98 protein-coding genes, 3 tRNA genes, 1 other RNA gene and 2 pseudogenes (2 of these 104 cut by a window edge) are annotated in these 115,343 nt (G+C 59.0%); 59 read left to right on the forward strand and 45 right to left on the reverse strand.

Translation table 11 applies throughout. The features are described 5' to 3' along the window. Together CHU70_RS00555 and CHU70_RS00560 are read right to left on the reverse strand one after the other, a co-directional pair. On the reverse strand, nt 1–1,699 hold the 5' portion of the coding sequence (locus CHU70_RS00555; protein ID WP_016423154.1) for a SulP family inorganic anion transporter. Its footprint begins 14 nt before the window's first position; 1,699 of the gene's 1,713 nt are visible here — the first part of the coding sequence; its start codon is at nt 1,697–1,699; its stop codon lies beyond the left edge, outside the window. Nucleotides 1,700–1,985: 286 nt separating this feature from the next. Then, complete coding sequence (locus CHU70_RS00560) at nt 1,986–2,228, reverse strand: hypothetical protein (protein WP_016423152.1); 243 nt, start codon at nt 2,226–2,228, stop codon at nt 1,986–1,988. 194 nt (nt 2,229–2,422) lie between these two features. On the opposite strand from CHU70_RS00560, the pseudogene CHU70_RS11310 reads away from it, so the two are divergent. Beyond that, nucleotides 2,423–2,521: pseudogene (locus CHU70_RS11310) on the forward strand (YtoQ family protein); the annotation flags it as partial. 16 nt (nt 2,522–2,537) lie between these two features. Here the strand turns inward: CHU70_RS11310 and CHU70_RS11315 are convergent. Further along, nucleotides 2,538–2,861 (reverse strand): amphi-Trp domain-containing protein, encoded by a 324-nt coding sequence (locus CHU70_RS11315; RefSeq protein WP_168161663.1) that lies wholly within the window; start codon nt 2,859–2,861, stop codon nt 2,538–2,540. A gap of 334 nt (nt 2,862–3,195) precedes the next feature. Between CHU70_RS11315 and CHU70_RS00575 the strand changes: the two genes are divergently transcribed. Continuing rightward, nucleotides 3,196–3,690, forward strand: coding sequence for a 2'-5' RNA ligase family protein (locus CHU70_RS00575; protein ID WP_016423149.1), 495 nt, complete (start codon nt 3,196–3,198; stop codon nt 3,688–3,690). A 98-nt stretch (nt 3,691–3,788) separates the two neighbouring features. Here the strand turns inward: CHU70_RS00575 and CHU70_RS00580 are convergent, their stop codons facing one another. From CHU70_RS00580 to CHU70_RS00600, 5 genes are all read right to left on the reverse strand, one after another. After that, nucleotides 3,789–4,673 (reverse strand): hypothetical protein, encoded by an 885-nt coding sequence (locus CHU70_RS00580; protein ID WP_070595532.1) that lies wholly within the window; start codon nt 4,671–4,673, stop codon nt 3,789–3,791. 146 nt (nt 4,674–4,819) lie between these two features. After that, a complete protein-coding gene (locus CHU70_RS00585; protein WP_222865410.1) occupies nt 4,820–6,061 on the reverse strand; it encodes an MFS transporter in 1,242 nt (413 codons plus the stop codon). Nucleotides 6,062–6,112: 51 nt separating this feature from the next. Next, the gene (locus tag CHU70_RS00590) at nt 6,113–6,637 is read right to left on the reverse strand and encodes a CBS domain-containing protein (protein WP_049189374.1); all 525 of its coding nucleotides are present in this window, start codon (nt 6,635–6,637) and stop codon (nt 6,113–6,115) included. A gap of 295 nt (nt 6,638–6,932) precedes the next feature. Next, nucleotides 6,933–7,805 (reverse strand): patatin family protein, encoded by an 873-nt coding sequence (locus CHU70_RS00595; protein WP_070438737.1) that lies wholly within the window; start codon nt 7,803–7,805, stop codon nt 6,933–6,935. Between the two features lie 98 nt (nt 7,806–7,903). Next, on the reverse strand, nt 7,904–9,154 hold the full coding sequence (locus CHU70_RS00600; RefSeq protein WP_049189376.1) for a glutaminase: 1,251 nt from the start codon (nt 9,152–9,154) through the stop codon (nt 7,904–7,906). Between the two features lie 152 nt (nt 9,155–9,306). Between CHU70_RS00600 and CHU70_RS00605 the strand changes: the two genes are divergently transcribed. Further along, nucleotides 9,307–10,740 carry a GuaB1 family IMP dehydrogenase-related protein gene (locus tag CHU70_RS00605; RefSeq protein ID WP_049189377.1) on the forward strand — a complete coding sequence of 478 codons (1,434 nt, stop codon included), beginning with the start codon at nt 9,307–9,309 and terminating at the stop codon, nt 10,738–10,740. Between the two features lie 80 nt (nt 10,741–10,820). After that, the gene (locus CHU70_RS00610) at nt 10,821–11,357 is read left to right on the forward strand and encodes a YchJ family protein (protein ID WP_172954619.1); all 537 of its coding nucleotides are present in this window, start codon (nt 10,821–10,823) and stop codon (nt 11,355–11,357) included. Here CHU70_RS00610 and CHU70_RS00615 read toward each other — a convergent pair. Further along, nucleotides 11,354–12,307: a DUF808 domain-containing protein gene (locus tag CHU70_RS00615; protein ID WP_069359251.1), complete on the reverse strand. Its 954-nt coding sequence runs from the start codon at nt 12,305–12,307 to the stop codon at nt 11,354–11,356. The genes CHU70_RS00610 and CHU70_RS00615 overlap by 4 nt on opposite strands. A 171-nt stretch (nt 12,308–12,478) precedes the next feature. Here CHU70_RS00615 and CHU70_RS00620 point away from each other — a divergent pair, with 171 nt between their 5' ends. Continuing rightward, nucleotides 12,479–13,186, forward strand: a complete 708-nt coding sequence (locus CHU70_RS00620; RefSeq protein WP_016423140.1) for an isochorismatase family protein — start codon at nt 12,479–12,481, stop codon at nt 13,184–13,186. Between the two features lie 62 nt (nt 13,187–13,248). Here the strand turns inward: CHU70_RS00620 and CHU70_RS00625 are convergent, their stop codons facing one another. Beyond that, entirely contained in the window at nt 13,249–13,803 is a 555-nt protein-coding gene (locus tag CHU70_RS00625) for a gamma carbonic anhydrase family protein (protein ID WP_005510604.1), read from the reverse strand. A 106-nt stretch (nt 13,804–13,909) separates the two neighbouring features. Here CHU70_RS00625 and CHU70_RS00630 point away from each other — a divergent pair, with 106 nt between their 5' ends. From CHU70_RS00630 to CHU70_RS00645, 4 genes are all read left to right on the forward strand, one after another. Next, a complete protein-coding gene (locus CHU70_RS00630; RefSeq protein ID WP_038629105.1) occupies nt 13,910–14,233 on the forward strand; it encodes a putative quinol monooxygenase in 324 nt (107 codons plus the stop codon). Beyond that, a complete protein-coding gene (locus CHU70_RS00635; RefSeq protein ID WP_048732750.1) occupies nt 14,233–14,850 on the forward strand; it encodes a hypothetical protein in 618 nt (205 codons plus the stop codon). The genes CHU70_RS00630 and CHU70_RS00635 overlap by 1 nt, the downstream gene beginning before the upstream one ends. A 187-nt stretch (nt 14,851–15,037) precedes the next feature. Continuing rightward, on the forward strand, nt 15,038–15,904 hold the full coding sequence (locus CHU70_RS00640) for a 3-hydroxybutyryl-CoA dehydrogenase (protein WP_005510660.1): 867 nt from the start codon (nt 15,038–15,040) through the stop codon (nt 15,902–15,904). A gap of 280 nt (nt 15,905–16,184) precedes the next feature. Further along, nucleotides 16,185–17,543: a phosphatase PAP2 family protein gene (locus CHU70_RS00645; protein WP_070595537.1), complete on the forward strand. Its 1,359-nt coding sequence runs from the start codon at nt 16,185–16,187 to the stop codon at nt 17,541–17,543. 8 nt (nt 17,544–17,551) lie between these two features. On the opposite strand, the gene CHU70_RS00650 is transcribed toward CHU70_RS00645, so the two are convergent. The 3 genes from CHU70_RS00650 to CHU70_RS00660 form a co-directional block, all read right to left on the reverse strand. Next, entirely contained in the window at nt 17,552–18,703 is a 1,152-nt protein-coding gene (locus CHU70_RS00650; RefSeq protein ID WP_049189383.1) for a MalY/PatB family protein, read from the reverse strand. A 96-nt stretch (nt 18,704–18,799) separates the two neighbouring features. Then, complete coding sequence (locus tag CHU70_RS00655; protein WP_049189384.1) at nt 18,800–20,383, reverse strand: glycerol-3-phosphate dehydrogenase/oxidase; 1,584 nt, start codon at nt 20,381–20,383, stop codon at nt 18,800–18,802. A gap of 622 nt (nt 20,384–21,005) precedes the next feature. Then, a complete protein-coding gene (locus tag CHU70_RS00660; protein ID WP_147739737.1) occupies nt 21,006–22,700 on the reverse strand; it encodes an FAD-binding oxidoreductase in 1,695 nt (564 codons plus the stop codon). A 224-nt stretch (nt 22,701–22,924) separates the two neighbouring features. Between CHU70_RS00660 and CHU70_RS00665 the strand changes: the two genes are divergently transcribed. Next, the gene (locus tag CHU70_RS00665; protein ID WP_147719343.1) at nt 22,925–23,884 is read left to right on the forward strand and encodes a diacylglycerol kinase; all 960 of its coding nucleotides are present in this window, start codon (nt 22,925–22,927) and stop codon (nt 23,882–23,884) included. 57 nt (nt 23,885–23,941) lie between these two features. On the opposite strand, the gene CHU70_RS00670 is transcribed toward CHU70_RS00665, so the two are convergent. The 6 genes from CHU70_RS00670 to CHU70_RS00695 form a co-directional block, all read right to left on the reverse strand. Next, a complete protein-coding gene (locus tag CHU70_RS00670) occupies nt 23,942–25,858 on the reverse strand; it encodes an ABC transporter ATP-binding protein (protein WP_147719344.1) in 1,917 nt (638 codons plus the stop codon). A gap of 60 nt (nt 25,859–25,918) precedes the next feature. Next, entirely contained in the window at nt 25,919–27,271 is a 1,353-nt protein-coding gene (locus CHU70_RS00675; protein ID WP_147719345.1) for a maltokinase N-terminal cap-like domain-containing protein, read from the reverse strand. A 31-nt stretch (nt 27,272–27,302) separates the two neighbouring features. Further along, entirely contained in the window at nt 27,303–29,114 is a 1,812-nt protein-coding gene (gene treS, locus CHU70_RS00680; RefSeq protein WP_147719346.1) for a maltose alpha-D-glucosyltransferase, read from the reverse strand. Nucleotides 29,115–29,221: 107 nt separating this feature from the next. Beyond that, complete coding sequence (locus CHU70_RS00685; protein ID WP_168168121.1) at nt 29,222–30,541, reverse strand: PH domain-containing protein; 1,320 nt, start codon at nt 30,539–30,541, stop codon at nt 29,222–29,224. A 60-nt stretch (nt 30,542–30,601) separates the two neighbouring features. After that, a complete protein-coding gene (locus CHU70_RS00690; protein WP_070856044.1) occupies nt 30,602–31,090 on the reverse strand; it encodes a PH domain-containing protein in 489 nt (162 codons plus the stop codon). A 225-nt stretch (nt 31,091–31,315) separates the two neighbouring features. Next, entirely contained in the window at nt 31,316–32,590 is a 1,275-nt protein-coding gene (locus CHU70_RS00695) for a carboxylesterase family protein (RefSeq protein WP_147719347.1), read from the reverse strand. A gap of 100 nt (nt 32,591–32,690) precedes the next feature. Here CHU70_RS00695 and CHU70_RS00700 point away from each other — a divergent pair, with 100 nt between their 5' ends. Both CHU70_RS00700 and CHU70_RS00705 read left to right on the forward strand, forming a co-directional pair. After that, entirely contained in the window at nt 32,691–34,745 is a 2,055-nt protein-coding gene (locus CHU70_RS00700; protein WP_147719348.1) for a M3 family metallopeptidase, read from the forward strand. A 75-nt stretch (nt 34,746–34,820) separates the two neighbouring features. After that, entirely contained in the window at nt 34,821–35,036 is a 216-nt protein-coding gene (locus tag CHU70_RS00705; protein ID WP_042388817.1) for a hypothetical protein, read from the forward strand. Nucleotides 35,037–35,395: 359 nt separating this feature from the next. Here the strand turns inward: CHU70_RS00705 and malQ are convergent, their stop codons facing one another. After that, nucleotides 35,396–37,615, reverse strand: a complete 2,220-nt coding sequence (malQ, locus tag CHU70_RS00710; protein ID WP_049189616.1) for a 4-alpha-glucanotransferase — start codon at nt 37,613–37,615, stop codon at nt 35,396–35,398. 154 nt (nt 37,616–37,769) lie between these two features. Here malQ and CHU70_RS00715 point away from each other — a divergent pair, with 154 nt between their 5' ends. From CHU70_RS00715 to CHU70_RS00770, 12 genes are all read left to right on the forward strand, one after another. Then, nucleotides 37,770–39,602: a long-chain fatty acid--CoA ligase gene (locus tag CHU70_RS00715; RefSeq protein ID WP_016423122.1), complete on the forward strand. Its 1,833-nt coding sequence runs from the start codon at nt 37,770–37,772 to the stop codon at nt 39,600–39,602. 205 nt (nt 39,603–39,807) lie between these two features. Beyond that, nucleotides 39,808–40,494 (forward strand): hypothetical protein, encoded by a 687-nt coding sequence (locus CHU70_RS00720; RefSeq protein WP_016423121.1) that lies wholly within the window; start codon nt 39,808–39,810, stop codon nt 40,492–40,494. Continuing rightward, the gene (gene hemW, locus CHU70_RS00725) at nt 40,491–41,654 is read left to right on the forward strand and encodes a radical SAM family heme chaperone HemW (RefSeq protein WP_147719349.1); all 1,164 of its coding nucleotides are present in this window, start codon (nt 40,491–40,493) and stop codon (nt 41,652–41,654) included. Before CHU70_RS00720 ends, hemW begins: the two co-directional genes overlap by 4 nt. A gap of 9 nt (nt 41,655–41,663) precedes the next feature. After that, on the forward strand, nt 41,664–42,701 hold the full coding sequence (gene hrcA, locus CHU70_RS00730) for a heat-inducible transcriptional repressor HrcA (RefSeq protein ID WP_016423119.1): 1,038 nt from the start codon (nt 41,664–41,666) through the stop codon (nt 42,699–42,701). A gap of 2 nt (nt 42,702–42,703) precedes the next feature. Continuing rightward, the gene (gene dnaJ, locus CHU70_RS00735) at nt 42,704–43,834 is read left to right on the forward strand and encodes a molecular chaperone DnaJ (protein WP_049170716.1); all 1,131 of its coding nucleotides are present in this window, start codon (nt 42,704–42,706) and stop codon (nt 43,832–43,834) included. A 44-nt stretch (nt 43,835–43,878) separates the two neighbouring features. Beyond that, nucleotides 43,879–44,658, forward strand: coding sequence for a 16S rRNA (uracil(1498)-N(3))-methyltransferase (locus tag CHU70_RS00740; RefSeq protein WP_070602952.1), 780 nt, complete (start codon nt 43,879–43,881; stop codon nt 44,656–44,658). Between the two features lie 12 nt (nt 44,659–44,670). Beyond that, nucleotides 44,671–45,699, forward strand: a complete 1,029-nt coding sequence (locus CHU70_RS00745; protein ID WP_005511086.1) for a PhoH family protein — start codon at nt 44,671–44,673, stop codon at nt 45,697–45,699. A 16-nt stretch (nt 45,700–45,715) separates the two neighbouring features. Further along, nucleotides 45,716–46,249 carry an rRNA maturation RNase YbeY gene (ybeY, locus tag CHU70_RS00750; RefSeq protein ID WP_005511056.1) on the forward strand — a complete coding sequence of 178 codons (534 nt, stop codon included), beginning with the start codon at nt 45,716–45,718 and terminating at the stop codon, nt 46,247–46,249. Then, on the forward strand, nt 46,246–47,574 hold the full coding sequence (locus CHU70_RS00755) for a hemolysin family protein (protein WP_147719350.1): 1,329 nt from the start codon (nt 46,246–46,248) through the stop codon (nt 47,572–47,574). The genes ybeY and CHU70_RS00755 overlap by 4 nt, the downstream gene beginning before the upstream one ends. A 4-nt stretch (nt 47,575–47,578) precedes the next feature. Beyond that, nucleotides 47,579–48,520, forward strand: a complete 942-nt coding sequence (gene era / locus CHU70_RS00760) for a GTPase Era (RefSeq protein ID WP_042389423.1) — start codon at nt 47,579–47,581, stop codon at nt 48,518–48,520. A 4-nt stretch (nt 48,521–48,524) separates the two neighbouring features. Beyond that, nucleotides 48,525–49,274, forward strand: coding sequence for a DNA repair protein RecO (recO, locus tag CHU70_RS00765; RefSeq protein WP_016423113.1), 750 nt, complete (start codon nt 48,525–48,527; stop codon nt 49,272–49,274). Nucleotides 49,275–49,302: 28 nt separating this feature from the next. Next, the gene (locus CHU70_RS00770; protein ID WP_168161662.1) at nt 49,303–50,025 is read left to right on the forward strand and encodes an isoprenyl transferase; all 723 of its coding nucleotides are present in this window, start codon (nt 49,303–49,305) and stop codon (nt 50,023–50,025) included. Between the two features lie 38 nt (nt 50,026–50,063). Here the strand turns inward: CHU70_RS00770 and CHU70_RS00775 are convergent, their stop codons facing one another. Further along, nucleotides 50,064–50,558, reverse strand: coding sequence for a Fur family transcriptional regulator (locus tag CHU70_RS00775; protein ID WP_147719351.1), 495 nt, complete (start codon nt 50,556–50,558; stop codon nt 50,064–50,066). Nucleotides 50,559–50,748: 190 nt separating this feature from the next. Here CHU70_RS00775 and CHU70_RS00780 point away from each other — a divergent pair, with 190 nt between their 5' ends. Genes CHU70_RS00780 through CHU70_RS00790 form a run of 3 tightly spaced genes read left to right on the forward strand, consistent with a single transcriptional unit; the run spans nt 50,749 to nt 53,107 of the window. Continuing rightward, complete coding sequence (locus tag CHU70_RS00780) at nt 50,749–52,134, forward strand: glycine--tRNA ligase (RefSeq protein ID WP_049170727.1); 1,386 nt, start codon at nt 50,749–50,751, stop codon at nt 52,132–52,134. After that, the gene (locus CHU70_RS00785; protein ID WP_049189625.1) at nt 52,134–52,703 is read left to right on the forward strand and encodes a hypothetical protein; all 570 of its coding nucleotides are present in this window, start codon (nt 52,134–52,136) and stop codon (nt 52,701–52,703) included. Before CHU70_RS00780 ends, CHU70_RS00785 begins: the two co-directional genes overlap by 1 nt. Continuing rightward, the gene (locus CHU70_RS00790; RefSeq protein ID WP_049189624.1) at nt 52,691–53,107 is read left to right on the forward strand and encodes a hypothetical protein; all 417 of its coding nucleotides are present in this window, start codon (nt 52,691–52,693) and stop codon (nt 53,105–53,107) included. The genes CHU70_RS00785 and CHU70_RS00790 overlap by 13 nt, the downstream gene beginning before the upstream one ends. Nucleotides 53,108–53,115: 8 nt before the next feature. Here the strand turns inward: CHU70_RS00790 and CHU70_RS00795 are convergent, their stop codons facing one another. After that, complete coding sequence (locus CHU70_RS00795) at nt 53,116–55,149, reverse strand: TPM domain-containing protein (protein WP_222865412.1); 2,034 nt, start codon at nt 55,147–55,149, stop codon at nt 53,116–53,118. 28 nt (nt 55,150–55,177) lie between these two features. Here CHU70_RS00795 and CHU70_RS00800 point away from each other — a divergent pair, with 28 nt between their 5' ends. Further along, nucleotides 55,178–56,470 (forward strand): deoxyguanosinetriphosphate triphosphohydrolase, encoded by a 1,293-nt coding sequence (locus tag CHU70_RS00800; RefSeq protein WP_048732682.1) that lies wholly within the window; start codon nt 55,178–55,180, stop codon nt 56,468–56,470. A 4-nt stretch (nt 56,471–56,474) separates the two neighbouring features. Here the strand turns inward: CHU70_RS00800 and CHU70_RS00805 are convergent, their stop codons facing one another. Further along, on the reverse strand, nt 56,475–56,978 hold the full coding sequence (locus tag CHU70_RS00805) for a ribonuclease domain-containing protein (protein ID WP_070438686.1): 504 nt from the start codon (nt 56,976–56,978) through the stop codon (nt 56,475–56,477). 120 nt (nt 56,979–57,098) lie between these two features. On the opposite strand from CHU70_RS00805, the gene dnaG reads away from it, so the two are divergent. After that, nucleotides 57,099–59,030 (forward strand): DNA primase, encoded by a 1,932-nt coding sequence (gene dnaG / locus CHU70_RS00810; protein WP_080969560.1) that lies wholly within the window; start codon nt 57,099–57,101, stop codon nt 59,028–59,030. Nucleotides 59,031–59,037: 7 nt separating this feature from the next. Here dnaG and CHU70_RS00815 read toward each other — a convergent pair whose 3' ends face one another. Further along, nucleotides 59,038–59,670 carry an MBL fold metallo-hydrolase gene (locus CHU70_RS00815; RefSeq protein WP_147719352.1) on the reverse strand — a complete coding sequence of 211 codons (633 nt, stop codon included), beginning with the start codon at nt 59,668–59,670 and terminating at the stop codon, nt 59,038–59,040. Beyond that, nucleotides 59,667–60,824: an S-(hydroxymethyl)mycothiol dehydrogenase gene (locus CHU70_RS00820; RefSeq protein ID WP_147719353.1), complete on the reverse strand. Its 1,158-nt coding sequence runs from the start codon at nt 60,822–60,824 to the stop codon at nt 59,667–59,669. Before CHU70_RS00820 ends, CHU70_RS00815 begins: the two co-directional genes overlap by 4 nt. Before the next feature lie 302 nt (nt 60,825–61,126). Here CHU70_RS00820 and CHU70_RS00825 point away from each other — a divergent pair. Further along, nucleotides 61,127–61,198, forward strand: a tRNA-Asn gene (locus CHU70_RS00825). 766 nt (nt 61,199–61,964) lie between these two features. Here CHU70_RS00825 and CHU70_RS00830 read toward each other — a convergent pair. Next, nucleotides 61,965–62,438, reverse strand: a complete 474-nt coding sequence (locus CHU70_RS00830) for a hypothetical protein (RefSeq protein ID WP_147719354.1) — start codon at nt 62,436–62,438, stop codon at nt 61,965–61,967. Between the two features lie 294 nt (nt 62,439–62,732). On the opposite strand from CHU70_RS00830, the gene CHU70_RS00835 reads away from it, so the two are divergent. After that, nucleotides 62,733–63,170 (forward strand): hypothetical protein, encoded by a 438-nt coding sequence (locus CHU70_RS00835; protein WP_049189609.1) that lies wholly within the window; start codon nt 62,733–62,735, stop codon nt 63,168–63,170. 184 nt (nt 63,171–63,354) lie between these two features. Here the strand turns inward: CHU70_RS00835 and CHU70_RS00840 are convergent, their stop codons facing one another. From CHU70_RS00840 to CHU70_RS00850, 3 genes are all read right to left on the reverse strand, one after another. Next, nucleotides 63,355–64,875 carry an aldehyde dehydrogenase family protein gene (locus CHU70_RS00840; RefSeq protein WP_147719355.1) on the reverse strand — a complete coding sequence of 507 codons (1,521 nt, stop codon included), beginning with the start codon at nt 64,873–64,875 and terminating at the stop codon, nt 63,355–63,357. 121 nt (nt 64,876–64,996) lie between these two features. Next, complete coding sequence (locus CHU70_RS00845; protein ID WP_049170138.1) at nt 64,997–65,710, reverse strand: response regulator transcription factor; 714 nt, start codon at nt 65,708–65,710, stop codon at nt 64,997–64,999. Continuing rightward, nucleotides 65,710–66,501: a sensor histidine kinase gene (locus CHU70_RS00850; RefSeq protein ID WP_083301589.1), complete on the reverse strand. Its 792-nt coding sequence runs from the start codon at nt 66,499–66,501 to the stop codon at nt 65,710–65,712. The genes CHU70_RS00845 and CHU70_RS00850 overlap by 1 nt, the downstream gene beginning before the upstream one ends. Nucleotides 66,502–66,618: 117 nt before the next feature. Here CHU70_RS00850 and CHU70_RS00855 point away from each other — a divergent pair, with 117 nt between their 5' ends. The 9 genes from CHU70_RS00855 (at nt 66,619) to CHU70_RS00895 (ending at nt 77,245) form a co-directional block, all read left to right on the forward strand. After that, nucleotides 66,619–67,344, forward strand: a complete 726-nt coding sequence (locus CHU70_RS00855; RefSeq protein WP_070546206.1) for an ABC transporter ATP-binding protein — start codon at nt 66,619–66,621, stop codon at nt 67,342–67,344. Then, nucleotides 67,341–68,777, forward strand: coding sequence for an FtsX-like permease family protein (locus tag CHU70_RS00860; RefSeq protein WP_070546208.1), 1,437 nt, complete (start codon nt 67,341–67,343; stop codon nt 68,775–68,777). Before CHU70_RS00855 ends, CHU70_RS00860 begins: the two co-directional genes overlap by 4 nt. Before the next feature lie 169 nt (nt 68,778–68,946). Continuing rightward, the gene (locus CHU70_RS00865) at nt 68,947–70,221 is read left to right on the forward strand and encodes a PhoH family protein (RefSeq protein ID WP_147719356.1); all 1,275 of its coding nucleotides are present in this window, start codon (nt 68,947–68,949) and stop codon (nt 70,219–70,221) included. A gap of 97 nt (nt 70,222–70,318) precedes the next feature. After that, nucleotides 70,319–71,455 (forward strand): ABC transporter ATP-binding protein, encoded by a 1,137-nt coding sequence (locus CHU70_RS00870; protein WP_147719357.1) that lies wholly within the window; start codon nt 70,319–70,321, stop codon nt 71,453–71,455. 81 nt (nt 71,456–71,536) lie between these two features. Further along, nucleotides 71,537–72,748: a DUF4032 domain-containing protein gene (locus tag CHU70_RS00875; RefSeq protein ID WP_172620277.1), complete on the forward strand. Its 1,212-nt coding sequence runs from the start codon at nt 71,537–71,539 to the stop codon at nt 72,746–72,748. 525 nt (nt 72,749–73,273) lie between these two features. Further along, nucleotides 73,274–74,557, forward strand: a complete 1,284-nt coding sequence (locus CHU70_RS00880) for an ABC transporter substrate-binding protein (protein WP_088611979.1) — start codon at nt 73,274–73,276, stop codon at nt 74,555–74,557. Nucleotides 74,558–74,736: 179 nt separating this feature from the next. After that, nucleotides 74,737–75,582: a carbohydrate ABC transporter permease gene (locus CHU70_RS00885; RefSeq protein WP_016423090.1), complete on the forward strand. Its 846-nt coding sequence runs from the start codon at nt 74,737–74,739 to the stop codon at nt 75,580–75,582. 18 nt (nt 75,583–75,600) lie between these two features. Then, complete coding sequence (locus tag CHU70_RS00890) at nt 75,601–76,497, forward strand: carbohydrate ABC transporter permease (protein WP_042389412.1); 897 nt, start codon at nt 75,601–75,603, stop codon at nt 76,495–76,497. Between the two features lie 115 nt (nt 76,498–76,612). Next, on the forward strand, nt 76,613–77,245 hold the full coding sequence (locus CHU70_RS00895) for a DUF624 domain-containing protein (RefSeq protein WP_147719360.1): 633 nt from the start codon (nt 76,613–76,615) through the stop codon (nt 77,243–77,245). Between the two features lie 69 nt (nt 77,246–77,314). On the opposite strand, the gene CHU70_RS00900 is transcribed toward CHU70_RS00895, so the two are convergent. Continuing rightward, on the reverse strand, nt 77,315–78,319 hold the full coding sequence (locus tag CHU70_RS00900; RefSeq protein WP_069359224.1) for a PfkB family carbohydrate kinase: 1,005 nt from the start codon (nt 78,317–78,319) through the stop codon (nt 77,315–77,317). A gap of 94 nt (nt 78,320–78,413) precedes the next feature. On the opposite strand from CHU70_RS00900, the gene CHU70_RS00905 reads away from it, so the two are divergent. Further along, nucleotides 78,414–78,980, forward strand: coding sequence for a thymidine kinase (locus CHU70_RS00905; RefSeq protein ID WP_048732776.1), 567 nt, complete (start codon nt 78,414–78,416; stop codon nt 78,978–78,980). 20 nt (nt 78,981–79,000) lie between these two features. Here CHU70_RS00905 and CHU70_RS00910 read toward each other — a convergent pair. Then, nucleotides 79,001–79,074, reverse strand: a tRNA-Ile gene (locus tag CHU70_RS00910). Nucleotides 79,075–79,331: 257 nt separating this feature from the next. Here CHU70_RS00910 and CHU70_RS00915 point away from each other — a divergent pair. The 4 genes from CHU70_RS00915 to CHU70_RS00930 all read left to right on the forward strand — a co-directional run bounded on the left by CHU70_RS00915 (nt 79,332) and on the right by CHU70_RS00930 (nt 84,450). Further along, nucleotides 79,332–80,981, forward strand: coding sequence for a DHA2 family efflux MFS transporter permease subunit (locus CHU70_RS00915; RefSeq protein ID WP_080971454.1), 1,650 nt, complete (start codon nt 79,332–79,334; stop codon nt 80,979–80,981). A 330-nt stretch (nt 80,982–81,311) separates the two neighbouring features. Next, nucleotides 81,312–82,694 (forward strand): dicarboxylate/amino acid:cation symporter, encoded by a 1,383-nt coding sequence (locus CHU70_RS00920; protein ID WP_147739738.1) that lies wholly within the window; start codon nt 81,312–81,314, stop codon nt 82,692–82,694. Between the two features lie 10 nt (nt 82,695–82,704). Continuing rightward, the gene (locus tag CHU70_RS00925; protein WP_147719362.1) at nt 82,705–83,559 is read left to right on the forward strand and encodes a serine hydrolase; all 855 of its coding nucleotides are present in this window, start codon (nt 82,705–82,707) and stop codon (nt 83,557–83,559) included. A gap of 267 nt (nt 83,560–83,826) precedes the next feature. Beyond that, nucleotides 83,827–84,450, forward strand: a complete 624-nt coding sequence (locus CHU70_RS00930) for a DUF3145 family protein (RefSeq protein WP_070546216.1) — start codon at nt 83,827–83,829, stop codon at nt 84,448–84,450. Here the strand turns inward: CHU70_RS00930 and CHU70_RS00935 are convergent. Together CHU70_RS00935 and aceE are read right to left on the reverse strand one after the other, a co-directional pair. Continuing rightward, the gene (locus CHU70_RS00935; protein ID WP_083276308.1) at nt 84,426–84,791 is read right to left on the reverse strand and encodes an acyl carrier protein; all 366 of its coding nucleotides are present in this window, start codon (nt 84,789–84,791) and stop codon (nt 84,426–84,428) included. The genes CHU70_RS00930 and CHU70_RS00935 overlap by 25 nt on opposite strands. Next, nucleotides 84,791–87,547 (reverse strand): pyruvate dehydrogenase (acetyl-transferring), homodimeric type, encoded by a 2,757-nt coding sequence (gene aceE, locus CHU70_RS00940; protein WP_070546218.1) that lies wholly within the window; start codon nt 87,545–87,547, stop codon nt 84,791–84,793. The genes CHU70_RS00935 and aceE overlap by 1 nt, the downstream gene beginning before the upstream one ends. A gap of 276 nt (nt 87,548–87,823) precedes the next feature. Between aceE and CHU70_RS00945 the strand changes: the two genes are divergently transcribed. From CHU70_RS00945 to CHU70_RS00960, 4 genes are all read left to right on the forward strand, one after another. Continuing rightward, the gene (locus CHU70_RS00945) at nt 87,824–88,234 is read left to right on the forward strand and encodes a DUF3052 domain-containing protein (RefSeq protein ID WP_005511050.1); all 411 of its coding nucleotides are present in this window, start codon (nt 87,824–87,826) and stop codon (nt 88,232–88,234) included. A gap of 123 nt (nt 88,235–88,357) precedes the next feature. Beyond that, nucleotides 88,358–88,429: transfer RNA gene (locus CHU70_RS00950), tRNA-Val, on the forward strand. Between the two features lie 72 nt (nt 88,430–88,501). Beyond that, complete coding sequence (locus tag CHU70_RS00955) at nt 88,502–89,107, forward strand: hypothetical protein (protein WP_141698021.1); 606 nt, start codon at nt 88,502–88,504, stop codon at nt 89,105–89,107. Between the two features lies 1 nt (nt 89,108). Next, on the forward strand, nt 89,109–90,068 hold the full coding sequence (locus CHU70_RS00960) for a cobalamin biosynthesis protein (protein ID WP_222865368.1): 960 nt from the start codon (nt 89,109–89,111) through the stop codon (nt 90,066–90,068). On the opposite strand, the gene CHU70_RS00965 is transcribed toward CHU70_RS00960, so the two are convergent. Continuing rightward, complete coding sequence (locus tag CHU70_RS00965; RefSeq protein WP_049170162.1) at nt 90,065–91,051, reverse strand: SURF1 family protein; 987 nt, start codon at nt 91,049–91,051, stop codon at nt 90,065–90,067. The genes CHU70_RS00960 and CHU70_RS00965 overlap by 4 nt on opposite strands. A gap of 136 nt (nt 91,052–91,187) precedes the next feature. On the opposite strand from CHU70_RS00965, the gene CHU70_RS00970 reads away from it, so the two are divergent. Continuing rightward, complete coding sequence (locus tag CHU70_RS00970; protein ID WP_042388795.1) at nt 91,188–91,769, forward strand: GtrA family protein; 582 nt, start codon at nt 91,188–91,190, stop codon at nt 91,767–91,769. Here CHU70_RS00970 and CHU70_RS00975 read toward each other — a convergent pair. Both CHU70_RS00975 and CHU70_RS00980 read right to left on the reverse strand, forming a co-directional pair. After that, nucleotides 91,766–92,269, reverse strand: a complete 504-nt coding sequence (locus tag CHU70_RS00975) for a low molecular weight protein-tyrosine-phosphatase (protein ID WP_369707166.1) — start codon at nt 92,267–92,269, stop codon at nt 91,766–91,768. The genes CHU70_RS00970 and CHU70_RS00975 overlap by 4 nt on opposite strands. A 68-nt stretch (nt 92,270–92,337) precedes the next feature. After that, the gene (locus CHU70_RS00980) at nt 92,338–93,018 is read right to left on the reverse strand and encodes an HAD hydrolase-like protein (protein ID WP_049192884.1); all 681 of its coding nucleotides are present in this window, start codon (nt 93,016–93,018) and stop codon (nt 92,338–92,340) included. A 35-nt stretch (nt 93,019–93,053) separates the two neighbouring features. Between CHU70_RS00980 and cobC the strand changes: the two genes are divergently transcribed. From cobC to rnpB, 5 genes and pseudogenes are all read left to right on the forward strand, one after another. After that, nucleotides 93,054–94,187 carry an Rv2231c family pyridoxal phosphate-dependent protein CobC gene (cobC, locus tag CHU70_RS00985; RefSeq protein ID WP_147719363.1) on the forward strand — a complete coding sequence of 378 codons (1,134 nt, stop codon included), beginning with the start codon at nt 93,054–93,056 and terminating at the stop codon, nt 94,185–94,187. Nucleotides 94,188–94,256: 69 nt separating this feature from the next. After that, the gene (locus CHU70_RS00990) at nt 94,257–95,444 is read left to right on the forward strand and encodes a Nif3-like dinuclear metal center hexameric protein (RefSeq protein WP_070858928.1); all 1,188 of its coding nucleotides are present in this window, start codon (nt 94,257–94,259) and stop codon (nt 95,442–95,444) included. Nucleotides 95,445–95,449: 5 nt separating this feature from the next. Next, complete coding sequence (locus CHU70_RS00995; protein WP_147719364.1) at nt 95,450–96,193, forward strand: zinc ribbon domain-containing protein; 744 nt, start codon at nt 95,450–95,452, stop codon at nt 96,191–96,193. Nucleotides 96,194–96,217: 24 nt separating this feature from the next. Continuing rightward, nucleotides 96,218–96,883, forward strand: a pseudogene (locus CHU70_RS01000) (histidine phosphatase family protein); the annotation flags it as partial. A 59-nt stretch (nt 96,884–96,942) separates the two neighbouring features. Further along, an RNA gene (gene rnpB, locus CHU70_RS01005) (RNase P RNA component class A) lies at nt 96,943–97,407 on the forward strand. Nucleotides 97,408–97,418: 11 nt separating this feature from the next. Here rnpB and CHU70_RS01010 read toward each other — a convergent pair. Then, a complete protein-coding gene (locus CHU70_RS01010) occupies nt 97,419–98,582 on the reverse strand; it encodes a hypothetical protein (RefSeq protein WP_147719365.1) in 1,164 nt (387 codons plus the stop codon). Between the two features lie 276 nt (nt 98,583–98,858). Here CHU70_RS01010 and CHU70_RS01015 point away from each other — a divergent pair, with 276 nt between their 5' ends. Beyond that, nucleotides 98,859–99,062 (forward strand): SPOR domain-containing protein, encoded by a 204-nt coding sequence (locus CHU70_RS01015; protein ID WP_016423068.1) that lies wholly within the window; start codon nt 98,859–98,861, stop codon nt 99,060–99,062. Nucleotides 99,063–99,074: 12 nt separating this feature from the next. On the opposite strand, the gene CHU70_RS01020 is transcribed toward CHU70_RS01015, so the two are convergent. Together CHU70_RS01020 and panB are read right to left on the reverse strand one after the other, a co-directional pair. After that, entirely contained in the window at nt 99,075–100,901 is a 1,827-nt protein-coding gene (locus tag CHU70_RS01020) for a CYTH and CHAD domain-containing protein (RefSeq protein ID WP_147719366.1), read from the reverse strand. A gap of 159 nt (nt 100,902–101,060) precedes the next feature. After that, entirely contained in the window at nt 101,061–101,870 is an 810-nt protein-coding gene (panB, locus tag CHU70_RS01025) for a 3-methyl-2-oxobutanoate hydroxymethyltransferase (protein ID WP_242451339.1), read from the reverse strand. A gap of 140 nt (nt 101,871–102,010) precedes the next feature. Here panB and CHU70_RS01030 point away from each other — a divergent pair, with 140 nt between their 5' ends. The 3 genes from CHU70_RS01030 to CHU70_RS01040 all read left to right on the forward strand — a co-directional run bounded on the left by CHU70_RS01030 (nt 102,011) and on the right by CHU70_RS01040 (nt 108,907). After that, nucleotides 102,011–103,351, forward strand: a complete 1,341-nt coding sequence (locus CHU70_RS01030) for a glutamine synthetase family protein (protein ID WP_005511085.1) — start codon at nt 102,011–102,013, stop codon at nt 103,349–103,351. 61 nt (nt 103,352–103,412) lie between these two features. After that, entirely contained in the window at nt 103,413–106,595 is a 3,183-nt protein-coding gene (locus CHU70_RS01035; RefSeq protein WP_147719368.1) for a bifunctional [glutamine synthetase] adenylyltransferase/[glutamine synthetase]-adenylyl-L-tyrosine phosphorylase, read from the forward strand. A gap of 98 nt (nt 106,596–106,693) precedes the next feature. Next, nucleotides 106,694–108,907: a hypothetical protein gene (locus CHU70_RS01040; protein WP_147739739.1), complete on the forward strand. Its 2,214-nt coding sequence runs from the start codon at nt 106,694–106,696 to the stop codon at nt 108,905–108,907. Between the two features lie 29 nt (nt 108,908–108,936). Here the strand turns inward: CHU70_RS01040 and CHU70_RS01045 are convergent, their stop codons facing one another. The 6 genes from CHU70_RS01045 to brnQ form a co-directional block, all read right to left on the reverse strand. Then, nucleotides 108,937–110,364 (reverse strand): nitrate/nitrite transporter, encoded by a 1,428-nt coding sequence (locus tag CHU70_RS01045; protein ID WP_187269945.1) that lies wholly within the window; start codon nt 110,362–110,364, stop codon nt 108,937–108,939. Between the two features lie 77 nt (nt 110,365–110,441). Beyond that, on the reverse strand, nt 110,442–110,930 hold the full coding sequence (locus CHU70_RS11320; RefSeq protein WP_242451340.1) for a thiamine pyrophosphate-dependent enzyme: 489 nt from the start codon (nt 110,928–110,930) through the stop codon (nt 110,442–110,444). A gap of 40 nt (nt 110,931–110,970) precedes the next feature. Next, entirely contained in the window at nt 110,971–112,179 is a 1,209-nt protein-coding gene (locus CHU70_RS01050; RefSeq protein ID WP_242451341.1) for a thiamine pyrophosphate-binding protein, read from the reverse strand. Between the two features lie 138 nt (nt 112,180–112,317). Continuing rightward, nucleotides 112,318–113,766: a threonine synthase gene (gene thrC / locus CHU70_RS01055; protein ID WP_049189589.1), complete on the reverse strand. Its 1,449-nt coding sequence runs from the start codon at nt 113,764–113,766 to the stop codon at nt 112,318–112,320. 123 nt (nt 113,767–113,889) lie between these two features. Then, the gene (locus CHU70_RS01060; RefSeq protein ID WP_147719370.1) at nt 113,890–115,134 is read right to left on the reverse strand and encodes a dicarboxylate/amino acid:cation symporter; all 1,245 of its coding nucleotides are present in this window, start codon (nt 115,132–115,134) and stop codon (nt 113,890–113,892) included. An 80-nt stretch (nt 115,135–115,214) separates the two neighbouring features. Then, nucleotides 115,215–115,343, reverse strand: partial view of a branched-chain amino acid transport system II carrier protein gene (gene brnQ, locus CHU70_RS01065; RefSeq protein ID WP_147719371.1) — the end only. Its footprint extends 1,275 nt past the window's final position; only the last 129 of its 1,404 coding nucleotides appear in the window; the start codon falls outside the window, past its right edge; it ends in the stop codon at nt 115,215–115,217.

A 115,343-nucleotide genomic window follows, 5' to 3' on the forward strand; every position in this document is an offset into this window, starting at 1 on the left:
ATGCCGCGGGTGCGCCATCAGACTCTTCATGCTGAATGCGCGAGGCATGCAGTCGGGCGTGGGCGATGGCGTCGAGAGTGTTGTCGAAGACGTGATTCTCGTGCGCAAGCTGGTCGAATACGCCGAGTTCGCGCAACACCGGAATATGTTCGGGCTTCGTGGCTGCGAGCAAGACCCTGGTACCGCGGCGTTCGAGGCGCCCAATCGTGTCGGCGAGCATCTGGGCGCCGGTGGCGTCGATCGTCGTAACGTAGCGCATGCGGAGCACGACAACCTTGACCGACGAGACATCAGCGAGCTCGAGGAGGAAATCGTGCGCTGCACCAAAGAAGAGGGGGCCTTCCATACGGAAGGCGGCGATGTGCTCGTCGAGAAGCTCACGCTCCTTGTCGCGGTGGTCTCCCTCGTCTAGCGGGGCGGCCTCTAATACCGCCGTGCGGGCGGTATCGCGCAGTGCGAAGAAGCCCGCCATAATGAGGCCGATGAGCACGGCGACTACAAGATCGAACACGACGGTGGCGGCAGCTGTGATGAGCAGGGTCGCCCCGTCGCCCTTGGTGGCGCGTATCACCGAGCGGAGGTTCCGCGGGTGGAGCATCTGAATCGCAGTGGCGATGAGCACGCCGGCGAGCGCGGCGAGAGGAATCTCGCCCACCCACCGAGCCGCGACGAGTACGGCGACGAGCAGGAGCAGCGAATGGAACACCGCTGCCAGGCGTGTGCCTGCGCCTGCCCGCACATTGACGGCAGTTCGGGCAATCGCGGCGGTCGCGGGAATCCCGCCGAACAGGGGCGCGACGACGTTGGCCACGCCCTGTCCAAAGAGCTCGCGGTCGGGATCGTGCCGGTCGCCAACAGTCATTGCGTCGGCAACCGTCGCAGATAGTAACGATTCCAACGCGCCGAGAGCTGCGACGGCGACTGCTGCCAACAGAAGCGAATCCAGGTGCTCCCACGGGATCTGTGGCCAGCGCGGGGCAGGCAACGTCGACGGGATGTACCCGATTGTCTTCAGGCCGCTGTCTGCCAGCATGTTGATGGCCGTCGCGGCAGCTACCAACACCAGCGCCGCGGGGAAGCCGCTACGAACGCGCGCAGCAAGCACGATTCCAGCCGCCACCGCAATGGTCATCACGGGCGCTTGCCATGCCGGAGCGTCTAACCAAGCTTTGATTGCGCCCCACGCCAACCCGAGGACTTTCTCGCCGTCCACGTCAACACCGAGTGCTGCGGGCAGCTGTTGGAGGCCGATGATTAACGCAATACCGGCGGTGAAACCTTCGACGACAGGTAACGGCATGTACTTCATCGCTCGGCCAGCACCGGTGACCGCCAACACGAGCAGCATGAGCCCTGCCAGCACGCCGACGACGAGCACCCCATCGGCACCATGGTTGGCCACGATGGGGATTAACACGACGGTCATTGCGCCGGTCGGGCCGCTTACCTGGACATTGCTACCGCCGAAGACTGCGGCCAGGATACCCGCGACGATGGCCGTCGTAATTCCGGCCGCCGCGCCGACACCGGACGCAACGCCGAAGCCGAGTGCGAGGGGGAGGGCGACGAGGGCCACCATGAGGCCTGCCGAGAGGTCGCGCCCGATTGTCGCGCGGGACCAGTCCGAGCGGCGCGGTGCGAAACGCAGGGCACGGGACCGGATGCCCACCGTAGAGGCGGCGGAGGAGGGGTGGGTCATGCTACTTTCTTGCTCCTTCAGGGCTCAATGACACTCAAAGGATACACAAGGTGCCATCCTCCGACGGTCACATTCCCGGTTCTGGCCGAGGCCTCATGTCGGGGGAATAAAACTTCCTGACCTGGCGGGAGTTCGCTGGAGCGTTGTCGCGGTGCTTGGAGTGACGTGCGTGAGCCGGTGTCCGAAGAGCAGGTAGCCCAGGAGAACCGGTACCAGTGTCATACAGAGCGCGACACCACTGCTCATGGGTCGGGCCTGACGGCGGGCTGGGGGGGGCGAGGGCCGGCTACCGGATCCGGGCTTTCGCAGTGACGAGCAGCAGGGCGGCATGGTCGACTTCGCCGTTTTTGATCTCGCGATTGAGCTTGTGTAGCACCACGGGGCAGCGCAGGCAGCGGATGCCGGATTTGCAGCACTTCTTCTTCGGTGTCATCGCAGCCAGTTTGAAGGGGTCCTTGCCGGCGAGCTTTTTCGCGGCTTTGGCGGCGTCCTTCTTCTTGCCCTTGTCGCCTTTCTTGCCCTTGGCCATGCGCGTTCCCTTCGTCGCGAATTTTCCTGAATTAGGTTAGCGTCACCTCATGCGATGTGGGGAGGCGTGGGTGCCTGACGGGTGTAATTGGGTGTTGCTTGACGACGGCTCGCTTGTCGGCCAGTGCCGCAGCGGTAAATGACGGCCAAAGGACGCAAAATCGACCAAAACGACTCAAATCTGTTCGCTGTGACCTGCGGAAATGGCGAGCGGTAGTGAGTTGTTTCGGCGACCAGTACAAGCAGTGGAACGCAGCCTTCGATGCAGGTTACTGTGCTGCGCGGAACAAACCGGACAGCAACAAGCCTGCTAGGAGATTGCGAAGCCAGATGCTGGTCCTGGCTTTTCGACAGGCTCGCCAGCCTCGTCGACCATCCAGTCGATTTCCAGCTCTAGCTCGCGCTCGATGCCGGTACGCTTTCGGGAATCGACAACTTCCATCGTGGTATTAAACGATGTTGGCATGGTCATCGTCACCGCGGACTTGCCAGTGCCGAGAGTCATTTCCCCGGCGCGGATGCGAGCCGCCAGCGTCTCCAGCAAATCAGCGAGCTCTTCGCGACTGAAGCTTGCCTTGCTCTTCACCAACTTTTGATTCTTCGGGGGCGTAATCTTTTTAGGTTTCGGTGCCATGTCTTTACGTACCTTTCCAGCCGTGTCGGTATTTGTGCCACGTGGAGAATCGGCCGTCATTCCACACTGTTTTTGAAGATGCTCTAGAGGGCTTTCAGGAAGCCTGCCCACCTCCATTATCCCAATAAAAAGTTGTTTTTACCAGGGGTAATAATAAGAGGCTAGAAATTTCAATAGGTAGGTTATAAATTGTGGAAAATCCTTACGCTATGCTCTGGAGTGCAAGGTTAGTGCAAGGTCCTGAGTGTCTTAGGTGAAGAGCGCTAGTAACGGCGCCCTTCGTCAGTGCTTCAAGTGTGTCGACCGACAGCAATAGGGGAGGAGTAAGCGTCACGTGGTGTCACCTGACAACATCCTGATGTACCTTCTGCCTGAGCAAGAGGCGCAGGTTAAAGAGATCTTTGCGCAACTGGCAGAGCGTGGATTCCCGCAGCAGAATCAAAAGCCCCACATCACTGTGACTTTTGCGCCGACTATGAGACCGAAGGTAGTCCAACGAGCAGCCGAAATTCTCCCTCCGCTTATGCCAGCAGAGTTTCGCAGGGTAGGAACGGTAGTGTTCGGCACAAAGAGTAAACAGACTGTCGCATGGTTATTAGAAACAAGCGATGAGCTGGAAGAGGCTGCTCGCGCAATCAGTCGTCTCAACCCTGACGGCCGCGGCTCCCGCTGGATTCCGCACCTGACCATGGGCCTGAGAATTCCACGGGATATTGTGCCGGACTACGTGCGCGCACTTGACGAAATAACGAACCCGCACTTTAAAACTCTCAACGCGCCACGAGCTGCGTTCTGGAGTCCCAAAGTGCAGGAATTGACGGAGTTCTAGGGAGACTCCGGTACTTGTGTGCTGATGCTCCTCAGCGATTGCGTCCCGCTATTTCGCAAAAACTGTGGTTTCAGAAAACAGTAGGCTAAGAAGAAAAACTAAGCAGCATCCATAATCTTCTTTGCCTGGGCATCGAAGACCTCCAAGGCACGCTTCTTTGCCGCTTCCTTAGACTCTGGAGTTGCCTCTGGAATCTGCATGGGATCCGTCGTGTTTTCCATGTTGTCAGTTGGTACATCCGGAGTCGGGGCGGCGGACACCATTACCATTACGCCATTGACGATCCCGACAATGTCGTAGCTGGTGGCCGTAGTATCCGTGCCACCGGCGTTGATGTTCGCACTGGTCTCGTGTGCAGTGAACTCAGCTGGCTTGACGGAAAGATTTGGCTCCCACTTTTCTCGGTGCAGTTTCATTGTGGTCGTCATGTCCATGTCATTAAACATGTCCTGCATCTCAGGAGAAATCTCCTGACCTTCCATGGAGTCTTTCAGAATGTCGGAAGCATCCATCGTAGCCGTCACGTCGGAGCACTTTTCGAGGCTGTCCTCGTACTTCTGGTACGCCTCAGGATTCTTCAATATCGAGACGCTGACAGTGACGTTCTCTTCCTTAATGTCCGTGTAAGCGCCGGCAGCATTCTCCAATTCCTCAGTTGAGTTGGTGAAAGTGGCGCATTCGGCCGGTTCAAACTTCATGGAATCTTCCGAAAACATCTCCATGGCATCTTTGAACCCGGTGATCTTGTTTCCGGAGAAGTCCGCCCCTTGAACTTCATTTGTGAGTAGGAGCTGATCTTCGGCTGCAGCAGGAGCTGACCCATCTGCTTTCGTCATCTTGCTGGTCGACTCTTTGCCTGCCTCACCACCGGCATTGCTGCTTTCTTCCCCCGAGCCACATGCTGTGAGCAACGCGGCGCTTGCCAGACCCGCCACTACAGTTGTCGCAAACTTCTCCCACATTCCAGAGCTGCGCTGCTTCATGATTCCTCATTCCATCGAGCTGAATTTCAACAACCTATGCAACCCGCCCAGGAGCCCTGGGCCGGAGCCAAGCTTTTGTGAAAGAAAGAATACAAGAGCTCGTCTCAGCTCGCTTCCCCAAAACAAGGATTTCAGTCGCGTCTGCTTTACGACGCTCCGTCGGACCTCACCGCAGACTGCGCAACCTTTGCCACGGGATACATGGAGACCATTGCAATGATCGCACCGAAGACGAAAACGGGCACAAACCCGAATTTCGGCGCTGCGAAAGAAATAACAAAAGGAGCGAAGAAACCAACATAGGTCAGCGAATAGTAGATAGCGGTGGCAGCACCCAACTCGGCTGGCGGTGCGATAATTTGCACTTCGCGGAGACCGGAGACCATCATTACGCCATATGCGGCACCGAGGGTCAGAGCGGCGGGGAAAACGCTCCACACGTTCTGGGTGAGTGCGACGATGAGGCTGAGCAACATTCCGACCGTCGTTAAGCCAAGACCGAAAATAGCTGGCGGGATAAAGCTGCTGGAACTGATTCGAGTGACCAGTGGTTGCACCAGAACGCCGGTGCCCATCGTGATGCAGGCGATGAGTCCGGCAAAGGCAATGGGGTAGCTGGATTCGGCGATTGTCGGAAGGACGACGAACGATGTGCACGCGGCACCGAAGACCCACGGTGCCCAAGCGGCGACTGCCCACAGGAATCTCGGGCTAAGCGTGGCGGAGGAGAAGAACCGTTGCGGGGTGTCGCTGTGCGCTGAGGTTGGCAGTCCGCCGGAAGCGTTCCATGTCAGTGGTGTGATGCCAAGCAGCAGTGCGAGATGAACAAGATAGGGGATGACATCAGGGCGGGGAGCAAACTCCGCGACCAACCCGGAAGCCAGGGGGCCGAGGGAGAACCCGGCGGAGAGCGCAACGGTTGCGCGCCGAGCGGAAATTTGAGGTGCGACGGGCGCAATCTCTTTAATCCACGAGGCGCCGGCGGCCATTACCATACCCATCGAAATGCCGACGACAAGGCGTCCTATCAGCAGTGATGGGAAGTGGAACCAGACGCCGGTGAGTAGGACGACGGAGCCGGCGGCAGAGGTTATGAGTGCGGGCCGGATGATGGCGCGACGGCCGAGCCGGTCGGAAAGTGGGCCGCAGATGAGTAGCGCGGGGATGAGTCCTGCGACGTAGATGGCGAAGAGAAAGGTGACCTGGGACTGGTTGAGAGCATCGGTTATTCGATACGCGGGCAGGAGTGGTGCGAAGAGGTTGGCTCCAAACGCAACCGCGAACATGCCCAGGGCTACCCGAATCCAGTCTCGTATCACGGTTGCCTCCTGAGGGCTCTCATCTGTGGGGATAGAACAGTGTGGTAACAACAATAGGCCAGCTAGCAAACGCTAGCTGGCCTATTGAGTTACTCGGGTCGTCTACCCAAGTTAGTCGCCCTAGTTATTGGCGGCGCCGAAAAACGCGGTAATCGGCGAGAAGAATCCCTTGGACTTCTTTGACTTCTTAGCTGCCTTTGTCCTGCCAAGAATGCGCTCAGAGATGCGGTCGGTGAGGACACCTACCAGCTTGCCGCTGCGGACGACGGGCAGCTCGCTGAGCGGCCCGTCAATAAGCTGGCGAGCCCTGATTGCAGCTGGATCCTCGGGCTTGACAAAGACCTTCACCGGGGCGCCGACGGTGTTCATGTAGGCATCGCGGTCGGCGTACTCACGGAGTTCCTTCAGCGTAATATCGCTGGTCAGGTAGCCTTCATCGTCGACGAGGAAGACACAGGTATCGTCATCGAGACCAGCAAATTCGGCTGCGTAGGTGCTCAGTGCCTCACCGACCGTGATGTCCTCCGGCAGCGCAATGTAAGAATCCGTCATGTGCATGCTTACGGTGTCAGGCAGGAGGCTGTACGGGCTGATTGAAGACTTCGGCTTGAAGAAGTTGGCGATGGTGTTCTGTGTCTGTGTCATTGTGGATCCTTTTCCAGGTATCCCAGCTCCTTTGCTAGGAGGGAATTTCTGTTGATTGAAAAATTATGGCTCCCCGCCTAAGAGTGTTGGCAATGTAATGCCGTAACTAAAGGTGGCCACTTGAGATGGACCCTTGCTTCGAGAGTCTTTCGAAACTCTCGATAAAGTGCAGGGCAGCGGCCTATGTGGATATAGGAGCCTTACCTAACGAGGTTGTTCGCTACGCAAAGGTTAACACAAGGTTACGTACACAGTAAAGAGGAATGAACGAAAAGCTTCCTAAAGGTGGCGGGAGTTATAAGCCCATGAACTCTCGAATTGCTGGCCATTCGGCATCGGCTTGCGCCCGGCCGAGCTCGTAGTTGTGCAGCAGCTTCGACCGCCTCCGCTCCGCCTTTGTGATGCTCATGTTATTGGCGTAGAAAACATATGCTTGGCCTTTTCGTTCAAGCTCAGCAGCCCAATCGAGAGAAGCGTTGTAGCGCTCGTGTCTAGTGATAAGCAGCTCAGCCACCACCGGGTTACTGCGGAAAATCTGGCGCAGTAGCTGTGGGCGCTTAGGGGCGGTGCGACGGAATCCTTTCGGGCGAGTCAGGACGATGAGGAACTTCTTGAAACCATCTGCTTCGGCGGCATTAATGGGAATGCCACCTGATGATCCCAGTGCACCGTCGACGAACGGAACGCCATCAATATAGGGCATACGCATGACACCCGGAATCGTCGAACTGGCGCGAGTGTACTTCATCAGCGTAGGTAGATCTGGGATATCGTCCGGCCCCCAGTTGATGGTCTCGCCCGTATCCGCTCGGACAGCAGAAATCCGGTAGGGAGTTGGATTGTTCTTAAAAGTCTCGTAATCCAGGGGCATGGCGCCGTCGGGAAGTCCCGCGTCTTCGTAGATGTACTCGGCATCGAAATAGCCCCGCCCGCGCAACATTGGGCGCCAGCCACTGCTGTTCGGCTGTGCGATGAAGTCAGTGAAGCTATTTATAGAGCGCTGGATATCCCGGGAAAGGTAATTGACCACGTGAGAGGCGCCGGCGCTTACGCCACCGACCCAGCCGACATCGATGCTCTCGCGAAGTAGCCGCTCGACGAAAGGTGCCGTGTAACTATTGCGAGTCCCTCCGCCCTCGAAGACTAATGCCACATCGCTGACCTGCATTTACATCCCTCCGGTTGTTCTCGCGCTGCTGCCTTTCGAGCGTTACGATCGTTCAAGACTACCCGAACGTCACCATATTGGATTTCGGTTAGCGTAGTTTACGGCGCATCTTGGAGGATGACTGGCAGCAGCCCCTCGCCCATATCTGGGTTCGGCAGTACGCCCTCCGGGTCGTAGAACAAGATCTCCTTGCCGTCATGGCTCAGACGTCGCATCGCTTCCAGAATCAACGTGCGTCCCACCGGGTTGACAATGCCAACGCGGCTGACGTCGAAGACAACTTCGCTTTCCGACGGTGTGGAAGTCGCCAACCTGTTGAGAATGATCTCGGCCGCAGTGAAGTTGACTGGGCCCTGAATCTCGATGATCGAGCGGCCATTGCTGACGCGCGTACCGCGCAGCGCACGCGAACCAATCGCATCGGCATCCATGAGATGAAGACCCAAATCTTCGGAGAGCTTCCGGAAGATGGCAATGCTGCGGACGCTGTTGCCGTGGTCGTTCAATCGCGGCGAAAAGGCTGCAAGACCCGCCTGTCCAGGCAGCGCTCCCAGCAAGCCGCCGGCGACACCGCTCTTGGCGGGAATCCCGACCTCGGTAAACCATTCACCGGCCTCGTCATACATGCCGGCAATAGCCATCACGGACAAGACTCTGCGAACAACCGAGCGGCCGAGCACAGTCTGATTGGTGACCGGGTTAACGCCACCGTTGGCCAACACTGCGGTCATCATGGCGACATCGCGAGTGTTGACCAGCACGGAGCACTGTGCGGTGTAGCCGCGGACAGCATCGTGGGGCGTGGTTTCGATGAAACCGTAAGCTGCCAGCATATGTGCGATGGACATGTTTCGATGGGCAGTGTCCATTTCGCATTCATAGGCATCGTAGTCAACGCGGAGCTTACGGCCAGCCAAAGTTGAGAGAAGCTCCACCATGTGCTTGGTGCGAGTCTTCCAGTTGGCACCTGGCTGGCATACGAACTGGTTGATGGTCAGTGCACCGACATTAATCATCGGATTCTTTGGTCGGTGCGTGCCCTGCTCCAGCGACAGCTCGTTGAAAGCCTCACCGGAAGGTTCGGTGCCCACAATGCTGTCGATTTTGTCTGTGCCGTGCTCGGTGATGGCTGCGGCATAAGCGAAGGGCTTGGACATCGACTGAATGGTGAATTCAGTATCGGTGTCGCCCGTGGCGTAGGTGCGACCTGACACGGTGGTCATAGCAAGTGCCAGGCGGTCGGGATTAGCTTGGGCAAGGGTGGGAATATAGTCCGCTACCTCGCCAGACTCATCGGGGCGGACGGATTCGACGATTTCGGACAAGTAATCTTTGATCGGCGTTTTCATCAGATTCTGCTAAGCATCTTTCCTGGGCTGAAAAATCCCGGTTGAGTCAATGGAGTCCCGTTCGAACCTACACCAGGCGAGGTCAGCCACTGATGCTCACCTCTGTGCACTCTCACCGTGCGCGCCGGAAAAATCGGCATATCCTGGGGTGTGTGAAATTCCTCAACGATCAGTCCGCGCCCTACGAGTTGACCTACAGCGATGTCTTCATGGTGCCGTCAAAGTCATCCGTCGGCTCTCGCATGGGTGTCGATTTGGCCACCGATGATGGCACCGGCACAACCATTCCGATTGTCGTCTCCAATATGACGGCCATCTCCGGTCGCCGGATGGCCGAAACCACCGCTCGCCGAGGCGGAATTGCCATCCTGCCGCAGGACGTCCCAGCTGACATTGCCGCTGAGACCATCCGCAAGGTCAAGTCCGCTGGGCTGGTTTTCGACACTCCGATCGTCGTCAAGCCTCACCACACCGCGGGGTATGCGCGCCATCTTCTGCCGAAGCGCGCGCACGGTGCGGCAGTGGTGGTGGAAGACAACAAACCGGTTGGGCTGATTACCGGCCGTGATCTGGCGGGCGTTGACAACTTTGCGCAGGTGGGGACGCTCATGTCCACTTCGCTATTTACGCTTCCGGCCGATATTGAGCCCCGTGACGCTTTTGACCAGCTCACTGCTTCCGGGCGCAAACTCGCTCCAGTGGTGGACGCCGATGGCGCGCTGGTGGGTATTCTCACGCGTAAGGGCGCGCTGCGTGCGACGCTTTACAAGCCCGCTGTCGACGCGGAGGGCAAGCTGCGCGTCGGTGCGGCGCTTGGCATCAACGGTGATGTTGAAGGGCGCGCGAAGACACTGCTCGACGCAGGTGCCGACGTGCTCGTTGTCGATACCGCCCACGGTCATCAGGAATCGATGCTCCGTGCTTTACGACGAGTCCGCGCGCTCAACCCACCTGTGCCAATTGCCGCTGGCAATGTCGTGACCGCCAATGGTGTTCGCGACCTAGCGGAGGCGGGAGCCGACATTATTAAGGTCGGCGTCGGTCCGGGTGCGATGTGCACAACCCGAATGCAGACCGGAGTTGGGCGTCCACAGTTTTCTGCCGTGCTCGAATGCGCTGCAGCTGCCCGTGAATGCGGCGTGCATGTCTGGGCTGATGGTGGAGTGAAGGATCCTCGCGATGTTGCGCTTGCGTTGGCTGCGGGTGCGTCCAACGTGATGATTGGCTCGTGGTTTGCCGGTACTTTCGAGTCCCCAGGGGATGTCCAAAAGGACGTCGACGGGCGCATGTTCAAGGAGTCCTTTGGCATGGCTTCACACCGTGCGGTGGAGAGCCGAAATGCACAGGTAGAGGCCTTTGAGAAGGCCCGGCGCGAGATGTTCGAAGAGGGCATCTCGACTGCGAAAATCTACCTGGAGCCAGGCCGCGAAGGCGTGGAGGACCAGATCGATCGCATTATCTCGGGCGTACGTTCTTCGTTCACATACGCGGGTTCGGCCACCATCGAGCAGTTCGCTGAGCGGGCAGTGGTGGGAATTCAATCCGCTGCGGGCTTTGCGGAAGGAATGCCGAGGGCGACGCGGTAGCCGTCGTCAAGCCTCTCGGGGCTAAGCCGACTAGCGGTGCTGCGGGCCAATTGGTAGGTATGTAAAGACGTTGTTAGGACGTGTTTAGTACCACGTGCAAGATTGGGGAGGGGCTGGCGATTATGGGTCGGCAGGTAAGAGAAAACAGTGCTGTAACGGAGTCTGGATTGGTAGCAGGAAACGGTGCTAGAGCAGGAAGCGGGAACGCATTTTTCGCCCGCGCCCGCGTTACTGATTCCGATTTGTGCCCGTGTGGTGGGGGACTCTACGGGCAGTGCTGTGGCCCGCTGCACCGCGGTGAGCGGGAGGCGGTGACCGCAGCTGAGCTGATGGCAGCGAGGTACAGCGCTTACGCTGCCCACGAGGCGGATTACATCTGGCGGACGTGGCATCCGCGCTACCGCCCGGAAGTTATCAATGTCGATGACGGTGTGGAATGGGAAGGACTCACCATCATCAACGCTGTCGATGGCGGCGAGGATGACCGCGAAGGCATCGTGGAATTTGAAGCGGCTTTTCATGACCATGACGGTGTCGGTACGATGCACGAGCGTTCCCGTTTTGTTCGTCGTGCGCGACGTTGGGTCTACGTCGACGGCGAGGTCACGTACTCCTAAGCATCAGACTTGTTGTGCTTGCCGTGGCCGAATGGCAGCACGGCGACAATCGCCACAATGATTGCACCCCAGATGGTGCCGAAAATCAGTGAGCCGGTGGTATTGGCCAACCAGCCGAGGAAGCCGCCGGTAAACAGCTGCTCAAGGTTGTGGACCAGCTGGTAGGGGAGATGCCAGCCCAGCTCGTCGAGGCCGACCACCATGATGTGGCCACCGACCCACAACATGGCAAACGTGCCGATAATGCCGATCGTGTTCAGAACGATTGGCATGGCTTTGACCAGTGCCGTACCAAACTTGCTGATACCGGCTGACTTCTTGGACTGCAGGTGCAGGCCAATGTCATCAATCTTGACCAAGAGGCCCACCACGCCGTAGACCGCAAGCGTGATGATGAGTGCGACCACAATAAGAATCAGCGCGCGATTGAGCAGCGGCTGATCAGCGACCTCATTGAGAGAAATCACCATGATTTCCGCAGAGAGAATCAAGTCTGTGAAAATTGCAGACTTCACCAGCGAATCTTCATTCTGTGGTGTGCGGTTGGTCGCCGCCTCTATCCGCTCCTGCTCAGTCTGATCGGGAGAGATTCGGTGCTTAATCTTCTCCCAGACCTTTTCCATGCCCTCAAAGCACAGGTAGGAGCCACCGAGCATCAAAATCGGCGTCAGCGCCCAGGGCAGAAACTGACTTAGCAGCAATGCAATCGGCAGAATAATGACAATTTTATTGACCAAGGAGCCCTTGGCGATACGCCAAATAATCGGCAGCTCGCGTTTCGGCGAGACACCCTCGACGAATTTAGGTGTCACCGCAGCGTCGTCAACCACAACACCGGCGGCTTTAGCGCTAGCTTTGCCGGCCGCAGCCGCAATATCGTCTGTTGTTGCCGCTGCAGCACGTGCAATCGTGGCAACGTCGTCAAGCAGCGCGACAAGTCCGCCTGCCATAAAAACCTCCCGTATTGGAGGACGCGACCAGGAGCCGTCGTCGTACCAAAGAATTACCGGAGCAATTTTAACCGCTTTCCCGGATTGACTCTGTGTTGTCGGTAGGGCGTCGATGTCCGGTCGATAGTTCACGTGCTCCTCTGAACGTGGGCACGTGGCAAGATATAGGCCATGAACGCTTCCTTCTCCGAAATCTACCGACAGGTCAATGCGGACAACTCGGACAACGCTGGCACCGAGGCAGACACCAGCAATGACGCCCACTCCGAGGAACAGCAGCGCCCGGCGCGTCCCCGCATGGCACTGGTAGTCGTCGACGCTCAGAATGATTTTTCCGCGGGTGGCGCACTTGCCGTCGACGGTGCTGAGGCAGCGTACACCGCTACATATCTGCATGTTGCGGGCACAGCTAACAAGTACTCGGTTCTTGCGACCACCCGTGACAATCACATCGACCCAGGCACGCACTTCTCTGAAACCCCGGATTTCGTCGATACCTGGCCGAAACACTGTGTTGCAGGTACCCCGGGCGCAGAGATTCACCCCGGCATGCAGCGCGCCATCGCGTTTTTTGAGCAGCTCAACCCCGCTGCTGTGCGTATCGATGTCACAAAAGGGGAGTACGCCGCCGCCTACTCCGGTTTCGAGGGAACAACGGAGGCTGGCGTTTCGCTTGCCGACGCTCTCCGCGCCTCTGACATCGAAGAAATCGATGTGGTGGGAGTTGCGACTGACCACTGCGTCCGCGCCACAGTGCTCGATGGCCTCAAGGAGGGCTTTTCCGTTCGTGTTCTGAGCAATCAGGTCGCGGCGGTGGACCCGGAGCGCGGCAAGGCTGCACTAGCGGAATTGGCCGCGGCGGGCGCGACAGTGGTGTAGTGCTGCGACGCTGACCGTCAAACAATCCGCCTAGCCGCTTAGCTAGGCGCCTCGGCAGCCGCCTAGTTAAAAGTCACCATATCCAGGTCGACCTCGCGGAGGTGGCGGTGGTTGGACGCTGTTTCCACATAACGCCCTGCATGGGCGATGAAGCCCTCTGCTTCCTCGGCGGAGAGTTCACGACGCACCTTGGCGGGAACGCCTGCAGCCAGCGACCTGGGGTCGATAATCTGATCTTCCAACACCACGGCACCTGCAGCAATGAGGCTGCCAGCGCCGATACGGGAACGCGAAAGCAGGGTGGACTTCATGCCGATGAGGCAACCATTTTCAACCGTGGTGCCGTGGACCAAGGCCATGTGTCCGACGGTGACATCATCGCCGAGAATTGTGGGCACACCTCGGTCGACATGGACTGTGGAGTTGTCCTGAATATTGGTGCGCTGGCCGATGCGGATCGGTGCGACGTCTCCTCGGAGAACAGAACCGTAGAACACGGAGCTATCCGCACCGATTTCGACATCACCGATAATGACCGCGCCGGGCGCAATCCAGGCGCTGGAATGAATGCGTGGGGTCTTATCTTGGTAGGTGAGAATGAGCGGAGTGTTCATCATACAAACCAATATAACTGTCACCTGAGGTCAGCGTAAGAAAAATTCTCAGCGAAACTCTATTCGTCGAAGGGTGCAATTCTGCTTGGACGCGCCTACAGTGGGCGACATGATTTTTATCGTTGTGAATTACCAAGTTAAGCCGGAATTTGCCGACGAATGGATGGACCACGTCGCTGAGTTCACCGCTGCCACCCGCGCAGAGGCTGGCAACAAGTGGTTTGAATGGTCCCGCAGCGTAGAAGACCCCAACCAGTACATCCTCGTCGAGGCATTCGATGATGACGCTGGTGAAGCCCACGTCAATTCCGAGCACTTCGCCAAGGGCCTGGAGGCGATGAAGCCGCTGCTCGCTGAGACCCCGAAGATTGTCTCGCAGGTACTGCCAGATAAGCAGGACTGGGATCGCATGGGCGAGCTGCAGGTCGACTAATGTCCTCAGACACCATTCGCGATAGCGCAGCCGCTTCCAGCAGTGACACCTATTCTCTGATTGGGCGTGGCCTGCGTATTGGCTCCGCTGTGCTGGCCTCTGCTCTCGTCGTTGGTCTCAGTGCTTGTGGGGATAGCGATGAGGCAGCCCTGGAGGGTAGCCAAAATCAGTCAAGCCAGGAGCAGAGTGCTGTTGCCTCCACTGCCGCCATTCGGGATAACTTGGCTCAGCTGGCGGCAGATACTGCGGCGCTGAAGAAAGCATCGCAGACACTAATTGCAAAGGAATCGGTCTCGGAAGAGACTCGAAAGATTGCGCAGCAGGCGGAGCCAATCTTTGCTGAAGAGGAAGCGCAGCTAGTCAAGACTCTCGGCGTCGATGTTGATCCGTCGGAGACCAAGCTCGACACCGCCACCATGACTCGCCTCGAGAACGAGGAGGGGCCACACGCAGATATGGCTTATCTGACGTTGATGGAAGGCAGCCTGGATAAGATGCTCGGACAGTGGGAAGAGCTGGAAAAGCATGGCGGAAACGACCTGCAAGAGTTGGCACGCTCTTCTCAGCAGCAGCTGGAAGATATTCAGCAGGCGCTGGAAAAACGTATGCAGTACTAGCCGCTGCCCAAAGCTCGTGGGGGGGGAAATTCAAGTAAAAAGTCCTGCAAAGCGTGCCCGGGGAACCGGGGAAGTGAGTAGCGTGTAAATAAAGCCAGTGCGCTGTGATCGTCGTCAAGCGAATGCGCACTCGGATGAAGCACAATGCTGGCTAATAACCCAGAGTAGAAGGTAGGAAAACACGCCAATGGCAAATAGTATCTCGCGAGTAGGTATCGTCGGCGCCGGTCAGATGGGCTCCGGAATTATTGAGGTCTGTGCGAAGGCCGGTAGCGATGTCAAGGTCTGGGAGGCCAAGGAGGAGTTCCTTGAGTCCGGTCGCGCCCGTATTGAAAAGTCACTGGATAAGGCCGTTTCCCGTGGCAAGCTAGAGCAGTCTGCACGTGATGAGATTCTGGGACGTATTAGCTTCACCACCAAGCTGGAGGACTTCGCTGACCGTGAGCTGGTCATCGAGGCCATCGTGGAGAACCCGGAAGTAAAGGCCAGCGTCTTCTCGCAGCTCGATGAGATTGTTGAGTCGGACGATGCCATCCTGGCTTCCAACACCTCCTCGCTGCCGATTCAGTCCATTGCCGCAGCCACCAAGCGTCCGGAGCGCGTCATGGGTCTGCACTTCTTCAACCCGGTGCCCGTTCTGCCTCTGGTAGAGCATGTCGTTACTCTGACGACCGGTGATGTTCAGTCGGAGCGTGCGTACGAGTACGCTTCCGAGGCGCTGGGCAAGACCGTCATTCGCGCTAAGGATCGCTCGGGCTTCATTGTTAACGCCCTGCTGGTTCCGTACATCCTCGGCGCTATCCGCATGCTGCAGGACGGCATTGCTACCGCAGAAGACATCGATGCCGGAATGGTCAATGGCTGTGCGCACCCGATGGGTCCGCTGACTCTGGCCGACATGGTTGGTCTGGACACCATCAAGTTCATTGCCGATGCCATGTTCGATGAGTACAAGGAGCCGACTTACGCGGCACCTCCGCTGCTCAAGCGCATGGTTGAGGCGGGTCACTTCGGCCGCAAGTCCGGCCGTGGCTTCTACGACTACTCCAAGTAGTCCACGCTTTTAGCCCCGTTTGGGGCGAGTATTGAATTCTTACCGGTTGACGGGCTTTTATCCCGCCAACCGGTTTCTTTTATGCATTTATCAGTGAAAATCCGGAGTCTGAGGGGGAAAGTTCCCACGATTGGCCCTAGCATTTTGAAAACTTGTTTCTTTTCAACGCGCCGAAACCTCACAGTGCGCTTAACATAAGTGAAGATTTTGTCAGACCTTGGCTTATAGAGCACTTCACAACTGGTGCCTCCCACGCAGCAATCTGGAAAGGAATGCTTCAGTGTCTTCTTTGAAGCCGCACAAGCGCACTGCAACACGTACTCGCGTCGGCGCTGCTACCGCAGCAATGGCAGTTGTAATGGGGCTTACACCGGCAACGGCCGTGGCAGCTCCGGTCAACCCGTTGGCCGAGCTCGGCAACCGCCTGGACTCTGTTTCTGATCTTCCAGCTAATGTGGCCGCTCCAGAGGGAATCAAGCTCCCCGGCGGTGGCTTCGAGGTCCCGGATTCCATCTCGCTGCCGTCATCTTCCGGTGAAAACACCGACCCGAATGCGCCGAAGCCAACCTCGTATCGCCCGGACCAGATTGCACGCGCGTACCCGTCGGATGCCGCCACCGATAACTGGTTCTACTTCTACGTTGTGCATCCTTTCGTGGAGCTGGAGAAGAACCACCCAGAGGTTATGGACCAGAACCTCGAAACGGTCGTCCGCATTAACAACGCTGCCAAGAATGAACCGCAGGCACAGGAACTCGCTCTTGATGACGACTACCTGGACCCACTGGCCAATATTTCCACTGCTTTCGGTGCAAACCTGGGCCAGCACTTCCGTGATGCCTACGACGAGGATCGCCTGCCGAAGGTAAAGGCCCTGCTGTCCGGCAACCTTGCTCGCGGCGGCGGTCTGGTCAGCTCGACCTTCTTCGAGAAGTACGTCTACGGCTACGATCGCCCGTTTGTGGTGGCGCCGGAGCGCATCGAGCGCTACTACCGCGAAGGTCAGGACGACCCGTACTCGACCACCCCGTCCTACCCGTCGGGCCACACCAACAAGGCTGCATGGACTTCAACCATGCTGGCTATGATGCTGCCGGAGGTTGCACCGCAGATTCAGGCGCGTGCGTCCGAGGCTGGTCATTCTCGCCTTGTCATGGGCGTCCACTACCCGCTGGACGTTATGGGCGGCCGCATGATGGGCAACCAGGCCGCAGCTGATCGTTGGGCAGACCCAGAGTTCCGCCCACTCATCGAAGAAGCCATGGATGAGCTGCGTACGGAGCTCGAGTACCGCTGTGGCGACACCATCGCCAACTGCGTTGCCAAGGACACTCCGTACATGAGCACCGCAGCTGCCGTTCAGCAGTACACCGAACGCATGACCTACGACTTCAAGCAGGTTGGCCCGGCTAACGAGCCAGTTGTTGTTCCGAAGCGTTACGCAGGTTTGCTGGAGACCCGCTTCCCGCAGCTGACTGAGGAACAGCGCAGCTCCGTCCTCGCTCAGACCGCAATCCCATCCGGCTACCCGCTCGATCGCACTGACGGTGAGGGCCAGCACGTTCGCATGAACCTGGCTCGCGCTCTGGCCGCCAACGTTGTTGTCAACGCCGACGGCAGCGTCACTGTCACCAACTAAAACGTCAACTACAAGCGCAGGGCCGCGTCAAGACGGTCCAGGGCCTCACCGAGGATTTCCGGGGAGGTCGCAAAGTTAAGCCGCACATGCCCAACCCCGCCTTCGCCGAATGCGAAGCCGGGGTTGAGTGCTATTTTGGCGTTTTCAACCAGCCACGCAGCTGGGTCCTCACTGTCAACACCAGGCACGTCACCCAAGTCCAACCACGCCAAAAATGATGCTTGCGGTGGGGTAAAGCGAGCCTGTGGCGCAAAAGTGGACAAACGTGTTCGCAGAGTCTCACGGTTGGTGCGCAGGACATCGACAAAATTGTCCAGCCAGGGCACGCCATCGCGGTAGGCGGCGGTGGCCGCGACGACACCAAGAATAGAAGCGCCTTCGCGAACAATGAAGGGCAGCTCCAGCCAGGTTTTGGCATCTTCGTCGTTAAAGATGATTTGCGCACACTTGAGGCCGGCGGTATTCCAGCCCTTCGAGGTAGCAGTCACCGTGATAGTCACGGCCGCCGCGGTATCCGACACCGACGCGGTTGGAGTGTGAGTGCCATCTAGAACAACTGGGCCGTGAATCTCGTCTGAGATAACGCGCGCACCAAAGCGAGCGGCTAAATCGGTAATCTCACGCAGTTTTTCGGGGGAGTAGGTAAAGCCGAGAGGATTATTCGGGTTACACAAGATCAGGCAACCGGCACCGTCGGCGAAGGCGCGTTCGAGGGCGCCGAGATCCGGGCCGTCGGCAAGCGTGGGAATGCACACTGTCTCGCGTCCCAGCGCGGGACCTACCTGGAAAAACGGCATGTAGGCGGGAGTGGGGACGACAATTGCGGAATCGGGGCGGGTGAAGCGTTCAACCGCGAGTGTGACACCGCGGACGACGTCAGCGACGGCAAAGATATTGTCGGGGTTCGGGCGCCATCCGTAGCGTTGTGCAGAAAAGTCCGCGGTTGCGGTCGTAAGCGCGGTGATGTCCTGCGAGAGGTATCCGAATTGTTCGCGCTGACACGCCTCGTCGATTGCGGCACTGACGGCAGGGCAGGTTGTGGCATCGGATTCGGCGATCCACAGTGGCAGCACGTCCGGTGAATATGCGGTCCATTTGACTGTCCTGCGGGAGCGGAGTTCATCGAGGGAGGGGAAAGTGACAGCGTTATTTACACTCATAGTTTCCGTGTATACAGAAAAAGCGGGAAGCCCGAAGACCCCTGCTTTAACCAGTAGCTACGGCCGCATCAGAAGCAGCCGCGGCAATGGCCAGCGCTAGGCCAGCCCCAGTGCCTCCTGAGCAGCTGGCAGGGCAGCTTCGCGATCAGCCTTGACCAGCCCCAGACGTGTGCGGCGATCGAGAATATCGTCGACGCTGAGAGCTCCCTCGTGCGTCACATGCCAGGCGAACTCGGCGCGGGTGACATCGAGACCCTCCGCTACCGGGTCGAGCGGTCGGTCGAGCGGACAGGATTCGATGACCTCGAAGGATTCGGCACCGTAGCGGTTAAACAGCGGCATCGGGATACGGCCGGCAGCGGCAGCGGTGCGAGCGCGGTCGAGCTCCTCTGGCTCGGAGCCCAGCACAGGGATGGTGCGGGTGGAGCACGGAGCAAGCGAAACACCGAGCTTTTCCGCAACCTTGTCCACGGTTTGCTCCGCCATTAGACGGTACTCGGTGAGCTTGCCCCCAGTAATGGAAATCAGGCCGTTCGGGGCCTCCAACAAGGCGTGCTCGCGGGAGAGGTCAGCGGTGTGTGCCTCGCCGGCGTCGATGAGCGGACGCAGGCCGGCGAAAGCACCGATGACATCGTCACGAGTGAGCGGAACCTCGAGTGCCTGGTTGATGACATCGAGCAGAAAAACGATGTCATCCTCCGGCACTTCCGGCTCGTCCGGAATCGGGCCCGGTGCATCCTCATCGGTCAGGCCAATGTAGACGCGGTTGTGCTCTGCGGGAAGGACAAAACAGAAACGGTTGGTGTGACCAGGAACCGGTACCGTCAGAGAGCCGGTAGGGTTGCCTAGCTTCGCGGCGTCAAGAACCAGATGCGTGCCGCGAGATGGGCGAATCTTGATGTTCGTCGCTAGGTTTGCGGCCCACACACCAGTGGCATTGACCACAGCGTGAGCCGGCAGCTCGAAGGAATCGCCAGTGAGCTCGTCGCTTAGTGTGGCGCTCGTTCCAGAGGCAGTCTCGCAGCGGACCCGGGTCAAGATAGTTGCACCGTAGCTAGCGGCGGTTCGAGCGATAGCGGTGACCAAGCGTGCGTCGTCACGCAGCTGACCGTCGTAGTTGACGTAGCCGAATTTCACGTCGCGCTTACGGACGGTCGGCGAAAGCTGGCTGACTCGGCGGGAACTGACAGTGCGGGACAATGGCAGGGTAGTGGCGGAGGTACCAGCGATAATGCGCAGAAAGTCACCGGCCAAAAAGCCTAAACGCGGCAAAACCCTGGTCAACGGTGCAAAGTTATCCATCACCGGTACAACCTGCGGCAGGTTACGCACTAGGTGCGGAGCGGTGACGTCGAGCAGCGCACCACGTTCAATAGCTGAGCGGCGAGCGATACCGACATTGCCGCTGGCAAGGTAGCGCAAGCCCCCGTGGGCGAGCTTCGATGACCAACGAGAGGTGCCGAAAGCTAGGTCCTTCGATTCGACGAGAACGGTCGTCAAACCCCTCGACGCCGCATCTAAAGCGATGCCGACACCAGTAATACCGGCGCCGATGACCAGCAGATCTGGGATGTCGCCCTTAACGGTCTCTTCGCGTAGACGATTCAAGTCCGCTTGCCGACGAGCCTTGTTCAAAACCGCAGCTGAGCGATCGCGCTGAGGAGCGTGCGTGGCAGTCATAGTCTTTCTTCCTCGACTTTCCCGAAGACGGTAATAGTGATGAAACTATCTGGCGTAAGTGATGAAGTTGTGGAGTGCGTAGTGAGTGTGAACTATTTCGGGCGTACCCCATTGCAAGGCGCTTAGAAATAGACTAAGTTGTTCATTATCAACGACCGGCACGGATATTGATTCAAGAAATCTTTCTTAGTTGCGAATCATTTCCCGGGATTACAAGGAAGGAGACACCTCGATGGCTATGCACCCAGCGTCCAACCGCTCTGAGTCCATGAACCGAGCTTTCGCTGCTATTGCACCATCGCTGCAGATGTGTTGCTGCTGTCTCCAGTCCGTGCCACCCCAGACAGGTCGTAACTAGAAAAGCACGCTTAGGTATTTAAAACGCCACGCTGTTTGCGGTCGCACGGACGAAATCGCACCGATTGAGCCGACCATCCCACTATCCGGGCATCTTCGCTTGGGATCCCAGGAAGAAGCGACAGCGACAATGACCGCAGCACTTGAATCTTTTACCCTTGACGATTACGTTTCACTGTTTATTTATGACGGCCCAACGTCGCCGGAAATCTACGCCAGCGAACTGGTCAGTCTAGCTCGCTAGCCGAAGCCGGCGGCAACAGGGTTAAATCATGTTGCCGTCGTAACGCTCTTCCAAGGAGCGCGGACCGGTAGCCAACTTGCCCGGGTTGAGGATGCCAGCAGGGTCGAGTTCGTCCTTAATTGCGCGCATGACCTTGGCGAACAACTCGGTGTTCTCCTCGTAGTACTGCGGGCTGTGATCCTGGCCAATGCCATGGTGGTGCGTGATGGTGCCGCCGAAGTTCATCATGGCCTCTGATGCCGCAGTCTTGATGTCCATCCACTGCTGGAGGATCTCGCCCTCGGTCTCGCGGAAGAAGTACGTGAAGTACAGCGAGCAGCCGGATTCGTACATGTGCGAGATGTGGCAGAAGACGTACACCGGGGTGCCGTGCTTCTCGCCAGCGGCTTCCATTGCGGAGGCGATTTCGCGGCGCAGTGTAGCGGCGTTATCCCAGGTGGTGGCGGTCTCCAGGGTGTCGACGCCGACGCGGCGAGTCATCATGACATCGCGCAGGTACGGCGAGGAGAAGCGGTGGTTAACCCAAGCCATGCCCGGGATGGAGCCCATGCGGACGCACTTCTTGGTCAGCAGGCGAGCGGCCAGGCGCTCACGGGTGACGCGGGCGCCGACCGGATCCGTCTGCGCAAAGCCAAGAATCACCATGCACGGGGTGTCGATGCCACGCAGCTTCAGGTACTTTGTGACCTTCTCGGACATGCTGGCGGAGCCCAGCTGAGTGAGGCCGAACAGCGTCTCCTTCTCGTCGGAGATGCGTGCTAGGTGCGGGATATTGCCGCTCTGCTCCAGTTTGCGCAGCTCCTCGGCGGCTTCCTCAAAGGAGTTGAAGAAGTAGGTGTCGAAGAGCATCTCCTTTTGTGGACGCTGATTCAGGGCAATCGTCACATGCGTGATGATGCCCAGGGTGCCCTCCGAACCCAGGAAAAGCTCACGCGGGTTCGGGCCGGATGCCGACGACGGCATGTCGCGGAATTCCATGGTGCCGGCTGGCGTGACGACGCGCATGCCAATCACGTTGCGGTCGATACGACCGTAACCAGAGGATTCTTGGCCTGCCGAGCGGCAGGAAACCCAACCGCCGACAGTGGAGTACTCGAAGGACTGCGGGAAGTGACTAGCGGTGAAGCCGGCCTTGGACAGCTCCTTTTCCAGGTCGGGGCCGAAAACGCCGGTCTGGGCGGTGACAGTGCCAGCGACTTTGTCGATGTCGATGATCTTGTTAAAGGCGGTCATGGACACTGCGATGGCCTTACCCATGCCTCCGTCAACAGCCTCCACGCCGCCGACGACCGAGGTGCCACCACCGAAGGGGACGACTGCAATCTTGCGCTCAGCGCATACCTTGAACAGGTCTTCGATGTGCTTTTCAGTTTTCGGTAGCACTACAGCATCTGGGGCGACATCGAGCTTGGCTGCGCGAAGGCGAACCAGGTCGGGGTAGGAGCGTCCGACCGCGTGCTTGACGCGGGTGTCGTGGTCGGTGGCGACGGCATCCGCGCCGACAACAGCGCCCAGGGCTTCGATATCCTCGGCGCTGAGGCGACTATTGGGGATAGTGACGTCGGCGATGTTGCGCGGCGGGTTGTTTGCGTCCAACGACATACCGATTTCGCGCTGCAGTAGCTTCTCGCTGGCCGTGGTGATTGGCTTGTCGTTGCCGTCAACACCCCAGCCCCACCAGCGCATGCGGTACGGAATCGTGAGCTTGTTAGACATCCTGAGCTTCTCCTTGGGCATCGGTGCTGCGAGTCTGAACTGCGGAATTATATGTAACTTGCGCGGAAGTACATCTTTACATCTTTTATTATAGCGGTATTACGTTACGTTTTCTCAAAAAATGTCAATCAATCTTGGTAAGCTTTAGTTAGATGCATTAACGCACTCCCATAAAGGCCAGTATTGACCGGTCAAAAGCCCACGTAAAAGTAGGTATTTCTTCGATGAACGCTAACGACAAGGATCTCAACTACCCGCTGGGAACAACTGAGATTCGTACCCTTGCTCTGGTCACTAACCCCCACGCGGGTCATGGCGCCTCGCAGATTGCGTCCGCCCGGGCGAGCCGGGTGTTCGCGGATCGCGGCATCGATGTCATCGCTCTCCAAGGTGCTAACCCCGACGACGCCCGCAAGCTCATTCGTGAGGTCATCGCCGACGGCCGAATCGATGCCTTGGCAGTTTGCGGCGGCGACGGCATGATTAACCTCGCGCTGCAGGAACAGGCACAGACCGGCATCCCCCTCGGCATTATCCCCGCTGGCACCGGAAACGACCACGGCCGTGAATACAATCTGCCGCGTGGCAATGCTCGCGATGCTGCTCACGTTATCGCCGACGGTTTCTGGACAACCACTGACCTCGGCCGCATTACGAGCGCAACAGGGGACTGGCGCTGGTTCGGCACCATCATGTGTGCCGGCTTCGACTCCATTGTCTCCGACCGCGTCAATCAGATGACCTGGCCACACGGCCGCAACCGCTACAACCTGGCCATCGTCCGCGAATTCTTGGCTTTCCACTCCCTGCCGTTTCGCATCACGCTTGATGACCATCGGGTTCTCGAAGATCCCATCACGCTGGCCGCTTTCGGCAACACCCGTTCTTACGGCGGTGGTATGAAGATTTGTCCGTCTGCAGACCACTCCGATGGCCTGATGGACATCACCGTCATCGGCAAGGCCGGACGGATCAAGGCCGCCCTTGCTTTCAAGTCCGTCTTCGACGGCACCGTTGAAAAAATCGGTGAGGTCAGCACCTATCGCGCTAAGAAGGCTTACGTGGAATATATCGGCCCACCACGCCAGATGAATGCCTACGCTGACGGCGACCTCATGTTCCCGATGCCAGTCACGGTGGAAATCGTCCCAGGCGCTGGCCGCTACATCGTTCCCCGTCCGTAAAAGAACGCAAGGGGGTTCTCGTCGTCAAGCTTTTCCCGCATGCTTGACGACGGCGCTTTACCCCTTGATTCCGTAGCTCTTCAGGCGCAGACGATCCGCCGCAGAAGCCGAGGCCGTCAGGCGCAGCAGCTCGGCGTAGATACCGTCAGTCTGTGCCAATTCGGCGGGTGCGCCCACCTCGTCGACGTGACCGTCACGCAGCGTAACGATGGTGTCCACATCGGAAATCGTGGACAGGCGGTGGGCGATGATAACCGTGGTGCGCCCCTCCATCAGCTTGTCTAAGCCACGCTGAACTTCGCGTTCTGCCTTGGTGTCCAGCGCCGAAGTGGCCTCGTCCAGGATGAGCAGGGGAGCATCCTTCAAAATTGCGCGCGCAATAGCGATGCGCTGCTTCTGGCCACCCGAGAGCTTTAGCCCGCGCTCACCAATAGTGGTGTCGTAGCCGTCGGCGAAGCTGCGAATGAAGTCGTCGGCATTGGCCTTTTTGGCCGCAGCGATGACTTCCTCATCGGTAGCGTTGGGTTTGCCGTAGGCGATGTTCTCTCGAATCGTGCCGGAGAACAGCGAGGAGTCCTGGAACACGACGGCAGAGCCGGCGCGCAGAGTGGAACCGGAAACCTCGGAGACATCCGACCCCAGAACGCTTAAGCGGCCTGCGGTCGGGGCATAAAAGCCGAGCAGCAGGTTGACGATGGTGGACTTGCCGCCACCCGATTCGCCGACCAAAGCGACTTTTTGGCCTGAATACGCCTGGAAGCTGACGTTGGAGAGCACCGGCTTGTCCTCTTCGTAGGCGAAGTCCACTGCATCGAAGTCGACGACGGGAGCGTCCATAGCCTCCTGCTCGGCTGCGCGTTCCAGGGAGGAGCGGTAGGCGCTGTCGCTAGCGGCGTTGGCTGAGATGGAACCAACAGATGCGGGGGCGAAGTCGCCGTTATTCGCGGTCGCCGCATTGAGGAGCTCCGGCTGCGTGCGAGCCTCTGGGGTAAGTTCCATGACCTTGAAGTAGTCCCGGGAACCGGCGACTGCGCGCTGGGCAGCGTCGACCAAGAAGCTCATCATGGTCACCGGTTGGCGCGCCATATTAATCAGCTGAATGAGCATGACCATGGTGCCGATGGAGAATTCGCCCGACAGCGTGCGCAGGAAAAGCAGCAGGTAGATACCTGCGAAGATGACGTTCAAAATGCCGCCGCGCAGGGCATCCATGCGGTGCCACCACGTTGACTGCTCGTGGGTCAGGGAGATGGTGCGGCGGAAACGGGAACCAAAGAAAGCGATTTCGCGCAGCTCCGCGGTGAAGGATCGAACAACCTTGACCTGGCCGATGACCTCGGCAAAACGGCCACCGGCGATATCGATTTGTTCGTTTTTCTTGGCTTCAACCTTTTGCCAGCGTCTCGACGTCAACGCGGTGAGCAGGGTGTAGACCGGGAAAACGATAATCAGCAGCACGGCCAGCGGCCAGTAGTACCAAGCAGTGATGGCCAGCACTGCACCGACGGTCAACAACATCGGGAAGAAGTTGTTGGAAAACGCCTGGAGGAATTGCGTGATATTGGTAATCGAGCGTTCCAGGCGGGCGATAATTGTGCCGGTGACCTGGCTGTCGAAATAGCGCTGCGGCAGAGACAGCAGCTTTGCATAGTAACGGGTCGACAGAATCTCGCGCATGCGCGCAGTCATCACATCGCCCAGGTAACCACCGATGTTATGCACGATGGTTTGCGTCAGATCGGCAATCAGCAGTCCGATGACCAGCCAAATCACGGTGCGAGTGGTGTTGGACATCGCCGCTTGGCTCAAGCCTTCATCGCTGGACACCGCGCCGACGATGGCGTCGGTGGCATCGCGGATGAGGAAGGGGCTAATCAACGACGCGGCGGCGGTGGCCAGCGAACAGATGATGACCCCGATATAGAAAGGCCAGAGCACTCGCGTGGTGGATAGGATTCTGCTGAGCAGACGCACGAAAGACCTCTATCTTGCGGGATGATGACTCCCCGCTATGAAATTACTGCGACAAGAGCCCTATCCTAACAGCGAGCGCACAGCACGAAGCGGCAGCGGCAGCCAGTTGGGACGGTTCTGGGCTTCGTAAAGGCACTCATAGATGGCCTTATCCAGAACAAACGCTTCCAACAGCACCGGGTCGCTGCTGTCGCCATAGCCTTCCAAGAAGGCATCGATATTGCGGCGAGCCCACTGCTCAACACGCTCGGTCGCTGCCTCGGTGTCCTCACGTCCCGTCAGCAGCGGGTAGTGAGCGGCGTAATCGAAGGATCGAATCATGCCGGCGATATCGCGCAGGCGGTGGTCCGGCAGACGGCGCTCCTCCCACGGGCGCGACGGCTCGCCTTCGAAGTCAATCAAGCGCCATGAGCTTGGAGTGCGCAATACCTGCCCCAAGTGCAGATCACCGTGGATTCGCTGGACGACGGCACCACCTTCCGGTACCGCAGCCTCTGCGCGATCGAAGATAGCCTGCGCCTTATCCTTGACCTCCGCAATTTGTGGCACCACACCAGCGACGAAGTCCAGGCGAGCACGCAGGGGAGCCACCAACTCCGCACCGGTCAGGCGATTCTTCACCGCGACAGCGGCGGCGAGGCTGCTGTGCACCGAGGCCACTGCTTCGCCGAGCGCACGGGCTTCGGAGGTAAAGTCGGTGCCCAAATCTTCCAGCGGGGTCTGGGCGTCGCGGATGGCGTCGCGGACTGCGCCGAGAGCCAGCTCCCAGCCATCGACCGAGTTCGGTGCGAATTCCTGCAGCATGGCGGTGGTGTAGGCGTCCTCGCCAATGGTGGTCTCTACCCAGGAGTAGAGCTCAGGGACGAACTTGCAATCCGCCTGGGCTAGTGCGGCCAGCAGCTCCACATCGGCATTAGTGCCGGGGTAGAGGCGACGGAAGAACTTGCACATCACGCGGTCGTCGAAAATGACCGAGGTATTCGACTGTTCTACTCCCATAGGGCGGCCGGATTCCGGTCGGGGCTGCTCAGAGCCCGGCACACGCCGCAGTTCCATGCGGCCGAGCTTGCCTTCGTCGGAAAGCTTCTGGCCGAGTGCCGTGATGGCGTCCGAATCAATCAGAGCGTCGTAGCCGACGACGCCGTCGGCGCGAACCAGTAGGGACTGTTCGTGGCCCTCGGGGACGTCCTGCGCCCAAGCGATGGGCAGCTGATAGGTCGGTGCGGAATGGGCGGTGTGCACTCTCACCAATGCGATATCGACATCGGGACTGTTGGGATTGTCGCGCAGTACGGGGTCAAGCGCGAGGATCTCGACGTGGTCGATGTCGGAGACCTTGTCAGCGAAAAAGCGCATCCTGACCAGTGTGTCTGCCAGCTCTTCGGCAATGAAATCGGCGGTGGGAATAGTCATTTCAGTTCATTCGCCTTTCGGGACTTAAAGATCACTCTCTATTATCGGCGTTTGTGACGGCATCGGCATTGGCATCGGTAGCGGTGCCAGAGTGCTCGCGTGATGACGTCACCGGCGCGTCCGATATCGCCTGTGCAACCGGGATTGTCGGCGCGGACATTGAGACGCTCGATTCGGCGTTTGTCTCCGGCGGAAGCTGGATTTCGAACCAGTAGAAACCGTGGCCAGGAAGCGTGATCTGGTAGGAATCGGTGCCAATCGTTGGGAAGGGAACCGAACCAGTGAGCTCTACCGGGGTGGAACCGGCGAACTCGGACAGATCCAGTGAGACGGCCGCGGGGTAGGAAGACAGGTTGTTGACGCACAGCAGCACTTCGTCGCCGTATGTGCGCAGATAGGTCAGAACAGAGGCGGTATCGCTATTCAGCTCGCGGAAGTCACCGAGGCCAAAAGCCTCATAGCGCTTGCGAACCTGAATTAGTCGACGCACCCAATTCAACAGGGAGTTGGAGTAGCTCGCTTGGTTTTCGACATTGACCGCCTGGTAGCCGTAGGTCGCATCCTGAATGGTCGGCAGATAGAGCCGACCGGGGTCGGCCTTGGAGAACCCGGCGTTGCGGTCGGGCGACCACTGCATCGGTGTGCGCACGCCATCGCGGTCGCCGAGCCAGATGTTGTCGCCCATACCGATTTCATCGCCGTAGTAGAGCACCGGCGAACCCGGTAGGGACAACAACAGGGCGTTGAAAAGCTCGAGTTGGGTGCGGTCATTTTGCAGCAATGGCGCTAGCCGACGGCGAATGCCGATGTTGGCCTTCATCCGCGGATCGTGGGCATACTCGGCGTACATGTAGTCGCGCTCTGCATCAGTGACCATTTCCAACGTCAGCTCATCGTGGTTGCGCAGGAAAACACCCCACTGAGCCGAAGAGGGAATCTCTGGCGTGGACTCCAGGATCTCCGAGATGGGAAAGCGGGACTGCTTGCGCACCGCCATGAAAATGCGTGGCATAAGCGGGAAGTGGAAAGCCATGTGGCATTCGTCGCCACCGACCTCCGGGTCGCCGAAGTATTCCACCACATCGGAGGGCCACTGGTTGGCCTCCGCCAGCAGGACGCGACCCGGGTATTCCTCGTCCATGACCTTGCGGCAGCGCTTCAGAAAAGCGTGGGTCTCGGGCAGGTTCTCGCAGTTAGTACCCTCGCGTTCAAACAGGTAGGGAACAGCGTCGAGGCGGAAGCCATCAATGCCGAGATCCGACCAGAAGCGCAGCACATCGAGCATTGCTTCCTGCACCGCCGGATTGTCATAGTTCAGATCTGGCTGGTGGGAGAAGAAGCGGTGCCAGTAGTACTGACCACGCACCGGGTCGTAGGTCCAGTTGGAATCCTCGGTATCCACGAAAATAATGCGTGCGCCCGAGTAGGTGTCCGGGTCATCGGTCCAGACATAAAAGTCGCCGTAGGGGCCATCGGGGTCAGTGCGCGACTGCTGGAACCACTCATGGCTATCGGAGGTGTGGTTCATCACCAGGTCAGTAATAACGCGGATACCGCGCGCATGGGCCTCGTCGAGAAGCACCTTGAAATCCTCGACCGTGCCAAACTCGTCGAGAACGGCGCGGAAGTCGCGGATATCGTAACCGCCGTCGCGCAGCGGGGAGTCGTAGAAAGGCGGCAGCCAGAGGCAGTCGACACCCAGCCATTGCAGATAATCGAGCTTTTCCGTCAGCCCTTTGAGGTCGCCGGAGCCGTTGTTGTCGGAGTCAAAGAAGGCTCGGACGAGCACCTCATAGAACACCGCGCTGCGGTACCACTCGTAATCTTTCTTGGCGATAGTCATGCATCCCAGCGTAATGACTATGCCGCTAGCCTGCAGAGGGAGTTTTCCTGCGAGATCCCACAAAACCGCGCGAGTCGGCGGTCCTGGGAGGCCTCATGAAACACCTTTTAAACAGCCTTGTGTTCCTGAATCAGCGCGGCGAGTTGATACGCATCAGCCAGCGCCAACTCCGTTGCCACCGGTGTGACGGTTCCTGGCACCATGTCGATTCGCACGTTCGCCACTCCCGCCGCTTTCTTCAGCGGAGAAATGGTTAGTGTATGCCCCTGGATGCGCTGCCATGGGACCATGAACCGCGTATGCCAGAACCGACCCTTGGTCACCAACAGCCCCCGCCGCGTGGCCTGCACCTTTTGAAATTTCCAGTCAATTGGGCTGAGCCACCATGCCGTGCGTGGAGTCTGCCAGGAGCCCAACAGGTCATCGGCAGAGGACGGTCCCGCAATCTCAGTCATCAAATCATCGACAATCGTATCGGTCTCCGCCGCCGGCGCCACGGGCACCAGTGCGTTGTTCGACTGTGTGCTGTCCAGGCCATAGCCCGCCACCGAGACATCGGCACGGGACCATTTCCACGGGCGCCACCAGAGCGGTTGCACCACTTTGAAGCCATGAATGCGATCAATGGGAATGGTTTGAGCGCGTGTCGACAACAGCCCGGCGGTAATTGCCAGACGCCTGCTTTCCGACGACACCTTCAGCGTGAAATCCCACGACTGATTTAGTACTCCGAAAAGGCCGAGCGCGAAACTGCCAATCACAATCAGAGTAGTGATGGTTACTCCGCTGAGGATTTCCACGATGAAGTCGGTAAACAGCGCAGAGACAACGGCGAGGAGGATGAGAGCTATGCCGACGAAAAGACCGGGTCCAATGGCCACGGATGCGACCAACCGTCCGACATCGACCGGGCCAAAAATAGTTTTCGCGTCGGACATGCGGGAGGACATGTGGGCACTGGAGTCTTGAGCAGCGGCGGGGCTGTCGCCGTCGTAAAGCGAATGTGCCAGTTCGGTGTCCAGCTTTTCTACCTCGCCCAACACGTCAGCGCGGAACTGTTCGCATTGCGGGGGAGTGAGGTATTTGATCGTGAAGTGCGAATCGGAGCCGCCGGCTGTTTCGATGACAATTTCGGCGAGCCCGAAAATGCGCGCCAACAATGGTTGGTTGATATCCACCGCCTGCACGCGGTCGAGCCGTGCCGCGCGTCGAGAACGCAGTAGCCATCCGGAGCCGTAGCGAACCTCATCGTCGGTGAGTTCGTAGAACGTATACCGCCAGGACAACCACGAGAAAAATGCAATTAGACCAATAATTATGGCGACCGCACCGGTACCGATAAGGAGACCGAGCCATGCCCAGTCGTAGAGCTGAGTCACGACAGCAACGGCCAATTGCCACTGATTCGCAACTGCGAATGCAGTCACAGCAGCGATTGTGGCGAAGCTTTTGAGCAGCGGGGATAGTGGATGAACTCTATGCCTCATTTAAAGACCCGCCATCCGGTCGTGGGCGCGCTGAGATAGACGGGCGCGCAGGGCGAGAGCTTCTTCGCGTGGCAGACCGTGGACGGCGGCATCCGAGCTCGCCGATGCTGTGTTGAGCTTCAGCGTTGCCAGTCCAAACAGGCGAAGCAGCGGTCCTTCATCGATGTCGATGAACTGGATTCGTCCGTACGGGACAATAGTGACCGAGCGCCACCAGCGTCCGGACGCAACGATGAAGTCGTTATCTCCTTCGAGGTATCGGTGGGCACGAACTCGGCGGCCGATGAGCCAGTAGATATATGCGAAGTAGAGCACGCAGGCGAGGACTCCCAACCACATCCACGGAGTCCACGCCACCGCGGCTACGGCAGCTGCAACCGTGATAAATAGCAGGGGAGCAGCGTGCGCGATTCGCTTCACCTTAGCCAGCGCGGGGTCGACCGGCTGCAGCGCAGAGTTTTCGGGGACTAGTAAATCAAGTGGCTCCATGGTTGACAGTTAAACACAATTGGTAAAGCTTGCGCCCAACCAGGTGCTTCGGTAAGAACGGTGGCTATGGATCGCAGGAAACTCATCGCAGTACTCATCACGCTAATTACCATTTTGGTCTGCGTGGAGATTTACCAGTACATGCAGACTCTGCCGAGCTAAATAGCAGCGCTAACCGGTGCGGCCAATGGCAAGCCTCAGCCGTCTCATGCGCCTAATCCCGTTTTATGCGCCAAAGAGCTGGCGCGGAGCCGCCCACGCATCGATGGCGATGCCCTCAACTGCCTGTGCGTCAGCGCCAGCAAAGGTGGTTATCTTGCGGTCGTCGTTGTAGCGGGGCATGTGCGAAGTGCCCTCTCGGATGAATTCGACCGCCACTTGGTGGAATGGATGGTTAGGCTCTTTCATACCGAAGAAGCGTGCAATCTCGATGCAGTGCGGAGCACCACTGGTGCGGCCAGCAGGTGCGTAGCCCAACCCTTCTCCCGGTTCGAACTGTGCCGCCCACACATCCAGCTCAGCTGCCACGGACCGTTCGGCGACTTTAACAGCGTAAGAACGAATCGCGGAGTCAGAAATGACATTTCCCATCGGACGCTCGGCATAAGCGTCGGTCGGAAATTCGCCGCGGCCGCGATGCCCCTTGGCATAGCGCCGAGCCATCCACTCCCGCATGGGCAACTTGTCCATAGCCACAACCGGCGGTTCTGAGAAGAACTCTTCGCTGGTGGCGGTCACCATCGTGGGCAGTGTGGGAGCAAAGCTGTCAAAGCGAGGCCCAATTGCCGGATCCGAAGGCGAGGATGCCGAAACCAATTTCTGGGCCCGAGCGACCCTGCGTTCGTCGGCACGCGAAAAGACCTCGGTGGACGGCGCACGTCCCACACCGATGCCCGCCAACGTGCGGCGGAGGCGCGAGCCGGACAGCAGCGAGAAGGCCGGCGACATGGCGATGGTGCGCTGAATCTGACCGCGCGTGCGTTCGTCGGCCGCGAGGGTGAGCGCCAGCGCCGCACCCGCCGATTGCCCCGAGATAGTGATGTTGTCGATATCGCCGCCGAAGGCAGGCGCGTTACGACGAGCCCACTGCAGCCCCAGATACAGATCATCAATGGCCCGGTAGGTCTCTGTTTGACTGTCGCGCCAGAATCCCTCCAGTCCCTTGCGGTATCCGAGCGAAACGGTGATGATGCCGGCCTGCGCAAAAGCCGTCGCGTCCGTCCAGGGCTCGGAGGGGTGCCCAAACTCGTAGCTACCACCGTGAATCCACAGCAATACGGGGTAGGAAGCGTCCGCGGGCCCAGCCGGTGCGGTGACGGTGAGAACTAACTCGCGCTCGGGCTCACAGCGCCGAGTGCCTGACTGTGGGCCGTCGGCCACCGGTGCCGACGCGGCAAACGGAGCAGCATCTGCGTAATCGATATTGAAAACTTGTATTGCGCCATCGTGAATCCGGCCGGTCAGTTGCCCGCAGGGAGCGGAAATAGTCGTCTCTGTCATGGCGGAAAACGCCTCCTCGTCACTGTTGGTCCTGCCAGAAGGGCGGGGAGCCTGTGGTAGTCGCGCTCGCGTTTTCGAGCACGCTACAGTTGAATTCACTATGACCAATGATGCACGAAATCCACTGTTGACACCGTCGGAATTGTTCTGCGAATTGCCAGATTTTGCGGCAATCGATGACAGCCACGTCCGCGAGGCGTTTAGCGAAGCAATGCGTAGCCATGCACGCGAGATTGACGCCATCGCCACGTCGTCGGAGGCACCGACCTTTGTTAACACCATCGAGGCAATGGAGAAGGCGGGCCAAGATCTGGACCGCGTCGCTGCTTATTTCTTCAACGTTGCCGGCACGGACGCCACCGATGTCCGCATGGAAATTGAAGCCGAGATTGCTCCGCAGCTGACAGCACACCTGGATCAGATTCGCATGCGCAGTGACCTGTGGCAGCGCATCAATGCCATTGACAGCGTTGACGATGCCGCCAACCCGGAAGAGGCGAAGCTGCTGCTGAAGAAGGTCCGTGAGGACTTTCAGCGCACCGGTGCGGACCTCAGCGACGAGGACAAAACCGAGCTTAGCCGCATCAATTCCCGCCTCTCTGAGCTTTCCACCGCTTTCGGCGAAAACCTGCTGAAGGACACCGTTGCGCGCGCCGTGGAAATCTACGACCGCGAAGAACTCGCCGGGCTTTCCGACGATGCCATTGCGTCCTTCGCCGCTTACGCGAAAAAGGCAGACACCGATGCGCCGTGGCTGATTCCACTGGACCTACCATCAACTCCTGCACAGCTGGCTGACCTCGATAATCCGGCTACTCGTGCCAAGCTCTACGAAGCCTCACTGGGACGTGCGGGTGCTGCCTCCGGCAAGTTCGACAACTCCGACATTGTGCTGGAAATGGCACGCCTGCGCGCCCGCCGCGCCAAGCTGCTCGGTTACGACACGCATGCGGATTACGTCATTGCCAAGGAGACGGCAACCACCGCAGAGGCTGCTCGAAAGCTCATTGCAGACCTGGCGCCAGCTGCCATTGCCAATGCTGAAGGCGAGTACAAGCGGGTCGCTGATTTGGCTGGCGATGAGACGGTCACGGGCGCTGACTGGCCGTACTGGGAGCGCCGTCGTAAAGCGGAAGAATTCGCAGTCGACACGGAGGAGCTCAAGAACTACTTCGAACTGCACCGTGTCATCGAAGACGGCGTGTTCTACGCTGCCCGCAAGCTTTACGGCATCGAAGTAGTCAAGCGCGAGGACCTCAAGGGATACGCGCCGGGCACGACTGTGTGGGAGGTACGCCAGGGCGGAGGCGAGACCATCGGCCTGATTATTACGGACTACTTCTCGCGCCCGACTAAGCGCGGTGGTGCATGGATGAGCTCGTTTAGGGACCAGTCCCGTCTGCTGGGGCGCCTGCCAGTCGTGGTCAACGTGATGAACATCGCCGAAACCGAGCCGGGAACCCCGGTGCTACTGACGCTCGACGAGGTCACCACTGCTTTCCACGAGTTCGGGCACGCCCTCCACGGTCTGCTTTCCGACGTCACGTACCCGACCTTCTCGGGCACTAACGTCCCGCGCGACTTCGTGGAATTCCCCTCCCAGATTAACGAGAACTGGGCACTTGAGCCATCCATTCTGGCCAATTACGCCGTCCACGTTCGTACCGGTGAGCCGATCCCGGCCGAGCTAGTCGAGTCTGTGAAGAAGGCCCGCACCGCTGGTGAGGGATTCGCCACGGTTGAGTACCTCGCCGCGTGCGCCATCGATCTGGCCTGGCACAGCCTCACCGAGGAGGAAGCAGCTCAGGTCACTGATGTTGATGCCTTCGAAGCGGAAGCACTCGCTGAACTCGGCCTCGACGTTCCCCACCTGGCTCCGCGTTACCGCTCCCGCTACTTCAACCACATCTTCGCCGGCGGTTACTCGGCGGGCTATTACTCCTACCTGTGGGCAGAGGTGCTCGACGCGGACGGTTTCGGTTGGTTCACCGACAACGGCGGTGCCACAATCAGCGGCGGCAGCCACTTCCGCGAGGAGATTCTCTCCCGTGGTGGCGCCATCGACTTCATGGCCGCCTACCGTGCCTTCCGAGGTCGCGATAAGGACATCCAGCCGCTCCTCGAACGCCGCGGGCTGTCGGGCACTGATGCCTAGCTTCACGCTTTACGACGAGCCCCGCGACCGCCGCCCACTGGTTATTCCGGTCACCGGCAGGGTAGGTTGACACTCATGGCAGAAGCATTCGACAGAGTAGGGCAGTGGCTTATCCAATTGCCACTGCTTGCGCAGGTCAGCGTGCTATGCGTGGTTCTCCTGGTAGTCGGAGGGTTTCTTGCTTTCGTTCTCGTTGGCGCAATCGATGTTGTCAGCGGACGTCTGTGGCAGAGGTCGGTGCATCGGCGGGAGCGTTCGCAGGAGCGTCGAGGAGCGGGCAGCGAGAGCTAGCCGAAGAGGTAGTGGCCTTGCGGATAGCTCACCGAGAGACCCGATGAATTGAGCTGGGAGAAGCCCCCTTTAAGTGTTGGGTCGCTATCGCTGCCCTAAGGTATGTCTTAAAGTATTAGGAAATTTGCCCAACAGGCTAGAGTTGGGTAGTTCGCAAATATTTCGCAGTAGGGAGCTGAGTTAGCATGCATCGGTCGAGGCACTCGAAGGTCCTACTTGCCCTAATCGTTTTGCTTCTTCTCATCCTCATCGCTGGTGCAGTCACCGATTTCCAGTTTTAGCCTCGGTTTTAGTGCCGGGCATATAACCTGAAAGATCGGTGAACAGCAAAAATGAGGGATTAGTCGCTCACGAACCAATTAACGCTTGAATCCGGGGAAGCGAGGCAGGTCCTCGACAAGCACGGCCTTGCCCTCGGCATCGGTTAGCGGAATGCACCAGTTCGGGTACTGGTCGTGGCTCGTGCCCGGCTGGTTCTGAGTACGACGATCGCCGACCATGTCCACCAAGGCCTCACACTTCAGCGCGGATGGCGTCTGGTCGAGGAAGCGGTGCAGCCCCGTGACCAGTGCGTCAATTGGTGGCAGATTATCGCGGGTAAGGGAATGAACATCCATGTCCGCCGCAGCCGTGTCACCAAAGCAGCCGGCTTCCTTGGCCGCACCCAAAACCTTTCGAATCCACTCGAAGTCCCGGCGGTCTTCCTCCGCGACGTCGGAAAGCAATAGTCTCAGGCGTTCCCGTAGCTTGATGTGCTCGCCTGCGAGGTAGCCTGCCGTCGGCGGCAGATCGTGCGTGGTGACGGAGGACAGGCACAGGCTGCGGTAAGCGCTTGGTGGTTTCGGCTGGTCGCCCTCGGATTCAAACCACACGATCGAGGTGCCCATGATGCCCCGCGAGGCCAGGTAGTCCTGCACCCACGGCTCGAAAGTGCCCAGGTCTTCGCCTACGACGACGGCCCCAGCGAGCTCGGCCTCAAGTGCGAGAATGCCGACCATTGCCTCGTGGTCGAAGTACAGGTAGGTGCCATTGACGGGGGACTCCATCCGCGGCATGACCCAGAGGCGGAACATACCCAGCACGTGGTCAACACGAATGCCACCTGCGTGGCGAAGGATTGTGCGCAGCATGTCGCGCCAGGGGCGGTAGCCGGCCTCGGCTAGCTTGTGCGGGTTCCACGGCGGCTGCGACCAGTCTTGGCCGCGCTGGTTAAAACCGTCTGGCGGTGCGCCAACAGAGATAGCAGGAGCGAGCCAATCCGCAAGGTTCTCGGCATCCGCGCCGCCAGGGTGCACGCCGACGGCAAGGTCGGCCATGATGCCGATGCGCATACCCGCATCCAGGGCTGCCTCTTGTGCCTGGCCGAGCTGCTGATCGAGAATCCACTGCACCCAGAGGTGGAACTGGAAGATTTCCTCCCGCAGAGATTCGACACTGGCGTGGTTACCCAACGGTGGAACCAACTCGATATCGTTCTCGGTTACGGCACCAGAATCGGAAGTGGCAGCGCGTGCAGCATCGCGGGCAGCAGCGCGATCCGCGAGCTCGCGCTCGGTGCACCACGACGCGTAGTCGTATATGCCACGGCCCTCGGCCTCCAGCCAACGGTCAAATTCCGCCTGGCGTGCGCTGGACAGGGGGATCTTGTGAATTGCCCGCAATACCTTGAGCTTTGCAGCGTAGATGGGGTTGCGGTCAATCTCATCAGGGCTGTGATTGAGCTGGTGGAAAGAGTTCGCTAGCGCACGGGCTTCATCGGCCTCGTCCTTGTCCAGGTACCCGAACTCGTCGATAAGCTCTGGGCGCGCGTACAGCGGATTGACATAGCGGCGCGTGGTGGGCAGGTACGGCGAGTCTTCTACCGGAGGCAGTGGCTCTGCGGCGTGCAACGGATTGATGAGGACGAAATCAGAGCCCGCGTGCTCTGCACTGACCTGTGCCAAGTCGCCGAGGGTAGCGAAATCGCCAATACCCCAGCTGCGGCTGGAGCGTACCGAGTACAGCTGTGCCATGACACCATGCGCAGGATTCTGCACGTACTTGTCGGCAGTGGCGAGACGGTTGGGGGTTACGGCCACATCGCACTCAGCGACGTTGTCATCGTTGACTGCGCGCAAGCGATGCCAACCAAGTGGCAGATCCTCTGGAATTGCGAAGGCGGCTTCACCCATCAACACATCGCCGACCTGGCGTGGCGGTACCAAGTGGTGCACCTGAGCGCAGGGCCATTCTGCGCCGTCCTCCAGTTTCACAGTCACGCTGACATTGCTGCCGTGCGGTACGTGAACCAGAACTCGGTGGAAGATGCCCTGGCGGGTAACTACCACGGGCGGGAGAAGGCGAGACCACTGCGTGTCTGCCCACTCACGACGGGCGTCGTTGATGTCGGCATCGCTGGGATCTGGGCCCAGATCGATGTCGAGAGCAGCGAGAGTTTTTAGCACTGTCTCACGAGAGACGTGCACGAGTTGGCCCTCGGTGGAGTAGTAGGAAACCCCAACTCCGACATCTTTAGCGAGGTCGGCGAGTGGAGAGGAAAGGGGAGGATTGGAAGCTGCCTGTGTCACCCTTTCCATCATGCCAGTTTAGAAAAACTTTGCCAGTAGTAAGGTAAATCACTTCGTTATCGAAATATTTACTGAAATCACAACGGCGCAGGGTTTGATGTTCTAAGTTGATTCCTAACGAAACCAACGATGGACAGAACTACCGAAAGTAGGGGTTTGTAACTCGATGCGTGAATATACTACCGAGGCGAAATACGTCATCGGCGAGGACGAAACGATTATTACCTCGCTGCAGGAGCTGGTGCAGAAGCGCCCGAAGCTGGTGCTTTTCACTCGCCCCAAGAACTTTGAGTGGGTAAATGTCACTGCTCAGGAGTTCTATGACGAGGCAAAGGGCGTCGCTAAGGGGCTAATTGCCAACGGTGTTCAGCCGGGCGACCGCGTAGCGCTGCTCAGTGAGACTCGCTACGAGTGGAACCTGATCAATACCGCTATCTGGATGGCAGGCGCTGCTGTTGTCCCGATTTACGGCTCTTCTTCGTCTGGCCAGATTCGTTGGATTATTGAAAACTCCGGTGCTGTTTTCGCATTTACCGAGTCGCGTGAGCACACCGACCGCATGAAGCCTCTGCTGGTCGAAAAGGGCACCGAGAACCCGGAGGGCGAGTCTCAGCTGCGTCGTGTACTGGAGATTAACGCTTCCGCTACTGACACCATTAGCTACGAAGGCCGTGACATTGACGGCGACGAGGTCGAGCGCCGCATCAAGGACACCAAGGCCGACGACCTGGCAACCGTGATTTACACCTCCGGTACCACTGGTCGTCCGAAGGGCTGCGTGCTCCTGCACAGCAACTGGCTGGCGGAGGCCCGCGCCATCCTCACCAACGAGATTGGCCTGATTGCCCGTCCGGGGAACCGCATTCTGACCTTCCTGCCGTTGGCGCACGTGTTGGCTCACGCAGTGTCCCTGGCTTCGATGATTTCCGGTGCTACCCAGTCTCACTGGGCTGATACCAAGACCGTCACCCTGGAGTTCCAGCGTTCCCGTCCGCACATGATTCTCGGTGTGCCGCGCGTGTTCGAGAAGGTTCGTGACTCCGCCTACGCCTCCGCTAAGGAGAAGGGCGCATTCGGCCTGGCCATGTTCGAGCGTGCTGAGGCCACCGCCATCGAGTACTCCAAGGCACTGGATACTCCGGCAGGTCCGTCGCGTGTCTTGAAGCTGCGTCGCCAGCTCTACGATCGCCTGCTGTTCTCGAAAATTCGCGCAGCTATGGGTGAGGCCGTGCAGTACACCATTTCCGGTGGTTCGGCTCTGTCCTCTGACCTCGGGCACTTCTTCCGTGGTCTCGGTGTGCCTGTCTACGAAGGCTACGGTCTGACTGAGTCCACGGCTGCCGTCACCGTGAACAACCCGAGCGAGCAGATTATTGGTACCGTTGGTCGTCCGGTCGGTGGTTGCTCCGCCGCTATCGCTGATGACGGCGAAGTTCTGCTCCGTGGTCCGGTTGTGTTCGACCGCTACTGGAAGAACGAAGAGGCAACCAAGGAAGCCTTCATCGACGGCGAATGGTTTAAGACTGGTGACCTCGGTGAGCTGACCGAAGAAGGCCACCTGAAGATCACCGGCCGCAAGAAGGACCTCATTGTCACCGCTGGTGGTAAGAATGTCGCGCCGGGCCCGATGGAAGACCGCATGCGTGCGCACCCGCTGGTGTCCCAGGCAGTCGTCATCGGCGATGGTCGTCCGTTCGTCTCCGTGTTGGTCACTCTCGATGAGGAGGCACTGGAGAAGTGGAAGATTGAGCACTCCGTCCCCGAGCACACCTCGATCCGTGAACTCGCTGCCTCCAGCGCAGTTTTGCGCGCCGAGATTCAGGACGCCGTCAACTCCGCTAACGAGCTGGTTTCTCACGCAGAGGCCATTAAGAAGTTCCATATTCTGGACAGTGACTTCACCGAGGAAAGCGGCGAGCTGACCCCGACCATGAAGGTCAAGCGCAACATTGTCATGGACAACTACTCGCGTGACATTGAGGCTCTCTACCAGCGTTAATTCACGGTCTACCCGCTGCCGATAGAAAACGGCAGCGTGTTGTTACCGCGCTAGCGCCCCTCACCCCATTAAGGTGAGGGGCGCTAGAAATTTTTAAGGAGTTTTCAGTTTTCGAAAGTCGGCATTCGTCAATGTTCGTCGATATTCGAAAGCGGAAGACTGCAATGATGTCACCGGCGCCGAAGATGTCGTGGGAGGGCGGGCAATGATTAACCACTTCGATGCTCGGCTACGCCTGCGCGAAGTGACCCAAGAGCTCTACGACATTGGTGACGAAGTTGCCGAACACATCGAGCACCTTGCTCAGGCGGTTGCTGATGTAGATCGTGAGCTGGTGGACGAATGTGTCCTCGAGCTCGCTGACATCGTCGACGAGGCCGTTGAGGACTGCCGCCCTCTGATTGGTGAGCTTGATGGTCTACGCCAAGCGTTTACCTCCGGCATTCGCTCGGGGCGCATCGGTACTCTTTCCTCCGCTTCGACACCGCGTCGACACCCGCATCCGGCACCGAAGTCGCCGGATGTGCAGTCACTGTCGCTCATTCCGGCTCCTTTGAAGCATCCGGTTGCAGTCCCTACGGTCACGCAGGCAATGATTGCTCGCTCCGATGCCGTGGCTTCTTACCTGGAGGAACTCGCCGACTGGGTTTCCGCCGAAAACATCCGAGGCGTGGAAAAGCTCGGTAGTGTGGTGCTTCCGCAGCTTTACGCACAGTCTGGCCGCCGTGCACTGTCCGCTGCCGCCGCTTGGTGTGTTGCTGTTCCCGAGACTCATCCGGCAGTTGCCAATGCGCTGCGCGGCCGTAGGCCTCCGGAGTTCCTGATGGAACGTGCCCGCATCGATGAAATTGTCCGCCGCGTCAAGCAACGTCGAGCCAAGGAGCATGCGTGAGCGAAGCCTCCGCACACACCGATTCCTTCGGTGTCTACTTACACGTCCCATTCTGTGCCACCCGTTGTGGCTACTGTGATTTCAACACGTACACGCCAGGTCAGCTGGGCAGTGGCGCAACGCAGGGAGACTACCTCGATGCCATCGTGGCTGAGCTCGAGATGGCCGTCGTAAAGCACCCCGAACTAGCGCGTGGCGCCGATACCGTATTCGTCGGCGGTGGTACGCCGTCGATGTTGGGGGCGAGTGGTCTTCGTCGCCTGCTCGACGGTGTGCGCAACAGCTTTGGGCTTGCCGACGACGCCGAGGTCACCACCGAGTCGAATCCCGAGTCGACCTCCCCGGAGTTTTTCGAAGGCTTGGCCGAGGCAGGGTTTACCCGGGTGAGTCTGGGCATGCAGTCGGCTGTGCCGCATGTGCTGGCCACTCTGGATCGTACGCACACGCCGGGGCGTCCTGCGGCGGCAGTGGCGGAGGCACGCGCGGCCGGCTTTGAGCACATCAACCTCGACGTTATCTATGGCACGCCAGGGGAGTCGATGGCGAACCTCGATACGACGTTGGAGGCAGTCCTGGCCACGGACGTCGATCATGTTTCGGCGTACTCACTGATCGTCGAGCCGGGTACCGCGATGGCGCGTAAGGTCCGTCGTGGTGAGCTGCCGATGCCTGACGACGACGATCTCGCCGACCGCTACGAGCGCATCGATGCCGCACTGAGTCAAGCCGGTTTTTCCTGGTACGAGGTGTCCAACTGGGCAAAACCGGGCGGCCAATGTCGTCACAATATGCTCTACTGGCGCGATGGAAATTGGTGGGGTGCGGGCCCCGGTGCACATTCGCACCTGGATGGCACGAGGTTTTACAACGTCAAGCATCCGGTTCGCTACGCGGCGACCATTTCCGGCGGAGAATTGCCGATTAAGGATTCAGAAGGGCTAACGGCCGAGGATCGGCACACTGAGAAGATTATGCTGGGCCTCCGCTTGGCCGAGGGTATCGATGCCAATCTGCTCGGTGAGGATGAGCTGGGCAAGGCACGTCGGCAAGCGGAAGCGGGCATGGTGGAGTTTGTTTCCGTCGATGGCGGCCAGCGGATTCAGCTGACCAATCGCGGTCGTTTGCTGGCCGACGCCATAATTGTTGACATCCTTAGTTAAACTATCCGCATGTCATCTCAGACGGATAAGCGCAGGCAGGAAGTTCTTCGGGCAATTGTCTCGGATTACGTAGCTTCCCAGGAGCCCGTTGGCTCGAAGGCTCTGGTGGAGCGCCACAATCTGGGTGTGTCCTCGGCGACCATCAGAAATGACATGGCGGTGCTGGAGGCCGAGGGCTATATCCAGCAGGAACATGCATCGTCCGGGCGTATCCCGACTGAGAAGGGCTACCGCCTTTTTGTGGACAATCTTTCGCAGATTAAGCCGCTGTCCCGGGCTGAGCGCCGAGCTATCCTCGAGTTCCTCGAAGGCGGCGTCGATTTGGAGGACGTTCTGCGTCGCAGTGTGCAGCTGCTGGCCCAGCTAACCCGTCAGGTCGCAGTGGTGCAGGTACCGACGCTGGAGGTCTCCCGCGTCCGGCACTGCGAGGTTGTCCAGCTCGCCGACGCGCGATTGTTGCTGGTAGTCATCACTGACACCGGGCGCGTGGAGCAGCGCAATGTTGAGCTGCCAGCACCGATGGATCCCGATCTCGTGCCGCTCTTGCGTGAGCATTTCAACCGTGCAATGTCGGGGCACACGCTTGCCGACGCGTCGATTGCGATTTCCGATCTTGCGGCTAACGCCCCGCGTGATTTGCGGGATGTGCTTATTCGCTGCTCGACGGTGCTGGTGGAGTCGTTGATTGAGAAGCCGAATGACAGACTCATCCTGGCCGGGGCATCGAATTTGACCCGTGGTAATATGGCCGGTCGCTTACCTTCTACGTTGCCCATGGTTCTTGAAGCTCTCGAAGAACAGGTGGTCGTGCTGAAACTGCTGTCGGCCGCGCAGGATTTGCACCACGTTCGCGTTTCCATCGGTGAGGAAAACGAGGACGAGGAGCTGCGCGCTACCTCAGTTGTTTCAACTGGCTATGGCACCGGCACCGAAATTTTGGGTGGCATGGGCGTAGTTGGCCCCACATTTATGGATTATCCGGGAACAATTTCCTCGGTTGCTGCTGTTGCACAGTACGTTGGCCGGGTATTGAAAGGAAGTAGCTAAAGTTGGCACGCGACTATTACGGCATCCTCGGAGTGGAGAAGGACGCTACGGACGCTGAGATTAAGAAGGCGTACCGAAAGCTGGCGCTCAAGTACCACCCAGACCGTAATCCGGGTGATGAAGAAGCTGCGGAGAAGTTCCGTGAGGCATCTGAGGCGAACGAGGTCCTGCTGGATCCTGAAAAGCGCCGGATTGTGGATATGGGAGGAGATCCTCTCAATCCGCAGGGCGGTATGCCAGGCGGAGGTTTCGGCGGTTTCGGTGGCGGCGGAGTCGGCGATATCTTCGAAGCATTCTTCGGCGGTGCCGGCGGTACCCGCCAGCGCCGCTCGCGTGTACAGCCAGGTGCAGATGCGCTGCTGCGTATTTCGCTGGGCCTCGATGAGGCATTCACCGGTGTCCGCAAGCCCATCACGGTGGACACCGCGGTGCTGTGTGAGCAGTGCGAGGGAACTGGCTCGAAGTCCAAATCCAAGCCGAAGATGTGTACCAGCTGTGATGGCACTGGCGAGATTCAGCAGGTCCAGCGTTCCTTCCTGGGCAATGTGATGACCTCGCGGCCGTGCCCGACTTGTGAGGGCACCGGCGAGATCATCCCCGATCCGTGTAACAACTGCGGTGGCGATGGCCGCGTCCGTGCTCGCCGTGATCTGACGGTCAACGTTCCGGCAGGTATCTCTGATGGCATGCGTATTCGCATGGCAGGGCAGGGCGAGGTCGGTCCGGGCGGTGGCCCGGCGGGTGACCTCTACGTGGAAGTTGCCATGGACCCGCACCCTGTATTCGAGCGTGAGGGCGATGATCTGCACTTTAACGTGCAGGTGCCCATGGCTGATGCCGCACTTGGTACCGAGTTTGAGGTCGACGACCTGCTCGGCGAACCAATGACCATCAAGGTTGATTCGGGCACCCAGCCGGCAGAGCAGATTCGTCTGTCGGGTAAGGGCATGCCGCATCTGCGCGGCGAGGGCAACGGCGACGTGGTCGCACACGTCGATGTCACGGTGCCGACGAAGCTGGACCGCAAGTCCCGCGAGCTGCTGGAGAAGCTACGCGAGCACCGCGATGATGATGCCAAGGTGGCAGACTCGAGTGAGCGCAACGGTTTCTTCTCCCGATTCCGCCGCCGTTAGAACACGCCATCCCCAAAGCCCCCTCCAGTGAGTGTGAAGCACACATGAGTTTGCCCGTATTCCTCGGTGAGTTCACCGAGCTGCCGCGCCCGGAAGAAATCATTCGAATCCTCGGGTCGGAGGCAAAGCACATCAGCGTTCGCAGGCTGAAGGAGGGCTCGGAGATTCTTCTTGCCAATGGTGCGGACAAGGTGGTGCGAGCACAGCTCATGCACGTAGACCCTCGTGAGGTCCACGTTCGTGTGGTTGCCGCTGAGGAACGTCCACGTCCGCGCCCGCACGTCACTGTGGTGCAGGCGCTGCCGAAGTCAGATCGTGCTGAGCTTGCGGTCGATATGATGACCGAGGCCGGGGTCGATGAGATTATCCCCTGGGCGGCCGTGAATTGTGTAGCCCGATGGCAGGGTACCGCGAAGGTCACTAAGGCCCGCACCAAGTGGCAGTCGACTGCGCGCGAGGCAGCCAAGCAGGCTCGTCGTGCATGGATTCCGCCGGTCGCGGACCTGCATAGCTCCGCCGATATTGAGCAACTCATCCGGGAAACCACATCAGCAGGTGGTGTGGCAGCAGTTTTGCACGAGGAGGAAACAGCTCCGTTCGTGGACTTCGCCGCGCAGGCAGCAAACGCTGACAAGGTTCTTTTCATCGTCGGCCCAGAAGGGGGAGTCAGTCCTGGGGAACTCGAGGCCTTCCGCGCCGCAGGTGCTAGCTCGGTAGTACTCGGCCCGACAGTTCTCCGCAGCGCCCTCGCGGGAGCTGCTGCTCTTTGCGCACTGGGCCCGTTGACAAAGCGCTGGGGCGGCGCACCCACGCCTGGTCAGTAGGATAGACGCATAATGACAAAGTATTCAGTAACTGCTCGTACCACTGCCGTCGTCGAGCTCGATGACAATCTCGCGCCGATTGTGGTCGGTCATGCGGATCAGAACCTACGTCTGCTGGAATCTCTGCTGGCAGCGGATATTCATGTCCGCGGCGGAGTTGTGACAATCAAGGGTGCTCCGGCGGATGTTTCGTTGGCTGTCCGCGCTTTCAAGGAGTTAGAGGCAATGGCCCGTCGTGGGCACGAGCTCTCCCCGGAGTCGGTGCGGCACGCGGTGGGCATTGTGGATCGCGGGGAGAAGTCCGCCAGCGAGGTGCTCGGTGGCGGCATCGTGACGCATCGTGGCAAGACCGTGCGTCCCAAGACTGAGGGACAAAAGAACTACGTCGATGCCATCGACCGCTATAACGTTGTTTTCGGTATCGGCCCCGCCGGTACGGGCAAGACCTTCCTGGCCATGGCCAAGGCTGTTGCTGCGCTGAAGAATAAGCAGGTCGAACGCATTATTCTGACTCGCCCCGCAGTGGAGGCCGGTGAAAACCTGGGCTTCCTGCCGGGTACTCTGCATGAGAAGATTGACCCCTACCTGCGCCCATTGCACGATGCGATGCGCGAAATGCTTGAGCCAGAGCTGATTCCAAAGCTGATGGAAACTGGGGTAGTGGAGGTCGCACCGCTGGCGTACATGCGCGGTCGTACCTTGAACAATGCGTTCATCATTCTCGACGAAGCACAGAACACTACTCCGGCGCAGATGAAAATGTTCCTCACCCGCCTGGGCTTCGGTTCGAAGATGGTCATCACCGGTGACGCCAGCCAGGTCGACCTGCCTCGGGGGCAGAAGTCCGGTCTAGCTGTCGCCCGTGAGGTGCTGCGCGGTGTGCCGGGAATCGCTTTTCCGGCGCTGGCGGCTGCGGATGTGGTGCGCAACCCGCTGGTAACCGCAATTGTCGAGGCCTACGATGACTACGATGCCTATAACGAAGGTATTGAACAGGGCGCCGAGTCCCCACAAAAGCGACAGTCCGCCACAAAGCGATAAAGGACGCTGAAATTACATGAGCATTGAAGTTTTCAACGAGTCCGGTCAGGGCGTCAATGAAGAGTCGCTTATCGACGTTGCCCGTTATGCGCTGGGCCGCCTGGACGTGCATCCGGCAGCCGAGCTGAGCATTCACATTGTCGACTTGAAGACGATCGAAGACCTCCATGTGCGCTGGCTGGATCTGCCGGGTCCGACAGATGTGATGAGCTTCCCGATGGATGAGCTCACTCCTGGCTCTGGCCGACCAGATGCAGCTAGCCCAGGGCCTGCAATGCTGGGCGACATTGTGTTGTGCCCGGAGTTTGCCGCGGGGCAGGCGGAGCGTGCAGGTCATCCGCTGAGCCACGAGTTGGTTCTGCTCACCGTGCACGGCGTACTGCACCTGTTGGGTTATGACCATGTCACGGCGGAGGAAGAGCGCCAGATGTTCTCCCTGCAGAATGGCCTGTTGGCGGATTGGTACGACGACATCGATCGTCGTGGCGTGAGCTTTTCCGAAAAACCAATTAACCCCAATGCGTTCCCGGAGCGTTCTAACGAGCGATGATCACTTTGATAATTGTCGCCGTTGTGGCGATGATCTGCGCTGGCGGACTTAACACAGTCGAAACTGCGGTCGCAGGGATTTCCCGTGCGCGCGTGGCCGAGCTGCAGCGTGACGAGGTCGCGGGTGCTAATGCGCTTCTCAAGGTCGTAGAAAATCGGGCTCGGCACGTCAATGTGCTGGTGATTTTGCGGACGCTGTGCGAGTCAATCGGTGCAGTGACGCTTGCGGCAGTTTGTCTTAAGCTTTTCGAGCCGGAGCGCTGGGCCATTGTGGCTGCAGTGGTGTTGCTGGCTCTGTTCACCTTCCTGGTCCTCGAGGTGTTTTCCCGCACCATGGGTCGGAAGAATCCGTACTCGATTTCCCTCGCCACCGCGGTCGTCCTGAGTTTTATGGCCAAGGTGTTGGGGCCACTGGAAAAGTTGCTGATTTGGTTCGGCAACATCATCACACCTGGTGGTGGCTTCCGCGATGGCCCGTTCGCCACTGAAGTCGAGTTGCGCGAGATGGTCGATATCGCCCAGGAGCGCGGCATTGTGGAGCACGATGAGCGCCGCATGATTCAGTCTGTGTTCGATCTCGCGGAAACGTCGGCACGCGTTGTTATGGTTCCGCGCCCAGAGATGGTGTGGATTGAGGCGGATAAGCACTGTGGTCAGGCAGTGGCCCTATGCGTGAAGTCGGGTCACTCGCGGCTGCCGGTGATTGGCGAGAGCGTTGAGGACATCGTCGGCGTCATTTACTTGAAGGACATTGTCCAGCAGACGTACTCGCGTACTGATGGTGGCCGCGGTGTTCGCGTCTCCGAGGTCATGCGTGACTGCGTTTTTGTGCCCGACTCCAAGCCACTGGATGATCTGCTCGATGAAATGCAGCGCACCCGCAATCACATCGCCATTCTCATCGACGAATACGGATCGGTCGCCGGTCTTATCTCTATTGAGGACATCCTCGAGGAGATTGTCGGTGAGATCGCCGACGAATACGACGAGGCCGAGCAGGCCCCCATCGAACCACTGGGGGATGCCTCCTACCGCGTGCAGGCGCGCCTCAGCTTGGGCGAGCTCATAGAGCTTTACGACGAAGCCCACGGGCGCCAACTCGTCTTCGATGACGAGGTCACCGATGAGGTGGATACGGTCTCCGGTCTGTTGGCATATGAGCTTGGACGTGTGCCACTGCCCGGTTCGTACGTAGAATATGCAGGACTGAAGTTTACCGCCGAGGGCTCGCGTGACCGTCGTGGTCGTATGCGAGTACGCACTGTGGTGGTGGAGCCGACTGCGGAGTTTTACTCCGAGGAAGAAGATACTGATGGGCAATCTTGATGACATGCTGGCCAATGCTGGACTTGGCGGAGATGCTGATGATTACAGCGCGCCGGAGGGCTTTCGCTCTGGGTTCGTTTCCATTGTGGGGCGTCCGAATACCGGTAAGTCCACGCTGACCAATTCCCTGGTGGGCGAGAAGATCGCTATTACCGCTAACCAGCCGGAAACCACGCGTCATCCAGTCCGAGGTGTAGTCCACCGCGAGAACTGTCAGATTGTTGTCGTGGATACGCCAGGTCTGCACAAGCCACGCACGCTGCTCGGTGAGCGCCTGAATGACATGGTTCAGGAGACCTACTCCGATGTGGACTTGGTCGCGATGGTCGTGCCTGCCGACGAGAAAATTGGCCCCGGTGACCGCTGGATTTACGAGAACGTCTCCAAAGGTTGCAAGAACATCATGGGCATTGTGTCCAAGGTGGATAAGGTCTCGCGCGACACCATTATTGAGCGCCTGATCGAGCTGCAGGAGTTGCTCGGTCCGGATGCCGAGCTGGTGCCACTTTCGTCGAAGTCCGGCGAGAACATCAACACGCTGATTGATGTCATGGCTTCCCAGTTGCCGGAGGGACCGCGCCTGTACCCGAAGGGGCACATCACCGATGAGGATCTGCACACCCGGATGGCGGAGCTCATTCGCGAGGCGGCCCTCGGCGGTCTGCGCGATGAGTTGCCGCACTCCGTGGCAGTCCAGATTGATGAGGTGCTGCCGAACCAGGATCGCGAAGGCGTCCTGGATGTCCACGCCGTTATCTATGTCGAGCGTTCGGGGCAGAAGTCCATCCTCATGGGGCGCGACGGTCGACGCATGGGCACCACCATTCACAAGGCTCGTAAGGAACTCATTGCGCTGCTCGGTCAGAATGTTTACCTCGACCTGCGCGTGAAGGTGCTGAAGGACTGGCAGTCGGACCCGAAGCAGCTGGGCAAGTTGGGATTCTAAAAAGTTGGTCGAGCCGTATCGCGACCGTGCGCTGGTCGTACGCCGCTACGACCTCGGCGAAGCCGACCGCATCATCGTCCTTTTCACCCGCGACCACGGCCTAGTCCGCGGTGTCGCCAAAGGCGTGCGCCGCGCGAAGAGCCGCTTCGGCTCCCGCCTCTCACCATTCGTCGACGTGGATGTCAACATCTACCCACGCCGAGGACTGTCCACTATCGCAGGCGCAGATACCGTGCGCACGTGGGCAGCACCGCTTGTCGACGACTATGCGCGCTACACCTGTGCGTGTGCAGTCCTGGACGTCGCCGAACGCATTGTCGGCGAGGAGCAAGTGCCGGCTCCCGAATTGTGGGATCTCACCACCCAATCGCTCGACGACGTTGCGGCCGGTCGCCATCGCCCCGATTTGTTGCTGACCTCCTACATCCTGCGAGCAATGGCGCAGGCAGGTTGGCAGCCAAGCCTCTTTGAATGCGCAGGCTGCGGCAAAGCCGGGCCTCATCATGCGTTTTCTCCCGCATTAGGTGGAGCAGTGTGCACCAACTGCAGGCCACCGGGTGCAGATACTCCGCCGACCGAGGTTCTGCATCTGATGTGGCAGCTTGCTCATGAGCAATGGGCGGGCATCGATACGTCGTCAAGCGAATTCGAGGGACGGATGGCGACGGCGCGTACCCTAACGGCGAAGTACCTGCAGTACTACCTGGGCCGCCGGGTGCCGGCGCTGGAACATGTGGATGCTTTTTGGCAGTAAACAGTAGCGGTGGGGCACAATAGGAAGCGTGTTGAATCCTCCTGTACCGCAGCAATTCGTGCCCAATCACATCGCGCTCGTGATGGACGGCAATGGTAGATGGGCCGAACAGCGTGGGCTCAAACGCACCGAAGGGCACAAGCGTGGCGAGGCCGTGCTGATGGAGTGCGTCGATGCTTGTTTGGAGATGGGCGTCAAGCACCTGTCGGCCTACGCATTTTCCACTGAGAATTGGCGTCGTTCGGTCGATGAGGTCCGATTCCTCATGGGCTTTAATCGCGATGTGCTGCGTCGACGTCGTGATGAGCTGGATTCGAAGAACGTTCGCGTGCGTTGGGCAGGGCGTCGTCCGCGACTGTGGCGCTCGGTGATTAAGGAACTTGAGATTGCCGAGGAGCAGACGAAGGACAATGACGCGCTAACTCTGTATATGTGCGTCAACTACGGTGGTCGCGCTGAAATTGTTGATGCTGCTAGAGAGATTGCTCGTCAGGCAGCAGCGGGGGAGCTCAGCGAATATGACTTGACCGAGAAAACTTTCGCACAGTTCCTGGATGAGCCGACTATGCCGGATGTCGATCTGTTCCTGCGTCCGTCGGGCGAGCAGCGCACGTCCAACTTCTTGATCTGGCAGTCCGCCTATGCGGAGATGGTCTATCAGGACAAGCTTTTCCCGGATTTCGGTCGGGATGACATGCGCGCCGCAGTGGTGGAGTACGCCAAGCGCGACCGTAGGTTCGGCAAGGCCTAGCGCCGGTATTTTTTTTAGGGGGGGGGAGGGAGCCCGGGCTACTTCTTCTGGCAGTCCCCGCACAGGCCGAAGACCTCAGCAGTGTGCCCGGTCAGATTAAAACCGTGCTCCTCCGCAAGGCTGTGAGCCCACTGCTCGACAGGGCCGCCGGCGACTTCAACGGTGCTGCCGCAATCGGTGCAGACCAGGTGATGATGGTGGTGGTCACCGCACAGCCGGTAGAGAGCCTCTCCGGAGGCATTGTGCAGAACATCGACAATGTCCATTTCTGCAAGGGACTGGAGCGTCCGATAGACCGTCGTCAAGCCGACCTTGTCCCCACGTTCCGTCAGCGACTTATGAATGTCAGCAGCGGAGCGAAAATTAGGAGCCTCACTCATAATCGACACGACGGCGCGGCGTTGGCGAGTACTGCGCTGGCCGATGCGGGTTGCGGCTGGCCGCGCGGAGGCGTGTGCCCCGGTGCTAGCGGGGGAGCCCGTACCACGTGGGTTTTCGCCAGAACTAACTTCGTGCATATCTTCGCCAGCCATGTAACCGACACTACCCGGTATCGGTTGGACAAGATGCGCTAGAGTATAGGGGAACTTTTAACTGGCCTGTTGGGGTCAGTACATTTTGCTTTTCATTATGTCGTTCGCCGCACGGAACGGGCTGAATTGTGTGCCCGGAAAAGGCGTGTGGTGTGCGATGCGAAGCCATTTATAAGGAGTGGTCTAGACCGTGGCACCTAAGTCAGTTGTCGATACCGTCGCCAACCTGTGTAAGCGCAGGGGGTTCGTTTACCCGTGTGGTGAAATTTACGGCGGTACCCGCTCGGCATGGGATTACGGTCCCCTGGGTGTGGAGCTGAAGGAAAACATCAAGCGCCAGTGGTGGAAGACCTTCGTCACCGGCCGTAAGGATGTCGTCGGCCTGGATTCCTCCATTATCCTGCCGCGCCAGGTCTGGGAAGCTTCCGGCCACGTCGCTACCTTCACCGACCCGCTGGTGGAGTCCCTGCACACCCACAAGCGCTACCGCGCTGACCACCTGCTGGAGGCCTACGAGGCCAAGCACGGTCACCCGCCGGCCAATGGTCTGGCAGACGTTCCGGACCCGGAGACCGGTCAGCCGGGCAACTGGACCGAGCCGCAGATGTTCTCCGGTCTGATGAAGACCTTCCTCGGCCCGGTCGACAATGAGCAGGGCCTGCACTACATGCGCCCGGAGACCGCTCAGGGTATCTTCGTCAACTTCAAGAACGTTATGACCACGGCTCGCCTGAAGCCACCGTTCGGTATCGGCCAGACCGGTAAGGCATTCCGCAACGAGATCACCCCGGGTAACTTCATCTTCCGTACCCGCGAGTTCGAACAGATGGAGATCGAGTACTTCGTCGCACCGGACCAGGCGGAAGAGAAGTTCGATGAGTGGGTCGACGCCTGCTGGAACTGGTTCATTGACCTGGGCGTTAACCCGGAGAACATGCGTCAGTTCGACGTTCCGAAGGACGAGCGCGCTCACTACTCTGCACGCACAATCGACTTCGAGTACCGTTTCCACTTCCAGGGAAACGAGTGGGGCGAGCTGATGGGTGTCGCCAACCGTACGGACTACGACCTCGGCTGCCACATCGAGCACTCCAAGGAAGACCTGCGTTACCACGACCAGGTTACCGGCGAAAAGTACGTTCCGTACGTCATTGAGCCGTCCTTCGGTCTGACCCGCGCCCTGATGGCCTTCCTGTGTGATGCCTACACCGAGGAAGAGGTGCCGAACGCAAAGGGCGGCACCGACACCCGTACTGTGCTGAAGCTGGACCCGCGTCTGTCGCCGGTTAAGGTTGCTGTTTTGCCGCTGTCGAAGAAGGACACCCTGACTCCGACTGCTGAGGCTGTCGCCGACAAGCTGCGCCAGTACTGGGCCGTCGATTACGACACCTCCGGTGCTATCGGCCGTCGTTACCGTCGCCAGGATGAGATCGGTACTCCGTTCTGTGTCACCGTTGACTTCGATACTCTCGAGGACAACGCTGTGACCGTCCGTGACCGCGACACCATGGAGCAGGAGCGCGTCAAGATTGACGAGCTGGAAGGCTACCTCGCAGCTCGCCTGGTGGGCTGCTAATGGCCGAAGAAGTTTTTTGGGAATCCTATAGTCTCGGCGACGGCTCTCGGGAAAAATCCGAGCAAACCTGGCCGATTCTGAAGGAAAGCACCGAAGTCGGCACGTACATCCGTGATGAGCAGGGCGATCGCCTCAACACCCCGGAAGGGGAGTGGGTCATTGACGCCTCTGCTAATCACCGTGTTTCCGCCACGCTTCCCGACGGCCGCGTGTTCTCGACCGTTGCTGCTGACCGTGACAAGATTTCGCGAGCCAAGCAGCTTTCAGTGACCTTTGGGCCGGTTCGTCCTGAAGGCAAGCTGGTGTGCGAGGGATCGACGAACTACGTCATCGAGAATGCGAAGACCGGCGAGAAGTGGGGCCAGTTTACCGGTGCGTCCCGTGGCGTGCGCCACGCAGAGGTGCAGTTCGACACCGATGAGGGCCGTGCGCTGCCGGAAGAGGAGAAGATCTTCCTGGTCTACAGTGCTCGTCGAGTGCTGGAGTCCCGCATGGTTTCCTCTACCTGGATTCTCACTGTCTGCTTGCTCTTGCTGATTGCCTATATGATTTGGGTGTGGATCGTGTAGCAACTATTGCAGACAGCGTCGTTTACGACGAGAACCAAAAGACCCTGTCCGACGGCTGGAGCTGTCAGGACGGGGTCTTTAGTGCTTTCTGGATCACCTCGCCACAAGGGCGTGGCTGGCAGGTGAAAGCCCGCTTTTTTAGCACGAACGCGCTAGTGATGACGAATCCGGATGAGGGGGATTCTTTTGTCCTAAACAGAGAAGGACGGGGAATTCGCACGGTCTTCGACATCGAACGGCCAGGCTATGAGCTCGCCCGAATCGTCAGAGAGGACAGCCTAGGCCGAGGGGTATTTGGTGTCTATGCCCAGAAAGGAGACTTCCGGGGGAGTTTCGAAGACTGGCTGATTGCCGCCTCTCTGGCGACGTGGTCTGTGGATGGACCACGCCAGATGCGAATTTAGGCGGGAATCTAGAAGCCCATTGTGCTGCCGGAGCCGCCTGGTCGGCTCGAACCCCCGCCGAAACCGCCGAATCCGCCGATACTGCCACCAAAGCCGCTGTTGTTGCTGAGCATGCTGCCTAGCACCATGCCGGCGACCATCGAACCGTTGCTGCCGCCACCGCGGCGCTGATCCTGGTAGCGGCGGATGTCACGGCGGGCCAAGTCAGCGGCCTCAGCCGCGAGCTTGCGCGCACGACGTGCGTAGGCCAAAGCCTTTCGCGGATCGTCGTTGGCCAAGCCCTGAGCAGAGCCGTAAGCACGCTGCGCCTCCGCGAGGCGAGTGCGAGCCTCAGCACCAACCACACGGCGGCGGGTAGCAATTAAGTCAGCCGCGGCGCGAATGTGATTGTCGGCATCCTGCATGCTGTGCTGCAAAGTAGCGGTAGCGCGGGCGAACGATGCGGCCTTGTCTCGAGCGGAGTCGAGGGCTTCGTCGAGCAGCTCATCGGCATCGGTCAGTGCGGTCCAGGAACTCAGTGGATCCACTTCGGACTTATTGGCTGCCACACCGAGTGCTTCGCGGCCTGCTTCGATGGCTGCATTGAGACGCTCGCGGTTGATGTTGGCGCCTTGCGGTGCCGACATCAGGTGCGAGGCCTCATCGATTTCACCGCGGACCTCGGCGATAAGGGAAGCCAGCCCCGCGACTGCAGCGTGAATATCGCTATCGGCGTGTTCAATGGCCTCCAGAAGACTCTCTGCCTGTGTGAGCGCAAAGTCGGTGGCCGACAGTGCATCAATCAGACCACCTTGCTCACCGGCGGGTAGGTCCGCGATGCGGCGGGCCTCAGACATTGACTGGTCAGCCTGATTCAGGTGCTCCGTGGCCATATCAATATTGTCGGTCACAGAGCTGAGCATCTGCTCTTCGTAACGTGCGCGCAGACCATCGAGAATTTCGCCGGCACGCGGCATACGTGAACGCAGCTCGACACTTCGCTGAGTGAGCTTCGAAATCGTCGCTTCAGCATTCATCAACTCCTGGCGGAGTTTCTGGAAGTTTGCGGCCTCGCCGTCGAGCTGGTCATCCGCAACACCACAGGTGGAGATAATCTCCAGCAGGACACTGCGGCGCTCGATTTCGTCGGACACGGAGCCGTCGTCAAGCTGTTGGCGAAGTGCAAACGCACGCTCGAGCGTGGACTGAGAGTGCTTCAGTGCGTTGTCGAAGCTGCGGATGCGTTCGGTGCCGAACTCAGCGCGGGCGAGGTCGAGCTCGGTGCTGGCCTTGCGGATGGACTCATCGGTACTGACAATCTCATCGTGCGCAAGAACATCGAGCGAGCTGGTGCTCAGCGAGTCCAGCGAAGAGACATCCCTGGGGTCGATGTTGCGGCCACGAGCGATCTCCTCCTCATCGCGCTTCTTCTTATTGCGACGGCCCACGGCCCAGGTGGCGCCACCGACAACGGCGGCACCACCGAGGCCGGCGCCGAGTGCCCACCCACCGGCGGAGCCGCTGCCACCGCCTGCCTCGGCGATGGCAGCTTCGCCCGCAGCCGCCCAGTTGTCATCCTCTAACAGCTGCCCTTGAGCTGCCCTGTTGACGGCTTCTGCGTTTCTGGGGAAGGAGTCTCCGACGAAAGCGCCGAGGTTCCGGTCTTCCACGGCGACGACCAGGACACCGCGGTTGTCGGCAGCTCCGAGGTGCTCCCAGGCCTGCTGCGCCCACTGTTCGCCCTGAATGCCGTCGAAGCTCTTGATGTAAAACACCGAGAACAGGAGTCGCTTCTCTGTCTTGAGCTGCTGAATCTGCTCCTTCAGACGAGCTTCATCGCCGCCGCTCAGCACACCTGCGAAATCAGCCACCTCGCCCGACACATCCGCCGGTGCCTCGGCGTGCGCCAGGGATGCTGACGGTGCGAGTGCCAGCAGCGAAGCAGGTGCGTGAACCGGTGGCTGTGCCGGTAGCGCGGCAGTAATTAGCGGCATGCTCAGGCCGAGGAAAGCACCCGATGCAGCAAGGTAAAGGGGGCGAAACACGCGATTCCTGTCAGACATATCTACAAGGATACGTAACAATAATCACGTGGCCGGTAAATTTTCGTATTCATCTTTTGAACTCGCTCGTATTGTCGAGGAGTCTCCGAAGCAGTCATTGCTGCCCGGGGTGCAGTCCTTGGAAACCCACCGGGCAGCGTTTGCACGAGATCGCGCCCGCGTCCTGCACTCCGCAGCGCTGCGCAGGCTGGCTGACAAAACCCAGGTTGTGGGGCCAGGGGAGGGTGATACTCCGCGCACGCGCCTGACTCACTCGCTGGAGGTCGCGCAGATTTCCCGCGGAATCGCCAGCGAGTTGGGTGCAGATGAGGATCTCGCAGAGCTGGCCGGCCTGACCCATGACATCGGGCATCCGCCGTATGGCCACAACGGCGAGCGTGCCCTCAACGAGATTGCCGCTGGTTGCGGCGGGTTCGAGGGCAACGCGCAGACGCTGCGTATTCTCACTCGCCTCGAGCCGAAGGTGCTCGATGGTACAGGTGAGCCCTGTGGACTCAATCTCACTCGGGCGGCGCTCGATGCGGCTTGTAAGTACCCGTGGACACCGATCGGTCCCGATGGTCAGCTCCGCCACAAGTACGGCGCCTACCAGGAAGATGCTGCGATCCTGCAGTGGATTCGCCAGGGCGTTCCGCACGGCAAGCAGTGTCTTGAGGCGCAGATCATGGACTGGTCTGACGATGTCGCCTATTCCGTCCACGATGTCGAGGATGGCATCGTCTCTGGCCGCGTTGACCTGGGTGTTCTGTGGGACACGGTGGAACTGGCCGCGCTCGCTGACAAGGGTGCTGCCGCATTTGGTGGCGATCCAGCGGAGCTCGTCGAGGCTGCCGGGCGTCTTGCCAGCTTGCCGGTGGTATCAGCTGCGGCGTCCTATGATGGTTCGCTGCGCTCGCTGGTCGCGCTGAAACGGATGACCTCGGAGCTGGTCGGCCGTTTCGTCACGGCTTCCGTCGCGGGTACGCGTGCTGCCTCCGGGTCGACGCTTCCGCTCGGGCGTTACGACGCGGACCTCGCCGTGCCCAGCTCGATTCTGGCGGAGGTCACCATGCTGAAGACCATCGCCGTGCTGTATGTGATGGATCTTCCGCGTCATATTCGCCGTCAGGAGCGTGAACGCGATCGTCTTTTCCGGGTGGCCGAGTATCTGCAGGAAGGTGCTCCAGGGACGCTTGATCCGATGTTCCAGTGGCTCTATTCCCGGGCGGAGAGTGACCAAGCGCGGCTGCGGGTTATCGTTGATCAGCTAGCGTCGATGACGGAATCGCGTGTAGAGCGGCTTGATCGCCAGATTGCTGGTGTGGCTGCGGCGTGGGGATAGTTGTCTACTCCTCCGCGTCAGGAATTTCGCAGAAGCTCTCGTAGTGGTCGTCGGTGTAGTACCAGACATCCGGATCGTTTTCGGAACCGCCGCCGACAACGATGCGGCGTGCACCGCGGCTGGAATTGCCCGGGGTGGTCACGGTGTATTCGCGGTAGTAGTCACCGCGCTCCTTCGGCAGGCGTCCCTCGTAGTTGCCGAAGTGCTTGCCGTCGTGCTGCGAATAGATGTGGTCCTGGTCGGTCAGGATGCGGTCGATAACATCGTCGGCCTCCTGCGGCAGGGTATCTACTGCGCAGGTGGCACCCTTTGTGCCGGCCTTGTTGCTGCCCAAGTTGGGGCCAGGTTTAGGGCCTGGTTTCGCGCTGGAGGCAGTGGAATCCTGCGACCCCTGTGAGTTCTCGGATGCCGTAGAGTTCTGGTCTCCGCCATCGAGCCCGAAATAACTACCAGCCAGCACCAGGGCGGCAGCGCCTACACCGCTCGCAATCTTCTTCCACTCAGCCATGGCTAGTATCTTTCCATATCTGTCGCCGCCGGCACGCTTTTGGGTTGAGCGCGGGCGGCTCGTCGGCAAGCGAAACCTCTACGGCGGAGTCGATTGGACGGGTTGGGTAAGGTTATTTTCATGGCTAGGGGAAGAATTCCGGACTCCGACATCGCGGCAATCCGCGAACGGACTCCGATTGAGGAGATCGTTGCAGAATACGTGAACCTCAAACCGGCTGGCGCGGATTCTCTGAAAGGGCTATCGCCTTTTAAAGACGAGCGCACGCCGTCGTTCCACGTACGCCCCAATCATGGCTACTACCACTGCTTTTCCACCGGCAAGGGCGGTGATGTATTCAGCTTCCTCATGGAGATGGAACACCTGTCTTTCCCGGAGGCTGTCGAAGCCTGTGCGGAGAAAATTGGCTTCCACATTAACTATGAGGGCGGCGGCACGGGCCGTCGCGAGGAACCGGGAACCCGCCAGCGTCTCATCGCCGCAAACCGCGAGGCACAGAAGTTCTACCGCGAGCAGTTTTCGACTCCAGCGGCAGCGCCCGCTCGCGAGTTTCTGGAAAATCGTGGCTTCACCGCCGAGCACGCGGCCCAGTTCGGCTGTGGCTACTCGCCGGCCGGCTGGGATACTCTAACCAAGCACCTGCAGCGCCTGGGCTTTAGTTTCGAGGAGCTGGACAAGGCGGGGCTTTCCAAGATGGGGCGGATGGGGCCAATCGATCGTTTCCACCGCCGTCTCATGTGGCCGATTCGCAATATGTCCGGCGATGTCATCGGCTTTGGTGCCCGCAAGCTTTTTGACGATGACAACTTGGGCAAGTACATGAACACGCCTGAAACCATGCTGTACAAGAAGTCCAAGGTGCTCTTCGGCCTGGATCTGGCAAAGAAGGACATTGCCGCTGGTCATCAGGCTGTGATTGTGGAGGGCTACACCGACGTCATGGCCATGCACGCCTCAGGCGTGACCACAGCCGTCGCGTCCTGTGGTACCGCTTTCGGCGAGGAACACCTCCAGCTGCTGCGCCGTCTCATGCTCGATGACAACTTCTTCCGCGGCGAACTCATCTACACCTTCGACGGCGACGAGGCGGGGCAGAAGGCCGCCATGCGCGCCTTCGAGGGCGAGCAGAATTTCACCGGCCAGTCCTACGTCGCGGTCGCGCCGGACGGCATGGATCCGTGCGATCTGCGCCAGAAGAAGGGCGAGGCCGCAGTGCGCGATCTCGTCGCTTCACGACGGCCATTGATCGAATTTGTCCTCCGCACGCTTCTGGCCGACTATGACCTGACCACCGCTAATGGCAGGGTCTCCGGGTTGCGCCGCGTGGTGCCTGTCCTGGCCCAGCTCAAGGACGCGGCGCTGCGCGATGAGTATGCCCGCGAAGTTGCCGGCTGGATCGGCTGGAATGATGAGGCCGAGCTGGTGCAGCGCGTCCGCGAGGAGGCCAGTCGGCCACAGAATGAAAAGCGCACCCCCTACCAGCGTCGCCAAGAAGAGGCCCGTGCCCGTGAAGAGGCGGAGGAAGCGCGGCGCCGGCGCAACCCGGCACTGCCGTATCCAAATCCGCGGGACCCTGTGCTCTATGCGCAGCGTGAGGCCCTCAAGCTGGCAATTCAGGAGCCCGCCACCACCGGTCCGGTATTCGATGCGCTCGCACCCGAGACCTTTGGGCATCCGACCTACCGGGCGGTATTCGACGCCATCATGGCTGCAGGTGGTGCCTGTGGGGAAGCGGCCACGCAGCCACATAGTTGGGCGACCGCAATTATGGATCAGGCGCGGGAGGACGTCGTCAAGCATCTCGTGACTGAGCTGGGCGTGGAGCAAATCGCCGTCGATGCGGAGACGCTGCGCCCGTATGCGCAGGCGATTCTGGCGCGACTGCAGGAAGTGTGGGTCGGTGACCAGATTGCACAGCTGAAAGCGATGCTCTCGCGAATGCGCCCCTCAGACGACGAAACCGCCTACAACTCGCTGTTCGCGGACCTGCTCGCGATGGAACAGTACCGCCGCGAACTGCAAGCAGAGGCGGTCAAGGTTGTATTTGAGTAGCTAGTGGCTAGTAGCCGCGGCGAATCCACTCTTCCAAGTGCGGAGCCTCGCGACCAATCGTTGTGTGGTCGCCATGACCCGTGCGGACAGTCGTTTCCGCAGGCAGAGTCAGCAAGTTGTCGCGGATGGAGTTAATAATCGTGTCGAAATCCGAGTAGGACCGACCGGTTGCTCCCGGACCGCCGGAAAACAGCGTGTCACCAGAGAACAGCTCCGCGGCCTCCGGCACGTACAGACAGCACGAGCCAGGGGAGTGTCCCGGAGTGTTAATAATGACAACCTCCGTGCCTGCAATCTCCAGGCGCTGACCATGCGCGAGGTCCTCGTGCGCCAGGTTCGGCCAGGACTGCTCCCACAGCATCTGGTCGCCCGGGTGGACCAGCAGGGGAGCGTCGAGCTTTTCCTGCAGCTCAGGTGCCACAGTGATGTGGTCGTTGTGTGCGTGGGTGCATACGATGGCCTTTACCTTGCGGCCATCCACCGCATCAATAATCGGCTGCGCCTCATGCGCCGCATCGATGACAATGACCTCACGGTCATCGCCGAGCACCCATACGTTGTTGTCTACGTCCCACGTGCCACCGTCGAGCGAGAATGTGCCCGACGTGAGAACCTGGTCGACCCTCAAATCCTTGTTCACAGCGTCACCACCGATCGCAGTACCTTACCGGCCTTCATAGTGTCGAAGGCCTCATCAACATCCTCAATGCCAATGCGCTCCGTTACGAAGCCCTCCAACGGCAGGCGGTTTTGTAACGACAGATCTACCAGCATCGGGAAGTCCCGCTCCGGCAGGCAGTCGCCGTACCAGGACGACTTCAGCGCACCACCGCGGCTAAACACATCCGCCAGCGGGATGTCCAGCTCCATCGTCGGCGCCGGAACACCGACCAGCACAACACGTCCAGCCAGGTCACGGGCGTAGAACGCCTGCTTGTAGGTTTCCGGACGGCCGACCGCATCAATCACGACATCAGCACCGAAACCGTCGGTCAGCTCACGCACTCGCTTAACGACGGGATCCTCTTCCCCGGTGCCCTTATCGCTCTTAGCCAGCTCCGCAGAGTTAATGGTCTCGGTCGCGCCGAATTCGCGGGCGGTATCCAGCTTCTCGTCCGAGATGTCGATGGCAATAATCTTGCTAGCGCCGGCCAGCTTGGCACCGGCGATAGCGGCCGTACCAACGCCACCGCAGCCGATGACGGCTACCGATTCACCGCGCTTAACCTCGCCGGTGTTAATAGCCGCACCGATGCCGGCCATGACACCGCAGCCCAGCAGGCCCGCAACGGCCGGATCGGCTGCCGAATCGACCTTGGTGCACTGGCCCTCGTGGACGAGGGTGGCATCCGCAAAAGCGCCGATTCCAAGTGCCGGGGTGAGGACGGTGCCGTCGGCAAGCGTCATGGGCTTGGAGGCGTTGAAAGTGCTAAAGCAGTACTGTGGCTCACCGCGCTTGCAGGCGCGGCACTCGCCACAGACGGCGCGCCAATTGAGGACAACGAAATCGCCGACGGCAACATGCGTGACCTCTTCGCCAATCTCGGAGACCACGCCTGCGGCCTCGTGGCCGAGGAAGAACGGGTACTCGTCGGTGATATCGCCGTCGCGGTAAGCCAGGTCTGTATGGCAGACGCCGCAGGCCTGGATGTCGACAATGACATCGTTCGGGCCCGGGGACGGGATGTGGATATCAGTAAGTTCTACAGGTGCGCCTTTTTCGCGGGCGATAACGCCGCGCACAACGCGTGCGGTTTGCTCGGTGTTTTCGGTTCCGTTGGTTTGTTCAGACATAAGCCCCATCGTATGAGCGCGGTATGAAAAGTGCATGATGGAAAGCGTTTTCAGTACTGCTGGGGGCTTCGTTGGGCTGTGTGAGATTGCGTGGATTGCACGGATTGCACGGATTGTGTGGATTGCACGGATTGTGTGGTTTCAAGAACTCACAACAATGTCATGGCCGATGGGTATGAGATGCCTAAATTAACCTTTGACCTGGCGATTTGTGAGTTTCAAGGGGGCTGGGTAAAGTATCTATCCGTCGCAAGGAACGGCGTGGCCGAAATATGGTTTAGCTGGTTCTTGGCGGTGAGTATTCCTCCATAGCTCAATGGCAGAGCATTCGACTGTTAATCGAAGGGTTGCTGGTTCGAGTCCAGCTGGAGGAGCAATTAGGCCAGGTCAGGGAGTTTTTCTCTGGCCTGGTTTTTTATTCGCAGTGTTAATCCACTAAAACAATCATTAAATATTCGGGCCAAAGGACAAAATTCGTGTCTTTCCCCGACGCGCCCCGGCTGGTTATTGAGGGATTGGGCCGTGGGAGTGAGCGGTCTATTTTCTATTCCGCCACTTATGGCCAAGTTTCGGGGTCTTGTCGATGGTGTCGGTGACTTGTCGATGGTTTTTCGGCACTTATGCGCACGGTATTGGCTGGGTTTCTCACATGTCGATGAGGTATTCACTTATGGCCACGCTCCAGCGCATCGATAGGTGAATACCTTGGCCACAAGTCGCTGGAGTCTTGGGCCAGAGCGCTGGAGCCGAAAGCTTGCCACTTACTCGCCACTTATGCGGGGGTTCTAGAATCCCAATAGCGCAATGACAAGTGAAGAGGAGCCATCACGGCATCGCGGCAGCACGCCACGTATGGCTCGAAGATGACGTATGGCTCGACAGTAACGTTTGGCTCTGTATACGCGACCATATGTACACATTGGCGCAACAGGTCACTTTTGGGCCATAGGCGGACAGTTAAGCCATAAATGGACAGGCGCATAGGAGGCGATGGAGCACTTTTTTTTTGGGGGGGGGCACAAAGCTGCCCGAGCTAGCCAGTACCTGAGTACTTAGAGACGTGGGCGCTATGAGTTCCCCAGCCGAAGCCGCAGGTGGCGCGGTTGGGCTGGGGCGCGGGGACCGTCGTAAAGCTAAAGGTTAGACCTGATCTAGGAGGTCCCAGAGTGTCGAACTGTGGATAATCTGCAGGTCGTGGGCTTCGGGCTCGACGTTGATGTGGCCGGGCGTGAGCGTCACGGACGAATGCGTGTGACCGTGAACGATGCCGGTCCAACGATTAGCGTGCGGAGCCCAGCGGACGGCATTCTTGGACGCGGTCCGATCCATCAGCGCGGGGTAGTGGTTGACGAGATAGGCCTTCTTGCCCTGTTTAATCTGGAGATTCAGGCTGATGAGGTCAAAGACATTCTGGAAGGCGCCCATCCATTCCATCTGCACCGCAGGCTGGAACTTGGGGTGAATCTGATTGTGGTTACCAGGAGTCAGAATCATGGTGAGGTTGCGCGCTGACTTGACCTCGGCCAGCTTCTCCAGCGCGTAGGTATCTTCGTGAACCGAAATATGGGTTAAGTAGCAAAAAGTGTGTCTGGTCGGCGTTTCGCCGGTGGGCACCTTTTTCCGTTTAGTCCCAATGCGAGTTACTGACCACGTTTATGACTGGTGGCGTTGGGCCGATCCGAGTTACTGACTGCGGTTATGTCAAAAATGGCCCGGAAAATGGCTTGAAAGTGTCATAAGCTCGCACAGTTTCACATTTGCAGCCCGTAAATTTTCGGGTTGTCAGCTTTTCTACTTAGCCCACTCTATGCTCGGAGGGTTTTGCGCCTGTGAGCGTAACTCGATTCTCCGTTGGAGGGGGGGAGAGAGTCGGTCACGCTGCAGGTCATCTCACGTAACCTGGGACGCATGAGGCTCGACAATATAACCCGCCCCTTGCTGGCGTCCTTTTTCGCCGCGGTCGCGTGGAGTGTTTTGGGTGGGCTAATCTTGCCGGAGCCCAATCTCGCCTACGACGAAGGAATTGCGTCGTGGATCGTGTCCATGCTGGTCTCAGTAATGCTGGTCGGAGCAATAGCTGTTTTTGCCGGTGATCGTTCGTCGGTCCGGGGGATGACCAGCGCGCGGAGCATTGTCGCAGCAGCTACCGGCGCAGGAATTGCTGCGCTTGGCGATTTGGCATTCCTATTTCTCACCACGCCGCCCGATGGCCAGGACGGCCTGGTCGTCGCCTATGTCGTGTTCTTCTACATCCCGCTACTATTTATCGGCGGATGGGCCGCCAGTGCCACGATTAAACGGGTGTGTAGGTGGCGCCGGAAAGCGAAGAAAGAAAGAGAGACCTAGCTGGCGGCCGTGAGCTAGGCCTCTAAATTTGGAGTCGCCAGCGCCTGGTGCGTCCGGTTAAGGCCGACCATTGCAACCTGCCGGGTGCGGAGGGCGTTTTTTCGGGGGGCAGAGGCAGTTGTCGACACCTTCATCGGACGTGAATCGGAATCGACAAACCGCCTAGCCCCAAGTGGGCGGATTCTTAGAACAGGCCAGTCGGGTTCTCGTCGTAAGAGACGAGCATGCACTTGGTCTCCTGGTAGTGCTCGAGCATCATCAAGTGATTCTCGCGGCCGATACCGGACTGCTTGTAACCGCCGAAGGCTGCGTGAGCAGGGTAGCTGTGGTAGTTATTCACCCACACACGGCCAGCCTGGATGCCGCGGGCAGCGCGGTAGGCGTTATTCTGGTTGCGGCTCCACACGCCGGCGCCAAGACCGTAGATAGTGTCGTTGGCAATCTCGAGAGCCTCATCCAGAGTCTTGAAGGTTGTCACGGCCAGGACCGGGCCGAAAATCTCCTCGCGGAAGAAACGCATCGAGTTGTTGCCCCTAAAGATTGTCGGCTCGACGTAGTAGCCTCCCTCCAGCCCTTCGAGCTTGGCGACGTTGCCGCCGGTGAGAACCTCCGCGCCCTCCTTCGGCCCGGACTCCAAGTAGCCGGAGATTTTGTCCAGCTGCTCCTGGGAGGCCTGGGCGCCCATCTGTACCGACGTATCCAGCGGGTTGCCGGTCTTAATCTGCTTAACGCGCTCGACCGCGAGCTTCAGGAACTCATCAGCGATGTCTTCGTGGACCAGGGCTCGCGACGGGCAGGTGCAGACCTCGCCCTGGTTCAACGCGAACATGGCCAGGCCCTCAATGCACTTCTCGCGGAACGCATCGTCGGCGTCCATGACGTCGGGGAAGAAGATGGACGGGGACTTGCCGCCGAGCTCCAGCGTGATCGGAATAATCTTGTCGGACACTGCCTTGTTGATTAGCTGGCCCACGGCAGTCGATCCGGTGAACGCAATTTTGGAGATCCGGTCGCTTGCGGTCAGCGCAGCACCGGCCTCGGTGCCGAGGCCATTGACGATGTTGAGAACGCCGTCCGGAAGCAAATCGGCGATAATCTCGGTGAGCATGAGAATCGACGCGGGGGTCTGCTCTGCTGGCTTGAGCACGATGCAGTTGCCGGCGGCGAGGGCCGGGGCGATCTTCCATGCGGCCATCAGGAGGGGGAAGTTCCACGGGATAATCTGGCCGACGACGCCGAGTGGCTCGTGGAAGTGGTAGGCGACCGTGTTGTCGTCAATCTGTGAGATGCGCCCCTCCTGCGTGCGGGTGGCCCCGGCGAAGTAGCGGAAGTGGTCGATTGCGAGCGGGATGTCAGCGGCGAGGGTCTCGCGAATGGCCTTGCCGTTCTCCCAGGTCTCGGCGACGGCAATCTTCTCAAGGTTTTCCTCCAGACGGTCCGCGATGCGGTGGAGGATCAGCGCCCGCTCGGCCGCAGGAACCGAGGCCCAGGAGTCCTTCGCCTTGTGCGCGGCGTCGAGAGCGAGCTCAATGTCTTTCTCGTTAGACCGCGGAACCCGGCAGAAAACCTCGCCCGTAACCGGGGTGGAGTTGTCCATGTATTGCCCGTTTACTGGAGGTGTCCACTTACCATCGATGAAATTTTCGTACTGCTCCTTGTACGTGAAGATTGCATCGGGGGTGCCGGGGTTGGCGTAAACAGTCATGTAGACACGTCCTTTCTATAGGGAAACAACAAACGTATGAGCCAACTTTAAATTGTGACTCGTGTCATAATCAACACTTATTTTTTCATCGCTTTTGCGAGAGATGCGATTGCTGCCGACCCTAAATCTGCCCCGACGTCGCCGTGAGAAATTCCAAAATTGCCCGCACACGGCGGTTTTCCTCGCCGGGCTCCAGATGCAGCTTCATAAAGATGTTGGACACGTGTTTCGCCACCGCCGCCCCGGAAAGCACGAGGTCATCGGCAATCTGCTTATTGGACTTGCCGCGTGCCATCAGCTCGAGCACTTCGCGTTCGCGCGCCGTTAAACTGGCTAGCCCCGATTTGCCGGACTGCATCAATGCCGTCGCCACATCAGGGTCAATCACCACGCCACCACCTGCGACGACCTCGAGCGAACCCAAGAAGTCCAGCACCTGGCCAACGCGGTCTTTGAGCAGATACCCGGTCCCGCCACTCGAGCTGCTGCCACTTGAGCCGGCCCCAGTACCAACCCCAGCACCTCCCGGCGAGAACAACTCACGCGCATACGCCGGCGCCACATACTGCGACAGCACCATGACATTCAGCTGCGGATAACGCTCGCGCAGTTCCACTGCGGCCCGCAGGCCGTCGTCACTCATCTTCGGAGGCATGCGCACATCGGTAATCACCAGGTCTGGCAGCTCGCCCGAGTCGTCAAACCGGTCATCGATGTCCGCCACCAGACCGTGCGCAGTGTCGACCATCGCAATCACTTCATGTCCGCGCTTTTCGACGAGCCCCGCGACTCCTTCCCGCAGGAGTGCCGAGTCATCCGCAATGACAATTTTCATTATTTCGCCGCACCTTTCTTCTCCACGCTTTCCATATCCATGCCTTCTATTTCTCCAATGCCCGATTCCCAGCGATTTAGCATCAAGGGAATTCTGGCTATTACCTGCGTTGGCCCGCCTTCGGGAGAGTGCATGGTCATCGCACCGTCAAAAGTGGCCAGGCGCTCTTTCATGCCCCGCAATCCGCGCCCCAATTTTGCCCCACCTGGGCCTTGGTCCGTAATTGAAATATTCAGTGTTTGATCTGAGGTGAGCAGCACAGAAACAGGAGCATTCGGCGCATATTTTGCTGCATTTGTCAGCACTTCTGCACAGAAAAAATATGCCGCGGCGAGCACGCTTTCCTCCAATTCCGGCAGCGGATAGGGAGTGTGTACAACAACGTGAGGGCCATATCCTTCAGCAATTTCCTCAACAGCCGCTTGCAGTCCGCGATCGCGCAACACCTGCGGATGGATGCCATGGACTGTTCGCCGCAAGGCCCGCAGGCCATCCTCCAAATGGCCGCGCGTTTCCGACAGGAGCTGCATTAGTTCCTCATTGCCAGTATTGGAGGCCTCTAATTCCGCAAGTCCTAATTTCATTGAAGCCGCAACAATGTATTGCTGAGCTCCGTCGTGGAGGTCATTTTCAATGCGGCGACGTTCAATCTCAAAGGCTTCGGCAATTGTTCGTCGTGAAGCGGTAAGTTCGGCGATGCGGGCGGCGGCGGATTCCTCGTAGCTGCGTTTATGCGCTTTTTCGCGACGGTTCGCGCCGATATATTTGCGGAAATAATCCTTCAGCTCCATAGTTTCCCATGGTACGAAAGCTCTGTGTGCGGAGGAATTAATTTCCGGCATGGTAGACCTAGCACTACCGCAAAAGGAAAGTGGGCACGGTGTTGAAATCGCCTCCGTGCGAGTGAAATGAGTGCCATGACAGAGAACAACAGCCCCAGAAACGCACGACTTTGTATCCGCGACATCACCAAGTCCTACAATTCCGCTCCCGTTCTCACCGGCATTTCGCTGACCATTGAGCCCGGCGAAACGGTTGCAGTCATGGGACCGTCAGGTTCTGGTAAGTCCACGCTGCTGCACTGCATGTCCGGCGTTTTGCTACCGGACGACGGCGACGTCATCTTCGGTGACACAAAGATCAGTTCGCTTTCCGACGCCGACCGCTCCGCCCTCCGCCTGCACGACTTCGGCTTCGTTTTCCAAGATGGCCAGCTCCTTCCCGAGCTGACTGCCAGGGAAAACGTTGCTCTGCCAATGATTCTGCAGGGCAAGAAGCGCTCGAAGTCACTCGCGCTTGCCGACGATGTCCTCAACCGCCTGGGGCTCAAGGACCTCACGCGCCGTCGCCCAGGACAGATGTCCGGCGGTCAAGCACAACGTGTGGCAATTGCCCGCGCGATGGCCGGCGAGCCAGGTGTCATCTTCGCCGATGAGCCGACTGGCGCGCTGGACCAGTCCACAGGCCATGAGGTCATGCAGCAGCTCACCGCGTTGGTGGAGCAGACTGGCACGACATTGGTGATGGTCACGCACGATGTGAAGGTGGCCGACTGGTGTCGTCGACGTGTGGAGATCCGCGATGGCCTGATTCACGACGACCGCATGCTGGCAGGAGCGGAGGTTACAAAGTGAGCACCGTAACTGAAGCAACAAAACCCCAGAGAATTCCTACCGGCGCACTAGCGGACTTGAGCACGCGGCTGCAGCGCGCCGGGCGTGAATCCCATTCGGGAAACGGCTGGCTGTCCGCATTGTCCGTGGTGGCCATGACCGTGAGTACCTGGTTGGCGTTGGTCGTCGTCGGTGGCACGGCGATGTTTTACCGCCGTTGGCAGGCTGAGCCAAAGCTGCCGCCGAACCCAACACCCGAGGATTACATGAATCAAGGTCAGGGCGAGATGTACCTGCAGCTGGCACTCGTGGCCTGTGTTTTTGTGATTCCGGCAATGGTTTCGCTCGTGGCACAGTCGGCGGTGCTTGGCGCTGCAGGACGTGAGCAGCGATTGGCAACTCTGCGCTTGATTGGTCTGTCTAACGGGGCAGTTACGCGCATGGTGATTATCGAAACCCTCGTATTGGCAGCTGTAGGGCTTGTCGTGGGCACGTTGTTGTCGGTGGCCACTGCGCCATTCTGGGCGATAATCAAGTTCGACAATGACTACCTGGATACCTGGGACATGTTGCTGCCCTGGTGGGGCTACCCGCTGGTCTGGGTTGCCGTGGTGCTCCTCGCGCTCTATGCGGCTGTGGTTGGTTTGCGAAGGGTGATGATTTCACCACTCGGCGTTAGCCGCAAGGAAGTGCCCAAGTCGATGAAGGCTTGGCGCATGATTGTGGCCGTTGTTATCGGTGCGATCGTCCTATACGTGATTGCCAACTCCAATATCGCGGGTGGAACCGTCACTGCCACGCTTGGTGTCGCAGCGATGATGTACCTGATGGTCTGGGCAATTGGCCTGGTGGCGCCTTTCTTTATCCAGCTTGTTGCCCGCATCTCCAGCTTCTTCGGTACTTCAAGTGATTTTGTGGCGACGCGACGAGTCGCGACTAACGCTAAGGAATCGTGGCGTCGAGTAAGTTCCATGGCCTTCCTGTCTCTGCTGCTTGGCTACACAATGATGGTGCCTGGCGAAGACAAGATTGAAGAGGTTGCAGATGTCACATTCGCGCACGATATTGCAACCGGTGTGACTATCACTTTCGTAATCGGTTTCATTCTGTTGCTGGTGTCAACGCTTTTGACTCAGGCCTCAGCCGTCTATGAAGAGGCATCGCTGACAAAGGCGCTGGACTTCATCGGGACGCCAATCAGCTTCCACCGCACGGTCACTTTCAAGCAGACATTCTTTCCCATGCTTGCGACCAGCATCTTCGGCTTTGTTATGGGTGCGCTGTTGGGAGCCACCATGTTCGGCCCGATTGCGAACGAAATCACGTTTGGTCAACGCTCACTTGTTGTTGCGCTGGCGTACCTCGTGGGAGTTGTATCAGTTGGCGCTGTGACCTTGGCGGTTGATCCGCTTCGCCACAAGTTGCTGGGTCGACAGATTCGCCATAACGACTAGTCGCCATTAAAAGGGCAGTGGAGTGGCCGGGCAGTGGTGCTCGGTGCTCGGCCAGTTCCTTAGGGTTCAACTTGAGGATTAGAGCCTGTAACCAACTGTGGTTCATCTGATAACCAAGCATTCATCTCACAACCACGTAATTTCTACCTCTGACTTTTAGCCTGAGGGCATGCGTACCTACGTGCTTGATACCTCGGTCCTGCTGTCCGATCCCCACGCCACCAAGAAGTTCGATGAGCACCAAGTTGTGCTTCCGCTGGTCGTGGTGAGTGAGTTGGAGGCCAAGCGCCACCACCCAGAGCTGGGGTGGTTCGCCCGAGAAGCGCTCCGTTTCCTCGAAGAGCTGCGTTACCGCTACGGCCACCTGGACCGGCCTGTGCCCGCCAATGATCTTGGCGGGTTTATGCATATTGAGCTCAACCACTCCGATCCCTCCATCCTTCCCGCAGGCTTCCGCACCGCCGAAAACGATCACCGCATTCTCGCTTGCGCCCTTAATCTTCAGCACGATGGACATGATGTCGTGCTGGTCACCAAGGACATTCCGCTTCGCGTCAAGGCTGGTGCGGTCGGCTTGCTTGCCGACGATTACCGCGCCCAGGACGTCGTTCTGACTGGGTACTCGGGAATGGTGGAAGTAGACGTCGACCCGGAGGAAATTGATCGTCTCTTCGCCAATGGGTTCCTTGAGCTCGAGCAGATCCAGGATCAGCCGCTGCACTGCGGCGTGCAGCTCAGCGCTGGTAGCCAGTCTGCGCTGGCACGGGTGAGCGCCCCGGGCGTCGTCAAGCTTGTGCGGGGCGATACGGAGGCGTTTGGCCTGAAGGGGCGGTCGGCGGAGCAGCGTGTGGCGCTTGACCTGCTGTTGGATGACTCGGTGGGGATTGTGTCCCTCGGCGGCCGAGCCGGTACGGGTAAGTCGGCGCTTGCGCTGTGCGCGGGACTGGAGTCGGTGCTGGAGCGCGGACTGCATCGCCGGATTGTGGTGTTCCGTCCGCTCTACGCGGTAGGTGGTCAGAACCTTGGCTACCTGCCAGGTAGTGAGGACGAAAAGATGAACCCGTGGGCGCAGGCTGTTTACGACACCCTGGAGGGATTGGTTTCAGACAACGTGATGGATGAGATTGCCTCGCGCGACATGCTGGAGGTACTGCCACTGACACACATTCGCGGTCGTAGCCTGCATGACAGCTTCGTGATTGTCGATGAGGCACAGTCGCTGGAGCGCAACGTACTGCTGACGGTGCTGTCGCGTCTTGGTAGCAATTCCCGAGTCATCCTTACGCACGATGTGGCGCAGCGTGACAACCTGCGCGTCGGCCGCCATGACGGCGTGCAGGCGGTGATTGAAAAACTCAAGGGCAACGAGCTTTTTGCACACATCACGCTGAAGCGCTCGGAGCGCTCGAAGATTGCGGAGCTCGTTACGGGACTACTCGATTAAGAGTAAGCTTGTGAGGCAGATACGTAGGAGCTGTTCCTGCGGTTACTTTCACTCGGATCGTTCGGCACGTACCTGCCGATGAAAGGTTTGTATTCACATGGCTACTGTGACTTTTGCTGATGCCACTCGCATTTACCCTGGTGCGACGAAGCCTTCTGTGGACAAGTTCAACTTGGAAATTGCCGATGGCGAGTTCCTGGTTCTGGTGGGCCCCTCCGGTTGTGGTAAGTCCACAACACTGCGCATGCTTGCCGGTCTGGAAGAGGTCAATGAGGGCAAGATTTTCATTGGAGATCGTGATGTGACCAATGTCTCGCCCAAGGATCGCGATATTGCGATGGTCTTCCAGAACTACGCCCTGTACCCGCATATGACGGTGCGCGAGAACATGGGCTTCGCGCTCAAGATTGCTGGTGTGGACAAGGACGAGATTGACCGTCGTGTCGAAGAAGCTGCGAAGACCCTGGATCTAACTCAGTTCCTGGATCGTAAGCCTAAGGCTCTATCCGGTGGTCAGCGTCAGCGTGTGGCAATGGGGCGTGCGATTGTGCGCAAGCCGCAGGTGTTCCTGATGGACGAGCCGTTGTCGAACCTGGACGCGAAGCTGCGTGTTCTAACCCGTACTCAGATTGCGGCCATGCAGCGTCGGATGGGTGTGACCACCATGTATGTCACCCACGACCAGACTGAGGCGCTGACCATGGGCGACCGCATCGCGGTCATTAACTTCGGTGTTCTGCAGCAGGTCGGTACCCCGCGGGAACTCTACGAAACCCCGGCAAACGAATTCGTCGCGGGCTTCATTGGCTCGCCTGCGATGAACCTGGGCACGTTCAACGTCTCTAATGGTTACGCCACGTTGGGTGAGGCCAAGATTAAGCTGCCGGAAGCCACACTTGCTGCAATCGTGCCGGAGGATCAGAACCAGATTATCGTGGGCTTCCGTCCGGAGGCATTCGACCTGGTCGAGGGGCCGGGCGATGACGTCATTCCGGTGCAGGTTAACTTGGTCGAGGAATTGGGCTCCGATGCATTCATGTATGGCGATCTCGTCGGTGGCGGAGCATTGAGCTCCGGATCTTCCTCTAACCCGGACGAAGAGGAACACGGTCAGGTGGTTATTCGTACCGCCCCGCGCACCGCGCCGCAGTTGGGCTCGGTAGTTTACGGCAAGATTCGTCCGGGCATGCTGCACCTGTTCTCGAAGTCGACTGGTATGCGCCTTCCGGCCTAAACTCTTTCGTTTAGATGAAATGAGTAGCTGGTAGGGCAGTGGGACAGTAAGACAGTTTTAGGAGCCACCGTGTCGGAAACTATGAAAATAGCCGCGACAACGGTGGCTTCAAAGCTTTTGCGCCTTCCTTGGCATATACCTCTGGAACAGTGGCCAGACGATTTGTTGGCCGCCCTACCTCAGGGAATTTCGCGGCACATTGTTCGATTCGTCAACTTGGATGACCGCGTCATTGCAGTGAAAGAAATTGGTGAGTTCACTGCTCATCATGAGTATCGAATGCTGCGTGACCTGGTCAGGCTCGGTGCTCCATCGGTTCGCCCGCTCGCGGTCATTACTGGCCGCAAGGATCCAGATGGCGAACCGTTAACTGCGGCACTCGTCACAGAACATCTCGAGTATTCGCTGCCGTATCGTGCAGTTTTTTCTCAACAGGTCACCCGCGAAACTGTGGTCCGCCTGATTGACTCGCTGGTAGTCCTGCTAGTTCGGTTACATCTCCTTGGTTTTTACTGGGGCGACGTGTCACTGTCGAACACATTGTTTCGTCGTGACGCAGACGCTTTCTCCGCCTACCTTGTCGACGCGGAAACGGGAGATTTGCAAGGCACACTCTCAGATTCCCGCAGGCTTTACGACGTTGACGTTGCCCATACCAACATCATCGGAGAGCTCATGGATCTGCAGGCCGGCGGATTCCTCGATCCTGAGTTGGACGTAATTGCGGTGGGTAGGCGCATTATTGAGCGTTATGAGGACTTGTGGCAAGAGCTGACGGGGGAAGAATCTATTGGTGTTGAGGAGCCTTGGCTTGTCGATGAGCGGATTCGCAGGCTCAACGACCTCGGTTTCGATGTTGGCGAGCTGAAAGTCACCAGTGATGGTGGCCGTGTTGTGTTCCGACCACGAGTGGTTGACGCAGGGCATCACCATCGGCAGTTAATGCGACTGACGGGGTTGGATGTTCAAGAACGGCAAGCGAGGCGGATGCTCAATAGTATGCAGACCTTTCGGTTGGCGGAAGGTCTTGAAGGGGTTCCGCTAGAGCAGGTTGCGCACCGATGGCTGCGTGAAGTTTTCGAGGCCACAATTCTGGCTGTGCCCGAGGGGCTGCGTGGAAGGCTGCAGGATGCGCAGGTTTTCCACGAGGTCTTGGAGCATCGCTGGTACATGGCAGAAAAACGCCGTGCGGATGTGCCGCTTCAAGAAGCGGTGCAGAGCTACGTGGATCGAGTGTTGCCCGGGCATCGCGACGAGTCCGTATATCTTCCCGCGAGCGATGAGGTCGAGTAGCTCTCTAGAAGCAGACTGTCGAGCGTACGATTATTTCAAAAGTGACAAGTAAACGACCCGCCAGAATATTATAAAAATATACATTCAGGCCAAACAGGGGTGCTTTTGGTGGTCGGGTGGTTGTCGGGTCTGCGTGTGATTGTCGCGGCCAGGTGCTTACTTTGGTGCCGGTAGGCGGCTCTGTTCAGCGAAAACAGCTCGAAAACAGCTCAAATTCTAGGTGTGCTTTCGAGAGCTTTTGCTATTTTTCTCCTTTGCATTTGTTCACAGCTGGCTGAAGGCCAACCTAAATTGGTTTTGGTCAAGTAAGATTTTGGTGAGATCGAATACCCGCGTGGGTGGCGTCGAAGTTCGCATGAAAGGCTACTTCTAGCCGCAGGGCGGGATAATCCAATTAGGCCACGGCTGCTGGCAAATATTCGTCCGAATTGCTCGGAGGATGCCATTGAAGTGGCCTTTCTTCTCAAGGGAGAAAACATAGTGAAGAACTTCAAGCGCCTTTCAGCTCTGTGTGCAGCAGGCCTGATGGCAACCGCTGGTTTGGTTGCGTGCTCGAGTGATGATGCGGTTGCAGATGGTGGTGTCTACTTCCTTAACTTCAAGCCGGAGCAGGATGCCGCATATCAGAAGATTGCGAAGGCATACACTGACAAGACTGGTGTCCAGGTCAAGGTCGTTACTGCAGCTTCGAATTCCTATGAGCAAACTCTGAAGGCCGAGATTGGTAAAAAGGACGCGCCAACACTGTTCCAAGTCAATGGTCCGGCGGGCCTGCGTACTTGGCAGGAATACATGGCAGACATGTCTGACACTGAGATCGCACAAAACCTCAACGAGGGCATCGAGCCGCTGAAGGGCGAGGACGGCAAGGTATACGGCGTCCCGTTTGCAGTCGAGGGGTTTGGCCTGATCTATAACGAAGAGATCATGGACAAGTACTTCGCGCTGCCCGATGCCAAGGCCAAGAGCATCGACGAGATTAAGGCCTTCGGAAAGCTGAAGGAAGTTGCTGAGGACATGCAGGCCAAGAAGGACAAGCTGGGGATTTCCGGCACCTTCGCTTCCACCTCGCTCGCATCCGGTGAGGATTGGCGCTGGCAGACACACTTGGCCAACGGACCGGTTCATTATGAATTCGAGGACCTTGGCACCAAGGAAACCGCTGATGTGAAGTTCAAGTACAACAAGGAGTTCAAGAACCTCTTTGATCTGTACCTGAATAACTCCACTGTCGAAAAGACTCTGGCCCCGTCGAAGGCTGTGTCCGACTCGATGGCGGAATTCGCCCAGGGCAAGGCCGCTATGGTTCAGAATGGCAACTGGGCATGGTCCCAGATCAACGATGTCTCCGGCAACGTGGTCAAGCAGGACAAGATTAAGTTCATGCCTATGTACATGGGCCTGAAGGACGAGGATAAGACCGGCATCTCGGTTGGTACTGAGAACTACCTGACGGTCAACTCCAAGGCTTCGGAGGCTTCCCAAAAGGCAACGAAGGACTTCGTCAATTGGCTGTTCAACACCGATGAGGGCAAGAAGTACGTCGTCGAGGATCTCGGATTCATCGCTCCGTTCCAGAACTTCACTGAAGCCGACACTCCGAATGACCCGCTAGCCAAGGAAGTGGCCGCAGCAATTGAGAACGAGGACCTGACCACCATCCCGTGGGACTTCCAGTACTTCCCGTCGCAGCAGTTCAAGGATGATTTTGGCGCAGCGCTGGCGCAGTACGCTTCCGGAAAGATGCCGTGGGACAAGGTTGTCGAGACTTTCGCCGACAGCTGGAATGCGGAATCTCCGAACAATTAAATACCAGCAAATCAATGGTGATCCATTCCATCGGTGAGTGTGAAGCGAAAGCTTCTCGCGCATGAACAACCGACGGAATGAGTTCATCCAATGGCAAGGCGGAGCTCGGGGCTCGGTGACCTGTTAAACCGGTCTCGAGGCACCAGGCTCCGCCTTTAGCTTTAGGAGCGGTGTTGTAGATGCAAGCAACATTGAAAAAGTATTTCCCAATTTTCGTGCTACCCACGCTGATTGCCTTTGCAATCGCGTTCTTGGTGCCGTTCGTTATCGGTTTCTTCCTATCATTTACTGACTTCACAACCATCACTAATGCGCAGTGGGTTGGTATCGAGAACTACCAGAAGGCCTTTAGTGAGCGCGAGGGCTTCGTCGCTTCCTTCGGATTCACTCTCATGGTGGTTGTTGTTTCCATCATTACTGTGAACTTGTTCGCGTTCTGGATCGCATGGATTCTGACGCGCAAGCTGAAGGGCACGAACTTCTTCCGCACAGTCTTCTTCATGCCGAACCTCATCGGTGGCATCGTGCTCGGTTACACCTGGCAGTCGATGATTAACGCAGTGCTGGCATCGTACGGTACGACAATCGTGTCCGACTGGAAGTTCGGTTACGCCGGTCTGATCATCCTCATCAACTGGCAGCTGGTCGGTTACATGATGATTATCTATATTGCCGGTTTGCAGAATGTCCCGCCGGAGCTCATCGAAGCTGCGGAGATTGATGGCGCTGGACGCTGGGAGATCCTGCGGCACGTTACTATCCCGATGGTCATGCCATCGATTACCATTTGCCTCTTCTTGACCCTGTCGAACACTTTCAAACTCTTCGACCAAAACTTGGCCCTGACCAATGGTGCGCCGGGTTCAGAGACAGAAATGGTTGCTCTGAACATCGTCAACACCATGTTTAACCGAATTGGTGTGGAGGGCGTTGGTCAAGCCAAGGCAGTAATTTTCGTCGTCGTGGTCGTAGCGATCGCGATGCTGCAGCTGCGTGCTACTCGCAGCAAGGAAGTGGAGGCATAAATGTCTGTCGACGCTGCAATGACCACTGAAACGGCCACCAAGCTCCCCAAGGCCAAGCCCGCTAAGCAGGACGAGGCCAAGGTGGGAGGCGTATCTAAGGTCATCATCTACGCGATTCTGGTGTTTTTGACCGTCGTGTTCTTGGGGCCAATCGCGTTCATTATCTTCAACTCGTTCAAGTCCAAGTTCGCAATTTCAGATAACCCCTTCCAGCTGCCACTAGGTGACATGTGGGTCGGGTTCGAAAACTACGCCGTCGGCCTGATGAAGGAGGGCTTCGGCTGGGCGATCGTGTGGTCCTTTGTCATCACGATCCTCTCGGTTATTGCGATTGTGTTCTTCTCTGCGATGACGGCTTACTACATTACGCGAGTGAAGACGTGGTGGACCTCGCTGCTGTATTACCTGTTTGTGTTCTCGATGGTCATCCCGTTCCAGATGGTGATGTTCCCGACCGTCAAGATCGCCGACATGCTGCATTTGAACAACCCAATCGGCATTGTGGTTCTCTACTTGGGCTTTGGCTCCGGCTTGTCGGTCTTCATGTTTGCCGGCTTCATCAAGTCCATCCCGATTGACATCGAGGAAGCCGCGATGATTGATGGCGCATCTCCGATGCAGAACTACTTCCGCATCGTTTTGCCCATGCTCAAGCCGACTGCAGTGACAGTCGCCATTCTGAACGCAATGTGGGTATGGAACGACTACCTGCTGCCGTACCTGGTCATCGGCTTGTCCACTAAGTACAAGACCATCCCGGTCGTCGTGCAGAGCTTCGTTGGTTCCAACGGTAACCGTGACCTTGGCGCGATGATGGCAATGCTGGTGCTCGCAATCATTCCGATTGTGATCTTCTACGTCGCCACCCAGAAGCACATTATCGAGGGTGTTGCTGCGGGTGCCGTTAAGGGATAGCTGCCTAAGCGTTAGCGCATAGGACGCCAAGCACCGCGTTTTACGAAAGCGAAAGCCTCAACCGCGTAGGTTGAGGCTTTCGTCTGTTAATCAGCCTTTATTAGGATATGAACCCGTGGATAGATTTTTCAGCACCGATACAAAGTTCTACGCAGCCTGGTCGCTGTTAGCAGACCTTGTAATCATCAACCTGCTGATGATCGTCGCATCCATCCCGATAGTCACTGCAGGCGCCGCAACTCGCGCTGGGGTAGTGGTCGCTCGCGATATGGTCCGTGACGAAGGCTCAAGGCCCGTACAGCGCTTCTTGCGCGCACTGCTGGACAATTGGCGCACACCAACCGTGTGGTGGCTATTCACCGTGGTTCTCGCCGGAGCCATTGGCTATGAGTTTTACGTTATTTCCCGCGCGGACCTCGGCACTGTCGGCCTAATCTTCGCCGCAGGAGTTACCTCCGGGGCGCTAATACTGCTGGGAATTACCGCGTGGGTCTACTCGCTGTGCTCGCTTTCCGACGGTCACTCGTCGCTCCGCCGAACCCTGGCAACGGCCACCAGCATGACCGTCAAAAACCTGCCGCGGACTGCGCTCGCAGTATTGGCGCTTCTCATCGTGCCCGCGGCCATATTCTTTTTCCCGGCGAAAATCTACGCGATTGCTACCTATGTCTTCCTCATCGGGTACGCGTTGAGTTGGTACTTGGTGATGCTGGCGCTTGAGCCCGTTCTGCCAGACAATGCTGGGTAGGTTCTCCCGCTGGCCCCACTGGCACTGACTTAATCGGTGCCAGCTCGCACACCAGGCCGCTGACGACCCTTAGCCCGCGTACTCTTTCACAGGGGGAAAATCCTCCGCCTCGACCATCTCCAGCAGTTTTTCGCGACGTGCAAAAGCGGAGCATGCGCCGACCGCCTGTACAGCTGCTGCGCCTGCTGCGGTGGCCAGGGGGACGGCGTCGTAAAGCGAGGTGCCCTTAGCCAGTTCCGCGGTGAGCGTGCCGACGAACGCATCACCGGAGCCAGTGCCGTCGACAATCTTCTCCTCTGGCAGCTTGAGCGCGGGGTGCTCGTAGATTGTCGGCTCGTCGTCGAGACCGTCGGAGTGCTGTGCGAAGAGACAGCCGTGGTCGCCCCGGAGCATGACGACACTGGGGCAGTACTGCAGAAGCGCCTCGAGCTGTGCGCGGTAGTCGGTAGCGCGGATTCCTTCGGCGATGTCCAGGCGACGGATTGTTTCCCAGGCGCCCTTCATGTTGACGATCAGCGGATCTGCATGGTCAATCAGGGCAGGTGTAACGGTTACGACCGGATTGAGGTTCAGCACCAGTCGCGCGCTGTACATGGATGCGACGGACGCGATGGCCTCAGTTGCTTCCGGAAGTAGCTCGCCCTGCGCGAGCACGACATCCGCTGATGCGAACTCGTCGACGAAATCGGTGGGGTCGGTTAGCGCATCGGCACCGCGCTGGACAAAAATCACCGGGCGACCCTTGCGGTTCGTTGCGACGAAAGCGCTGCCGGTCGGCAAATCCCAGGACGTCTGAATGGAGTGGACATCTACGCCGTGTGCGTTGAGTTCCTCGACCACGAAATCCGCTGCGCGGTCCTCACCAACCGTACCGGCCATGATCGCACGGACGCCGTCATAAGCGATAGCAACGGCCTGGTTAGCGCCCTTGCCGCCCAGCATATTCGTGCCGTCATCAACGATGAGCGTGCCACCTTCTGCGGGGACACTATCGACCTGTACCAAGGTATCTAGGTGGATAGATCCACATACAACAACTGTTGGATTCTCATTCAGGTCAGGAATCGGCTGCATAAAAATAAAGGATAGTCGGGAATTCAAATCCGTGTTGGCGGCCCGAGTTTACAGCCGTCAGAGCCCGCGAATCGATGCCCTACAATCGATGGCTATGGCAAAACTGTACTTCCGCTACGGAACCATGAACAGCGGAAAATCCATCGAGGTCCTCCGCGTCGCCCACAACTACCGCGAGCGCGATATGCGGCCGTTGATCGCCAAGCCGGCCGTGGATACTTTGGCTGACGGCGACGTGCACTCCCGCATCGGAATCGCGGAACGCGCGCACCTCATCCACGATGGCGATGACCTCTCCTCGCTTGCCGACGGCTACGATTGTCTAATCATCGATGAGGCACAGTTTCTTACCCCTGACCAGGTCGATCAGTTGCTGGGAATTACCCTTCGCGGTACTCCGGTGCTCTGCTACGGTCTGCGTACCGACTTTCGCACGCATGCCTTCCCAGGCTCCCAGCGCTTGCTCGAAGTTGCCCACACCATTGAGGAAATTAAGACAATTTGCACCTGTGGGCAGAAGGCCATCTTTACTGCACGGTTGAATCCGGACGGCAGCATTATCCTCGACGGCGAAACCGTGGAAATTGAGGCACTCGAAGCGCCGAAGTACATCTCCCTGTGCGCCAGCTGTTACAACCGGATGTCGGGTAAATGGGCGTGAGGTGAGCCCGGAGTTTTTAGTGCCCCCACCAGGGCTCGAACCTGGGACAAAAGGATTATGAGTCCTCTGCTCTAACCGACTGAGCTATAGGGGCAAGGATTGGGCATTGTGAAGTGACAATTAAGCACTATGAACCAGTGCCCAAAACCTCATAGCATCATAGCAATCTGCCACCGTGCGGTGATAAAAGCCCTATACCCAGCGGGTTCGGCTGCCATTGCGTGGGTTCAATGAAGCTAAGTGTTTCCGTGTCGACGAAGGTAATCCCCGTTCTCAACGAAGCTGATCTTTCCGCAAAGTTACGACTTTCGGTTGATGAATCAGTGCTTGGACACTTCTAGCATTAGTCCTATGAGTACAAAACCTTCCTTGAGCAGCGCCGACGTCTCAGTCGACGCACAAACCGGTGCCACAGCGAAAGCGAAGGGCACCCCCGTCATGGCAATCGCCAACGAGGATCAGATTGCTGAGTTCGGGGCCTCGCCACAGCGGTGGTGGGGGTTGCTCGTGCTCGCGGTTGGCCTCGGCATGATTGTCCTGGACGGCACCATCGTTGGTGTTTCATTGCCGACCATCATTTCGGAGCTGGGCCTTGACATCGTGGGCGCGCAGTGGATTACCACGATCTACTCGGTCGTTTTCGCCGCACTACTCCTGACCTCTGGCCGCGCTGGCGACCGCTTCGGCCGTCGAACGCTTTTTCTCGTCGGTCTGGTCATCTTCACGGTCGGCTCCGTCGTGGCCGCACTTTCCACAGCCTTGGCGCCACTGGTCATTGCCCGCGTCATCCAAGGCATTGGTGGCGCGTGCATTCTGCCATCAACACTGTCCAGCGTGAACGCACTATTCCGTGATAAAGATCGTGCCACCGCATTCGGCATCTGGGGTGCGGTCATGTCTGGTGCTGCAGCAGTCGGCCCACTCCTGGGTGGCGTGCTTACGCAGTTTGCTGGTTGGGAAGCTATCTTCTGGGTCAACGTGCCCATCGCCGTCGTGCTTTTCGTCCTTGCGCTGCGCTGGGTGCCGAACACCGCAGGCGATACCAATGGCGCGGGTCGCTTCGATGTCCTTGGCCTGGTGTTGTCTGGAATTGGCTTTGGTGCCGTGGTCTTCGGCATCATTCAAGGCGCCAAGATAGGGTTTGCTTTTCCCTCCGCACCCGTCGTCACGCTCTTAGTTGGTGCGGTGGTGCTTGTCGCTTTCGTGCTGTGGGAAAACAGTCGTCGGAAGAACGCGGATCCTGCGCTGTTGGACGTGTCGATGTTCTCCTACGCCACGTTCAGCTGGGGGAATACCACGGCGATGCTTGTCGCGGTGGGTGAGTTCGCGCTGGTCTTCGTGCTGCCGCTCTACCTGGTGTCGGCGATTGGCTTATCGACGATCGCAACCGGCCTGGTCCTGGCAGCAATGGCTCTCGGTGCGTTCTTCGCAGGTGCCATGGCGCGTCATCTGGCAGCTCGGATTACCCCGGCCGGTGTGGTGATTGTGGGCCTTGGTCTCGAGGTCTTTGGTTCGCTGCAGTTGGCGGCCGAAGAGCGCGTTGACCTGCCGCTGTGGCTGGTTGTGTTTGCATTGATTGTCTACGGTCTGGGTCTTGGTCTGGCATCGGCGCAGCTGACCTCGTTGGTGCTTGGTGATATTCCGGTGCGGCTGTCGGGGCAGGCATCGGCAACGCAGTCGACGATTCGGCAGATTGGTTCGGCGCTCGGTGCTGCGCTCGGTGGTATGGCGCTGACGATTGGGCTGGATCGTGAGATCGCGAAGCTGTCGCCGGGCCTGGAGCAGATGGGGCAGGGGCTGAAGGATTCCGCCGGCTCGATGCTGATTGGTCTGCGTGCGCAGGGTGCTCCCGACGGTGTGTTGGTGCCGCTGACAAATGCGTTTGCACATGCCACGCAGTTTGCGCTGTATTCCGCTGTCGGCGCGTTGACTATTGGCTTCCTCTGCTCGCTGAAGGTACTGCAGTTGCGCAGGCAGGCTGAGAATGCGCAAGCAAGCTGAGAAATCGAATTAGCGATGTGGAATATTCGGGTGAGGGGCCGTGTTGGAAATTGGTGTCACAACATCAATCGTGGCAGTCTTATCGTTTGTCTCTTAACCGGACTTGCTAGATAGAAATGACCAACATGAAAATGCTCACAAAGCGGCGTTGGCTCGATTACGGCCGAATCTCCACTTCCTCCTGTCGCTAAACACTTCGGGGCTTCCGCCTCGCTGCGCCTGTCTCTTCGAGGCTGAGCTCAGCGGCCCCGGACCCCGTCGCGCGCATTTGTCAGACGGCATAAGGCGCGGCACAAGTGTTTTCAGAGAAATAAAACTCCAGGAGGAAAAGTGAATAAATTTAAATGGGCGACCGGCTTCGGTGCCCAAGTTGTCTATGGCCTGATTATTGGTCTCATTTTGGGCTTCATGGCCCGCAGTACTGGCGATGACTCCTCGCTGCGCACAGCGCTCGACGAGGTCGGCAGTACCTACGTCACGCTGTTGAAGCTGCTCATCCCGCCGCTGGTGGTCACCGCGGTCGTGGTGTCGATTGCCAACCTGCGCCAGGTCGCAGGCGCAGCCAAGCTGGCTGTTTCGACACTGATTTGGTTTGCCATTACGTCCTTTGTATCGGTGGTCATCGCCATCGTGCTGGGCTTGCTTATCAAGCCGGGCGTTAACTCCGGCGTCGATGCCTCGGCTGCACAGGAACCGGATTCTGTGGGCTCGTGGTGGGGATTCCTGCAGAGCATTGTCCCGCAGAACTTCCTCGGCCTTGGTGTGAAGATCAGCGAATCTGACGGTGCTGTATCCGGCTCGCTGAACTTCAACGTCCTGCAGCTGCTGGTCATCGCGATTGTCTTCGGTGTCGCCGCAGTGAAGGTTGGCCCGAAGGCTGAGCCATTCATCGAGTTTTCCGGCTCTCTTTTGACCATCGTGCAGAAGGTGCTGTGGTGGGTCATCCGCCTGGCACCGATTGGTACCGCAGCCCTCATCGGCCACGCCGTCGCTGAGTATGGCTGGGAAGCGCTCGGCAGCCTGGGCAAGTTCGCCATTGCTATTTACGTTGGCCTGTTCCTGGTCATTGCAGTCGTGTACCCAGTCGTGCTGAAGATTCATGGCATTAGCCCAATCGACTTCTTCCGTCGCGTCTGGCCAGTGACCTCGCTCGGCTTCTTCACCCGTTCGTCTATGGGCGTCATGCCGGTCACTGAGCGCGTTGTCTCCCGTCGTCTGGCCGTACCGGATGAGTACGCCTCCTTCGCAGTACCGCTGGGCGCCACCACGAAGATGGATGGTTGCGCCGCCATTTACCCGGCTATCGCGGCTATCTTCGTCTCGCAGTTCTACGGTGTGCCGTTGGACTTCACGGACTACCTGCTCATCATCTTCGTCTCCGTTATCGGTTCGGCTGCAACTGCTGGTACCACCGGCGCTACCGTCATGCTGACCCTGACCCTGTCGACCCTTGGCCTGCCACTTGCCGGCGTCGGCCTCCTGCTGGCTGTCGAGCCGATTGTGGATATGGGCCGCACTGCGGTGAACGTTACCGGTCAGGCCGTGGTCCCGTTGGTCGTCGCAAAGCGTGCGGGAATCTGGGATAAGGACGAGTGGGACGCCAGCGCCAACGCCGACCTGTCGCCAGCCGACGAGTCGGACGACGAGTCTGCAGACGCGCCTGCTGAGAAGTCCGATTCCGCCGAAAAGTCCGAGTCCGCCACGCTTGCGTAGTCTTGAGGACATGACTTCTTGGAAGCCCTCTGTTCTTGCGCAAGTTGATCAGTGGCCAGTTGACACGGTCGCGGCTGCCGTGCGTGCCGACGATGGCAGTTGGCACACCCACGGAGATAGCGGTCGCGTTTTTGAGCTCGCCAGTGTGACCAAGTTGCTAGCCGCTATGGGAATGCTTGTAGCCGTCGAAGAGGGTGCGCTGGAGCTCGACCAAGAGCTCACGCCACCCGGTCACGGCGCGACTGTGCGTCACCTTCTGGCGCACGCCGGCGGAGTGGGGTTTGCCAGCCGTGAGCTGGAAAAAGAACCAGGGGAGCGGCGCATTTACTCCTCCGCGGGCTTTGACATCATCGCCGATGCCATCGCTGCGGAGGCAGAGATGCCGTTTAGTGAATACCTGCGCCAGGCCGTGTTTGAGCCGCTGGGGATGTCAGATTCCGTGCTGGATGGCTCGGCAGGGCATGGCGCGCGTAGCAGTGTCGCTAATCTCATGGTCTTCGTCGATGAGATCTTCACCCCGACTTTCCTGCACCCAGGTACCGTCTCCGAAGCGTTGACCGTGCAGTTCCCGGGCCTGAATGGTGTCGTGCCGGGCTATGGAATGCAACGTCCGGCCGATTGGGGCCTGGGCTTTGAGATTTTCGGGCACCCCGATTCCAAGCAGGGGCTGTGGTTTGGCGCCTCGATGCCCAAGGATGTCGCAGGCCACTTCGGGCAGGCGGGCACGTTCCTGTGGCTTCATCGTCCAACCGGGCGGGCGGCAATCGCCTTGACCGACCGAGCTTTCGGCGAATGGGCCAAGCCGCTGTGGACTGACTTCAACGACGAACTATGGCGTGAACTGGAAGAACACGCTAAAGGTTAAGGGGATATGAGCTAAGTCGGCGTCGGCTGCGGCGCCGATTTTTCGTCTCAGCGCTAAATCACATCTGGGGGATTAAGGACAACTTGAGGGTTGCCAGCAGCCGTCTCGGAAATAACAATCATAAACACGTGCAACGCAAACCTCAGAAGTGTTGTTTTACCGCAGTGCTTTTTCTGCAGTGTGGCAAGTGTCGTTGGATGAGTTCGTAGGGGAAGACGAATCTCGTCTTACACCAATTGACCGCAACTTTTCCGAGGACCTTCGTCTATGCGCACCCAACTTTCAGGCGTCCTGTGGATTCACAGCATGCCAGGGCCGCTGCAACCACACATCACGTGGGCGCTGGCCCGACTCAGCATGCCCGATGGCACTAAGCCAGGCCGGGATATTTGGCGTGCGACCGACCAGGATGCCACTTTGTGCGCCGAGGTGCCTTTCACTGCAAGTGCTGACACCATCGCCACACTGGTGGACAACCTGGCTAGGTGGCCGCGCCTCTATTTCGAGCTGGCGCAAGACCCAGCCGTGGATGATGACGGCTACGCCATCGATGGCATGCGCTACTGCCATACCCCGCAGCTGGGGACTTTCGCCGGACAGACCGATGCCGCCGGAAACATCGTGGTCAACGAAGATGCGCTGCGTTCCATCATGGCACGCGGCGGCGACATCGAAGGAACCCTCGACGCGGCCATCGGCGGGCCGTGGGACCGCGTGTTAGAGCCGATGCGCATGATGACGGCAGGCTACGCCCCCGAAGAGTGCTTTACGACGTCCACCCCTGCCGGACCCGACAGTGCCAGCGGCAACTCGACCGCTGGCAACGCAGACCTCGGTGGGGTAGAGGCAGCTAACGTGCTGCAGCTCTACCCGCGCCGGGCGGCGATGTAGTCAACTACATCGCCAAGGGTCTTAAACGAGGAAATGTCCTCGTCCTCAATGCGGACTCCCAGCTCTTCCTCACAGCGGACAGCCAACTCTACGACGCTCAAGCGGTCAAAGCCGTAGTCGGTCAGCGAAGTGGAGAGCTCTAGGGACTCCACCTCGTCGTTAGCCATCTTTTTGACGATTGCCGCGACCTCGCCGTGAAGACCTGCGGGCAGGTCAGCGTCGGCGGAACCCTTCTTCGAGCCCGCGTTCGCTGCATTGGGTGAGGCATCGTCAGCGTCACCGGCGCCGGTGACCTGTGTGCCCAGTAGGGCGCTGAGCTGATCTCCAAGGCTAGAGGTCATTATTCAGCGTCCTGAGTGGTTGCGGTTGGATCGGTAATCTGCAGCTCTTCAGCTGCTTCCTGGGCGACACTCTTGTCGAGCTTGCCAGCGCGTGCCAGTGCGGCCAGGGCCGCAACAGCGACTGACTCGCCGTCGGAGTTGAAGTAGCGGCGAGCGGCCGGACGGGTATCCGAGAAGCCGTAGCCATCGGTGCCGAGGACGGTGTAGTCACCTGGAACCCACTTGCGAATCTGCTCCGGGACCGCACGCTGGAAGTCAGTCACTGCGATGAACGGCCCATCGGTGTCGGACAGCTGGCGGGTTACGAAGGCGGCTTCGACCTCTTCAGCCGGGTTGTGCAGACGCTCAGTGTCACGCTCGTGTCCATCGCGAGCCAGCTCATTCCACGAAGTCACCGAGTAAATCGAGGAAGCCACACCGTAGTCTTCCAGGATGTCCGCGGCGCGCAGCGCCTCCTGCATGCCAATGCCGGAAGCCAGCAGGTTGACATGCTTGTCGCCCTCAGCCTTGCGGAAGCGGTAGATACCGCCAAGCAGCCCTTCGACATCGAGGTCTTCCGGGACAGCCGGCTGCGAAGTCGGCTCATTGTAGATAGTCAGGTAGTAAATGACATCTTCGCCGCGCTCCGGACCATACATGCGGTCGATACCGTCGCAGACGATGTAAGCAATCTCGTAGCCGAATGCTGGGTCGTAGGAGACCACGGACGGGTTCGTAGCTGCCAGCAGCTGGGAGTGACCGTCCATGTGCTGCAGGCCTTCACCTGTCAGCGTCGTGCGACCGGCGGTAGCGCCGAGTAGGAAGCCGCGGGACATTTGGTCACCGGCAGCCCAGATGGAGTCAGCCGTGCGCTGGAAACCGAACATCGAGTAGAAGATGTAGAGCGGAATCATGGCCACGCCATGGGTGGCGTACGCCGAGCCGACAGCGGTAAACGACCCCACAGAGCCCGCCTCGGAAATGCCCTCGTGCAGAATCTGACCGTCCTTCGCTTCCTTGTAGGACAGCATCAGTTCATGGTCGACCGGAGTGTAGTTCTGGCCGTGCGGGTTGTAGATCTTCAGCGTCGGGAACCAGGAGTCCATGCCGAAGGTGCGGGCCTCATCAGGGATGATAGGCACGAAGCGGTCCTTGAGATCCTTATCGCGCATCAGGTCCCTGAAAACACGCACCGTCGCCATAGTGGTGGCAACCTTTTGCTTACCTGATCCCTTGAGGAGGTTTTTCAGGGTTTCCGGCTTTGGCGTTGTCAGTGGTTCGTAGCTAGTGCGACGCTCCGGCACGAAACCGCCGAGTTCCTTGCGGCGCTCCAGCATGTACTGCACTTCCTCGGACTCTGGGCCCGGGTTGTAGTACGGCGGCAGGTAGGGATCCTTCTCCAGCTCCTCGTCGGAGATCGGAATGCGCTGGTTATCGCGGAAAAGCTTCAGATCATCGAGCGTCAGCTTCTTCATCTGGTGGGTCGCGTTGCGGCCCTCGAAGTTATGGCCGAGGCCATAGCCCTTAACCGTGTGCGCCAGAATGACGGTCGGCTGGTCCTTGGTCTCCAAGGCCTTCTTGTAGGCAGCGTAAATCTTGCGGTAGTCGTGGCCACCGCGACGGAGGTTCCAAATCTCCTCGTCGGTCATGTCCTCGACCAGCTTGGCAGTGCGCGGGTCACGGCCGAAGAAGTGCTCGCGCACCCAAGCGCCGTCGTTAGCCTTCAGCGTCTGGTAATCGCCATCGCAGAACTTATTCATCAGGTCGACTAGTGCGCCGTCCTTGTCCTTAGCGAAGAGCTCGTCCCACTCGCGGCCCCAAACGACCTTGATGACATTCCAACCAGCGCCGCGGAAGAACGACTCCAGCTCCTGGATGATGCTGGTGTTGCCGCGCACCGGACCGTCGAGGCGTTGCAGGTTACAGTTAATGACGAATGTCAGGTTATCCAGGTTGTTCAGCGCCGCATGCTGAATGGCGCCACGAGATTCCGGCTCGTCCATTTCGCCGTCACCGAGGAAGGCCCAAACGTGCTGCTGTGAGGTGTCCTTGATGCCGCGGTCATGCAGGTAGCGGTTGAAGCGTGCCTGGTAGATGGCGTTGAGCGGACCAAGGCCCATGGACACCGTCGGGAACTCCCAGAATTCTGGCATGCCATGCGGGTGCGGGTAGGAGGGAAGGCCATTGCCCTCGCCGAGGGAGACTTCCTGACGGAAACCGTCGAGGTCCTCTTCGGTCAGACGCCCCTCTAGGAATGCGCGGGCGTACATACCCGGCGAAGCGTGGCCCTGGAAGAAGACGTGGTCACCGCCGCCTGGGTGGTCTTTGCCGCGGAAGAAGTGGTTAAAGCCGACCTCGTAAAGCGGTGCGGCGCCCGCATAGGTGGAGATATGTCCGCCCACGCCGATACCCGGACGCTGTGCGCGATGGACCATAATTGCCGCATTCCAACGGATCCACTTGCGGTAGCGGCGCTCAATGTCCTCATCGCCAGGGAATTCCGGCTCCATCTCAGTCGGGATGGTGTTGACGAGGTCTGTCGAAGTCAGTGGCGGTAGAGCTACGCGCTTTGCCGTGGCACGTTCCAGCAGCCGCAGCATGAGGAAGCGTGCGCGCTCCGGACCTGCCTCTTCTAACAGGCCGTCGAGAGACTCAAGCCACTCCTTGGTCTCTTCAGGATCTGCATCCGTGAGATAGGAGGCGACCCCATCACGGATAAGGGCAAAGTTTGACTCATCAGAGTGGGCTTGTGGCGTGCCTGACGATGTATCGGACATTGTGAGCTCCTTTCAGTCCCTGAAGGAAAGGCAAAGGTTATTTTTCTCCACTCTACGTCTGAATCGTTTGTTGTGCCCCTAGCCGTTTCTTGCACACGCTTTCACCGAACAATCCGGTCGGCTTTACGACGAACATTGCGAAGAACACTGCGAAAACTGCACCTTTTTGGGGAAATTCTTATTTTGCAGCTGTGAAAAATGTATTTGAGCGGTAAAATTTCCCCACATAGCTCGAAAAATCGAGCTGAATATTTTTTCTAGAGGAGGAAAAGGGAAGTGGTCAACGCCACAGGCGCTGCTCATGAATATGCGAGCAGGCTCGGCATCAAGGAAGGTCAGCTAGTCCAGGAGGTTGGCTGGGATACGGACTGTGACTCAGCAATCAGTGAGTCGGTCGAGAATTTCCTGGATGCAGACCTGCTCGACGAAGACACGGATGAGGTTGTCGACGTCGTATTGCTGTGGTGGCGTGAAGAAGACGGCGACTTGGTCGATGGTCTTGTGGATGCTTCCCGCCCTTTGGAGGATGAAGGCCGCGTTTGGTTGCTCACGCCGGGTGCTGGTCAGCCGGGTGCCATTGATCCTGGTGTGATTGACGAGTCCGCACAGCTGGCAGGTTTCTCCAACACCTCGGCGCTTCGTCTGGGGGATTGGCAGGGCAATTGCCTGGTGCAGCGCTCTAGCTAGCCGGCTTTCGCTGTCCCGTTTGAATCGGCTACTAGCCGAGCTATTGAAATAATCTGCATAAACGCTGTGTGTAGTGCGCAATTGGCAATCTATGTTTGCCGTGTGTTAAAGTTTCGCAGCAGCGCGGCGATAGCTCAGCGGTAGAGCTCTGGTTTTACACACCAGCGGTCGGGGGTTCGAAACCCTCTCGCCGCACAGACATAATCCGCCCGGATTCTTGTAATGGAGAATCCGGGTGGATTTTTGTTTGTGCTAAACTCCCGGTCTGTGCGTTTTACAAAATCGCTAGTAACCATCATTGTTGCCGGATCTCTACTTGCGGGCCCACAGGCCTACGCAATTGGAGGAGACGGTAAACCAGTAATCGACGCTGCCACCTGTAAGGCAATGGTCAAAGCCGCAAATGCAGGCGAGCCGGTGGAGGATCCATCGATTCTCCATCTCTCCGACAAGATGCCTTCCTACCTTGCCGACGGCACCCTGGACTACGTTGTTGCTCCAGACTTTCCGTACCGCGCGCAGCTGGACGCTGCTGCCCAAGAGTGGAATGAAAAGCTCGGTGGCAAGGTCGTGCTCCGGGAAGTGACCAAAGACAAAGCTGATTCGGATACCGTGAGCGTTCGCTACGTGCCTAAGCCGAACTCGCACGTTTTGGCTTCTGCATCGGAAATTAGTAAAGAAATGACGGTTTTCGTTACTTCCACACTCTATCCTGATGCAATTCGCAGCACGCTTGCACACGAGTTTGGGCACCTACTCGGTATCCGGCACACCTGTGATTACACCTTGATGGCTGCATCTTCGCACCGTCATCCGGCAGCACATGTCACTCCGCTCGATGTCGTAGCCGTTCTGCAGGGACAGTTCGATTAAATTGCGTATAAAAGCCAGAAGTCGACGCCTCTGGCGACGCGGTGCAGCCATCGCTGCGGGATATGCGCTTGACCGCATTTTCGCAGATCCCACCAATCACCATCCGGTGGCAATCTACGGGCAGGCCGTCAGCAAACTTGAGCGCCGAATTTATGCCGATTCCAAGGCGCGCGGTGTAGCTTTCACCACAATCGCAGTGGCCGCACCGGTAGTGCTTACCGCCGCAGTCAGTACAGTCGCCCCGACCCTCGCACTGACTGCCACCACGTGGGCATCGCTCGGCGGCACTACCCTCCGCCGCACGGGCGAACGTATGGCCGACCGACTTTCCGCCGGAGATATCGATGCTGCCCGAGAGCTTGTGCCGTGGCTGTGCTCGCGTGATCCAGAGGCGCTCGACGCTGATGGGATCGCCCGAGCCACCGTCGAATCGCTCGCCGAAAATACCTCCGACGCAGTCACCGGCACACTCATGTGGGGAGCCATTGCAGGAGCTCCTGGTGTGGTTGCTCATCGAGCGGTCAATACCCTTGACGCGATGGTCGGATACCGCAATGACCGCTATCGCCAGTTCGGGTGGGCCAGTGCACGGCTTGACGACGTCGCCGGGTTCCTCCCCGCCAGGCTCACAGCTGTCGCAACTGTGGTTGCGGGCCCGAATCGTCGTCAAGCATTGGCAGCGTGGCAACGAGATGCCAGCAACCATCCAAGTCCAAACGCGGGCGTTGTGGAGGCGAGTGCGGCCGGCGCGCTGGGGCTGCAGCTGGGTGGTAAGACGGTGTATCTCAGCGGTGTGGAGATGCGCCCAGTGCTGGGCGGTGGCCGGGCGCCTGCGGTGGCGGATGTTCGGCGTGCAGCTGAGCTGAGCAAGCGAGTGCAAAATATTGTTGCGCTCAGCTGTGCGGGAGCTGTGGTTGTGGCCGGATGCGTCCGGCACGCGAAGGCGCGAGCTGCGAGCTAGAAGCGTTCGTCGTATCGGTTGTCGCGGTAACCTGCGGCGCGGTGGCCAGTGTTGCCGTAGCGTTGCGCCATGCGCTGGCGGTGCAGCTCGGCGGCGCGATCCTCTTCGGACTTAGCCTGCGGAGGAGTGGGAGTGGTGGCATCGTCCGATTCGGGTGTTGCGTCCTCAGAGTCATCAGCGTCATCTACTGGTTCCGCGGCTTCGGCATCGCGGAGGTTCTTAGCCATCTCCTCTTGCTCCGCGCGGTCTCGTCTGCGCTCGACGATTTCAGCACGAATGAACCAGACGACGGCCAGCGGCACGAGAGCGCCGAAGAAAATCCACTGAATGCCGTAGGAGAGGTAGGGGCCGGACTCCAGAGTGGGCAGTGGAATGGCCTCGATGACGGCATCGGATTTGTCCGAGAGCTGAAGCCAATCGGGGTTGAGTTCGGTGTCGACTAGCTCGGACACTTCCTTGGTGTTGATTCCGTAGACCTGCGGCGGGGTGCCGGGGATTGGGGCGGTCTCGGCGGGAATCTCGTTTCGGCGGGTAAAGGCCGAGATAGTCAAGGTGCCCTTCGGGGCTGGCTCAACATTGGGGGTGCTGGAGTCTGTCGGGCGTACAAAGCCGCGGTTGACCAGGTAGTTTTCGCCATTGTTAGCGACGAAGACATCGAGTACCTGGACGGCGGGGGCTCCATTGACCGGGCGGTTACGCAATAGCACGCGGGTATCCGGTAGGAAGGACCCGGTGGCGGTAACGCGACGCCATTCGTTGCCCTCGACGAACCCTTTGCCCTTGGGCATTAGCTCATTGACATCTACGGGGTCGAGCTCGAATGAGTGCTCAAGCTGCTGATTGCGATGCTGCGTCGCGGTGTTCTTACCCAACTGCCACGGAGCCAGAACAGTAAATGCGAGATAGGAAAACGCAATGGCGACAATGGCAGTGAGAACCCATCCAGGGGTCAGAAACTGGCGCACATTCTTAAACACATTCATTGAGCTTACCCGGTGGTGTGGATGGCACTAGAGCGGCAGGTGATTGGCGGTGCGGAGATTGAGTGAACTTCGGGTAAAGTTATTTGAGCGTATTTGACGGGGAATCTACCCGGGGATAGATGGAAAGAGAGGTGTCGTGGTGGGCACGCAAACAGCGAAATCTTCGCCTTCACGCCGCTTCAGCACAGTCTCGCGCCAGTTCATCAAGTTCGGCCTGGTCGGCGGCACAGGTGTGGTTGTCAACCTGATTGTCGTGATTATTGCCCGCAAGTTGGGCCTCAGTCTGGGCACCAATGAGCACGACGTGTTTATGAACTTGTTCGGAACGCGGTGGAATATCCGTTACTCCCACGTCTATGCAACTCTGGCGTTTGTCGTGGCTAACATCTGGAACTTCCAGCTCAACCGGTCCTGGACCTTCCGAACTGACAATCGCCCGAACTGGTTTAGACAGTTCTTCCCGTTTTTATTTGCAGGTATCTCAGCACTGATTGTGAACCTGGTTGTCATCACGCTGCTGACTAACCCCACCTCGCCACTGGCACTGCCGGTGGATATTTTCGACGACTCCACCGGCTTTAGAAACCGCCTCTACTGGGCAAACCTCATCGGCGTCATCTTGGGTACGCCCGCTAACTTCATCTTGAATAAGATTTGGGCGTTTCGAAACCGGGGCAATGCCAGCAAAACAAAAGAAAAGGTTGTTTTGAAACCTTAACGCTCAGAGGCCAGCGCCAGAGTCTCACGCAACCATGCGATGATTCCCGGCGTCGCGGCCTCAATTTCGTTTCGAGTGCGGACGAATCCCTCCGGACCTCCGTAGTAAGGATCAGCCACGACGGCCCCCTTCGGGGATGCCGGGTCGAAGGAACGCATCAGGCGAATCTTCTCTTTTGGCACGCCAGCGTGGAGTAGACCATTGATGTGCGATTCATCCATGGCGATGAAAAGCGTTGCATCCATGTGCTCATCGCCCAGCTGTGCCGCGGTGTGGTTCGGATCGTAGCCAGCATTTTCCAGCTCGGCTTGCGCTCGCTCGTCGGCGGGTTCGCCGACATGCCAGCCGCCGATTCCGCAGGAGGCGAGCAGGACATCGTCGGCAAGCGCATTGGCTTCAACCGCGTCACGGACGATGATTTCAGCCATGGGGGAGCGGCAGATATTTCCGGAGCAGACAAACACGACGTACACGGACTCAGTACGATGCGACGAGTTCATAAGCATAATAGGCAAAACCAAACTTCTCGGAAAATAAAAATAGGATTGTCACTAATCGTTGACGAGTCTTAAAGATACAACATTTCCCGCACAACACGATTCAGGTCCCCAGGCGACGACGCCACCGCCGCTGCCGATGCCCACTCAGATTCCGAGCCGTAGCCCCATTTAACAGCGATGGCGGGGATGCCGAACTGTGCGGCGCCCTCAAAATCATGGATGCGATCGCCAACCATTACGACCGAACCGTGCGGACGCACTGCTTCATCGGTTTCAATGCCCAACTCCTTGAGCGTGTACTCAATGACCTCGGTCTTTGTCTGTCGTGAGCCGTCGTCGCTGGCGGCGCCGATGAAGTCAAAGGCGTCGAGAAGCCCGAAATTGTCCAAGGTTTTACGGGCGAAGTAGTCGCCCTTGGAAGTCGCAGTGGCTAGTTGGACACCAGCTGCCCGCCAATCGCGCAGGAGCTCCGGCCAGCCGGGGAACATCTCGGCACGCTGCCAAGCACCGGCGTGTTGATGCTCCATGTACACAGCGAAGGCTCGGTCGACTTGTTCGTCGGAAAGCCCGAGGGATGCGAGTGTCTCCACCATTGGCGGGCCTGGGATCGTGTTGATAAAGCTCTCGGGCGGAAGTGGGTGGTCAATTGCCTCCAACGCAAGGCGGAATCCATGTGCGATTGCGGGGAGAGAATCGGCGATGGTGCCGTCGACATCAATAAGGACAGTGGGACGATGGCCAGTGGACATATTGTTCATCCTAAAAGGTCATTAGGCTGGATGGCATGTTAGACGACCCGCTGCGCTATCACGGCGATCAGGCCGCCCATGGCGCTGACCTGGACTTTGCCGTCAATGTTCACGGCACCACACCGCAGTGGCTGCAGGACTCGCTTGCCACGTCCCTTGGAGAACTTGCCGCGTATCCGTCTGCGCAGCTCGATGCCGACGTCCGCGCCGCCATCGCCGCCAATCACAATCGCAGCGCCGACGAGGTTCTGCTTCTTCACGGCGTCGCCGAGGGCTTTTCGCTCTTGCCGCACCTGGGCTTGCCCGCCACCATCGTCCAGCCGCAGTTCACCGAACCTGAAGCCGCGTTCCGCGCCGCGGGAGTCGGGGTGGATTCGCTGGTACTACCGTCGCCGTACACGCTCACGCCTACGCTTGCCGACGTCCACGAGAACGCCTCCTCCCCGCATTCCCAGCAGCTTGACGGTCGGATGGTCATCATCGGCAATCCGACTAACCCCACCGGTGTTGCTCATTCAGCGGATGACCTGCGGGGGCTCGCCAGCCGTTGTGGGATCTTGGTCGTGGATGAGGCATTTATGGACATCGCCGATGGTGAGATTATTCGGCGGTGCTCGCTAGCTGATTGCAGGCCGGGGGAAGCGAACAGTATCCCCGATAATGTCATCGTTTTCCGCAGCATGACTAAGACCTGGGCAATCGCAGGCCTGCGCTGTGGTTACGCACTGGGAACCCCTGAGCTCCTGGCGAAGTTGGGGCGACTGCGTCCGCACTGGCCACTGGGCACGCTGCAACTTACCGCTATGGCGGCAATCGCGTGTCGCGAGGCAGAGCTGTTGCCACAAATCCGCGCTGAGATTGGTCAGCAGCGCGAGGCTATGACACAGCTGTTAGTAGCCGCCGGCTGGCAGGTGTTGGATTCCAAGGCTCCCTTTGTGCTGGCGCGCCCGGGGGTTGCCCTGAGCACGCATGATGGTCCGGGCGCTGCGGCGGTTGACGTCGTCAAGCACGAGCGCCTGAGACAGCGGCTCGCTGCGCGCGGAGTAGCCGTGCGGCGTTGCGACACCTTCGCCGGTTTGGACGGTTCGTGGTGGCGGCTGGCTGTGCGAGACGAGACCAGTGTGCGGCGGCTTATTGCGGAAGTAGCGGATTTGCTGTCGCAGAACTGATGGGTCGGGGCAGAGTTCACTACGCTGGAAGAGAAGCTGGAGAGAAATGCATGTTGAAGGGATGGATGTATGACGGACTCTGCGCAGACCCGTGCCGAGGGCAATAACGCAGTGGTGACCGTTGCCGACGTGCGTGCGGCGATGGACGCGGCCTACCCGCCGGCACTGGCGGAGAACTGGGATAAAGTTGGCCTGATCTGCGGTGACCCGCAGGATGAGGTGCGTCGCATCGCGTTGGCGCTGGACTGCACTGACGAGGTTGCAGATCGCGCGATTGCCTCCGGTGCTCAGATGCTCGTTGTGCACCATCCGCTGCTTCTGCGTGGTGTGAATTCCGTGGCGGCGGATACACCGAAGGGTCGGATTATTCATAAGCTGATTCGGGCAGGTGTAGCTCTTTTTGCAGCGCACACCAACGCTGACAGCGCCCGACCGGGTGTCAACGACCAGTTGGCCACGGTGCTCGGAGTTGAACCGGGTGCGCCGCTAGCTCCGCAGCCGGCTCCCGGCTTGGATACCTGGACAGTGAAGGTTCCGGCAGATCACGTCGATAAGGTCGCGCAAGCCATGTTTGAGGCGGGCGCGGGCACTATCGGCGACTACGACAGCTGTGCGTTTCGCATTAACGGCCGCGGCCAGTTCCGCCCGCTGAGCGGGGCGAATCCCTTCATCGGTGCCGAGGGGCAGATTGAGTATGTCGAGGAAGTACGCCTGGAGATGGTCGCGCCACGGTCCGTGCGCGCGGCGATTGTCAAGGCTCTCGTTGCGGCGCATCCGTATGAGGAGCCTGCCTTCGACATCGTGGACAATCAGGCTACCGGCTTGGATCCGCAGCAGGCTGTGGGCATTGGGCGAGTGGGCACGCTGGATACGCCGATGCCATTTAAGGACTTCGTCGCCCGTGTGGCTGAGCGCCTGCCCGCAACGGCATGGGGCGTGCGTGGCGCAGGCGATCCGGAGCGGATGATTCGCACGGTTGCCGTCGCATCTGGTTCAGGTGACTCTTTCCTGGACACTGTGGCAAAGATGGGCGTCGATGCGTTCGTTACCTCTGACCTGCGGCATCATCCTGTCGATGAGACACTGCGGACCGCGGACTTCTGCGTGGTGGACACGGCTCACTGGGCCAGCGAGTTCCCCTGGTGCTACCAGGCCGCAGACATGCTGGCCGAGAGGCTCGGGGTCGCGACCGAGGTCCTTGAGGTGCGCACCGATCCCTGGACAGTGGCAGAATCGTCGACACAGGCAAGGAAGTGAAGACCATGAGGCTTAGTCCACAAATCCAAGTGGCGATGTTGGAAAAGGCGGAAAACCAAACTCTGTTGGATGGGCTCACCGCCCGCCAGAACGTTCTGCCCGAGCGTGCCGAGTTGCAGGAGCTGCGCAAAAAGCACAGCCGTCAGGCCAGTGAGGCAGCGCGCTCCAAGCTCAGCGCCTCCGATATCGGCCGCGATATTGCCAAGCTGGAATCGGACATCAACAAGCTGAAGGCCCGCGAAAAGGCAGACCGTCTGTCGCTCGGTGCCGCAGAAGACGCATCCACGCGCCGTGACCTCGACCACGACCTGCGCTCCACCAAGCGGCGCCGCGAACGCGCTGAACAGGAACTCCAGCAGTATGAGCGCATGCAGGAGGCCTATCAGGTCGACGCTGAGCACGAATACGACGCCGATGAGGCGCACGATGACATCGTCGCTGCCAAGCAAAGGCTTAACGACGCCGAGGTTGACCTCATTGCGCGCATTTCCATCGCTGAGACCCGAATCGAAGAGGCTGACAAGCTTATTGATGGTTCGGCAGCCAAGCTTTACCGTCGTCTAGCGCTTGCTAACGGCATCCCCGTTGCACGCCTGAACGGACGCACCTGCGGATCCTGCTTCATGGAGCTCGATGTCGGAACCGTGCATGAATTCACCACGCTCGCGCCGGAAGAAGTGACGTTCTGTCCTGAATGCGGCGCGATGATTGTGCGTGCGGAAACGCTGGGAGCGGTGAAAGGCAAGTAGATGAGCCAGGCTGCAGACAAGCGCGATAGCGCGCCGGGCTGGACGGGGGCGACTACGGATCCCACGCGGTTGGTGCTGCTGCGCCATGGGCAGTCGCCAATGTCGATTCGCCGGGAGTACTCGGGAAGCCGTTCGAACCCCGACCTGACAGAGGTGGGCAGACAGCAAGCGAAAGCGGCAGCACGTCACCTGGCGGCGCTGGTCGATAGCGGCAACATGAGTTTCTCGGCGATTGTGGCCTCTCCACAGCGTCGTGCACAGCAGACAGCAGAGGCGGCAGCCAAAGCGCTCGGGCTGGACATCCACGTTGAAGAGGATCTGCGCGAGACCGACTTTGGGCAGTGGGAGGGCATGACTTTCTCCGAGGCTCACAACGCCACCCCTGAGCTGCACAGTTCCTGGCTTGCGGATCCGGCCGTGGCGCCACCGGAGGGGGAGGATTTCCCTACCGTCGATAGCCGAGTGAGCGCCGCGCGTGAGCGCATCGCTCAACAATTCGGTGCCTCGGATGTGCTGGTAGTCAGCCATGTCACGCCAATCAAGTCGCTGCTGCGCCAGGGGCTCGGCTGCGGCTTTGAAATCTTCACTCGCCTGCACTTGGACCTGGCCAGCCTCTCCATCGCGGAGTTTTACGCAGATGGGCCGACATCGGTGCGGCTGATTAACGACACCAGCTACCTGCGTGGTTAGCAGCCGAGCACGGCGGGTTATTTGAATTGCGGTTGTGGCGGGTACACTAACCATTCGAGCGAGCCGGCCGGGTGATCGCGGCAGTTAACGGAACCGGACGCCTCTTTTACAGAGTGTGTCCAGGCCGCTGTCGAGGAAAGTCCGGACTCCACTGGGCATGGTGGTTGCTAACAGCAACCCAGGGTGACCTGCGGGAATAGTGCCACAGAAAATAGACCGCCGGGCGCACAGCCGATGTCTTTGACGTAAAGCTGTGGAGATCCGGTGAGGGTGAAAAGGTGCGGTAAGAGCGCACCAGCGGGGCAAGTGATTGCACCGGCTAGGTAAACCCCACCAGGAGCAAGGCAAAATCGCGCATGCTTCGTCGTGCGCGTGCGCGAGTGTTTGAGGGCTGCCCGTCCGATACTCGCGGGTGTGCTGCTTCAGGCTGTCAGCAATGGCAGACCGAGATGGATGATCGCCACCCGGCGCTTTCCGAAAGGAGCGCCGAGGGACAGAATCCGGCTCATAGGCCGACTCGTTCACACAAGCTCTATTACTCGACCACCGCGCCGGCTGCAGTGTTCTCCACACGGATGGTCTCGGAACCGCCGTCGTTAAGCGCGGAGGCAATCCGATCGGCGTCGTCGACGTGGGACCACATCACCAGCGACGCACCCGGGCATGGCGCACAACGGGCAATCTTCTCGCAGTCAATGGTGTCGGTCAGCTCGGCAATCTGCCCCAGCACAGAGCTTGCCGACGGCGCGGAGCCACGCTCACTGACATCGCGCGAAACCCCTGCGATGGCTGCTTGAATATCGCTGTGACGGATGTGGCCGATGACTGCGCGGGCACGGTCGGAGGATGCGTCGGCTTCGTCAAGCCACTGAATGGCACGGCCGATGGTCGGGATGTCTTCGTCGTCCGGGTGCACCTCGTGACGAGCACGCACCCAGTCCGCGACCCGCTCCTGTGAGTCGGGGAGGCTAGCGAGAGTCGGCACGCCAAAAGCGGCGCAGGCTTGCTGGAAGAACTCGTAGCGCTCCTCGTCGGGCGAACCGCCGGTGACATCGGGGGAGTAAGCGACAGTCAGCGCCAACGACTGCGGGAACGCCGTCTGCGTGACTGCCTCATCGGAGTGGTTGATGCACAGTAGGCTGTCCGGGCGGCTGCGCAGCGCCGTGGTGTAGGGGTACAGCGGCCACGACTGTCCCTTAATCTGCACCATGGTCTCGTGGATAGCGGTGGCAATACGCGTGCGGGTAGGTACATCATCACGGTCGCCAAAACGCGCATTGAGAGCCAGCGCGAGGGCACACTGAATTGCCGGAATCTCTCCAAAACCGCGACCTGGCGCGATAGTGGAGGCAATGGTGACCTTCAGGCCATTGCTGTTGCGCGGAACGAGGTGCAGCGAGTGCTGCAATGCGACGATGGTAGCCGCGACAGCGGTCGGCACCTGCGAAAAAGCGGCGGGGACGCTGTCCGGGAAGTCCATCTTGGTAGTTTCGCGCTTGTACACGACAATGAGCTGCTGTTCGTCGATCTCTTCAATACCGACCGCGGCATAAGCTGGAATGGCGGTGGTTAGGAGCATGCCGCCGGAGGAGGCGCAGTCCTCACCCAACAGGTTGATGGAACCCGGGGCGTATGCAACTGAAGCATTAGAACCGACGGCATCGAAGACGTCGTTTACGACAGCGGGTGCGGCGGGCATGGGTGAAACCTCTCCAGAGATTGGACTCATAGTGCTTGTGTGCAGTGTTTGTATTCAGCGCTCGGATTCAGCGCTTGTGTTCTAAGGTGAACAATTCCGTCGATAATACCCGGCTCGGGGGACAGTGACAAACCTATATACTGGGATTTTATGTCGCCGCAGCGCACATGGCAGGCAAAGGATTGCCTTTCTGCAAGCTTGCTTATGGGCGGAGTTAGCGGTGGCACAACCGCTTGAAAACTGGACATGTTCTCGATGTGGAAGAGGAGAAGAATCGTGAGCGACAACAGCAGTAAGTGGTACTACCAGCCGTCGACAGGCACGGTGTTTCAGGGGAAGAAAACCGGTTGGGACGACCGAATGGGCCCTTATGATTCCGAAGAGGAAGCCCGCGCTGCCATGGAAAAAGTCGCCGAGCGCAACAAGGCGGCCGACGACTGGGATGAAGAAGATGATGACTGGGGCGTAGCTGAGAAATAAGGCTCTACGCGTTTAGGCCTTCTTGCCCTTCTTAATCTTCTTTTCCATCTTGCGGAAGGCCTTAAAAACCTTTGCCACGGCATCGTCGTACTCAGCCAGGGCCTTCAGGCCGTCGTAGTACTCCATCTGGTAAAGCACGCCGTAGCCGAAGGTGTCCCTGCCCGCACGGGAGGCACGCTTAGCACGAGCCAACACGAAGTCACGCGCAGTGCAGGTGTCCTGGAAGTCACCGAGAACCGACTGCAGGTTCTTGCAGGCAGCGTAGAGCTTCTCGGTCGGCAGGTCCGCGTTCTGAGCAGCTTCCGCGCTGTAGCGGAGCTTCTTCGCAGCCTTGCGGACATCGTGGTAGCGCTCGTCCAAATCTGCCTCTGGCAGGTCAGCATCCTCTCGGCCATCGAGTACCAGGTTGTGGCGACGACGGAACTTCGAAAACGCGCTGCGCAAGTGATCGAGCAGCACCGCAGTGGTGTCGAGTTCCTTCGGTGCCTTTACCTTCTCCGGCTCGGCCTTGTCTGAGGTCGTGGAAGCAGCTGCATCGGCGGCAGCAGCAGTATCAGTCTCAGCCGCGACCTCGGAGTCAGCTGCCGAAGCATCCTCGGAGACTGCGGCTTCCGCGTCGTCGACAAGCGAAGCATCCTTCTTCTTGGACTTCTTTTCCCCAGCCTCGGCCTCTTCCGAGTTTGCGGCGATTGGCGGGTTGGCGAGGAACTCATCGAGATCGTCGAGAAGTTGCAGGTACTCGCTGGAATTGAGTGCGAAAATGACTCGCTGATGAGCGCGGCCGTAGTCCTTCTGGACATCCTCGACGAGATTCGCACGCAGCTCCTCGCCGATAGCGGCGCTTTCGCGATTGGCCAGCAGCTCCTCCCAGCGCATAGCAACGACCTCTGCGTCACGGGCCACACCGAGAACACCCGCCAGCTGCTTGAGGTTGCTCTCCAGCTCAGCGACCTTATCGCCCACGACAATGCCGTGGAAGGTCTGCATGTGACTGCGCAGCTCACGAGTGGCGACGCGCATCTGATGCACCGAGTCGAACTCATCGCGGCGTACCTTCGGGTCGTACTCGACCATCTTGGCCACGTTAGCGGCCAGCGCATCGACCACGGTGCGCCCCGGCGTGCCCTTCGGCAGCTTCGCCGGAACAGGCGGTAGGGGAGCAGAGTCGATGGAGGCACCCAACGCCGTCGCCAACTTCGACGGGCTTTCCGACGGCACGGCGCCAGCTACCTCAGCGACCTTGGACATCGCTGCCATTACAGCCTTGCCGTCCGGGTGATCTGCCCAATCCCCCAGAAGCTCAATCTCCCACTCGCGCCAGGTGGTGGTTTCGCCGCCGTCGAGGAAGGAAGTCGCCGTGACGTGGTCATCCGCGAACTCCGCCATGGGAGTGCCATCGAGGGCAAACACCGTGGTGACGTGGCGCTCATTGTCTACCTGCGCGATTGGTTGCAGCGGGTGATTGCGAACAATTGCGCGGACAGGGGCAAGCAACTCAGTGGGCACGACGTAGTCGGCGTCGCGGCCTTCACCGTTAACAGAGCCCTCTTCCAGGTCAACGCCATATTCGAGGCGACCGCCGTTGCCCGGCGCCTTCAGATGCCAACCCTCATCGGGGCCGCCGGTGCGGCGACGCAGGGTGTGCTTGGACCGGGTCAGACGCAGGTCCGCCGTGTCCAGATAAATCGCGGAGAGATTTCGCACCTCAGTGGTGGTGGAGCCAACCTGTGGAACGAAATCGAACGATGGGGCTACCACCTCTGGGGTAGCTGAGAACTTAGATTCCACCTCCAACGCCGCAGTTGGAGTTTTGGACTTAGAACCAGACTTAGATGCCATAAGCACCAATTCTACCCCCGAATCGAAGAACCCTTAAGTTACGGATGTTTGGTTTTCGTATTTGATTGCCTGGACTGGGCGGTGCCCTTAGACGTAGACGGGGGCTGGGCGGGGCCTTTAAGCGAAAGCCCAGTCCAAAAACGGCTCACCCCAGGGCGGTTAACCCGAGAAGTTCTGCGCCTCAGTTGGGAACTCGCGGGAGTGCACCTGGTCGACATACTGCTTAGCTCCCTTGGTCAGCATCTCGCCGACCTCTTCGAACACCGAACTAAACGACGGCCTGCGGCCATCGGCCGGAACTGCAAAGGCATCTTGCCAGACGAGAACCTGGCCATCGCACTGGTTACCAGCGCCAATGCCACAGGTTGGGATGGATAGCTCACGGGTAATCTCAGTGGCCAAATCTGCAGGCACCATTTCCAGGACCACGGCCGAGGCACCAGCATCGGCTACCGCGTGGGCGTCGGCACGCAGCTGTTCCGCCCCCGCACCGCGTCCCTGTACCTTGAAGCCGGACAGCGCGTTGACGGACTGCGGAGTGAAACCGATGTGCGCCATGACCGGAATGCCGGCGTTGACCAGCGCACGGATGCGCGGAGCGATGCGCACGCCACCTTCGATCTTGATCATGTGTGCGCCGGTTTCGCGCATCATCTTCGCGGCCGACAGCACGGCCTGCTCATCGGAGGCCTCGTAAGTGCCGAAGGGTAAATCGGCAACCACAAGTGCGTTGCCAGCGCCTCGGACGACACCGCGAGCAAGCGGAATCATTTCTTCCAGCGTGATCTCGGTGGTGGTGTCGTAGCCGTAGACGACGTTTGCTGCAGAGTCGCCGACCAGTAGCAGCTCGACACCAGCGGCGGAAAAAGCGCGCGCGGTGGAGTAGTCGTAGCAAGTCAGCATTGCCCAGGGGCGAGACTCAGCCTTCCATTCGGCCAGATTATTCAGACGAATCTTTTTTCCGCTCATGCTAATAGAGCATGCCATAGTCACACGCAATTCGAGACCACGAGGGCAGCAGTTATGACGCGGGTGTGGCAGTTGGCTAGCCACGCCGGATGGTCAAAATGCGTACCGCGAATCCGGGCACCTGGGTAACGTTGGAAAGTATGAACAGTCAGCAGGAATTCGTCCTCCGCGCAATCGAAGAGCAAGATATCCGCTATATCCGTCTGTGGTTTACCGACATTTTGGGGTACCTGAAGTCCGTTGCCGTCGCACCGGCTGAGCTCGAGGGTTCCTTCGAAGAGGGCATCGGTTTCGATGGCTCCGCGGTAGAGGGCTTTTCCCGCGTCTCCGAGGCCGACACTATCGCGCAACCGGATCCCTCGACGTTCCAGGTCATGCCACGCCTGCACAAAGAAGACACAATCACGTCCGCACGCATGTTCTGCGACATCGTCATGCCCGATGGTCAGCCATCGTGGGCAGATCCACGCCAGGTGCTGCGCCGCCAAATTAAGGCGCTTGCCGACGAGGGCTTCCACGCGTTCATCCACCCGGAGATTGAGTTTTTCCTGGTAGAGAGCCTGGCTACTGATGGAAAGCCGCCGGTGCCAACGGACAATGGCGGTTACTTTGACCAGGCGGTCTACGACCGCGCACCCCGCTTTCGCCAAGAGGCGATCACGGTGTTGGAAGACATGGGAATCCCTGTGGAGTTCTCCCATCACGAAAACGCGCCGGGCCAGCAGGAAATCGATCTGCGCTACGCCGATCCGTTGACTATGGCGGATAACGTGATGTCTTTCCGCTACATCATTAAGCAGATTGCAATGAAAAATGGTGTGCAGGCGACATTCATGCCGAAACCTTTCCAGGACTTGCCGGGCAATGGCATGCACACGCATATTTCCCTCTTCGAAGGGGACACAAATGCATTCCACGATCCGGATGATGAAAATCAGCTCTCCGACACCGCAAAGGGTTTCATTGCCGGCATTCTGACTCATGCCAGCGAGATTTCCGCTGTGACCAATCAGTGGGTCAACTCCTACAAGCGCACCGCATTTGGTGATGAGGCTCCGACGTCCGCGACCTGGGGAATGGCCAACCGCTCGGCTCTCGTGCGTGTGCCCATGTACTCGCCGGGTAAGGCACATTCGCGCCGGGTGGAAATTCGTTCCTTGGACTCGGCCTGTAACCCGTATCTTGCTTACTCGGTGATTTTGGCCGCCGGCCTGAAGGGAATTAAGGAGGGCTACCAGCTTCCGGAGCAGGCAGAGGACAACATCTCCGAGTTGACCAAGCGGGAACGACGTGCGATGGGCTACCGCGATTTGCCGACGTCCCTGGAGGTGGCGCTGCAGGAGATGGAACGCTCCGATTTGGTGGCCGATGCTCTCGGTGACCATGTCTACGAGTTCTTCCTGCTCAATAAGTGGCGCGAGTGGCGCGAGTTCCAGCGTCAGGTGACGCAGTGGGAGCTGCGCACAACCCTGGATTATTAGTTTCCCCGCATCGCTGCTTTCCTTTTTCGTCTTTATTTTGTTTTTTGGGTGACCAGTTTCAATGGTGATGAATCGACCTCGCACATCTCGCCAGTCAGTGCCGCGGCCCGCAGCGCTGGGCTTGCGTAACGACGATCGGACGCGCGCTGACCTGGAAGATTTGGGGTGGTACAACGAGGAGTCCCTACAGCTGTTGTGGGGGCTTGCCGGAGCCAGCGACCCCAAGCTGGCGCTCGTGGCACTAGTGCGGCTTAAAGGCGCTCTCGACGAGCTGGAGCAGGATGGAAAGCTGGAGAACTGGGCCACCTGGTCTGGCCTCGATGAGGCCATGCGTGAGCAGGTTCCGCTGCGTACGCGTATGTTTGCGCTGCTCGGAGGATCGAGTGCACTGGGCGATCACCTGGTTGCGCACCCAGAAAAGTGGATTCTGCTCCAAGCTGAGCTTCCCACTGAGGCAGACATGTTCCGCGAGATGCTCTCCAGCGTTGGGGCTGTGCCCGAGGTCATCGAACTCACTGATGAGGCCAGTCTGGAAAAGCAGGAGGATCCGGAGTACCGCAAGCCGGTCGTTGCGCCCGCCACGCTTGAAGGCCCCGGTTTGTACCGTGCGAAGCTCACCGGTCGTGAGGCCGAAGTTGCGATGCAGTGCGCCTACCGCGACTTGATTATGCGTATTGCGTGCCACGACTTGGCTGGTACGTACCCACGGGGTCCCCGCCGCCCTGGACAGCCACAAGTCCCATTCCGTCAGGTCTCGGAGGCACTCAGTGACTTGGCGGATGCAGCGTTGACGGCTGCACTGTCTGTGGCTGTTCAACAGGTCTTTCCTTCCGCACCGGTCTCAACACGCCTGGCCGTAATCGCCATGGGTAAGTGTGGTGCGGAAGAGCTGAACTACATCTCCGATGTGGATGTCATTTTCGTCGCAGAGCCGGCGGATGCGCGAGCTACTCGCTTGGCCAGCGAATTTATCCGGATTTCTTGCCACTGCTTCTTTGAGGTCGACGCGAATCTCCGCCCGGAGGGCAAGTCGGGTGCACTCGTACGCACCGTGGATTCCCACGTCGCCTACTACAAGCGTTGGGCTGAAACCTGGGAGTTCCAGGCATTATTGAAGGCGCGGCCGATGACAGGCGATGTCGAGCTGGGCCGCGAATACATCGATGCTCTGGCCCCGATGGTGTGGACGGCCTCTCAGCGAGAATCTTTCGTCGACGACGTTCAACGCATGCGCGCCCGCGTGGTACAAAACGTCCCCGAAGAGCTTCGCTACCGAGAGCTCAAGCTTGGACGCGGTGGTCTGCGTGATGTCGAGTTCGCGGTGCAGCTGTTGCAGTTGGTCCACGGTCGCTATGACGATAGCCTCCGCGTGCTGCCAACTGTGATGGCACTCGATGCACTTGTCGAGGCTGGCTACATCGGTCGCGAAGACGGTGCCGCGCTGATTAACGCCTACGAATTCATCCGTCTGTTAGAGCACCGCCTGCAGCTGCAGAAGATGCGACGGACGCATTTGTTGCCCGCCGAGGACGACACCGAAGCTCTTCAGTGGCTCGGTCGAGCCTCTGGCCTCGTCGGTGAGGGCGGCACCGATGCCAGCAAACCGCTGGCCAAGCAGGTTCGACTGGCCAGCTCGCAGATCCGCTCCCTGCACAACAAGCTTTTCTACCGTCCACTGCTGAACTCCGTGGTGGAGCAGGACATTGGAACCCTGCAGCTATCGGCCGATGCGGCAAAGCGCCAGCTGGCCGCGCTGGGCTATCAGTACCCGGATCGCGCCTACGAGCATCTTTCTGCGCTGGCGGCAGGCACCTCGCGCAAGTCGCGTATTCAGGCGATGCTCCTACCGACGCTGATGGAGTGGCTATCGTCGACGCCAGACCCCGATGCGGGTCTGCTCAATTATCGCAAGCTCTCTGAGAAGCTCCACGACGAAACCTGGTTTCTGCGAACGCTGCGCGATGAGGGCGTCGTCGGTCAGCGGCTGATGCGCGTGCTCGGTTCTTCCCCCTACGCGTCTGATTTGATTATGAGTGCGCCGGACGTAATTAAACGGTTCGGCGACGGTGCGTCCGGGCCGAAGCTACTGAATACCGACTCCGATGCCGTCGGGCGTGCGCTGGTCGCAGCGGCTGCCCGTCACAACAGTCCAGCTAAGGCCATTGGTGTGGCACGTGCGTTGCGCCGTGCAGAGCTCGCGCGCATTGCCTCCGCGGATCTCTTCGGGCTGATGGATGTGCAAGAGGTCTGTCACTCTCTGTCGATGGTGTGGGACAACGTGCTTGAAGCTGCCCTCGCCGCCGAAATCCGTGCGTGGTCGCTGGAGCATCCGGACTCGGAGGTCCCAGGCGTTATCTCCGTGATTGGTATGGGGCGACTTGGCGGTGCTGAACTGGGCTACGGCTCCGATGCCGACGTGATGTTTATCTGTGAACCTCGCAAGGATGCCGAAGGAACGCCGCTTGTCGACGATTCCGAGGTGGTCAAGTGGGCAACCAGGATTTGTGACTCGTTGCGTCGTCGGCTGGCAAAGCCAAGCCAAGATCCGCCACTGGAGGTCGATGTGGACCTGCGTCCAGAAGGACGCTCGGGCCCGATTGTCAGGACCCTGGATTCCTATGTGACCTACTACGAGCGCTGGGGTGAAACCTGGGAGATTCAGGCACTGCTACGTGCTACCTGGATAGCCGGCGATAAAGACCTCGGCACCCGCTTCCTCAAGGCCATCGATTCGCTGAGGTACCCACAGGGCGGAGCTGATGCCAAGATGGTTCGCGATGTCCGCCGTATGAAGGCGCGTGTTGATTCGGAGCGACTGCCGCGCGGCGCTGATCGGCGTACCCACACCAAACTCGGTTCCGGCGCACTGACCGATATTGAATGGACTGTGCAGCTGCTAATCATGCTGCATGCCCACGAAGTGCCGGAGTTGCACAACACGTCGACGCTGGAGTGTCTGGAAGTGCTGAAAGATCGCGAGATTCTAGATGCGGAGGATACCGACGCACTTCGGGATGCCTGGCTGATGGCGACGAATGCTCGTAATGCGCTGGTGCTCACGCGTGGTAAGCGCACGGACCAGCTGCCACAGCCGGGACGTCAGCTGACTCAGGTCGCAGGTGCGGCAGGATGGGATGTATCGGATTCCAACGGTTTTATTGAGCACTATTTGCGTCTGACTCGCCACTCCAGCCGTGTCGTCAATCGCGTGTTTTGGGGTGAGGAGAACCCCGACCACGAGTAGCCCGGGCAGAGGTCTGCCGAACCTTGCCGCGAGGCTCATTATGCGGCAGCGGGGTGCAGCCTTTGTCTTAGCACGGCGACCGGGCATAATGGTGGGCTATGGAACGCAACGTCGATTACTCGGTACGCCCTAGGTATGAGGATTTCATTCTCAACCTCGATGGCACTGACCTGCGTTTTTTATTGAGCCGCACGTGTCCAGCAGCTGACACCTCAGCTGCTGGACAAGAGGCGGTGGAATTGCTGATGTCACAGGATTCAGCGCATACGGCGCTGTCTTTTTGTGATCCCGATGTTCTCGATGTGGCTCACTTAGTTCATATTCTGGAGGATTCCGCATCGCTGGATACCCTCGCAGAAGTGGCCTATTGGGCATCGGATGCGGACGTGATGGCGCACGATACGCCGAAGGGTGTTGACCGCAAACGTCGTCGCGTCGGCAAGCAACAGCTTGAGCATGTGCTACGCCGTGGCCAGCGCCAGGGGCTCGTGTGGGAGGAACCGGCGGGCGTGTGGCATGTGCCGCCACATATTTCGGAGGTGTTCCCGGCGGAACCGAGTCTCAGCTTCCGCGTCGCCGACTTGGTGGCGAATATGCCAGCGGATGTGCTGAGTCGCCGTATGGAGCGCATGGGGCTGGAGCCGGATAGCGCGCGGGGAGAGGGCGCACCGCGAGCTCTGAACGCCAGCGATTTGACGGTGCGCAATTTGCAGGCTCGCCAGGTGGAGCAAATTGCAGGCTTCCTCTGCGATCCGGTGAAGGTGCGGGCGCTGGTGATGACAGCGCCGGTGGATATTCGCAATGAGCTGCGTTGGATGGCAACCGACGAGAAATACTTGCCCTCCTACATGTGGTCCGAACTGCGTGCCGACGCGGTGCGATGGGCCGAAGAGCGTCTGCTGCTGACTGTGGTTGAAGAACCGGCAATGCCGGTATTCGAGCAAGAGGCGGAAGCACACAACGGGCCGACAGAGGTTGCCCGCCTGGTGGGCGCAGTCGCGTTGGCGCTCAAGGGCGACATGTGGTCGATTCGTAAGCCGCATCCGACGGAGTCTTTCCCGGCAACGCTGGAGTCAAAGGAGTTGACCGAAGCTTCTGTGGCTGCGGTGGCGTTTGCTTCGGCGTTTATGGATGCTGCGGGCAGCGGCGACGGGCGCCTGAAGGACCCGTTGCACATGTATGAGGAATCGAGCCTGCTGTGGATTCAGGACTTTGCAGCATCAATAGGCGCGAGCGGTTTCGCGGCGCCCTGGATTGTGGAGATGCTGGTCAACGCGGGACTAATTCACGCTGACAGCGGGCATCCGACTCCGCGCGCACTGCAGTACTGGTACAACGCCGATGCCTCGACCCGTTGGGCGTATCTCGTGGCGGGCTTCCTCGTTGGTCGCGGTCCGTGGCACGGTGAGTTTCCGTGGGTGACGGTGGGTGTCGATGATTTGTCGCATGCCACCCTTGCTTACGGCTACCCGTTTGCCGCACGTGAAGTAGTGTCGCTGGCCGCACAGCTGGAGGAAGACCAGAAGTTCTATGGCTGCTGCGTCGAAGGGCATATGGCTTGGAATATCGACAACCTCTGCGCTCGCAACGGCGCCGATGGGGACGCGATGGTCGGTTGGCTGCTGGAGCAGGCCGGCATCTTGGGCATTCTCTACCATGGGCACGCCTCGTGGCAGGCCATGGCCATCATGTATGCCTTGCACGACATTTGGCTGACTGATCAGCACGTCGGCGCTCAGCGTATCGCTGAACTTATCGCTGAGTATGCCGCTGGCCAGGTGCCGACGGCGGAGGCAGTCCAGATTGCCCGCCTGTTCAAGGATGTCGCGCCTAACGAGCGTCTGGCTGCCACACTGGATGGCGTCGCCAGTAATCAGGTTGCCCTCGCGTTGGACTTCATCGGTGACCGCGAAACCTGCGCGGAAACCTCCCGCTGGATTATTTCCGAGGAGAGCCTGCGTCGCGCATGCCTCGCGGTTGACGGTGACGTTGATGTCCTGTTTTCCCAGCTGGGGCCACTGGTCAATAGTTCTATGAAGCTGGTCATCTACGCCGAGCTAGTCCGCATTACTAAGACCGAGAAGTTGCAGGAAATGTATGAGCGTGAGGCCGTAGAACCAACGCCTTCGCTTGACGACGTCCCGGAGAACGCAGCCCCCGAAACTGACACCGGTGAGCGCGTTTCCCATGGTGCTCAGACTGATGGCAGCGAACGCACGGCGGATAGCGGCCACGCAGACTCCTCTGGGCGATCGGAGGACTCGGATGACTCGGAGGGACTGGAAGGGCCAGAGCAGCTTTCGCTGTTCTAGCCGCTCCGTCTTTCGGCTTCCTGTAGTTCCTACTCCGTAGGTTCCAGCTCAAAACGGCTTTGCTGGGCGACAAAGCGTGCTGCCGCACGCTTTGCCACCAGCAGGCCAACGAAACCGATCACCCACACACCGACGACAGCCAACCAGCCAATGCGGAAGGTCTCCCAGGTGTAGTTTCCATCGGGAGCTGCAATATCCAGCAGGAAGCCGACACCTTGTGCAGCGAGCATGGTGGCCACAAAACCGCCCATATTCGCCAACCCAGTGCCGGTGGCGAGTACCTTGCGATCGACCTCTTCGCGCACTGAGTCAAAGCCGAAGTTGGACATTGCACCAAGACCGGCCATTAGGATGTTGACTACAATAATTGCCCAGTACGCTGGTGGGTTGCTCGGTGCCAGGAACACAATCCAGACGGCCATGTTGATAAACGCGATTGCGACAACAACCTTGATACGGTCGCGGCCGGTGCGTGCCGAGACCATGCCCATCAACGGCCCGGCGATAATTACTGACAGCGTGTTAACGACCAGCACCACACTGGCCTCGGAGGGCTTAAGACCCATACCTAGCATCATCAGAGGCATGCCCCACAGCAATGTGAAGATGCACTGATGCATCAAACCAGTCCAGTGAGTGAAGAAACCCTGCCAGCACACCGGGTGAGTGGTCACAATCTTCAGAGTCTGGCCGATAGTTAGTTTCTCATCGGCTGCGGCAGAGGCTCCGCCATTGGCAGCCGTCTTCGCGGCCTTCTTGGCGGCGCGGCGTTTACGAAGTGACATCTTGGCTGTGGAGGAGTTCTCCGGGACGTCGGCAAGCGCGATCATGCCTACGATAGCGATGAGAAGACCCGCGGTGCTCAGCGACAAGAACGCGGGCCCCCACCCCGCGGCGTGCAGAATCGCGAGGAACGGGACCGCAGAGATGAACTGGCCGAGCTGGCCAAGACCAGCCGTGAGCTGCGTGAACAGCGGAGTGACGCGCAGTGGGAACCACGCGGGAAGCAGTCGCATCGCACCGAGGAATGCGGTGGCATCGCCGGCGCCGATGAACACACGAGCGATGACAGCCAGCGGATACGATGTCGTAAACGCGATGATGACCTGGCCTAGCGCCATGATCAGTGCGCCCACGACCATCGTTTTCTTGGCGCCGACGCGGTCAATGATGATGCCCGTCGGAATCTGCGCCAGGGCGTAGACGCCAACCTGCACGGCGGTGAACAGCGCGAGTTGGGAGGCGTTGATATGGAAGCGATCGAGCGCCTCGACGCCAGCGACACCCATGGAGGTGCGGCCGACGATGGCAACGATGTAGGTAATCAGCGCCGCCAGCCAGACGGCAATCGCGCGGCCAGTGACGTGCTCGCGCGGGTCCTTTGCCACCGCTGTGGCGGGCTGATCTGTTGATGAAATCTGATCTTTACCGTTACGCTGCTTTACCACTCGCCACATTGTAGACCCCATCAACCAACCGGCCTGAAGAGGGGTCGCACCGGGGCCTAGATGGCCCCGATCATGCCTGCGGCAAACTACCTTTGTGCCTTAGCCAGAACTTCCTTCACGAAGTCCGCGACCACCAGCCGTGAGACCTTGAAATCAATTACGGCAACGGAAGCCTCATCGGAGTTGGAAACGTCATGGAAGTAGGCGTCGAGTTGGGCAAAGTCCTCAGGTTCGCCGACACTGAAACCGTGAGCGCCATAGGCACGTCCGACTGCGGCGAAGTCGTAGTCGGCAATCTCCATGGACGAGGTGTCCAACCCGACATCGCCAAACTGGTGCAGCTCCGCGCCATAGGCAGCATCGTTAATGAACACCACGCAACCGCCACGACCACGCCGCAGCTGCTCAATCGCCGCAGGTAAATCCGCAATACCCATCGTGCCGCCACCGTCACCGGCGACTAGCACGCAATAGTCCTTGGGGCGTGCCGCCGCGAGGCCGACAAGTGACCCCATGCCCAAACCAATTGACTGAATCGCCGTGCCCACAATCACTTGCTGCTGCGGACCAGGCACATCAAGATATTTCGGAACCCACCCCAGGAAATGGCCACCGTCAGTACACACAGCGCGCTGATTGGGCAGGATACGATTCAGATACTGCAGGCACGCCCGCGGATCCAACCGGCCATCCGCGCACGTCAGCGACTCGACCTCCGCTGTCGTCGGCAGTGTCTTCAACTCCGCACGCCATGTGCTTGACGACGCCCCCCCGGGACTTCTCCAGCTGCTCTGCCAGTACGGGCAGAAGTTCCTCCAACTTAGCCAATAGCGGTGTCACCGACGGCTGAGCAGCGGGATGGGGCTCGTCGACAACCTGGATAATCTTCGCGTCCGGTGCAAACATGTTGCCGCCACGGTTTTGGAAAGCGTTGAAGCTTGCTCCCAGGAACAGCACCACATCGGCCTGTCGAGCTAGCTCCACCTGCCACGCGTGCGCAAAACCGCCCACGGTGCCAATCTGCCACGGACTGGAAAGCACATGACGAGCCATCGCTGAGTGCATAAACAGTGCCCCCGCACCGTCCCCGATGCGGCGAACTAGATCTGCGGTACCAGAGAGCAACACACCTCTACCAGCAATAATGAGTGGGCGACGGGCAGTTTGCAGTTCCTCGGCCAGCGACGCGACAGTTGACTCCAACCATTCTGGTCGGCCGGTGTGCAGATGCTCCTGATTAGTCGACTGTGTTTCAGACGCAGATGCCGTAATCGGTGCTTCTTGGATGTCATAGGGGAGCAGCAGCACGACAGGCTGCCGAGAACTCAGTGCGTGCTGGACCGCAAAGTTTGCGTCGTCAAGCGCGGACTCGGGAGTAACGGTGCGATGACAGACGTCGAGGGCGTCGAGGAGCGCCGCCTGATTAAGGTCAAAGGGACGTGGGCGTTCCGGGTGCGTGCCGACGACAAAAATTAGCGGAATACGGGCTACTCGAGCCTCGGCCAGAGTGGTTAGCGCATTGGTAAATCCTGCGCCGCAAGTGGCGGTCGCGATGGCAAGCCCTCCACCTGCACGGTGGAATGCATCGGCGGCCCCGACAGCAGCCGATTCGTGTCGGACGGAGGAGTAGCCGAATCCCGATTCAGTAAGGGCTGACGTGAAGTGGGAGTTCGCGTTGCCGATGAGACCGAAGCAGTGGTCGCAGTGCTGGGCCAGTGTGTCGGCCAGCGCCCGCGAGACCGTGGTTGTCTTTTGGGAACCTTCCTGCGGGGAAGATGCGGGCGCGTGGGGCATAGGACGGCTATTAACTCGAGTGAAACTCATGTGAACAATTGTGAGGTAATCACGGGGGTAATAACAGCCCTATAGCCCAAGATAATGCCGTTTGCCCTTAAAAAAGAGGGCACTATTCCACATCGCTGCTGCGCGGATGGGGGGGGGGAGGTTGGGCTATGCCCGGTTTTAAGCCACGTTGTCGTCGATGAACTTCTTCACCACATCGACATCATTCGGCAGCTCAGTAACGCGGCGCGGGGCATTCATGATGTCCGCGAAACGCTCCGGGCAGTCCGGCTCGCGTCCGGTGGCCTCCAGGATGGTCTCGGAGAACTTTACCGGCAGAGCGGTCTCCAGGCAGACAATTGGGGTGGATACCTGGTCTACCAGGCCGCGGGCGACGTGGATGCCGTCAGCGGTGTGCGGATCGACCATGACCTCTAGGCGCTCCCAGCAGTCCTTGATGGTCTCGACGCGGTCAGCGTGAGTCGAGCGACCGGAGAGGAAACCGTACTGGGCAGAAGCCTCCGGGAAGATCGGATCAGCAGTAAGAGAGAAGCCGCCCTCCTTGACCTTGACACCAAAGAGGTCTGCAGTGCGCTCAGCATCGCGCCCCAGCAGATCGAAGATGAAACGCTCGAAGTTAGACGCGCGGGAGATATCCATCGATGGGGAAGAGGTAGCCTGAGTCTCCGCAGCGCTGCGCACGCGGTAGGCACCCGTGCGGAAGAACTCATCCAAGACATCGTTTTCATTGGTAGCCACAATCAGGCGGTCAATTGGCACACCCATCTGGCGCGCAATATGGCCGGCGCAAATATCACCGAAGTTGCCGGTCGGCACACTGAAGCTGACCTTCTGCGCGTTGTTCGCCTCAGCACCGTTGCCGCCAGTGACACGAATCCACGAGGAGACGTAGTACACGATCTGAGCCATCAGGCGAGCCCAGTTGATGGAGTTGACTGCGCCAATGTGGCGGCTGGCCTTGTACTCCAAGTCACCGGAGACCGCCTTAACGATGTCCTGGCAATCGTCGAAGACACCGTCGAGGGCGACGTTGTGAATGTTGGCATCCTGCAGACCAAACATCTGAGCCTGCTGGAACGCGGTCATTCGACCAGCCGGAGTTAGCATGAACACGCTGATTCCCTCACGGCCGCGCATTGCATACTCGGCCGAGGAACCCGTGTCACCAGAGGTGGCGCCGAGGATGTTCAGGGTCTCGCCACGACGAGCCAGTTCATACTCGAAGAACTCACCGAGCAGCTGCATCGCCATATCCTTGAATGCCGCTGTGGGGCCCATGGACAAGTGACCGATGTAGAGCTGATCTTCCAGCTTCGTCACCGGCACAATATCCGGATCGGAGAACTTCGGGTAGGTGTACGCCCGTGCACAGATACCGCGCAAATCCTCCAGTGGAATGTCGTCCACAAAAAGGCTGACGACCTCTGCAGCCAAGGCTGCGTAACCGTCGTCGACAAGCACGGAGCGCCAACGCGTCAAAGTGGCATCGTCAACCTGTGGGTACTCGACCGGCAGGTAGAGGCCACCGTCGTTAGCGAGACCTCCCAGGAGAATGTCTGAGAACTTGTGCGGCGTGCGCTCTGGGTCGCGAGTCGAAATGAAGTCCAAGGCGGGCCCCTTACATGTATGCCAACACCCGCCGCATCGGCCCATAAGAAGGCCTTTTGAAAGATTGCGACGGGGTTGACCGGTGGATGTTTTCTTTAATTTTTACATATGCACCGAAGCCAGTTAGGCCTCGGTTGTGGAAGATGCGGAATTGGCCTCTTCAGCGTCGAAGCTGAGCTCTTCGGAACGGTCGATGACATCATCCTTGGCAAAGCGGTTAACAATCATGGCAATTGCACCGTCACCAGTGACATTGCATGCGGTACCGAAGGAGTCGATGGCGATGTAGGCGGCAATCATCAAAGCGACCTGCTCCTGATCGAAGCCGAGCATGGACTGCAGCACACCGACCGCGGCCATAATTGCGCCACCCGGAACGCCCGGAGCCGCAATCATGGTGATACCCAAAGTGAGAATGAAGCCGATGGCCATACCCGGCGAAACCGGCTTGTCCGCCATGAACATCACCGCAAACGCGAACAGGATGATCTTCATCATCGAACCGGCCAGGTGAATGGTCGCGCACAGCGGCACGGTAAAGCCAGCGACCTTCTCCGAGACACCATTCTTCAGCGCGGCCTTGTAAGTCACCGGAATGGTAGCGGCCGAGGACGAGGTGCCGAGCGCGGTGGCGTAGGCCGGCAGCATGTTCTTCAGGGATTGCCACGGGCTGCGGCCAGCGATGGCACCCGCGATGGAGAACTGGATTGCCAACAGAAGCACGGTGCCGATGACTGCCAGAACGAGCACCTTGAAGAACATCGACAGCGTCGTGGTCAGGTTGCCGTTCATGCCCATAGACAGGAACATGCCGAAGATGTAAATCGGCAGCAGCGGGATGATAAACGCCGAGATGATCTTCATAATCACATCGCGCAGCTGTGTCGCACCGCGGTAGAGCGAGTCCGACTTCACGGTGGTCATCGCCACGCCGACCGTGAAAGCCAGCAGCAGGGCGGTCATGACGTCAAACGGCGGTGGCATCTCTACATTGAAGAAGCTCCCCAGCGCGCCCTCATCAATATCCACCGATGCACCGGCCTGATCAGCGCCGAGCAGCCAAGGGTAGAGCCCCTGGGTGGCGGCGTAGGCCAATAGGCCCGAAAACACCGTCGAGCCGTAGGCAATAGCAGTGGTAATACCCAACCACTTTCCGGCACCACGGCCCAGGCTGGCAATCGCCGGCGTGATGAGGGCAAAAATCAGCACCGGAATAAAGAAGCCCAGAAAGTTACCAAAGAGGCCATTGAAAGTGACAAAAATTCGAGCCAGCCATTCCGGGAAGAAAAAGCTGCAGACAATGCCCAGAATAATCGCGACAATAACGCGGAATAGGAGCGTTTGCGTAAAACGCATTCGGGTACTCATAGTCAATCCTTGTTCGGATGGAATTTACTTCTCTAGCGTGCGGTATTTACGTTAAGCAACGCAAATGACCGGGTGTGGTTTTACGCCTTTTCGGCTACCTCTTCTGTAACGGCATCGTCGGCAAGCACACTCGCCGGGCGATTTGCGCGCTGCTTTCGCGTGACGACGTCAATTGCGTAACCAATTACCGTCGCTGCCAGAGTTGGCAG

It is taken from the genome of Corynebacterium sp. LK10 (assembly GCF_008042455.1).
GTDB classification, from domain to species: Bacteria; Actinomycetota; Actinomycetes; order Mycobacteriales; family Mycobacteriaceae; genus Corynebacterium; species Corynebacterium jeikeium_D.

What these genes read in the sequence shown, in the direction of transcription:
- CHU70_RS00740 (WP_070602952.1), top strand. Translation starts at nt 43,879, where the DNA reads ATGAGTTTGCCCGTATTCCTCGGTGAGTTCACCGAGCTGCCGCGCCCG.
- CHU70_RS00620 (WP_016423140.1), top strand. Translation starts at nt 12,479, where the DNA reads ATGAACGCTTCCTTCTCCGAAATCTACCGACAGGTCAATGCGGACAAC.
- cobC (WP_147719363.1), top strand. Translation starts at nt 93,054, where the DNA reads ATGTTAGACGACCCGCTGCGCTATCACGGCGATCAGGCCGCCCATGGC.
- CHU70_RS00915 (WP_080971454.1), top strand. Translation starts at nt 79,332, where the DNA reads ATGAGTACAAAACCTTCCTTGAGCAGCGCCGACGTCTCAGTCGACGCA.
- CHU70_RS00580 (WP_070595532.1), bottom strand. Translation starts at nt 4,673, where the DNA reads ATGAAGCAGCGCAGCTCTGGAATGTGGGAGAAGTTTGCGACAACTGTA.
- CHU70_RS00690 (WP_070856044.1), bottom strand. Translation starts at nt 31,090, where the DNA reads ATGGAGCCACTTGATTTACTAGTCCCCGAAAACTCTGCGCTGCAGCCG.
- CHU70_RS01045 (WP_187269945.1), bottom strand. Translation starts at nt 110,364, where the DNA reads ATGTGGCGAGTGGTAAAGCAGCGTAACGGTAAAGATCAGATTTCATCA.
- CHU70_RS11315 (WP_168161663.1), bottom strand. Translation starts at nt 2,861, where the DNA reads ATGGCACCGAAACCTAAAAAGATTACGCCCCCGAAGAATCAAAAGTTG.
- CHU70_RS00845 (WP_049170138.1), bottom strand. Translation starts at nt 65,710, where the DNA reads ATGAAAATTGTCATTGCGGATGACTCGGCACTCCTGCGGGAAGGAGTC.
- CHU70_RS00865 (WP_147719356.1), top strand. Translation starts at nt 68,947, where the DNA reads ATGCGTACCTACGTGCTTGATACCTCGGTCCTGCTGTCCGATCCCCAC.
- CHU70_RS00995 (WP_147719364.1), top strand. Translation starts at nt 95,450, where the DNA reads ATGAGGCTTAGTCCACAAATCCAAGTGGCGATGTTGGAAAAGGCGGAA.
- CHU70_RS00595 (WP_070438737.1), bottom strand. Translation starts at nt 7,805, where the DNA reads ATGCAGGTCAGCGATGTGGCATTAGTCTTCGAGGGCGGAGGGACTCGC.
- CHU70_RS00975 (WP_369707166.1), bottom strand. Translation starts at nt 92,269, where the DNA reads ATGAACTCGTCGCATCGTACTGAGTCCGTGTACGTCGTGTTTGTCTGC.
- CHU70_RS00905 (WP_048732776.1), top strand. Translation starts at nt 78,414, where the DNA reads ATGGCAAAACTGTACTTCCGCTACGGAACCATGAACAGCGGAAAATCC.
- CHU70_RS00805 (WP_070438686.1), bottom strand. Translation starts at nt 56,978, where the DNA reads ATGGCTGAGTGGAAGAAGATTGCGAGCGGTGTAGGCGCTGCCGCCCTG.
- CHU70_RS01010 (WP_147719365.1), bottom strand. Translation starts at nt 98,582, where the DNA reads ATGCCCGCCGCACCCGCTGTCGTAAACGACGTCTTCGATGCCGTCGGT.
- CHU70_RS01035 (WP_147719368.1), top strand. Translation starts at nt 103,413, where the DNA reads ATGGTGATGAATCGACCTCGCACATCTCGCCAGTCAGTGCCGCGGCCC.
- CHU70_RS00840 (WP_147719355.1), bottom strand. Translation starts at nt 64,875, where the DNA reads ATGACTGTTTACGCCAACCCCGGCACCCCCGATGCAATCTTCACGTAC.
- CHU70_RS00560 (WP_016423152.1), bottom strand. Translation starts at nt 2,228, where the DNA reads ATGGCCAAGGGCAAGAAAGGCGACAAGGGCAAGAAGAAGGACGCCGCC.
- CHU70_RS00745 (WP_005511086.1), top strand. Translation starts at nt 44,671, where the DNA reads ATGACAAAGTATTCAGTAACTGCTCGTACCACTGCCGTCGTCGAGCTC.
- CHU70_RS00900 (WP_069359224.1), bottom strand. Translation starts at nt 78,319, where the DNA reads ATGCAGCCGATTCCTGACCTGAATGAGAATCCAACAGTTGTTGTATGT.
- CHU70_RS00870 (WP_147719357.1), top strand. Translation starts at nt 70,319, where the DNA reads ATGGCTACTGTGACTTTTGCTGATGCCACTCGCATTTACCCTGGTGCG.
- treS (WP_147719346.1), bottom strand. Translation starts at nt 29,114, where the DNA reads ATGACTATCGCCAAGAAAGATTACGAGTGGTACCGCAGCGCGGTGTTC.
- CHU70_RS00775 (WP_147719351.1), bottom strand. Translation starts at nt 50,558, where the DNA reads ATGGCTGGCGAAGATATGCACGAAGTTAGTTCTGGCGAAAACCCACGT.
- CHU70_RS00660 (WP_147739737.1), bottom strand. Translation starts at nt 22,700, where the DNA reads ATGTCTAACAAGCTCACGATTCCGTACCGCATGCGCTGGTGGGGCTGG.
- CHU70_RS01030 (WP_005511085.1), top strand. Translation starts at nt 102,011, where the DNA reads ATGAACAGTCAGCAGGAATTCGTCCTCCGCGCAATCGAAGAGCAAGAT.
- aceE (WP_070546218.1), bottom strand. Translation starts at nt 87,547, where the DNA reads ATGTCCGATACATCGTCAGGCACGCCACAAGCCCACTCTGATGAGTCA.
- CHU70_RS00695 (WP_147719347.1), bottom strand. Translation starts at nt 32,590, where the DNA reads ATGACAGAGACGACTATTTCCGCTCCCTGCGGGCAACTGACCGGCCGG.
- CHU70_RS00705 (WP_042388817.1), top strand. Translation starts at nt 34,821, where the DNA reads ATGGCAGAAGCATTCGACAGAGTAGGGCAGTGGCTTATCCAATTGCCA.
- CHU70_RS00700 (WP_147719348.1), top strand. Translation starts at nt 32,691, where the DNA reads ATGACCAATGATGCACGAAATCCACTGTTGACACCGTCGGAATTGTTC.
- CHU70_RS00785 (WP_049189625.1), top strand. Translation starts at nt 52,134, where the DNA reads ATGGCCGAAGAAGTTTTTTGGGAATCCTATAGTCTCGGCGACGGCTCT.
- CHU70_RS01040 (WP_147739739.1), top strand. Translation starts at nt 106,694, where the DNA reads ATGGAACGCAACGTCGATTACTCGGTACGCCCTAGGTATGAGGATTTC.
- CHU70_RS00665 (WP_147719343.1), top strand. Translation starts at nt 22,925, where the DNA reads ATGAACGCTAACGACAAGGATCTCAACTACCCGCTGGGAACAACTGAG.
- CHU70_RS00625 (WP_005510604.1), bottom strand. Translation starts at nt 13,803, where the DNA reads ATGATGAACACTCCGCTCATTCTCACCTACCAAGATAAGACCCCACGC.
- CHU70_RS00715 (WP_016423122.1), top strand. Translation starts at nt 37,770, where the DNA reads ATGCGTGAATATACTACCGAGGCGAAATACGTCATCGGCGAGGACGAA.
- CHU70_RS00965 (WP_049170162.1), bottom strand. Translation starts at nt 91,051, where the DNA reads ATGAATGTGTTTAAGAATGTGCGCCAGTTTCTGACCCCTGGATGGGTT.
- CHU70_RS00755 (WP_147719350.1), top strand. Translation starts at nt 46,246, where the DNA reads ATGATCACTTTGATAATTGTCGCCGTTGTGGCGATGATCTGCGCTGGC.
- CHU70_RS00835 (WP_049189609.1), top strand. Translation starts at nt 62,733, where the DNA reads ATGAGGCTCGACAATATAACCCGCCCCTTGCTGGCGTCCTTTTTCGCC.
- ybeY (WP_005511056.1), top strand. Translation starts at nt 45,716, where the DNA reads ATGAGCATTGAAGTTTTCAACGAGTCCGGTCAGGGCGTCAATGAAGAG.
- CHU70_RS00655 (WP_049189384.1), bottom strand. Translation starts at nt 20,383, where the DNA reads ATGACTGCCACGCACGCTCCTCAGCGCGATCGCTCAGCTGCGGTTTTG.
- CHU70_RS00890 (WP_042389412.1), top strand. Translation starts at nt 75,601, where the DNA reads ATGACCACTGAAACGGCCACCAAGCTCCCCAAGGCCAAGCCCGCTAAG.
- CHU70_RS00930 (WP_070546216.1), top strand. Translation starts at nt 83,827, where the DNA reads ATGCGCACCCAACTTTCAGGCGTCCTGTGGATTCACAGCATGCCAGGG.
- CHU70_RS00980 (WP_049192884.1), bottom strand. Translation starts at nt 93,018, where the DNA reads ATGTCCACTGGCCATCGTCCCACTGTCCTTATTGATGTCGACGGCACC.
- CHU70_RS01020 (WP_147719366.1), bottom strand. Translation starts at nt 100,901, where the DNA reads ATGGCATCTAAGTCTGGTTCTAAGTCCAAAACTCCAACTGCGGCGTTG.
- CHU70_RS00820 (WP_147719353.1), bottom strand. Translation starts at nt 60,824, where the DNA reads ATGTCTGAACAAACCAACGGAACCGAAAACACCGAGCAAACCGCACGC.
- CHU70_RS00720 (WP_016423121.1), top strand. Translation starts at nt 39,808, where the DNA reads ATGATTAACCACTTCGATGCTCGGCTACGCCTGCGCGAAGTGACCCAA.
- CHU70_RS00630 (WP_038629105.1), top strand. Translation starts at nt 13,910, where the DNA reads ATGATTTTTATCGTTGTGAATTACCAAGTTAAGCCGGAATTTGCCGAC.
- CHU70_RS00855 (WP_070546206.1), top strand. Translation starts at nt 66,619, where the DNA reads ATGAGTGCCATGACAGAGAACAACAGCCCCAGAAACGCACGACTTTGT.
- CHU70_RS00885 (WP_016423090.1), top strand. Translation starts at nt 74,737, where the DNA reads ATGCAAGCAACATTGAAAAAGTATTTCCCAATTTTCGTGCTACCCACG.
- panB (WP_242451339.1), bottom strand. Translation starts at nt 101,870, where the DNA reads ATGAGCGGAAAAAAGATTCGTCTGAATAATCTGGCCGAATGGAAGGCT.
- CHU70_RS00875 (WP_172620277.1), top strand. Translation starts at nt 71,537, where the DNA reads ATGAAAATAGCCGCGACAACGGTGGCTTCAAAGCTTTTGCGCCTTCCT.
- era (WP_042389423.1), top strand. Translation starts at nt 47,579, where the DNA reads ATGCTGGCCAATGCTGGACTTGGCGGAGATGCTGATGATTACAGCGCG.
- CHU70_RS00600 (WP_049189376.1), bottom strand. Translation starts at nt 9,154, where the DNA reads ATGAAAACGCCGATCAAAGATTACTTGTCCGAAATCGTCGAATCCGTC.
- CHU70_RS00935 (WP_083276308.1), bottom strand. Translation starts at nt 84,791, where the DNA reads ATGACCTCTAGCCTTGGAGATCAGCTCAGCGCCCTACTGGGCACACAG.
- CHU70_RS00795 (WP_222865412.1), bottom strand. Translation starts at nt 55,149, where the DNA reads ATGTCTGACAGGAATCGCGTGTTTCGCCCCCTTTACCTTGCTGCATCG.
- CHU70_RS00925 (WP_147719362.1), top strand. Translation starts at nt 82,705, where the DNA reads ATGACTTCTTGGAAGCCCTCTGTTCTTGCGCAAGTTGATCAGTGGCCA.
- CHU70_RS00675 (WP_147719345.1), bottom strand. Translation starts at nt 27,271, where the DNA reads ATGACTATTCCCACCGCCGATTTCATTGCCGAAGAGCTGGCAGACACA.
- CHU70_RS01060 (WP_147719370.1), bottom strand. Translation starts at nt 115,134, where the DNA reads ATGAGTACCCGAATGCGTTTTACGCAAACGCTCCTATTCCGCGTTATT.
- CHU70_RS01050 (WP_242451341.1), bottom strand. Translation starts at nt 112,179, where the DNA reads ATGAGTTTCACTCGAGTTAATAGCCGTCCTATGCCCCACGCGCCCGCA.
- CHU70_RS00650 (WP_049189383.1), bottom strand. Translation starts at nt 18,703, where the DNA reads ATGAGTGTAAATAACGCTGTCACTTTCCCCTCCCTCGATGAACTCCGC.
- CHU70_RS00635 (WP_048732750.1), top strand. Translation starts at nt 14,233, where the DNA reads ATGTCCTCAGACACCATTCGCGATAGCGCAGCCGCTTCCAGCAGTGAC.
- hrcA (WP_016423119.1), top strand. Translation starts at nt 41,664, where the DNA reads ATGTCATCTCAGACGGATAAGCGCAGGCAGGAAGTTCTTCGGGCAATT.
- CHU70_RS00590 (WP_049189374.1), bottom strand. Translation starts at nt 6,637, where the DNA reads ATGACACAGACACAGAACACCATCGCCAACTTCTTCAAGCCGAAGTCT.
- CHU70_RS00615 (WP_069359251.1), bottom strand. Translation starts at nt 12,307, where the DNA reads ATGGCAGGCGGACTTGTCGCGCTGCTTGACGACGTTGCCACGATTGCA.
- CHU70_RS00990 (WP_070858928.1), top strand. Translation starts at nt 94,257, where the DNA reads ATGACGGACTCTGCGCAGACCCGTGCCGAGGGCAATAACGCAGTGGTG.
- dnaG (WP_080969560.1), top strand. Translation starts at nt 57,099, where the DNA reads ATGGCTAGGGGAAGAATTCCGGACTCCGACATCGCGGCAATCCGCGAA.
- CHU70_RS00880 (WP_088611979.1), top strand. Translation starts at nt 73,274, where the DNA reads ATGGCAACCGCTGGTTTGGTTGCGTGCTCGAGTGATGATGCGGTTGCA.
- CHU70_RS00850 (WP_083301589.1), bottom strand. Translation starts at nt 66,501, where the DNA reads ATGGAGCTGAAGGATTATTTCCGCAAATATATCGGCGCGAACCGTCGC.
- malQ (WP_049189616.1), bottom strand. Translation starts at nt 37,615, where the DNA reads ATGATGGAAAGGGTGACACAGGCAGCTTCCAATCCTCCCCTTTCCTCT.
- CHU70_RS00640 (WP_005510660.1), top strand. Translation starts at nt 15,038, where the DNA reads ATGGCAAATAGTATCTCGCGAGTAGGTATCGTCGGCGCCGGTCAGATG.